Annotated in this window: 90 protein-coding genes and 3 pseudogenes (2 of these 93 only partly in view); 84 read left to right on the plus strand and 9 right to left on the minus strand. The window is 44.3% G+C overall.

Annotated features, from left to right (window positions below; genetic code table 11):
* From atpA to metK, 27 genes are all read left to right on the plus strand, one after another.
* On the plus strand, window positions 1-39 hold the 3' end of the coding sequence (atpA, locus tag WA407_RS02465; RefSeq protein ID WP_013312325.1) for a F0F1 ATP synthase subunit alpha. The gene continues 1,476 nt to the left of window position 1, outside the view; the window shows 39 of its 1,515 coding nt (coding positions 1,477-1,515); its start codon lies off the left edge, out of view; its stop codon occupies window positions 37-39.
* 218 nt (window positions 40-257) lie between these two features.
* Window positions 258-1,124, plus strand: a complete 867-nt coding sequence (gene atpG, locus WA407_RS02470) for an ATP synthase F1 subunit gamma (protein WP_039271553.1) — start codon at window positions 258-260, stop codon at window positions 1,122-1,124.
* 120 nt (window positions 1,125-1,244) lie between these two features.
* Window positions 1,245-2,645 (plus strand): F0F1 ATP synthase subunit beta, encoded by a 1,401-nt coding sequence (gene atpD / locus WA407_RS02475; protein WP_013312323.1) that lies wholly within the window; start codon window positions 1,245-1,247, stop codon window positions 2,643-2,645.
* A gap of 69 nt (window positions 2,646-2,714) precedes the next feature.
* Complete coding sequence (locus WA407_RS02480) at window positions 2,715-3,128, plus strand: F0F1 ATP synthase subunit epsilon (protein WP_013312322.1); 414 nt, start codon at window positions 2,715-2,717, stop codon at window positions 3,126-3,128.
* Between the two features lie 346 nt (window positions 3,129-3,474).
* Window positions 3,475-3,726: a DUF1146 family protein gene (locus WA407_RS02485; RefSeq protein WP_013373430.1), complete on the plus strand. Its 252-nt coding sequence runs from the start codon at window positions 3,475-3,477 to the stop codon at window positions 3,724-3,726.
* A 323-nt stretch (window positions 3,727-4,049) separates the two neighbouring features.
* Window positions 4,050-5,405, plus strand: a complete 1,356-nt coding sequence (murA, locus tag WA407_RS02490; protein ID WP_013312320.1) for a UDP-N-acetylglucosamine 1-carboxyvinyltransferase — start codon at window positions 4,050-4,052, stop codon at window positions 5,403-5,405.
* A 226-nt stretch (window positions 5,406-5,631) separates the two neighbouring features.
* Window positions 5,632-7,071, plus strand: coding sequence for a stage II sporulation protein D (gene spoIID, locus WA407_RS02495; protein ID WP_336076695.1), 1,440 nt, complete (start codon window positions 5,632-5,634; stop codon window positions 7,069-7,071).
* A gap of 70 nt (window positions 7,072-7,141) precedes the next feature.
* Window positions 7,142-7,882: a M23 family metallopeptidase gene (locus WA407_RS02500; protein WP_069290539.1), complete on the plus strand. Its 741-nt coding sequence runs from the start codon at window positions 7,142-7,144 to the stop codon at window positions 7,880-7,882.
* A gap of 201 nt (window positions 7,883-8,083) precedes the next feature.
* A complete protein-coding gene (gene spoIIID / locus WA407_RS02505) occupies window positions 8,084-8,371 on the plus strand; it encodes a sporulation transcriptional regulator SpoIIID (protein WP_007432737.1) in 288 nt (95 codons plus the stop codon).
* 170 nt (window positions 8,372-8,541) lie between these two features.
* Window positions 8,542-9,540: a rod shape-determining protein gene (locus tag WA407_RS02510; RefSeq protein WP_023990703.1), complete on the plus strand. Its 999-nt coding sequence runs from the start codon at window positions 8,542-8,544 to the stop codon at window positions 9,538-9,540.
* Window positions 9,541-9,661: 121 nt separating this feature from the next.
* Window positions 9,662-10,546: a flagellar hook-basal body protein gene (locus WA407_RS02515; RefSeq protein ID WP_336076696.1), complete on the plus strand. Its 885-nt coding sequence runs from the start codon at window positions 9,662-9,664 to the stop codon at window positions 10,544-10,546.
* 13 nt (window positions 10,547-10,559) lie between these two features.
* Window positions 10,560-11,387, plus strand: coding sequence for a flagellar hook-basal body protein (locus tag WA407_RS02520; protein ID WP_235306515.1), 828 nt, complete (start codon window positions 10,560-10,562; stop codon window positions 11,385-11,387).
* Window positions 11,388-11,397: 10 nt separating this feature from the next.
* Complete coding sequence (locus WA407_RS02525) at window positions 11,398-11,610, plus strand: DNA-directed RNA polymerase subunit beta (RefSeq protein ID WP_061831651.1); 213 nt, start codon at window positions 11,398-11,400, stop codon at window positions 11,608-11,610.
* An 894-nt stretch (window positions 11,611-12,504) separates the two neighbouring features.
* On the plus strand, window positions 12,505-12,951 hold the full coding sequence (fabZ, locus tag WA407_RS02530; protein WP_336076697.1) for a 3-hydroxyacyl-ACP dehydratase FabZ: 447 nt from the start codon (window positions 12,505-12,507) through the stop codon (window positions 12,949-12,951).
* A 98-nt stretch (window positions 12,952-13,049) separates the two neighbouring features.
* Window positions 13,050-14,768 (plus strand): phospho-sugar mutase, encoded by a 1,719-nt coding sequence (locus tag WA407_RS02535; protein ID WP_336076698.1) that lies wholly within the window; start codon window positions 13,050-13,052, stop codon window positions 14,766-14,768.
* Between the two features lie 259 nt (window positions 14,769-15,027).
* The gene (locus WA407_RS02540) at window positions 15,028-17,043 is read left to right on the plus strand and encodes a DUF5693 family protein (protein ID WP_235306512.1); all 2,016 of its coding nucleotides are present in this window, start codon (window positions 15,028-15,030) and stop codon (window positions 17,041-17,043) included.
* Entirely contained in the window at window positions 17,019-18,155 is a 1,137-nt protein-coding gene (gene csaB / locus WA407_RS02545; protein WP_235306511.1) for a polysaccharide pyruvyl transferase CsaB, read from the plus strand. The genes WA407_RS02540 and csaB overlap by 25 nt, the downstream gene beginning before the upstream one ends.
* 8 nt (window positions 18,156-18,163) lie before the next feature.
* Window positions 18,164-18,925, plus strand: a complete 762-nt coding sequence (locus tag WA407_RS02550) for a WecB/TagA/CpsF family glycosyltransferase (RefSeq protein WP_235308284.1) — start codon at window positions 18,164-18,166, stop codon at window positions 18,923-18,925.
* Between the two features lie 137 nt (window positions 18,926-19,062).
* A complete protein-coding gene (locus WA407_RS02555; RefSeq protein ID WP_013312307.1) occupies window positions 19,063-20,193 on the plus strand; it encodes a glycosyltransferase family 4 protein in 1,131 nt (376 codons plus the stop codon).
* A 190-nt stretch (window positions 20,194-20,383) separates the two neighbouring features.
* Window positions 20,384-24,400 (plus strand): S-layer homology domain-containing protein, encoded by a 4,017-nt coding sequence (locus WA407_RS02560; RefSeq protein WP_254328257.1) that lies wholly within the window; start codon window positions 20,384-20,386, stop codon window positions 24,398-24,400.
* A 352-nt stretch (window positions 24,401-24,752) separates the two neighbouring features.
* Complete coding sequence (locus WA407_RS02565; RefSeq protein WP_254328258.1) at window positions 24,753-27,890, plus strand: efflux RND transporter permease subunit; 3,138 nt, start codon at window positions 24,753-24,755, stop codon at window positions 27,888-27,890.
* Between the two features lie 19 nt (window positions 27,891-27,909).
* A complete protein-coding gene (locus WA407_RS02570) occupies window positions 27,910-29,256 on the plus strand; it encodes an efflux RND transporter periplasmic adaptor subunit (RefSeq protein ID WP_336076699.1) in 1,347 nt (448 codons plus the stop codon).
* Window positions 29,257-29,798: 542 nt separating this feature from the next.
* Window positions 29,799-32,171, plus strand: coding sequence for a copper amine oxidase N-terminal domain-containing protein (locus tag WA407_RS02575; protein ID WP_254350506.1), 2,373 nt, complete (start codon window positions 29,799-29,801; stop codon window positions 32,169-32,171).
* Between the two features lie 99 nt (window positions 32,172-32,270).
* Window positions 32,271-33,809, plus strand: a complete 1,539-nt coding sequence (locus WA407_RS02580) for a stalk domain-containing protein (RefSeq protein WP_336076701.1) — start codon at window positions 32,271-32,273, stop codon at window positions 33,807-33,809.
* 45 nt (window positions 33,810-33,854) lie between these two features.
* Window positions 33,855-34,433: a hypothetical protein gene (locus tag WA407_RS02585; protein WP_235306506.1), complete on the plus strand. Its 579-nt coding sequence runs from the start codon at window positions 33,855-33,857 to the stop codon at window positions 34,431-34,433.
* A gap of 142 nt (window positions 34,434-34,575) precedes the next feature.
* On the plus strand, window positions 34,576-34,866 hold the full coding sequence (locus WA407_RS02590; RefSeq protein ID WP_061831635.1) for an alpha/beta-type small acid-soluble spore protein: 291 nt from the start codon (window positions 34,576-34,578) through the stop codon (window positions 34,864-34,866).
* A 331-nt stretch (window positions 34,867-35,197) separates the two neighbouring features.
* Window positions 35,198-36,400, plus strand: coding sequence for a methionine adenosyltransferase (gene metK / locus WA407_RS02595; RefSeq protein ID WP_013312298.1), 1,203 nt, complete (start codon window positions 35,198-35,200; stop codon window positions 36,398-36,400).
* Window positions 36,401-36,528: 128 nt separating this feature from the next.
* Here the strand turns inward: metK and WA407_RS02600 are convergent, their stop codons facing one another.
* Genes WA407_RS02600 through WA407_RS02610 form a run of 3 tightly spaced genes read right to left on the minus strand, consistent with a single transcriptional unit; the run spans window position 36,529 to window position 42,009 of the window.
* Entirely contained in the window at window positions 36,529-37,431 is a 903-nt protein-coding gene (locus WA407_RS02600) for a TetR/AcrR family transcriptional regulator (RefSeq protein WP_235306505.1), read from the minus strand.
* Between the two features lie 55 nt (window positions 37,432-37,486).
* Window positions 37,487-40,603 carry an efflux RND transporter permease subunit gene (locus WA407_RS02605; protein WP_336076702.1) on the minus strand — a complete coding sequence of 1,039 codons (3,117 nt, stop codon included), beginning with the start codon at window positions 40,601-40,603 and terminating at the stop codon, window positions 37,487-37,489.
* Window positions 40,600-42,009, minus strand: coding sequence for an efflux RND transporter periplasmic adaptor subunit (locus WA407_RS02610; protein WP_336076703.1), 1,410 nt, complete (start codon window positions 42,007-42,009; stop codon window positions 40,600-40,602). Before WA407_RS02610 ends, WA407_RS02605 begins: the two co-directional genes overlap by 4 nt.
* Before the next feature lie 266 nt (window positions 42,010-42,275).
* Between WA407_RS02610 and WA407_RS02615 the strand changes: the two genes are divergently transcribed.
* From WA407_RS02615 to WA407_RS02770, 32 genes and pseudogenes are all read left to right on the plus strand, one after another.
* The gene (locus WA407_RS02615) at window positions 42,276-44,993 is read left to right on the plus strand and encodes a stalk domain-containing protein (protein ID WP_336076704.1); all 2,718 of its coding nucleotides are present in this window, start codon (window positions 42,276-42,278) and stop codon (window positions 44,991-44,993) included.
* Between the two features lie 47 nt (window positions 44,994-45,040).
* On the plus strand, window positions 45,041-46,201 hold the full coding sequence (locus WA407_RS02620) for a sensor histidine kinase (RefSeq protein ID WP_013312293.1): 1,161 nt from the start codon (window positions 45,041-45,043) through the stop codon (window positions 46,199-46,201).
* 4 nt (window positions 46,202-46,205) lie between these two features.
* Window positions 46,206-46,928 (plus strand): response regulator, encoded by a 723-nt coding sequence (locus tag WA407_RS02625; RefSeq protein WP_007432713.1) that lies wholly within the window; start codon window positions 46,206-46,208, stop codon window positions 46,926-46,928.
* 169 nt (window positions 46,929-47,097) lie between these two features.
* Window positions 47,098-47,538: a hypothetical protein gene (locus WA407_RS02630; protein WP_235306501.1), complete on the plus strand. Its 441-nt coding sequence runs from the start codon at window positions 47,098-47,100 to the stop codon at window positions 47,536-47,538.
* A 201-nt stretch (window positions 47,539-47,739) separates the two neighbouring features.
* Window positions 47,740-49,854 carry a DEAD/DEAH box helicase gene (locus WA407_RS02635; RefSeq protein WP_336076705.1) on the plus strand — a complete coding sequence of 705 codons (2,115 nt, stop codon included), beginning with the start codon at window positions 47,740-47,742 and terminating at the stop codon, window positions 49,852-49,854.
* A gap of 32 nt (window positions 49,855-49,886) precedes the next feature.
* A complete protein-coding gene (locus WA407_RS02640; RefSeq protein WP_336076706.1) occupies window positions 49,887-50,768 on the plus strand; it encodes a ComF family protein in 882 nt (293 codons plus the stop codon).
* Between the two features lie 382 nt (window positions 50,769-51,150).
* Window positions 51,151-51,618 (plus strand): LysM peptidoglycan-binding domain-containing protein, encoded by a 468-nt coding sequence (locus WA407_RS02645; RefSeq protein WP_235306499.1) that lies wholly within the window; start codon window positions 51,151-51,153, stop codon window positions 51,616-51,618.
* Between the two features lie 737 nt (window positions 51,619-52,355).
* A complete protein-coding gene (locus WA407_RS02650) occupies window positions 52,356-52,766 on the plus strand; it encodes a TIGR03826 family flagellar region protein (protein ID WP_044648603.1) in 411 nt (136 codons plus the stop codon).
* 195 nt (window positions 52,767-52,961) lie between these two features.
* The gene (flgM, locus tag WA407_RS02655) at window positions 52,962-53,237 is read left to right on the plus strand and encodes a flagellar biosynthesis anti-sigma factor FlgM (RefSeq protein WP_039271505.1); all 276 of its coding nucleotides are present in this window, start codon (window positions 52,962-52,964) and stop codon (window positions 53,235-53,237) included.
* A gap of 10 nt (window positions 53,238-53,247) precedes the next feature.
* Window positions 53,248-53,748, plus strand: coding sequence for a flagellar protein FlgN (locus WA407_RS02660; protein WP_235306498.1), 501 nt, complete (start codon window positions 53,248-53,250; stop codon window positions 53,746-53,748).
* 18 nt (window positions 53,749-53,766) lie between these two features.
* Complete coding sequence (gene flgK, locus WA407_RS02665) at window positions 53,767-55,335, plus strand: flagellar hook-associated protein FlgK (protein ID WP_336076707.1); 1,569 nt, start codon at window positions 53,767-53,769, stop codon at window positions 55,333-55,335.
* A gap of 61 nt (window positions 55,336-55,396) precedes the next feature.
* Window positions 55,397-56,317: a flagellar hook-associated protein FlgL gene (gene flgL, locus WA407_RS02670; protein ID WP_250266804.1), complete on the plus strand. Its 921-nt coding sequence runs from the start codon at window positions 55,397-55,399 to the stop codon at window positions 56,315-56,317.
* Window positions 56,318-56,334: 17 nt separating this feature from the next.
* Entirely contained in the window at window positions 56,335-56,904 is a 570-nt protein-coding gene (locus tag WA407_RS02675) for a DUF6470 family protein (RefSeq protein WP_336076708.1), read from the plus strand.
* Window positions 56,905-56,997: 93 nt separating this feature from the next.
* Window positions 56,998-57,450, plus strand: a complete 453-nt coding sequence (fliW, locus tag WA407_RS02680; protein ID WP_235306494.1) for a flagellar assembly protein FliW — start codon at window positions 56,998-57,000, stop codon at window positions 57,448-57,450.
* 2 nt (window positions 57,451-57,452) lie between these two features.
* Window positions 57,453-57,692, plus strand: a complete 240-nt coding sequence (csrA, locus tag WA407_RS02685) for a carbon storage regulator CsrA (protein WP_029514583.1) — start codon at window positions 57,453-57,455, stop codon at window positions 57,690-57,692.
* Window positions 57,693-57,843: 151 nt separating this feature from the next.
* Window positions 57,844-58,659 carry a flagellin N-terminal helical domain-containing protein gene (locus tag WA407_RS02690; RefSeq protein WP_336076709.1) on the plus strand — a complete coding sequence of 272 codons (816 nt, stop codon included), beginning with the start codon at window positions 57,844-57,846 and terminating at the stop codon, window positions 58,657-58,659.
* 898 nt (window positions 58,660-59,557) lie between these two features.
* Window positions 59,558-61,111 carry a lipopolysaccharide biosynthesis protein RfbH gene (gene rfbH / locus WA407_RS02695; RefSeq protein ID WP_336076710.1) on the plus strand — a complete coding sequence of 518 codons (1,554 nt, stop codon included), beginning with the start codon at window positions 59,558-59,560 and terminating at the stop codon, window positions 61,109-61,111.
* A 724-nt stretch (window positions 61,112-61,835) separates the two neighbouring features.
* Window positions 61,836-62,884 (plus strand): annotated as a pseudogene (locus tag WA407_RS02700) (IS3 family transposase).
* Window positions 62,885-63,439: 555 nt separating this feature from the next.
* The gene (locus WA407_RS02705) at window positions 63,440-65,305 is read left to right on the plus strand and encodes a glycosyltransferase (protein ID WP_336076711.1); all 1,866 of its coding nucleotides are present in this window, start codon (window positions 63,440-63,442) and stop codon (window positions 65,303-65,305) included.
* 27 nt (window positions 65,306-65,332) lie between these two features.
* Window positions 65,333-66,445, plus strand: a complete 1,113-nt coding sequence (locus WA407_RS02710) for a glycosyltransferase (RefSeq protein WP_336076712.1) — start codon at window positions 65,333-65,335, stop codon at window positions 66,443-66,445.
* Between the two features lie 13 nt (window positions 66,446-66,458).
* Entirely contained in the window at window positions 66,459-67,643 is a 1,185-nt protein-coding gene (locus tag WA407_RS02715) for a class I SAM-dependent methyltransferase (protein WP_336076713.1), read from the plus strand.
* 61 nt (window positions 67,644-67,704) lie between these two features.
* The gene (rfbF, locus tag WA407_RS02720) at window positions 67,705-68,490 is read left to right on the plus strand and encodes a glucose-1-phosphate cytidylyltransferase (protein WP_336076714.1); all 786 of its coding nucleotides are present in this window, start codon (window positions 67,705-67,707) and stop codon (window positions 68,488-68,490) included.
* 24 nt (window positions 68,491-68,514) lie between these two features.
* Entirely contained in the window at window positions 68,515-69,210 is a 696-nt protein-coding gene (locus WA407_RS02725; protein ID WP_264216843.1) for a hypothetical protein, read from the plus strand.
* Between the two features lie 2 nt (window positions 69,211-69,212).
* A complete protein-coding gene (locus tag WA407_RS02730) occupies window positions 69,213-70,109 on the plus strand; it encodes an NAD-dependent epimerase/dehydratase family protein (protein WP_336076767.1) in 897 nt (298 codons plus the stop codon).
* A 227-nt stretch (window positions 70,110-70,336) separates the two neighbouring features.
* Window positions 70,337-70,903 carry a dTDP-4-dehydrorhamnose 3,5-epimerase gene (gene rfbC, locus WA407_RS02735; RefSeq protein WP_336076715.1) on the plus strand — a complete coding sequence of 189 codons (567 nt, stop codon included), beginning with the start codon at window positions 70,337-70,339 and terminating at the stop codon, window positions 70,901-70,903.
* Between the two features lies 1 nt (window position 70,904).
* Window positions 70,905-72,734, plus strand: coding sequence for a glycosyltransferase family 2 protein (locus WA407_RS02740; protein ID WP_336076716.1), 1,830 nt, complete (start codon window positions 70,905-70,907; stop codon window positions 72,732-72,734).
* A 9-nt stretch (window positions 72,735-72,743) separates the two neighbouring features.
* Window positions 72,744-73,835 carry a CDP-glucose 4,6-dehydratase gene (gene rfbG, locus WA407_RS02745; RefSeq protein ID WP_336076717.1) on the plus strand — a complete coding sequence of 364 codons (1,092 nt, stop codon included), beginning with the start codon at window positions 72,744-72,746 and terminating at the stop codon, window positions 73,833-73,835.
* 255 nt (window positions 73,836-74,090) lie between these two features.
* Entirely contained in the window at window positions 74,091-74,480 is a 390-nt protein-coding gene (locus WA407_RS02750; protein ID WP_336076718.1) for a flagellar protein FlaG, read from the plus strand.
* 12 nt (window positions 74,481-74,492) lie between these two features.
* Window positions 74,493-75,995, plus strand: coding sequence for a flagellar filament capping protein FliD (gene fliD / locus WA407_RS02755; protein WP_336076719.1), 1,503 nt, complete (start codon window positions 74,493-74,495; stop codon window positions 75,993-75,995).
* A gap of 20 nt (window positions 75,996-76,015) precedes the next feature.
* Window positions 76,016-76,405 carry a flagellar export chaperone FliS gene (fliS, locus tag WA407_RS02760; RefSeq protein WP_336076721.1) on the plus strand — a complete coding sequence of 130 codons (390 nt, stop codon included), beginning with the start codon at window positions 76,016-76,018 and terminating at the stop codon, window positions 76,403-76,405.
* Window positions 76,406-76,411: 6 nt separating this feature from the next.
* Complete coding sequence (locus tag WA407_RS02765; RefSeq protein ID WP_250260283.1) at window positions 76,412-76,750, plus strand: hypothetical protein; 339 nt, start codon at window positions 76,412-76,414, stop codon at window positions 76,748-76,750.
* A gap of 352 nt (window positions 76,751-77,102) precedes the next feature.
* On the plus strand, window positions 77,103-77,300 hold the full coding sequence (locus WA407_RS02770; RefSeq protein ID WP_336076722.1) for a cold shock domain-containing protein: 198 nt from the start codon (window positions 77,103-77,105) through the stop codon (window positions 77,298-77,300).
* Window positions 77,301-77,460: 160 nt separating this feature from the next.
* On the opposite strand, the gene WA407_RS02775 is transcribed toward WA407_RS02770, so the two are convergent.
* On the minus strand, window positions 77,461-78,750 hold the full coding sequence (locus tag WA407_RS02775; protein ID WP_442952019.1) for a hypothetical protein: 1,290 nt from the start codon (window positions 78,748-78,750) through the stop codon (window positions 77,461-77,463).
* Window positions 78,712-79,744: pseudogene (locus WA407_RS02780) on the minus strand (DUF7507 domain-containing protein); the annotation flags it as partial. The pseudogene WA407_RS02780 and the gene WA407_RS02775, both read right to left, overlap by 39 nt.
* Before the next feature lie 433 nt (window positions 79,745-80,177).
* Between WA407_RS02780 and hpf the strand changes: the two are divergent.
* Both hpf and secA read left to right on the plus strand, forming a co-directional pair.
* A complete protein-coding gene (gene hpf, locus WA407_RS02785; protein WP_013312261.1) occupies window positions 80,178-80,738 on the plus strand; it encodes a ribosome hibernation-promoting factor, HPF/YfiA family in 561 nt (186 codons plus the stop codon).
* A 411-nt stretch (window positions 80,739-81,149) separates the two neighbouring features.
* Window positions 81,150-83,600, plus strand: a complete 2,451-nt coding sequence (secA, locus tag WA407_RS02790; protein WP_069290528.1) for a preprotein translocase subunit SecA — start codon at window positions 81,150-81,152, stop codon at window positions 83,598-83,600.
* Window positions 83,601-83,838: 238 nt separating this feature from the next.
* Here the strand turns inward: secA and WA407_RS02795 are convergent, their stop codons facing one another.
* Entirely contained in the window at window positions 83,839-84,006 is a 168-nt protein-coding gene (locus WA407_RS02795) for a hypothetical protein (RefSeq protein ID WP_336076725.1), read from the minus strand.
* A gap of 111 nt (window positions 84,007-84,117) precedes the next feature.
* Between WA407_RS02795 and prfB the strand changes: the two genes are divergently transcribed.
* Window positions 84,118-85,231 (plus strand): peptide chain release factor 2 gene (gene prfB / locus WA407_RS02800; RefSeq protein ID WP_155765234.1). Its coding sequence is split into 2 segments (ribosomal slippage): window positions 84,118-84,189 and window positions 84,191-85,231, totalling 1,113 coding nucleotides; the frame shifts between segments, so codons are not numbered across the junction.
* 97 nt (window positions 85,232-85,328) lie between these two features.
* Complete coding sequence (locus WA407_RS02805; protein WP_235308283.1) at window positions 85,329-86,228, plus strand: YitT family protein; 900 nt, start codon at window positions 85,329-85,331, stop codon at window positions 86,226-86,228.
* Between the two features lie 94 nt (window positions 86,229-86,322).
* Here WA407_RS02805 and WA407_RS02810 read toward each other — a convergent pair.
* Window positions 86,323-87,244 (minus strand): annotated as a pseudogene (locus WA407_RS02810) (SMP-30/gluconolactonase/LRE family protein).
* A gap of 419 nt (window positions 87,245-87,663) precedes the next feature.
* Here WA407_RS02810 and argC point away from each other — a divergent pair.
* The 13 genes from argC to WA407_RS02875 all read left to right on the plus strand — a co-directional run bounded on the left by argC (window position 87,664) and on the right by WA407_RS02875 (window position 104,025).
* Window positions 87,664-88,713, plus strand: a complete 1,050-nt coding sequence (argC, locus tag WA407_RS02815) for an N-acetyl-gamma-glutamyl-phosphate reductase (protein WP_069290524.1) — start codon at window positions 87,664-87,666, stop codon at window positions 88,711-88,713.
* Window positions 88,714-88,816: 103 nt separating this feature from the next.
* Entirely contained in the window at window positions 88,817-90,043 is a 1,227-nt protein-coding gene (argJ, locus tag WA407_RS02820) for a bifunctional glutamate N-acetyltransferase/amino-acid acetyltransferase ArgJ (protein WP_336076726.1), read from the plus strand.
* Between the two features lie 118 nt (window positions 90,044-90,161).
* A complete protein-coding gene (gene argB, locus WA407_RS02825) occupies window positions 90,162-91,001 on the plus strand; it encodes an acetylglutamate kinase (RefSeq protein ID WP_061829941.1) in 840 nt (279 codons plus the stop codon).
* Window positions 91,002-91,054: 53 nt separating this feature from the next.
* Window positions 91,055-92,317 carry an acetylornithine transaminase gene (locus WA407_RS02830; RefSeq protein ID WP_336076727.1) on the plus strand — a complete coding sequence of 421 codons (1,263 nt, stop codon included), beginning with the start codon at window positions 91,055-91,057 and terminating at the stop codon, window positions 92,315-92,317.
* A 52-nt stretch (window positions 92,318-92,369) separates the two neighbouring features.
* A complete protein-coding gene (gene argF, locus WA407_RS02835) occupies window positions 92,370-93,326 on the plus strand; it encodes an ornithine carbamoyltransferase (RefSeq protein ID WP_254328296.1) in 957 nt (318 codons plus the stop codon).
* Window positions 93,327-93,389: 63 nt separating this feature from the next.
* Window positions 93,390-94,625, plus strand: coding sequence for an argininosuccinate synthase (locus WA407_RS02840; protein ID WP_061829944.1), 1,236 nt, complete (start codon window positions 93,390-93,392; stop codon window positions 94,623-94,625).
* 87 nt (window positions 94,626-94,712) lie between these two features.
* Window positions 94,713-96,125, plus strand: a complete 1,413-nt coding sequence (argH, locus tag WA407_RS02845; RefSeq protein WP_013312248.1) for an argininosuccinate lyase — start codon at window positions 94,713-94,715, stop codon at window positions 96,123-96,125.
* Between the two features lie 447 nt (window positions 96,126-96,572).
* A complete protein-coding gene (locus WA407_RS02850) occupies window positions 96,573-96,824 on the plus strand; it encodes a hypothetical protein (protein WP_069292030.1) in 252 nt (83 codons plus the stop codon).
* Window positions 96,817-99,276: a glycosyltransferase family 2 protein gene (locus tag WA407_RS02855; protein WP_336076729.1), complete on the plus strand. Its 2,460-nt coding sequence runs from the start codon at window positions 96,817-96,819 to the stop codon at window positions 99,274-99,276. The genes WA407_RS02850 and WA407_RS02855 overlap by 8 nt, the downstream gene beginning before the upstream one ends.
* A 23-nt stretch (window positions 99,277-99,299) precedes the next feature.
* Window positions 99,300-100,307 carry a glycosyltransferase family 2 protein gene (locus WA407_RS02860; RefSeq protein ID WP_336076730.1) on the plus strand — a complete coding sequence of 336 codons (1,008 nt, stop codon included), beginning with the start codon at window positions 99,300-99,302 and terminating at the stop codon, window positions 100,305-100,307.
* Entirely contained in the window at window positions 100,270-100,689 is a 420-nt protein-coding gene (locus tag WA407_RS02865; RefSeq protein WP_025721701.1) for a GtrA family protein, read from the plus strand. Before WA407_RS02860 ends, WA407_RS02865 begins: the two co-directional genes overlap by 38 nt.
* Entirely contained in the window at window positions 100,686-102,287 is a 1,602-nt protein-coding gene (locus tag WA407_RS02870) for an ArnT family glycosyltransferase (protein ID WP_336076731.1), read from the plus strand. The genes WA407_RS02865 and WA407_RS02870 overlap by 4 nt, the downstream gene beginning before the upstream one ends.
* A gap of 103 nt (window positions 102,288-102,390) precedes the next feature.
* Window positions 102,391-104,025 carry a glycosyltransferase family 39 protein gene (locus WA407_RS02875; protein ID WP_336076732.1) on the plus strand — a complete coding sequence of 545 codons (1,635 nt, stop codon included), beginning with the start codon at window positions 102,391-102,393 and terminating at the stop codon, window positions 104,023-104,025.
* Between the two features lie 75 nt (window positions 104,026-104,100).
* On the opposite strand, the gene WA407_RS02880 is transcribed toward WA407_RS02875, so the two are convergent.
* Entirely contained in the window at window positions 104,101-104,889 is a 789-nt protein-coding gene (locus WA407_RS02880) for an alpha/beta hydrolase (RefSeq protein ID WP_336076733.1), read from the minus strand.
* A 265-nt stretch (window positions 104,890-105,154) separates the two neighbouring features.
* Here WA407_RS02880 and WA407_RS02885 point away from each other — a divergent pair, with 265 nt between their 5' ends.
* The gene (locus WA407_RS02885) at window positions 105,155-106,312 is read left to right on the plus strand and encodes an S-layer homology domain-containing protein (RefSeq protein ID WP_336076734.1); all 1,158 of its coding nucleotides are present in this window, start codon (window positions 105,155-105,157) and stop codon (window positions 106,310-106,312) included.
* A gap of 71 nt (window positions 106,313-106,383) precedes the next feature.
* Here the strand turns inward: WA407_RS02885 and WA407_RS02890 are convergent, their stop codons facing one another.
* On the minus strand, window positions 106,384-107,802 hold the full coding sequence (locus tag WA407_RS02890) for a VanW family protein (RefSeq protein WP_336076735.1): 1,419 nt from the start codon (window positions 107,800-107,802) through the stop codon (window positions 106,384-106,386).
* Window positions 107,803-108,025: 223 nt separating this feature from the next.
* On the opposite strand from WA407_RS02890, the gene ftsE reads away from it, so the two are divergent.
* The 7 genes from ftsE to WA407_RS02925 all read left to right on the plus strand — a co-directional run.
* The gene (gene ftsE, locus WA407_RS02895) at window positions 108,026-108,712 is read left to right on the plus strand and encodes a cell division ATP-binding protein FtsE (protein ID WP_023990620.1); all 687 of its coding nucleotides are present in this window, start codon (window positions 108,026-108,028) and stop codon (window positions 108,710-108,712) included.
* Window positions 108,702-109,619: a permease-like cell division protein FtsX gene (gene ftsX / locus WA407_RS02900; protein ID WP_336076736.1), complete on the plus strand. Its 918-nt coding sequence runs from the start codon at window positions 108,702-108,704 to the stop codon at window positions 109,617-109,619. Before ftsE ends, ftsX begins: the two co-directional genes overlap by 11 nt.
* An 87-nt stretch (window positions 109,620-109,706) precedes the next feature.
* Window positions 109,707-110,990 (plus strand): peptidoglycan DD-metalloendopeptidase family protein, encoded by a 1,284-nt coding sequence (locus tag WA407_RS02905; RefSeq protein WP_336076737.1) that lies wholly within the window; start codon window positions 109,707-109,709, stop codon window positions 110,988-110,990.
* 206 nt (window positions 110,991-111,196) lie between these two features.
* Complete coding sequence (locus WA407_RS02910) at window positions 111,197-112,663, plus strand: S41 family peptidase (RefSeq protein WP_061829953.1); 1,467 nt, start codon at window positions 111,197-111,199, stop codon at window positions 112,661-112,663.
* A 164-nt stretch (window positions 112,664-112,827) separates the two neighbouring features.
* The gene (locus WA407_RS02915) at window positions 112,828-114,144 is read left to right on the plus strand and encodes a PDZ domain-containing protein (protein ID WP_336076738.1); all 1,317 of its coding nucleotides are present in this window, start codon (window positions 112,828-112,830) and stop codon (window positions 114,142-114,144) included.
* 177 nt (window positions 114,145-114,321) lie between these two features.
* On the plus strand, window positions 114,322-114,879 hold the full coding sequence (locus WA407_RS02920) for a class I SAM-dependent methyltransferase (RefSeq protein ID WP_061829955.1): 558 nt from the start codon (window positions 114,322-114,324) through the stop codon (window positions 114,877-114,879).
* A 275-nt stretch (window positions 114,880-115,154) separates the two neighbouring features.
* On the plus strand, window positions 115,155-115,343 hold the 5' portion of the coding sequence (locus tag WA407_RS02925) for a hypothetical protein (RefSeq protein WP_023990615.1). The gene runs 195 nt beyond the window's last position; only the first 189 of its 384 coding nucleotides appear in the window; its start codon is at window positions 115,155-115,157; its stop codon lies beyond the right edge, outside the window.

Below are 115,343 nucleotides of genomic sequence, written 5' to 3' on the forward strand. Positions count from 1 at the left end.
ATCGAGAAATTCAAAAAATCATTCGCCACGTCGGTTTAATACATTGGAATTGCCTGTTTATGATGAAAGATGTCCTAAGGAAGCGTGCCCTCCGGGTTTTGGCTTCCTTGGCATGTTTTACCCTCTATAACAGGCCCTTTAACATATGTCCGGCTGGATTTGAATCTTACGAAGTGCTTAGACTTGGTCCAAGCTAAGCTAAGGGATTGCTTACGAAGTTAGCTTTGGCTTTGCTAGAGCTTAAAGGTGGTGAAATCATGGCAAAAGGTATGCGCGAGATTAAACGTCAGATTAAAAGTGTGCAGAGTACGAAGCAGATCACGAAAGCGATGGAAATGGTCGCTGCATCCAAGCTGAGAAAAGCTCAGGAGAAAGCGGAGTCGGCTCGTCCTTACTCGGAAAAGCTTAAGGAAGTTGTGAGTAGCATTGCTTCTGGAGCGAATAACATCAAGCATCCAATGCTGGAAACGCGTCCGGTTAAAAAGACTGCTTATCTCATCATTACATCAGATCGTGGTCTGGCTGGTGGTTATAACGCCAATATTTTGCGACAGGTTACGCAGACGATTGCTGAACGTCACCGTTCACAGGATGAATTTGTGATTTTCATCATTGGGCGAAAAGGACGGGATTATTTCAGACGCCGTGAATTCCCTATCGCTGAATCGGTAACAGATCTGTCAGATACACCTGCTTTTGCAGATATCAAAACAATTGCAAGCAAGGCTGTACAAGGCTTTGAACTTAAAGAATTTGATGAGCTTTATCTATGCTATAACCGCTTTGTCAACGCATTGACTCAAATTCCAACAGTTGACCGTCTGTTACCAATGGCAACACCGGATTCAGCTACAGCTTCATCCTCAATTAACTATGAGTATGAGCCTTCACCAGAAGGGGTGCTGGAAGTATTGCTGCCGCGTTACGCGGAAACGCTCATTTACGGCGCTTTGCTGGATGGTAAAGCTAGTGAACTGGGAGCGAAGATGACGGCGATGGGATCTGCTACGAAGAATGCTTCCAAGTTAATTGGTGAGCTTTCCTTGACCTATAACCGTGCTCGTCAAGCGGCTATTACCCAGGAAATTACGGAAATCGTTGCAGGGGCAAGCGCTCAGTCTTAATCAGGCTTGTTGCGACTGTTTTATAGCATGTCTACACTATTATGATAAATTGCGGGCGCAAAACAAATCAGAGTGGTTCGGATTTGCGGCTGTGCAAGCTTGTAGGAGGGAAACCAAAAGATGAACAAAGGACGCGTAGTGAGCATCATGGGTCCGGTTGTTGACGTTGAGTTCGAACGTGGACAGCTTCCGGAAATCCTGAATGCCATTCATATTGGGACTGTGCTGGAGAGCGGAGTCAAAATTGACCTGACGCTCGAAGCTTCAAAACATCTAGGTGACAACCGTGTGCGTTGTATTGCCATGTCTTCCACAGATGGTCTGGTTCGTGGAGCTGAAGCCATAGATCTGGGAGCACCTATTTCAGTACCTGTCGGCGAAGCTACTCTTGGACGCGTATTTAACGTACTTGGAACGCCAATTGATAATGGTGCTGATATGAGTGAAACGGCTAGAAATCCGATTCACCGTCAAGCTCCTTCTTTCGATGAGCTGACAACTCAAGCAGAGATGCTCGAAACAGGTATTAAAGTTATCGACTTGCTAGCTCCTTATGCCAAAGGTGGTAAAGTCGGATTGTTTGGTGGTGCTGGTGTAGGTAAAACCGTAACCATTCAAGAATTGATTAACAATATCGCTCAGGAGCATGGTGGTATTTCTGTATTTGCGGGTGTAGGTGAACGCACACGTGAAGGAAATGACTTGTATCATGAAATGAGAGATTCCGGCGTTATCAACAAAACAGCGATGGTGTTCGGACAAATGAACGAGCCTCCGGGTGCACGTTTGCGTGTAGCTCTCACAGGTCTGACGATGGCGGAATACTTCCGTGACCAAGAAGGCCGTGACGTGTTGCTCTTTATTGATAACATTTTCCGCTTTACTCAAGCAGGTTCTGAGGTTTCGGCCTTGTTGGGACGTATGCCTTCAGCAGTAGGTTACCAGCCTACGCTGGCTACTGAGATGGGTCAATTGCAAGAACGGATTACTTCTACTAAAAAAGGTTCTGTTACTTCCATTCAGGCGATTTATGTGCCTGCGGATGACTACACTGACCCGGCTCCTGCTACGACGTTTGCCCATTTGGATGCTACAACGAATCTGGAACGTAAAATTTCCGAAATGGGTATTTACCCGGCGGTTGATCCACTCGCATCAAGCTCCCGTATTTTGGCTCCAGACGTTGTGGGTGAAGAACATTACAATGTAGCGCAAGGGGTAAAACAAATTTTGGCCCGCTACAATGAGCTTCAGGATATCATTGCCATCCTGGGTATGGACGAGCTGAGTGAAGAAGATAAAATGTTGGTAGCACGTGCACGTAAAATCCAGCGTTTCCTTTCTCAACCTTTCCACGTTGCCGAAGCATTTAACGGCTTCCCAGGTAAATATGTGCCGGTTAAAGAAACTGTACGAAGCTTCAAAGAAATTTTGGAAGGCAAGTATGACCATCTTCCAGAAGCGGCTTTCCTTTTTGTAGGAGCCATCGAAGAAGCAGTTGAAAAAGCTAAAACGCTGTAAACAACAGGCAAAGAATAGCCGAGCCTTACGAAGTGAGCTGTCTGCGGACAGCTTCCAGGAGGGATTCAAGTGAGCACGTATTTACTAGAGATTGTGACGCCGGAGCGCCTGGTCTATACAGAACAGGTAAACAGCATCAGTGTTCGCGGCTCGGAGGGCGATCTTGGGATTTTACCCGGACACCTTCCCTTGGTCACTCCCTTGAAGATTGCACCGATACGCATTAAAATCGGTGGTCAAACCGAAGTGATCGCGGTCAATGGGGGCTTTCTTGAAGTCCGCAAGGATAAAGTGGTCATTTTGGCTGAGAGTGCGGAACGTTCCGAAGAAATTGATGTGGAGCGTGCCCGTGCGGCAAGGGAGCGGGCAGAACTGCGGCTCCAGAGCAAACAGGAACAGATAGATCACCATCGGGCGGAAGTAGCTCTGCAACGGGCGCTTAACCGTTTAAATGCTACAAGCATCAGAACCAATAAGAATTAATATTGGATTTTAAGTGGAATTTTAAAAGGGTTCGGCATAGTATACGGATGGAACGACAAGGAGACCACTTCATAACTTCTGCCAAAGAATGTCCGGTAGAAGGTGAGGGAGAACCTTGCTTCCTTCGATCACTGTGATCGGGCCCTTTTTTAGCTGTTATTACCAAATGTACAGTCCTATTTCTTGCCCGGTTGCTAGGTATTTAGTACCTTTTAAATTCACGAAACAGAAGTGATTAATCACATTTTGTCGAAATAAATGTCCTAAAAGCAGAAATAGCACTGGCATATTAGGCGTTCGCCGAGTATTATAAAGAAGTCTGTGACGCAGATGGGAGGAATTATGGTTGAACGGGAAACAGCAATTGGCTGAACAGCTAAGTCAATCGGCGAGTATGACCGCGCTGATCTCCATGATCGTGTCGCTTATCTGTATAGCGTTAGCTTGGTGGGCTTTACAGAGCTTAAAGCTGGATTTGTTAATTCGGCAACCCAAAGGACCGCAGGGCAGATTGCTGCACTTGTTTCTTGCTATAATCTTGGGACAGTTGGTTTCTGGGTTCCTGTTGAGCTACATCTCTTGGAGCCAGATGCTCTAGAATTTGTTTTAACATGAAGTAGGCGGGTTATATGACCTTATGACTGTGTCTCTGCGGGAATTGTCGAATAACATCGCGTCATATTGTTAACAATGGTAAACAAAAGAACCATACATGTATAGCTGGCTGAATCAGTTAGAGTACAATGGTCATCAAGTACAAAAAACGCTTGTATACTTGTTTTAATCAGTGGTATGATGGCAGTTAGGGTATTAGTAAAAACCTTGTTTTTTATGTAATGAAAAAGCAAGGCATGAAAATAGCGGAATATGTTCTTTTTTTCCAGAATGGAAAAGGGAAATGACGCGCGGAGGGAACCATAGATGAGCAAATTTATCGTCCGCGGTGGCAACAGATTGACCGGGAGTGTCAAAGTCAGCGGAGCCAAAAACTCAGTTCTGCCGATCATCGCCGCTTCTCTGCTAGGAGAAGAAGGAGAAAGTGTTATTATTGATGCACCTCCTCTAGACGATGTGATGACCATTAACAAAGTGCTGGAGTCCTTAGGAGCAGGCGTTACATACCAAGATGAGGTCATTCGTGTTGACGCGCGGAAGATAATTTCCTGTGAAGCCCCTTACGAGTGGGTTAGGAAAATGCGCGCATCATTCTTGGTTATGGGACCGCTGCTTACACGTTTGGGACGTACAAGAATCTCGCTTCCAGGCGGATGCGCAATCGGAACGCGACCAATTGATCAGCATTTAAAGGGTTTTGAGGCATTGGGCGCGGAGATTAGCCTGGGCCAAGGTTTTATTGAAGCTAAAAGTAACGGGCGTCTGCGTGGAGCTAAAGTTTATTTGGATGTAGCCAGCGTAGGAGCAACCGAGAATATTATGATGGCCGCTACTCTTGCTGAGGGCGTAACTACCATCGAGAATGCTGCTAAGGAACCTGAGATTGTTGATCTCGCAAATTTCCTGAATGGAATGGGTGCCAAAGTACGCGGTGCGGGCACGGGCGTTATTCGTATTGAAGGCGTTGAGAAGCTGCATGGTGTAAAACATACCGTCATTCCCGACCGGGTAGAAGCAGGTACTTATATGGTTGCTGCTGCGATCACAGGCGGGAACGTATATGTAGAAGGCGCAATATCCGATCATTTGGGACCGGTTATTTCCAAGATGGAAGAAATGGGTGTAACCATTCAACCTGATGAGAACGGAATTCGTGTCATTGCAGATAAGCCGTTAAAGGCCGTTGATGTTAAAACATTGCCTTATCCTGGTTTTCCTACCGATATGCAGTCTCAGATGATGGCACTTCAACTTGCCGCTGAAGGAACGAGCATTATTACGGAAACCGTGTTTGAAAATCGTTTCATGCATGTGGATGAATTTCATCTCATGAATGCCGAAATTAAGGTCGAAGGTCGTTCCGCCATTGTAACTGGTAATGCTAAGCTGACAGGTGCGAAAGTAACCTCTACAGATTTGCGTGCAGGTGCTGCGTTAATTCTGACCGGACTCATTGCGGAAGGTACAACGGAGGTATCCGGCGTACATCACATCGATCGCGGTTACGTTCATTTGGCTGAGAAGCTGACTGGATTGGGAGCGGACATTTACAGAGTGACCGTGGAAGAGTCCAAACTGGATCATTCACCCAGTACAGAGCGCGTAATGCCGGAAGAGACGTCGGGGAATCTGTTTAAGAAAATCCAGCCTTCCCTCGCCTAAGCCTTAACGTATGTAGCTTCATGTTGCATAAGTATATTCTTGAACAATAAGGAACCAAGTCCGAAAGGGCTTGGTTTTTTGTTGTTTACAGTCAGTCTTTTTCGTTCTTTCAGTTCTCTTAAAATGGTTCTATCAAAGTGGACGACTTCATATGATTGAAAATATCTGCTGGAGTATATCTGTACTTCCAGCTGGACACTTAGCCCTTTGATGGAGGTTTCAGCCTATGAAAGATTCACAGGTTCGCATCCGTATACCCATTCATCATCCTAAGGAACATTGCCAGGCTTCACTTGCGGAGGAACGCTCTGGCTCTATAGCTACTTCGTTACAGAAAAATAAGCTTATGCAACAGCAGCCGGACACAAGAGGTACATTGCCGACTGGCGTCAAGCCCAATCGGCGTACAACAGCCGTGCCTTCCGCTGTGAACTCCGTTGAAACGGCTCTGCCTATCGCTGGAGCAGCGGCCCATGACACACGCGCTGCAAGTCCGCTGCAGGTGTCGCTGCCGCACCTGCGTCCATCCGCCGGGCGTACCCCGCGCTGGGGCAGCAGACGCCCATGGCTGCCATTCGCTGCCATGGCAGGGGTGCTGGTGCTTGCCATGGCTGTGCCCGCGCTAATGGCGTGGCCTCGCCAGACGGCGCAGCCGTTGCCGCCGAGCAGTCGCACGGCAGCACCAGCTGCGCCTAGCGTGACGGCAAAGGGCGAGATGCCCGTCACGCGCTTGCCGGGCGTCCCGCCGATACCGGCGGTGCCCGCTGCTCCAGCGCGCAGCGTGCCGGTGGCAGCAGAGCCGGACGTGCGCGTGTACGTCACGTCTACCGGTCGCACGGAGACGTTACCGCTGGAGCAATACATTGTCGGCGTAGTAGCCGCCGAAATGTCGCCCAGCTTCGAGCGCGAGGCACTAAAAGCACAGGCTATTGCCGCGCGTACCTTCATTGCCCGACGTTTGCTGGCTGATGACACTAGCGGTGCCCCGGCGGGAGCAGATGTGACGGATACTGTTAAACATCAGGCTTATATCTCCAAAGCCAAACTTACTAGAGAATGGGGGCGTTCTGGTAAATCCGCAGAGCTGGCTAAAATTCAGCAGGCTGTACGAGACACCAAGGATACGATCATGGTATATGAGGGGAAGCCCATAACGGCATCTTTTTTTTCTACTAGCAACGGCTATACCGAAAATTCAGAGGATGTATGGGCGAAGCCAGTACCCTATTTACGAAGTGTGTCAAGTCCATGGGACAAGCAGTTGGCCCCACGTTATACAGAAACCGTCACACTGAGTCGTCAGAGTGTGTTCGATAGATTGGGATTGAGTCGTACTGCAATTGCCGCCTCTACTGGAGGAGGAAGTATGCCAGAGATTCGTATACTCTCGAAGACGGAAGGACATCGCATCAAGAAGATTGAGGTTGGTGGCTCAATCTTTACAGGGCCGGAAATCCGTAACAAACTGGGGTTACGTTCGGCTGAGTTTACGTGGAAGGCTGAAGGGAATCGGATTGCTATAACAACCTATGGTTATGGTCATGGTGTTGGTATGAGTCAGTGGGGAGCCAATGGAATGGCCAAGGGAGGTCATACCGCCACTCAAATTCTCCTTCACTATTATACTGGCATTTCTTTTGCGCAAGCCTCTCGTATTCTAAGTTAGTAAATATTTCGAAACTTTGAAGTATAAAAGAGTTGCACCCGGTAACACTGGTTACTGAGGTGATGAGCAAATGAATGAACAAAATAAAAACCAGAACCAAAACCATGAAGAAACACCCAAAACCTTTCAGGGTGGAAGAGCTTCACGGCCGTCTTCGTGGAAAAAGCTGTTGTCCAAAAGGTGGGCATACCCGGCAGCCTACATTGCCGCAGCAGCCATTATACTAACCTTAGTGTGGGTCTATCAGGATGCCAGCCAGAAGTCTTTCAAACCTGACCCAGCTAGTCCATCGGTACAAAGCACAAGTGCAGTGAATACCGATGTTAACGGACAACAGCCAGAAAGCGTGGAAGTAGTTGCCCAGTCGGAAAATATCGCATGGCCAGTGACAGATGCTGGCGCAGTACAAGTCGTAAAGCCGTTCTTTGATGAGAACGCAACAGCTGATGAGCAGGCGGCAGCTATGGTAGAGTACGATAAAACATTTACCGCTAACACTGGAATTGATCTTTCCCGGGCCGACGATCAGGCGTTTGAAGTGAGAGCCGCCCTGAGTGGCAAAGTATCCCGTGTAGAACAACATCCGCTGGTAGGTAATGTCGTAGAAATCACGCATGATAATAATCTCAAAACGGTGTACCAAAGCTTGAGTGATCTGAAAGTAAAAGAAGGCGATCAAGTGAAACAAAACGATGTGATTGCTTCAGCGGGTCGTAACGAGCTTGAAAAGGATTTGAAAACACATCTGCATTTTGAAGTGTATCAGGATGACAAGCCGGTGAATCCAGCAGGTCTGCTTCCTAAAAAATAAATTTGGTCATGGCTTTGCATGCAAAGCGGGGAATCCATATTCCCTGCTTTTTTCTTGTGTAGTTTTTGTGCATAAGGTAAACATAAGCTGCTTTTGCCAAATAAATAGGCCTTCCGAAGCATGTCTTCCCGCCAAACCGCGAATATATAGGCACGCTCCTCATATAATGTACCAAACTATCCACAGTAGGGAGGCGGGAGCGTGCACGATTACATCAAGGAACGGACCATCAAAATCGGTCGCTGTATCGTGGAAACAAGGAATACGGTCCGTACGATTGCCAAGGAATTTGGTGTCTCCAAGAGCACGGTGCATAAAGATCTGACCGAACGGCTGCCTGAAATCAACCCGGATCTTGCCGATCAGGTGAAGCACATTCTCGAATACCATAAATCCATCCGCCATCTGAGGGGAGGAGAAGCGACGAAAATTAAGTACAAAAAAACGAGTGGCAAACGGAGGGAGATCCTCGTTTCCGGCAAGTCCTAAAAATATATAGTGAATTGGCTGGCAAAGCCATTGAATCAACCCCCTGAAGTATGATATGTTAAAAGATGGTACAAGACGAAAAATGACATGTAACCATAGGTTTATACATATATTTGCCGCTTCTTGTCGAATCTTAGCTTTTAAAATATCACTTTGGGGGCCTTTTTAATATGTTCAGTAATGATATCGGTATCGACCTCGGTACGGCCAACGTGCTTATCCACGTCAAAGGGAAGGGGGTTGTTCTTGACGAACCTTCCGTTGTCGCGATAGAAAGCGATACAAAAAGAGTTCTGGCTGTCGGAGAGGAAGCGCGCCGTATGGTGGGACGTACTCCTGGTAATATCATAGCCATCCGTCCATTACGTGATGGTGTCATCGCCGATTTTGAAGTAACAGAAGCGATGTTAAAATATTTTATCAATCGGGTAGGGGGAAAAAGCTGGTACAGCCACCCTCGTATTCTAATTTGTGCGCCGACGAACATTACCTCAGTGGAGCAAAAAGCGATTCGTGAAGCGGCGGAGCGTAGCGGGGCCAAGGAAGTATTTTTGGAGGAAGAACCAAAAGCGGCTGCCATCGGGGCAGGAATGGATATTTTTGAGCCTAGTGGCAACATGGTAGTGGATATTGGTGGCGGAACGACTGACGTTGCAGTCCTCTCTATGGGGGATGTCGTAACAGCTTCTTCCATTAAAATGGCAGGGGATAAATTTGATACAGCCATCATGAAATATGTAAAAACGAAGTACAAGCTTTTGATCGGGGAACGTACGGCTGAGGATATCAAGATTGCTATCGGAACCGTGCATCCGAGCGGACGGCGTGCAGAAATGGACATCCGTGGACGGGATATGGTATCCGGATTGCCCAAAACGTTAAGTATTTCTGCGGATGAAGTGCAGGATGCGCTTAGAGATCCTGTGTCGGCGATTGTTGCTGCGGCCAAGTTTGTATTGGAGCAGACCCCACCGGAACTGTCAGCTGATATTATTGACCGTGGTGTTATTTTGACTGGTGGCGGTGCCTTGCTTAGTGGATTGGACGAGCTGCTTGCTGAAGAGTTGCGTGTTCCGGTACTGGTTGCCGAAGATCCGATGCATTGTGTTGTTAAAGGTACAGGAATTATGCTGGATAATTTGGATCATGTGGTTAAGAAAAAGTTCTAATCTGCCGATAGTGACTATAAGAGACTCGTGTGCGGTCAGACAGGTTGCCTAGCATTTTGGCTTTCATGCCTCCGCGCGAGCATATGATTTTAGCAGAGTATAGGATTGGGGTGCACCATACATGTTGAGAGGTTTATATACTGCGGCCGCCGGATTGATGACACAACAACGACGCCATGACACCGTGACGCAAAATATTGCTAATATGAATACGACGGGATACAAACAGGAGAACAGTGTTCAGCGTTCTTTCCCCGAGATGCTTATTTCCATGACGGGTGGTAACCCTGATAACCCGGACCGTACGGTCGGCAAGCTCAATACTGGCGTTTTTGCTGAGGAAAGCCTCTCTCCTTACATTCAGGGAGCATTAAAGGACAGTGGACAAGCGACGGATTTCGCGATACAGTCCAATATTAATGTGAACGACCCAGCTACTGGTCAACCTATGGCTTTTGATCAGGCAGGGAAATTCATCAATGCTAACGGTGAAGTCACCTACCGTCCAGAAGCGTTTTTTACGGTGCGGGACAGTAATGGTAACGTTCGTTATACACGTGATGGACATTTTCAAGTAAATGGAGCGGGAGCATTGCTTTCATCGACTGGCTCAGCGGTGCTGGATACGAATGGAAAGCCAATTCAATTGACGGAGGCTGTCTCAGCGCTTAAAGTAAATGAGCGGGGCGAATTGGTAGATAGCCAGTCCAACCAGACGTTAGGGACGACACTCGGTATTAGTGTCATTGATCGTCCGTACCAGCTCGTTCGTGAGGGCAATGGAAATTTCCGCCTGAATGATACTGACGGTGCTACAGCTAGAATGATAACCGCTAATGATGCTGTATCCGTTCGTCAAGGTTATCTGGAGGTATCTAATGTAGATGCTTCACAGTCGATGGTGGATATGATGGCTGCGTTAAGAGCGTATGAGGCGAATCAGAAGGTAATTCAATTTTACGATAAAAGCTTGGACAAGGCCGTTAATGAAGTAGGCCGTGTATAACAGGGGGTAAGTGATGAACAACTCCATGATTGGCGCAATGGTATCTATGGCCAGTGTGCAGCAGCGTTTGGATTTAATTGCCGATAATATTGCTAATATCAATACAGTTGGTTATAAGAGTAAACAGGGTTCCTTTGAAGATGTACTGGCCAATGTGCAGCAACAGCCTTCAACGTATCTCCAAAATGGACGAGCCATGCCGCTCGGCTATAATTTGGGCTACGGAGTTAAAACGGCCGCAATCATGAAAAATATGGAGCAAGGTCCGCTCAAAGAGACGGGACTTCCTACCGATCTGGCGATTCAAGGTAATGCCATGTTTGAAGTCCAGGGGAATGGGCAAAAAGCTTGGACCCGTGACGGTAGCTTTCATTTTGTTCCTGATCCGAATGATAGTGCGACGATGATGTTGACCACTGCTGAAGGTTACTCCGTGCTGGATAACAATGATGTTCCTGTGACTGCTCCAGCGGGTTCCAAGGTGGCTATTAACTCGGATGGCGAATTGCTGATTCGTGCTAATGGAATTGGGGATCCGACAGTTGGTCAGAGAATCAAGTTAATGGATGTACAGCGTCCAGAAGGACTGGAACAGCGGGATGATAACCTATTCGTGTTGTTGAATGGTGTAACAGAGGCAAATGTATTCGGAGCAGCAGGTGTGGCAGGTGCTGTTCCAGCGGACGTATCTGTGCGTTCCGGTTATCTTGAGGAATCTAATGTGGATTTAGCGGGCGAAATGACGGATATGATGCAAGTTCAGCGGATGTATCAAATGGCGGCACGGGCACTAACTTCTAGCGATACGATGATGAACCTGGCCAACAATCTGAGGGCTTAAGGATTTGGTGATGAAAGAAGAACAATCTGATTCCCGTCCGGTGCCTGAAAAGACGAAGTCCCGCTGGCGTACTGCTCGTTATTTCATAGTTCCGTTGCTGCTCCTGTTATCGCTGTTAGGCGGCTTAATTGCAGGATATGTAATTGTAGGTAAGCAAGGGTTGTCAGGCGTGTTCGAGTGGAAAACCTGGCAGCATGTCATTGATCTTATATTTGCGCCTTAGTTTACTTTAAATGAGTGGGGGCGGGAAAAGGTCGCTCCGCGAATGATTTGATCTTACGATCGCTGTTGCAGCGGGATTTTCTTATTTTATAAATTATCAGATGTAAAAATCCCGTTGCAAAGGCGAACGCTCGCGCTTCTACAGATTCAAATCCTTCGCTCCGCTGCTACCCGCCATAGGGCCACTTTTATTAAAATAAACCACCCGCAATTTGTGTGGGGAGTATAGAATAACAAAACCCTGTGCCAGTGGCGCGGGGTTTTGTTATGCTTTTAAGGGAGGGGCCTCCAGCGTAGCACGCATGGATTGTGGCCAATGAAGGTTATCACAGAGGCCTTCGGTTTTCTCTGCCCTTCACGGTAAGCGAGCATTATTGAAGCTTGCTTTCTTTTTGAGCCAAAAGTAACTCGGCGGAGGGATTTATTTGAATCTGGAGAAGCGATAGCGTTCGCCTTTGCCCCTAAATTTTAACCTTGCAGGTTTTATAAAATGAGAAAATTTAGGGGCAACAGCGATCGGAAGATCAAATAAATCGTGCAGCCCCTCCCCCTTTGCTCAATTGAATCTCCGCTTCACCCCATAATCGGAGCACCCAATATGGTACTTCCGCGTAATTTTCTTTTTGCATCTGATAACTGTATAATGATGGGGAAGTTTATAACACTGCGGGGTAAAACCAAGCACGGGCAAAAGGGCTTCTTCGCGCCTCAGGTTGCATAACCGGCGGAAAAAGCCCCTTATCTCAACCTCCACTTCTGCAGTAGGTGAAGGATATCTAACATTGTTGCCGTTATGAGCTGTTTTTATGCAGCGCAAGCGGGGTAATATTATGCTTGCAGTAACTCATGACTGATACAGAGTCAAACCTGCAAGCGGGAGGAGTTATTAAGGTAAATGGACAAATTGCAATTGGATGTTAATCAAATTCAGGAGATTATCCCACATCGAGCGCCATTTTTATTGGTGGATCGTATTATTGAGCTGGAGGAAGGAAAAAAAGCAGTAGGCATTAAAAATGTAACGATGAATGAGCCTCATTTCATTGGACATTTTCCGGGGTATCCTGTTATGCCTGGTGTGTTGATCACCGAAGCACTGGCTCAAGTTGGGGCTGTCGCATTACTGCACTTAGAGAGCAATCGTGGCAAAATCGGGTTCTTGGCAGGGTTGGATGGTTTCCGTTTCCGTGGGCAGGTGGTTCCTGGGGATACACTGACGCTTGAAGTGGAAATCACTCGTTCCAAAGGCGCATTTGGCAAAGGGAAAGCTACGGCTAAAGTAGGCGATACGGTAGTAGCTGAGGGCGAAATTATGTTTGCTTTATCTGACCCTCCCCAATAAATAAAGCTCTGCCGACATAAGCACGACGTCTGAACCGAGTGCATGTGTACATAGAAATCCTGTTTTGACAACCCAAAAATGGAGAGGGGAAATTCCGTATGACGCAGTTGAGTAAAAAAGCACTAGAAGGCATTGAGAGCTGGCTGCAAGACCCTTATATTGATGAAGAGACCAAACAGGAGTTGCGCGCATTGGAAGGCAACGAGCAGGAACTGGAGGATCGCTTTTACAAAGAGCTGGAATTTGGTACAGGCGGTCTGCGTGGAGTGATCGGGGCAGGAAGTAACCGGATGAACCGTTACGTCATTGGACGGGCGACTCAAGGGCTGGCTCGCTATATTTTAGAACAGCATGCTGGTAAAGAAGGAAAACCTTCGGTTGTTATTGCACATGATTCGCGTCATTTTTCACCAGAATTTGCTCTGGATGCAGCTTTGGTGCTGGCGGGCAATGGTATCGTGGCTAAGTTGTTCCCTTCCTTGCGTCCAACGCCACAGCTTTCGTTTAGTGTACGTCATTTGGGAGCCAGTGGAGGGATTGTTGTGACAGCGAGTCACAATCCTCCTGAGTATAATGGATACAAGGTATACAACGATGAAGGGGGTCAGCTTGTTCCAGATCAGGCTGAACAGGTAATTGGTTATATCCGTGAGGTTCCTTCTTTTGCCGACATTCGCAGTCTGACACGTGAGGAAGCAGAGGCACAGGGATTGTTGGTTTGGCTTGGAGAAGAGGAAGATGAAGCGTTTGTAGATACGGTAGCCAGTGTGAGTGTGAACCGTGAGCTGATTGCAGCCGGACCAGGCAAAAACTTCAAAGTTGTGTTTACACCTCTCCATGGCACTGGAAATGTACCGGTTCGCCGTGTGCTGGAGAAAATCGGTTTTGAACAGGTGCATATTGTGCCTGAGCAAGAGTTGCCAGATGCTGAATTTTCGACTGTCAAGTCGCCAAACCCAGAAGAACGTGATGCGTTTAAGCTGGCAATTGCGCTGGGTGAGAACATTGGTGCAGATCTGTTGATCGGAACAGACCCTGATGCTGACCGTATGGGTGCAGTTGTGAAAAACCGTGATGGCGAATATGTGGTATTGTCCGGTAATCAGTCTGGCGCGATCATGGTTTACTACTTGTTGAATCAACTGAAAGAAACAGGCAAGCTTCCGAATAATGGGGCTGTTATCAAAACCATCGTAACCAGCGAAATGGGTGCAGTCATTGCCGAACATTTTGGAGCAACCGTGTTTAACACGCTAACTGGCTTCAAGTATATTGGCGAGAAAATGAACCAATTTGACCAAACTGGCGAGTACACCTACCTGTTTGGCTATGAAGAGAGCTATGGTTATTTGGCAGGGAATTATGCTCGCGATAAGGATGCTGTCTTGGCGGCTATGCTGATCGCTGAAGCTGCTGCTTATTACAGCACCCAAGGTAAGACGCTCTATGATGTTTTACAAGAGCTGTACGAGCAGTTTGGTTACTTCCTTGAGAAGCTGGAGTCTCGTACCCTTAAGGGTAAGGATGGAGTGGCACAAATTCAGGGCAAAATGACCGATTGGCGTAACAACGCGCCTCAAGAGATTGCAGGCGTGAAGGTAGACAAGGTACTGGACTACTCACAAGGTCTGGACGGACTTCCACAGGAAAATGTACTCAAATTCTTACTGGAGGACGGTTCGTGGTTTTGCCTGCGCCCTTCGGGCACAGAGCCGAAAATCAAAGTATACTTTGCGGTACGCGGTTCCTCGCTGGCAGACGCGGAGCAAAGAATCAGCCATCTGGTCGATGCTGTTATGGCTCGCGTAGACGCTTGAGAAAAATCCCTTTATAATAGAATAGGTTAAGGTAATTGGATAAGATATAGTAATCGGTGACCTCTCACGGCAAAGGGCAGTACGCCGTGGAGGTCATTTCTGTATTGCAGAATAACCTGGAAGAGGCTTTGGGAAAATAGGCTTATTCCGGCAACGGAGGATTTTGCAAAATTCAATGAGTGACCTACCAAAAGGCTGAGTATGGCGAGGTGGGCAGCATTGAATTTTGCAAAATCCCGAATATTAAGGAGGTTCTTTGGTGTATCAGAAATGGCAGTATTGGAATACGGCTTCTCGAAAATGGTTATGGATTTTGGTGGCTGTCGGCTTGCTGGCTTCCATTCCAGTCATCGCCGATCGTGTGAAGACAGAATCCTCGAGTAAAAAAGTAGAGATTGTATTCGATTATCGGGATTTGACAGAGGCAGCCTCGTATCAGGCTCACCCGCAGGACTATCTGAATGAGCAACTTGACCGCTTACAGCAAGCGGGTGTGAACAGCATGGCCATGTATGAAAGTACGTTGGATGATTTCCGTAAAGCGGGTCGCGTCGTAACCTATACAACTCAGAACGTTGCCGATATGGAAAAACGGCTTTCACCTGCAAATGAGAATTTTACGTATATTGTTTTCGCTGATAAAGAAAATGCCGAGGCATTAAAGCCGTTAATTTTACGTACGTTTACAAGCCTGGACATCAATGTAAAACCTTGGACTTATCAGGGACAGGAAGGGTTAGTTGTGGAAACATCTCCAGAGGATGCGTATCTCAAGCCCATGCAGCCTGACCCGATTGCGATGAAGCAGCTTCGGAGCAAAGGATTTTTTATTGTTCCACGGATGAGCGACAGTCTTCCTTACAACCAGGAGTTGACGGAAGAGATGCTTGCTTCCTTTCAGCAAAATGGTGTAAAACGCATTTTGTTTGAAGGTGATTCAGTCAAAGGCTTCACCGATAACGAGAAAGAGCATAGCTTAGCGGCATTTGCTAAATTGCTGAACAAATACGATATTGGCCTAGCTGCTATCGAAAACTTAAAAAAACCGCAAGCAGGCTTCAATAAGCTCGCTTACGATATCCACTATAACGTTGTGCGTTTATACTCATTGAGCGATAAAGATTCAACGCTCGATGTTGAAACGTTGGCCGATCGTTTTGCATTGGCCACCAAGGACCGTAATATTCGCATGTTGTATCTGAATACCGCGCCTAGCCGTAGTATTGCTGAAGCCAAGGTGAAGGATTCGGTAGATAACCTAATCCACAGCTTGGACAAGCCGGGTAACGCTGTACAACGGATGGAGAAAAAGGGGTTTGAACTCGGACAGGCTGAACCGTTCCAAGTCGTGGATTCGTCCATTCAGCGCTATCTGAAAATGATTGTCTTACTAGGTGCACTGGCATTCTTCTCCATTATGGTGTCCTATTTCGTCCCGGCATTGACTTTGCTGGCATTTGCACTTGGCTTGGTAGGTTCAGCAGGACTTTATGTTTTGAACTCTAGCTTGATGGAGCAAGGCCTGGCCCTACTCGCAGCGATTAGCGGACCTACGGTTGCAATGATCATCGCTGTGCGTACGATTAGAATTAAACGTGAACAGGGTGCTGAACTTTCTGTAGGTCAGCGTTTGATTCAAACGTTTATACTGTACGTGCAGACGGCGATTTTGTCGCTGGCTGCGGTGCCTTTCGTTATTGCGCTGTTGAACAGTATTGCCTACAGCCTTGTGCTGAATCAATTTAGAGGTGTAAGCTTGCTTCACATTCTGCCGATCTTCTTGGCAGCGATATATATTTTCTTTTATCGTGGCGTTTCTATACGGGAGGAAATTTCCAAGCTGCTACGTACGCCGATTACTGTATTGTGGGTTATCGCACTGGCTGTTATCGCAGCCGCAGGTTATTACTATTTGACTCGTACCGGAAATGCGGGTACGGTGTCGAACACGGAGTTGGTCTTCCGGAACTTCCTTGAAAATGCGTTTGGTGTACGTCCGCGCAATAAGGAATTTTTGATGGCTCACCCACTGTTTATTGCAGGGGCATTCCTGGCTGTGAAATATCGCAAAGCAATCTATTTGTTGATTATAGCTGCTATTGGTCAAGCCTCTATGGTGGATACCTTTGCTCACATTCACTCTCCAGCGGCATTGTCGCTTAGTCGCGGGCTGTTAGGATTGGGCTTGGGCCTGGTGCTGGGAATCATCGCAATTGTCGTGTGGCAAGTGCTGGAAGGGTGTTGGAAGAAATGGTCACCACAGCTCAAACGATAGTCATCTCGGGTTATTACGGCTTTAACAATAGTGGAGATGAGGCGGTGCTTAAGTCGATTTTGACAGCTTTAGAGGAGGAGAGTCGTCAGGCGGGGATTACAATCAAGCCTGTTGTTCTGTCTTCTGACCCCGCTTGGACACAGAAAATGTACGGAGTAGAAGCTGTACCACGGATGAGTCTGGGGGAAGTTCGTAGAGCGATTAAAAACAGCGATGGGCTAATAAGTGGCGGCGGTAGTTTGCTCCAGGATGCAACAAGCCCTAAAAGTATTCCGTATTATCTGGCGATTCTGAAACTGGCCCAATGGGCTGGAAAACCGACGTTTGTATATGCTCAGGGCATTGGTCCGGTACAACGGAAGATATTTTATCCTATGATCCGTTCTGTGTTTCAGCGTTGTGAATATGTTTCTGTAAGAGATGAGCAGTCTGCCGCACTACTGGGTACTATGAAACTAAAAAACCCGGTTGTCGAAGTTGTTCCTGATCCGGTAATGGGGCTTCCATTGCCCTCGGGTTCCGAGCAACATAAAGCAGCAACTGAGACGGATAAGGATAAACTTCCGATCGTTGGTGTATCTGTACGTTACTGGGATAAGGAGCGTCGCGATTTAACGGCTATTGCGGACGGCTTGAAAAAATTAGCTGCTGAGCGCCGTGTACACTTACGCTTTTTACCTTTCCATCTGCCTGATGACGAGCAGGCTTCAAGGATGGTAATGGATTTGTTGGGGGATATTAGGGGGACGGGAAGCCTTGTCAGCATGTGCGATCAAGTCACCGATCCTCAACAGATGCTTTTGGAAGTCAGTCGTTGCAGTTTGATGATCGGGATGCGATTACACAGCTTGATCTATGCAGCATCCCACCAAGTGCCTCCATTGGGGATATCCTACGATCCCAAAATTGATCATTTCCTCAGCCGTGTCGGTAGCCAGCCTGTAGGCACTACAGAGGCACTGGATGGACAAAAGCTGGCTAATGAGTCTATGCGGTTGCTGGATCAGCGAAGTCAATGGATCGAGAGCCAGGGAGCGGCCATTGCTTTGTTAAAAAGTGAGGCTCGCTTACCGGCACAGCATATCGTTAATTACTTGTGTCGCAAAGGATGATGGATACAGTGACAGTTGATAAGGTTACGAATGTGCCTACCGTCCCGATTTTCGGTGTTCCGGTATCAAGGCTTAATATGAAAGATACATTAAAGGTATTAATTCAAGCAGTGGAGTCTCGCCAGCCGCATCAAGTGATCACTGCCAATCCGATTATGGTAATGGCTGCATTGGAAGATCCAGTGTACATGAATGTGATGAAAAAGGCAGAGTTGATTGTTCCAGATGGGACTGGCGTGGTCTGGGCTGCAAACTATGTAGGACATCCTGTGCCTGAGCGGGTAGCGGGCTTTGACTTGTTACATGAATTACTTGCAGCTGGAGAAAACTATCATTGGAAGGTTTATTTACTGGGATCAACATCTGAGGTGATTCAAGCGACCGCAAAGCGGGTACATGAGCTTTATCCCCAGATTACGGTTTGTGGCAAGCGTGATGGCTTTTTTGGACCTAAAGAGGATGAAGCGGTGATTGCAGCCATTCGTGAAGCAAATCCCGATTTGTTGTTTGTAGCACGTGGAGCGGACACACAGGAGCCCTGGATTGGTAAATATAAGGAACAATTGGGTGTACCGGTGATGATGGGGGTTGGCGGTAGCTTCGATGTTATATCAGGCAGAACCAAACGCGCACCTAAATTGTTCCAAAAGCTACGGGCTGAATGGTTATATAGACTCCTCAAAGAGCCAAGCCGATACAAAAGAATGCTTGCGCTGCCGAAATTCGCCGCGAAAGTGATGCGCGAAAAAGAAAACGTCACAAAAGTGTGATAAATAGCTTGAATCTGCCTTCAAAACCCGCTAATTTGCCAGAATATGAAGCTTGGTATTTATTTTTGATCAGAGTATAATTCAATGCGGTTACATCTGAAAAGGGATTGCTTTAAAATTGGGGGTCGAATGATCAAATGTTATTGATCTATATTATTGGGTTCATCATGGCACTGGGACTTGCGCTGTTACTGACACCGCTCGTCAAGAAATTCGCTGTGAAGGTTGGAGCCGTCGATGTACCGAATGCCCGAAAAGTACATACCCGAATTATGCCGCGTCTTGGCGGACTGGGGATTTTCTTGGCATTTCTGTTGTCCTTATTGGCGGTGTTACCTTTTGTGCCTGACGGAATGCTGTCCTCTCGGGATATTAACTTTATCGCAGCCTTTCTGATTGGCGGCACGCTGATTACACTGATTGGTGCTCTCGATGATCGTTTTGATCTCAATGCAAAATTGAAATTTTTGGCTCAAATTGCCGTTGCGTGTATGGTCGTGTTTGCTTTTGATATTCGTGTAGATTTTGTAAATGTACCTTTTCAGGATGCATACTCATCTTTGGAAAGCTGGATTTCCATTCCGCTTACGATTTTCTGGATCGTAGGTGTAACGAATGCCATCAATTTGATTGACGGTCTGGATGGACTGGCTGCAGGTGTCTCAGGAATTGCGATTGGGACTATCTTTGTGATGTCGGTATTGATGGGCAATTACATGGTAGCTATGCTTTGTCTTGTACTGCTGGGCAGTATTATCGGATTTTTATTTTTCAACTTTCATCCTGCGAAAATATTTATGGGTGATACAGGGTCATTATTTTTAGGTTTCTGTCTGGCCATGCTATCCATGCTTGGTTTCAAGCAAATTGCTATCGTATCTTTTATTACGCCATTGATTATTATCGGTGTACCTTTGTCAGATACATTCTTTGCTATCATTCGTCGCAAGTTGCAGAAAAAACCGATTTTCTCTCCGGATAAAGGTCATTTGCATCACTGCTTACGCGAACTAGGTTTCAGTCACAGACAGACGGTGTTGATTATCTACGGTATTGCGGCATTTTTCGGTGTATTGGCCGTGATTCAATCGTCTGCTGCGCTTAATGAAGCGAACTGGGTCACCTTTGTCGTGATTTGTATTATGATGTTCTTCCTACAGATTGGTGCAGAGGTTATTGGTCTTGTTGGCAAAACCAAACGCCCAGTTATAAACACACTGATTCGCTTGCTGGCTAAGCCAGATTCCCAAACGCGTTCGAAATTATAATTTTAATTTAAAAGTAAGCCTTCAAGCTTGGCGGTATACCGCGGGTTTGAAGGCTTTTTTGATGTTTGCTGTAAAAAAAATCCCTCCTTTTTTGAGAATTTACTAATTTTTTGTATGTTTACTACCGATAAAAAAAGTATTGAATGATTACGTACCCCAAGGTGCGACAGAATCAAAGGAGGACAATGATTTGAAACGATTGCTATCCATGTTGCTGACGGTTGGTCTCATCATTGGCTTGGTGCCGGCGGCCCTGGTAGGTACGGCTCATGCTGCGACGGGAACTTATTTTATTTTTCCAAGTGAAAAATATGATGTGGATTCGGCTAGAATGGTAAACACTGACCGAGTTACAGTTAACGGTACGATTAACGGAGTGAACGGAAGTACTATATCTTATAGTGTATTCCAACTCTCTAAAAATGGAACAAACCTTAACGTGGTTAATAAGAACGAGAGTCAAAAAGGCGGAATTACAGTCAGTGGCTCTACGCTTAAAGTTACAGACATTAAACTGTTTCCTGGTTTGAACCGGATTACATTTCAAAGTAGCCAAAATTCGGCTGATATGAAGGACTCCATTTACATTGAGTATCAGGATGGGCCTAAGCTTTATGATCTATCTGCTACGTTGAATGGTGAAACCGAGCAGTTGCTTGAGAATCAGACAGCGGTGCTGACAGACGCACGCAATAGCGGTACGGATGATGTGAAAGTAGTCATTCAAGGTACTGCTCCTAATGCTGACAGTGTAACGCTCACGTCTGCAAAAAGCAGTAATACGTATACAGTTAACTCTTACACTGGCTATAAACTAACGGGTAGTGTTGTACTGAGTCCGGGTAAAAATATAGTGACCATTAAAGTGAATAACGGAACTCAGGCTCTTACAGTTACACGTGAAATTACGATTTATACGGGTAAACCGGAATTTTCTGATTTGACCCTGAATAAGGATGGGAATGTTTCTGCCGATTTGACCACTTCGCCTGACTTTACCGTATCGTCTACAAGTGGTGTGGTTTTAAAAGGTAATGTTTTGGTGCCAGGCGGTGCAACCGATCCAGGAGTGGCCACAATCAATGCACGTTTTACCGATGTAAGTAACAATGGTAGTGCTGTGGGTAGTGCGACTGGGGTTGATGCCACAATTGATACTGCAAATGTAGTTACATCAAATGGTTATAAAGTATATCCATTTCAGGTGACTGTACCTTCGGAAGTTGTACTTGATCATTTGACCAGGGCATCCCTGGGCATAACTTATACGGATAGCAGTACACCTCCAGCTCCATCGGCTGTCCAATTTACATTGCGCAGCAGTACTCAGCCGTATATTGATGATATTAACTATCTTCCTGATTTTAATACTCAATTGTTGAACAGAACTAAAGGAAGTGGGTCTGATCAGGCAGCTGCCCTAGATGAAGCTATGAAATTAACAGGTAGCTCTATGAAGAACAAGACTACAGATGCTGCATCTGTACCTGTAGGTATGGAGTTTATCGTTGTTAATGGTGCACCTACTTCGATTAGTGAGCTTTCCGGAGTAACGGTTCATACTGTAGGGTCGCAAGATGTAATTCGGACAATCAATGGTAAGTCAACACAAGTGAAGAAAATCGTTGCTTATGTAGACACTTTGCCTAAAGAAGGACAAAACGTACTGAATTTTTACCTGAATGGCGACTCGACCAAATTAATTAAAGCAACGGTGAATCTGTTGCAGGGTCCGTTCATGAAATATGATACGATTTATGATGGGCAACAAATTCCGTTGAATACATCCAGCTCAAACTTGAATACCTATAAATTGACTCAACTGGGCAACTTTAAAGGTAAATTACTTGATGTGAGCAACGCAGCAGATATTCATTACACTGGAAGTAACCGAAATGTATTCCTGTATGTTAATAATGTATTGGTTGATTTGGATGGTTCAGGTGCGGACTTCAAGCTTGCTGCTTCCTCGGAGACAGCCGCAGCCAATGCCTTGGCGAACGGGAATAATGAAATCAAGTTTGTATACAAGCCAGGTATTGAGTACAGCAATACGGTAAAAGTAAACTTTACACAGACGAATATTCCAGTAATTCCTGTTCCCAACACACAAGGAATCATCCCTTTTACACCAGTTAGCGGCTTGAGCAATACGCCGAAATATAGCGAAATTGCTCCGAAATCAAAAGATGCTAATTTCACCAAAGTGGATGACACCAACTACAAAACATCTCTGAAAAATATCAATGTATTTGGTACTTTCAGTATTGCTGATTTGGGTAAAGCAGATCAGGTAAATGGTTCGTTAAGTGATATTGCTAATAAAGATCAATATATTTTGGAGATTAAGGGATCGGATGACAGTGAAGTCAACTGGACACTGAGTAACGAGTTTTTCTCAGCAGAAGATGCTAAGACAACATACAATTCCGGTTCTACTACAGATAAATTTACAAATAAAGATTTAAAAGACCTGCTTGTGTACTACCATCCGGACAAAAAGTATTTCAGCTTTGTGTTGAAAAACCAAACTATTTCGCAAGATGGAACACCAGTAGCTTATAACATTACCTTGTACAATAGCGGCAAGAGCGGACCATTTGCTACTTTCCGACTGCAAGTATCCGGTCAATCCACATCTTTTGATATTTTGCGTCCGCTCCCTGAAAAGAGAATCGTGAATCAAAACTTTGTGCAAGTTGTTGTAAATGCAGGTAATGCAGATAGTGTTACAGTAGGTAAAGAAACAGCAGTTCAAGAGGGTTTCGACTCTGATTATGATGGCACCATTGATTATCCATCAACTTACAAAGCCATCGTTACAGGTCTAAAAGCCAACAAAGATAATAAAATTGATGTAGTGGTTACTGTAGGCAAAGAAAAACTGAAACAGACCATTACTGTTAAATATGTGCCTACTAATATCCCTGGCGAGCAGTACATGGAAGCGATGAAAACATCGCACAAAGTGTTCGATGGTAATCTTACACTTGCTTTTGCAAAGGGAACGAGTCTGATTCGTCGGGACTACGATCAACCGCAACAGTTCAAAAACCAGGTTTTCTCTGGTCACAATTTGTACTTTGCAATAGCAAATAGCGAAGATGGTGTGGTTGACCGTCATGAATTTGAAACTGAAAAAGCATTGTCCGATATGCAGAGCTTGATTGCAGATGGAAGTAGATACTTCAACAGAGATTTTCCGGCCCGCTTTAATATGTCGAGTCCGGTATTCTGGATTGATCCAGGTACAGCAGATGACATTAAAACGGATGATTACGATCCGGTAACTTATGGTGCTGATCCTTATCAATTGGCTAACAAGTCGCAAAATGACAGTAGCAAGATCAAAAACTTCTACTGGCGCGACCCATCTAACGAGTTAGTACCATCCAAGCGTGCTACATTGACGCTGACGTATGATAGCAGTATTGCTCAGGATGCAGGGAAACAAATGACAGTGTTCTATTTCGATTCTGATCTTAAAGATTGGCAGAACATTGGTGGTGTGGTGGATCCGAAGAAACACACCATTAAAGTACCGTTTGATCGTTTTGGTTACTATGTAGTTGCTAAAGTTGGAGAAACGTATAGTGATGTCATTAAGCACAAATACGCTAGAGATTACATTGAGGCTATCTTGGCCAAAGGTGTTATGAACCCAATGGATCCAATTAATAGCTTTGGACCTGACAGCTACATTAAAAGAGGCGAATTCACGTCTATGATTGTCAAAGGTCTGCAAATTCCGCTTAATTTCAGTGGAGCGAAGCATTTCGACGACGTGTCTATTCCAAATACGATATCAGCAGATGCTCTATACGATTATCGTTATATTGAAACGGCTGCGCGTGCCGGTATTGTCAAAGGTTCACAACCAAGAATCTTTATGCCGGAAGATGTAATCACGCGTCAAGATGCAGCAGTCATTATTGCCAAGGCATTGAATTTGAAGCTTGAAACAGATCATGACAAAATCATGAAGAACCTGTCTAAGACCTTTAAAGATGCGGACAAGATTGATTACTATGCGCAAGCATCTATATTGGCTATCGCCAAGAAAGGCTTTATCACAGGGTCACCTGTGGATGCAAGTGATCTGAAAAAAGGATATATGTTTAATCCTACTTCCTTGACCTTGCGCGGAGATGCAGCGATTATTGTAGCTAAAGTTATGGCTGATAAAAAACTGCTTCCTAAAATCTAATCAACAAAACACCTGAATTTATTAAACATCCCTCCATGCGAAATGGTAATTCCCTTTCATATACATGTGAGGGATGTTTTTTATAAATCAGCTATTTGACTGGGATTAAGGGCCTATGCCATAATATCAATGAGATGAAAACTTTGGCTAAGCATTACAACGTTTTTTATTTTCGATTCACATTAAACGTATGTAATTAACTGTTTTTTTTTAAGTGTTTATCTCAAAATGTGTTTATTATTTTTTTATATGTTTTTTTTGCACATTTATCTGAAACCTTACGCCTATTTCATCGTAGTAGTGGATGAGTGTGCTTAAATATTACATAGAGAAGTGAGTGGGGAGTGATGAGATGTCTCAGTTTTCAATACGCCGTCCTGTAACAGTATTTATGTTAATTATTGCTTTGTTAATCGGGGGCGGTATTTTTGCGTTAAGACTTCCTGTAGAGCAAATGCCGGATATGAAGCTGCCATTCGCTGCAGTGGTGACTAGTATTCCAAATGCAACGCCTACAGAAGTTGAGGAATTGGTTACTAAACCTATTGAGAAAAGTCTGGCTTCTATTGAGAACGTGGATAAAGTCATGTCCGAGTCTTCAGAAGGAACATCTATGGTCATGATTCAATTTAACTGGGGAGTAGATATCAATCAAGCAACCCTCGACATGCGAGATAAAGTTGATGGGGTTAAAGGATCTCTTCCCAAGGCGGCTAATTCGCCGCGTGTCCTTAAGGTGGATCTCAACGCAACGCCGGTTATTACGCTCTCTCTTACAGGAGACCAGGATATTAACAAGTTGAAGCCTATTGCTGAAGATATTATTGAGCCGCGGCTTGAAAGAATTGCGGGAGTAGCTGCAGCCAACATGTCAGGTGGGCAAGCTCGGCTTGTGAAGATTACTGTAGATCAAGCCAAACTTCAAAGCTATGGCATTACGCTAGATCAAATCAGCCAAGCGCTATCGTCTAATAACGTAGCGGGTTCTGCTGGTTCGGTGTACCGAGGCAATACAGAAATCCAACTTCGGGTTCAAGGTGAATACAAAGCTGTTTCAGAAATGGGTGAAACGCCAATTCCAGTAGGGAAGGGAAGCATTAAGCTAAAGGACATCGCGAAAGTTGAAGATTCCTTGGATGATGTTACAACCATTTCTACCTATAACGGAAAGCCAAGTATCAATATTTCTGTTACTAAGGCTACAGGGGGGAATACCCTTTCAATCGCCGATTCTGTAAAGGATAGTTTAGATTCGATACGGAAGGAATTGCCTCCGGGAACTCAATTGGAGATGGTAACAGATGCATCCAAACCCATTAGCGACTCCGTACACTCATTAGTAGAGCATGCTATATTGGGACTTATTATCGCAGCTATTGTGTTGCTATTATTTTTGAATAGTATACGTTCTACCATTATTGCTACTATCGTTATTCCAATTTCCTTCGTAGCTACGTTTATGATGATGTATTTCACCGGACAAACCATTAATATTATTTCACTGAGCGGTTTGCTTCTGGGGTTAGGATCCTTTGTCGACTTTGCCGTTGTTATTATTGAGAATATTTTTAGACAGCGACATGAAGGGAAAAGCATGCTACAAGGGGCTATTGATGGCTCCAAGCAGGTGGGTAATGCCGTTATGGCATCTGCACTTGCGCAGATCGTAGTATTTTTACCAGTTGTTTTTGTTGACGGAATTGCGGGAGTTCTATTTAAACCGTTGGCGTTAACAGTTATTTTCTCTCACATTGCAGCCTTGCTTGTATCCCTTATGATTGTGCCGATGCTGGGCTCACGTTGGCTACCTACCGTGCCAGATGAATCCATTTATTCTTCAGGCACTTATAAGGGTGTTAACCCTATTGTGTGGTTTAATATTGGCTTCGAGAAATTTAAGAGTGGGTATCGCCGTATACTGAAGTGGGGAATTAACCATAGAAAATCTGTGTTAATTATTACTTTATTAATGTTTGTGGCAGCTGGGGCTCTAGTTCCTTTCGTTAAGGCTGAATTTATCCCAGCATCCGATACTGGGGAATTCACAATTAACGTGAAACTTCCTAATGGAACGGTCTTGGAAGAAACGGAAAAGGTTGTTCAAGATATAGAAAAAGAAATTTTGAAAGTTCCGGATCTAGATAAAATGACAGTGACTGTTGGTTCTGGTGGCAATTCTGGTTATTCAGGGGCAGCTCCAACCAACTCAGCAGATCTAAGTGTAACACTGAAGGATGGACATCAGGCAACAGATGTTATAGTTGAGGGTCTTCGTAAAAAATTTGATAGCATTCCGGATGCAGAGATTACAATGGCGTCTACAACAGGCCTTTCAAGCGGAGCGGCTGTTAATATTAACTTAAAAGGTGACGATATTGACGTCCTGAGAGAACTCTCGGACAATCTCGTTGCGGACGTAAAAAACATACCAGGTACGGTCAATGTGAAAAGTACCTTGAGTGCTGTTCGCGAAGAATATGAGATTACCGTTAATCGGGAGCTTGCGAGTCGATATGGCTTATCAGCAACTCAAATTTTATCAGCAGTGAATACTTCTTTTAATGGATCAGTCGCCACAAGCTATCGTACAGGTGAGGATCAGATTGATGTGAAGATATCGTTGCCAGAGCAAAACCGCCATGATTTGTCAAATCTAAAAGCCTTACGGATTACCACTTCGCAAGGTATTGATGTACCTTTGTCTTCCGTAGTAAGTATTGATAAACGGACTGTACCCGATACTGTTACTCGTGAAGACCAAACGCGTCAAGTGCAGATTACAGCTGATATTGATGGAACAGGGGATATTCTTACTATTAATCAAAAAATAGATGCTCTTTTGAAGAGTACTCACTTCCCTGAAGGCTACAGTGCAGATACGGGTGGTGGACAAAACGAACAAATGCTGGAGTCCTTTACGAACTTGGCGATAGCTATTTTACTATCTGTCGTGCTCATTTATATGGTTATGGCAGGACAGTTCGAATCGTTGCTCACACCGTTTGTTATTATGTTTTCCGTTCCACCTACGGTAATTGGTGTGCTTATCGGTTTAGCTGTAACCGGGGCGAGTCTCAGCGTTTCAGCTTTGACGGGTTACATCATGCTCGTCGGGTTGGTTGTCAACAATGCCATTGTTATGATTGACTTTATAATTCAGCTCCGAAAAGACGGCCAAGATCGGGATGAAGCTATTATTCATGGAGCGTCTGAGCGGTTGCGTCCAATTTTGATGACCACGCTGGCTACTGTACTAGCTTTGCTCCCAATGGCATTCGCTACAGGAGAGGGTAACGAAACACAAGCACCGATGGCAGTAGTTGTTGTATTCGGGTTATCCTTCGCAGCTGTTATTACATTGATTCTAATTCCGGTAGTCTACGTCATCATGGATAATATGATACAAAAACGTAAGAATCGGAAATTAAAAAGACAAGCGAAGAGAGAATTAAAAAAAGAAGCGAAACTACAAAAAAGTGTTCATATATAAGGTGAGGTGGAGAAACATAATGAATAAAAAAAGTGCTCTGATTGCTACAACTTTGCTTTTATCAGTTGCATTAGCGGGTTGCGGTGGGGGGGAGGCCCCTGCCGCTTCAACTGCGGCGCAGCAAACCATTCCGGTCCAAGTGGCCAAAGTGACCAAAGGTAGTATTAACGATTCAACAGGTATCATTGGTAGCTTTGCTCCTAAAGAGACGGCTCAGGTGTCTCCGAAAATTAGTGGCAAAATTCAAAGCATTAACCTTACAGTGGGGCAAAAAGTAAATAAGGGCGACACATTGTTTACTATAGACCAAAAGGACTTGCGGGACTCCATTAAGCAATCTCAAGAGTCGTACCAGGTTGCCCTGGCCAATTTAAAGCAGGCAGAGTCAGGTGCAGCGCAATCGGTGCAGCAGGCAGAATCCAGCGTGGATCAAGCCAAAAGTGCGCTTGTCCAGCAAGACAACACGATCACTCAAGCTCAGACCAGTCTGGTAGATGCTCAGAGTTCCGTGCGTGATGCTCAAAATACGCTCAATCGCAACCAACAGCTGTTTAGTGCGGGTGCTCTTTCTCAATCCGAGTTAGAGCAGTCTCAAATAGCGCATAGAAGGGCTGTAACTGCGGTGGAGAATGCACAGATCACACTCCATAATGCACAAACGTCTAAGGAAAGTGCGCAAACAACATATAATAATGCTCAAAAATCATTACGTCTTGCACAACAGAAAACGGGCATTGACGTAGCTCGTGCTTCTGTCAATCAGGCTAAGTCCAGTTTAGACACAGCTCGTAGTCAATTGGTGGATGCTGTAGTTAAAGCTCCAATCTCTGGCACAATATCAGTAGTAACAGGAACCCAGGGGCAAATGGTTAGTGCACAATCCGCGGTTGCTACAATTGCGAATACCAATCCTATTATTGCTAAAGTTAACGTTTCTGAAGCTGAGCTTCTTAAGTTGCAGGTGGGTTCATCTGTAACTGTAGGCGTGGACTCGTTAAATAAGCGGATTGAGGCCAGAGTATCGGCTGTCAATCCGGTAATGGATAATGATCTTAAGGCATATCCTGTCGAGATTTCAGTCCCTAATGGTTCTGGTGAATTAAAATCAGGGATGGTTGTAACTGTATACATGAAATCAGAAGCTCCTAAAAACATTTTGGTATCGCAGGATGCCATTACGGAGCAGGCAGGGAAGAAGTATGCTTATGTAGTGGAGGGAACTGTTGCTAAGCGGGTAGAAGTGCAGACAGGCCAGGAAAGTGCCAAACAGGTTGAGGTAACCAAGGGGCTTGCTGAAGGACAAAATGTTGTCGTTAAGGGTGTTAGTCTGCTTACGGATGGCGCGAAGATTAATGTAGTGAAGTAATTTGTCTCGGTTATATTTACTGTAAATCATTGTTACTCCGTCATTCCTACTACTTAAAGTGTATTAGAGTATTAGATTTCAAGAGAATCTATAGACTATATGTGCTTTATATATTCTATGGATAATTCTTAACGAATATACTCCATTAAAGACCGACTTAAATGTACGAAAATAATCCTTGTACATTTAAGGTTGAGAAGGTAAAAGTTGTAGGATGACGGAGGAACAGGTTCAATAGTATAATTATGACTGTGGAAAGCGGAATACATAATCAAAAAAAATAAAAATTTTTTTTGAAACGGACGCAACTTTTTGAACCCATGCTACGTCTAATTGGGTGAGTATGAAACAAAGGGGTACAAAAGCGTAAAGACAAAATTCGCTAAAAAAAATCTTTACTGCATTGTTATCACATTGTATAATACTGGAGTACGTCATAAATGGACGCTTTCTTTCAACTAGATTCCAAGCTTCTGTGATATTGTCACAGATATCATTTTATAAGGGTTCTCATAAAGCTCGGAAAGGAGGTGTAACGACTGATGAGTGACAAGATCCGACAAAAAGACAAAAATAATATTTCTGGTTATATTCAAGGAGGAGAAAAAAAGGTTATGACAAAGTTTAATAAAAAAATGATTAACGTGCTGGCAACAGCAACATTGGTTGCTGGTGTAGCAGCTCCAATCGCAGCATTGACTGCACCAACTGCAATCCATGCATCTTCCAGCTATACTTCCAGTAATACACCTAGTATTGGTTCAGGCCAAACTACAAATTCTACTCTGGGTAGAGTTAAAGTTGACGTGAGCCAAGCTTCCGTTGGTAAAGGTGATTCTTTCACTGTTTCATTGCCTAAAGGCTTTGAATTCGGTAAAGATCCTGGAATTGTTACTTCTGCTTCTGATGCTACTTATGGCTTGGGTGTTTACATTGATCCAGGTGATAACGACGAAAATGCTGCTGCTCGTGCTGAAACTGGATATGTACCTGGTGAAGGTGTGTCTGTAGAAAAGCTGACTAATAACTCTGCAAGAGTGACCTTCAACTTCACTAACTCTAAAGATAGCGTTAATCTGTACATGAACTTTGGTAAAATCAATGTAAACGGACCTAGCAATGGACCTGTGAAAGTTACTATTTCTGCACCTTCTGCAAGTGGTTTTACTAGCGGTGAAGCAACAATTGCAAACGTAGTATCTTCCGGTCAGATAGCTTTGTCGGCACTTGATACTGTTTCTAGCGAAGAAAACTTTACTGCAACATTGAAAGTTAAAGAACAAACAGCTGGTTCTTTGGGTAATAACAACATTAAGTTGAAATTGCCTAGTGGTTTCAAATGGGATTCCGCTCCTAAAAGCCCAGCCACTATTTTGTTTACTTCTAAGACAGACAAAGCAATTAAGCCATCAGATGTGAATTATTCTGTTGATGGCGATACACTTACTTTATCTTTGAAAACAGTAAGTGATGCCGAAACTTCTTTCCAATTGCCTGTAGGATTCTATGTTGACGATGAAAACAGTGCAAAAGAAGGCGACGTTACTGTTAGCATCTCTGGTAACGCAACGACTGACGTTAGCTCCCTTGTAGTTGGTAGCTATGGTCAAATCGGTGGTGGCGTTTCCGTTGCTACTCCATCAACAATTCTTGCTGGTCACGACGAGCAAAAAGTTGGCGATATCGTAATTAAAGAAACTGTTGCTGGTTCTTTCGTAAAAGGACGTACTGTAACTTTGCGTCTGCCTGAAGGTGCTCGTTGGCAGTCAACTTTTGAAAGTAATAACCCAGGAAGCAACTTCTCCGGTTCTATGGAGAACACTAATGGTTTGGGTGGAGCAGAGGTTTCCTATACTGACTCTGACAAACGTACTTTGAAATTGACTTTCAACAACGCTAACAGCACAACTGATGCTGGTAGTTTGAAATTGAAAAACGTTGAAGTTGCTACGCAACCAGGTTTCTCCGGCGATCTGAACGTTGATGTTGCTGGTAGCCAAGGTCTGAGCGGTACTGTTAAGGTTGCTACTGTGAAACAAGCAGTTACTCTGGCTGCTGCTTCCAAACCAACCCTGACAATCGGTCTGGGCGATCAACAAGTTGGCGATATCACAATCACTGAAGCTGCTAAAGAAGCTTTCGTTAAGAAAGACGGTAGCCGTGAAGTAATCTTGGAATTGCCAACAGGCGTACGTTTTGCTTCTACTCCAGAAGTAAAAGTTACAGCTGGTGACGTTAAAGTGAAGAGCGTATCTACTGATACTTACGGAGAAAGCAACAAAGGCCGTCTGAGCTTCTACATCGACAGCGAATCTGCTACTCCAAGTACAATCACAATCTCGGCTCCTAAGCTGACTGTTGACCGTACTGTAGCTCAAGGCGACATCGTTGCTAAGCTGAAAGGTAGCGCAGTTTCTTACACTGCATACAAAGGCGCAACTGACAACACTCAAAACTGGAAAGACAACAACACTGCAGCTGCTGAAGTAGCAATCGCAACTGTTGGAACTCCAGCTCCAGGTGCTACTAAAACTAAAGCTGTCTTCACACTGGGAAGCACTTCCTACACTGTGAACGGCGAAAGTAAAACTTCTGATGTAGCTGCTTATGCTGAAAACGGACGCACTTACTTGCCAGTACGTTATGCAGCTGAAGCTTTGGGTGTATCCCCACAAAACATCCTGTTTGACAAAGCAACTTCCACAGTTACCCTGATTAAAGGTGACCGCGTTGCTCAAATCAAACTGAACACAAACCTGTTGACTATTAACGGTTCTGTGGTTCGTATGGACGTTAAAGCTGTAACTAACAAAAACCGTACTGTACTGCCTATCTTCTGGGTGAGCAGAGCGCTGGATGCATCCATCAACTATGATGCAACTGCTAAAACAGTAACTGTTGAAAACAACAACTAATTTAAGAGCAACTCTTTTGAGTTAACTGAATTAGATTAGAAGAGGGTTCCTTTTGGAGCCCTTTTCTTTTATTAGTCTTATTGACAAAGGAGAGAAATTATGAAACGTTTTGGAGTGGCAGTACTGTCCACATTGGTTCTTTCTTCTGCGTTCGCCAGTCTTGCAGGAGCTCAAGCAGGTGATATAAAGGTTATTATTAACGGTGTAACACAGCAATATACCCAGTCCCCAGTTGTTAGTCAAAATACAACCTTGGTGCCTCTCCGTGGTGTTTTTGAAAGCTTGGGTGCGAAAGTCGATTGGGACAGCAAAGCTAAAAAAGTAACTGCTTCTAAAAATGAAGATACATTGGCTTTGAATGTTGGTTCCAAGCTTGCTTATAAAAATAGTAATCCTGTACAACTCGATGCATCAACTCAAATTCAAAAGGGTCAAGTACTCGTTCCTTTACGTTTTGTGAGCCAATCATTAGGCGCCAAAGTAAATTGGGATCAGGCTACACGAACAGTGACCATTTCCAATCAAGCTAATGGTAGTACTACTGACGACCAAACCAATAGTTTGTCTAGTAAGCCTCTAGCAACTCCTGTGACCCAAGTTACTTATGATACCTACTATAATGATTCTTTGACCTATAATGATGCCGTTAAATTGGCTGTAGCTGATAGTACTTCAGTAAAAACAGCGGCAACGAATATCGATCAGGCTGGAAAAATCATGAAAGAAGCAGGCAAGAATATTGACTTTGTTCCAGCAGAAGCAGGTGATGAAGGTCAAGATAAGGCTTTTAAAGGTTATGCTCAAACGAACCTTAATTATGAGGCTGCTAAAAAGAACTTGGATATGACCAAAGAAGGCATTGAGTACAATGTGAAGGATCTTTACAATAAGCTTCTTCAAAAGCAGAATGCCGTTAAACTGGCTGCATTGAATATTGAAGATGCTGAGCGCAAGCTGAAAGTTGCACAAATTAAAAGAGATAACCAAATGTCAAGTGATTATGAGGTTACGCAGGCAACTAATCAGTTGACTCAAAATCAAGCTGCTTTAGAGAAGGCAAAAAAAGATCTAGATAGTGCATATGTATCTTTGAACCAAGTGATTGGCTACAAACCGGAGCAACGTTATGAATTAAAGGATAAACCTGTATATTCGGAGTTTAAAGATAATGTGGAAACTAAAGTAAGCCAAGTACTTACCAGCAGCACGGCTATTTGGCTGAGTGAGCAAAAAGTGGATTTGGCTGAATTAAGCTTGAAGCTCTACAATTTTAGTACGCCAGGTAATACACCTTACGAAGCCGAACAGCTTAATGTTGAGAAAGCTCAGTATGCAACAGAGGGTACAAAGAGACAACTCGAAGAAGCAGTAAGAACAATCTATAACAACATCAAAGCATTGGAAAGCCAATATTCACAGATTCAAGCTGGCTTGGTGAGTGCTAGAAGTGCGGCAGATATGGCTAAGAAGCAATTTGATGTTGGGTTGGCTACAGAGCTTCAGGTTTATGAAGCTAATTTGAAAGTCACTACTGCTGAGCAACAGGCCGAAGATATAGTTTCAAATATTGATACTTTGAAGTTGGCTTTTGATAAGCCTTGGGCTATGCAGGGTTCTTCTGGAGCTAGCGCACAATAATTAAAACTTAACTATACTTGCTATAACCTGCTGTAGGAGGACTTCATGAAATCACGCTATAAAGTATCGTTGGCTGCTGTTTTACTTGGAGGAGGAATTGTTACTGGTTCCTTAATGAACAATTCAGTTAATGGTGCCTCCAGTTCTGGACAACCTGGCACAGCTGATGATCCAGTCGTAACCAAAAGCTATGTTGATCAAAAAATTGCTCAGGCCATCAAAGGTGGGGGAACTGCAAGCAGTACTAGTAGTAAAGCAACTAGCTCGACTACTCCAGCAACAAACGCTACTTCTAACCCATCGGCGTCAGGAACTTCTGGTGCAGGAAAAACTTCCACACCAGAGCAGACAGAGGCTTTAAAGGTAGTTGATGTAAAGCCTGGTCAAAAACTGATTGCCAAAGCAGGCTCGGAACTTATTTTACGTAATGGTTATGCTGTTGTGTATAGTATGGATGCCAGTGGTGCTATTGATATTACTTCTGGAACGGAAATTGTCCATAATCAGACTGTCGAAAAAAATCATTTATTATCCTTTCCTAGAGAAGGAAGAGGTATTCAAGTAAAAGAAGGTCAGAAGTTTGGTCTGGTCGTTATGGTACGAGGCGGTTACACTGTTCAGTAAACTGTTTTTGTATATAAGCTGCTTCCGGTGGCCCTTTTTCTTAAATACTGCTTGGGATAGCAAATTGTTCTTGGCTAAATTGAACCTAATCGCTGCACACTAACTCCATGAAAGACAATATGTTTAGTGGAGGGTGTATACGATGGCGTCAAGAGGTCAAAGACGATTAATTCCCGAAAGCCGTGCCAGGTTAGATGATTTGAAGTATGAGATCGCTGCTGAGTTTGGGCTACCAGTTTATAATCCTCAATATACTCATATACATCCCAATGCTGACAGTGAATTTGCTGCAGAATTGGGGGAGTTTGCGGGAGGCCAAAATGTAGCATGGCGTGATTTGACTTCAAGACAGAACGGTTCAGTTGGTGGTGAAATTACTAAGCGACTGATACAATCTGCTGAACGTAGCTTATCTGAATTTGGTACATTGTAAATAGCAATAATTTCTACAGTTTTTGATCATATAGTAGCGTATAAACTGGGGTTATTTACATGTGAATCGAAAATGATTTGCATGTAAACTTACCTCAATTTCGAAGGTTGTAATTAGGCTGCATGAATTGACACCTTGTTTTAAATAGGATATCATGGCATTTGAGGCTTGTACGCAACCTTTTCCTACCGGAAAAGGTTCATTTTTTATTAATAAGGTAACAAGATATCTCCCGCCATTTGTTGGCTTGAAGGTATCTGAATAATGCCATTGCCATGTCAGGATTTTTTAATAAATCCTCATGTATTTTAATTGTGGGAGGTTGAAATTCATGTCTGTAAAAGGCCGCCATTTGTTCACGTCCGAGTCTGTAACAGAAGGCCATCCGGATAAAATCTGTGATCAGATATCCGATGCTGTATTGGACGCCTTTCTGGCTAATGACCCTAATGCACGGGTAGCATGTGAAGTATCGGTAGCTACTGGTCTCGTTCTCGTCATTGGTGAAATCAGCTCTAAATCGGAATACGTGGATATTCCATCCATTGTACGTAATACGATTAAGGAAATTGGCTATACACGTGCGAAATACGGTTTCGATTATAATACTTGCGCTGTATTGACTTCTTTGAATGAACAGTCGCCGGACATTGCTCAAGGGGTTAATGCTGCCTTGGAAAGCCGTGATCCTGCTGAAGTAGATAAAGAAACGGAAAACATTGGGGCTGGGGATCAAGGTTTGATGTTTGGTTTTGCTACGAACGAGACACCTGAGTTGATGCCTTTGCCTATCGCTATGTCTCACCGTATTGCACGACGCTTGTCTGAAGTGCGTAAGGATGGAACACTGAATTACCTTCGTCCAGACGGTAAAACTCAAGTAACGGTAGAGTATGAAAATGGTAAACCTGTTCGTATTGATGCTATTGTGGTTTCTACGCAGCATGCGGAAGATACTACTTTGGAGCAAATTCAAGCAGACATCAAAGAAAAAGTTATTTTGCCAGTTGTTCCTGCCGAATTACTGGATGAGCAAACCAAATATTACATTAATCCGACAGGACGCTTTGTTATCGGTGGTCCTCAAGGAGATGCAGGTCTGACAGGCCGTAAAATTATTGTGGATACGTATGGTGGTTATGCGCGTCACGGCGGGGGAGCATTCTCCGGTAAAGATCCGACCAAGGTGGACCGTTCCGCTGCTTACGCTGCTCGTTATGTAGCGAAAAACCTCGTGGCAGCTGGATTGGCAGACAAAGTGGAAATTCAGCTTGCTTATGCCATTGGTGTAGCTACGCCTGTTTCGATTAACGTCGATACATACGGTACGGGTAAAGTAAGCGATGAGAAGCTAGTTGAATTGATCCGAAATAACTTTGATCTGCGCCCAACAGGCATCATTCGCATGTTGGATCTGCGTCGTCCAATTTATAAGCAAACCGCTGCCTACGGTCACTTTGGCCGTACAGATTTGGATGTACCATGGGAGAGCGTAGATAAAGCAGAAATTCTAAAAGAACAAGCGGGGCTGTAATTCCTCGTATATTATCAAAATAAAAGCAATAACCCAAAAAGACTGTTTCATGCTTTGCATGAACAGTCTTTTTTTGATGTGTTTCGCTGTTAAGTTGAATTTGCACCTAAGTACCGAATACTGAGTGACTACTCGGATATCGGAGCATGGTCCAATAAATTTTTAAGTAAACGACAAACCTTTTGCAGTTCCTTGTACTGCTCCAAATACGCAAAAAGGGCTTTCAGGAGGCCTTTTTGCGGGTTCGATTTCAGAGCCTCTTCCTTTAAATGAGTGTAGATTTGCTGACACTCCTGTTTCTCCTCTGAACTCCACGAAGACAGCAGTATACTGTCTTCCAAGGAGTGGAGAAGGCTGTTAATTTGACGGCCTTGGTCAAAGGGATTACTTAGAGCACTTTCAGGTAACCAGCCTTGCTTGCTCCAGAATAAATGTGGAGCTGAATCAGCATTGTTCAGGCTGGTTGCCAAGGAACTGGATAAGAAGATAATAAACTGTGTTAGATGTTCAATCGTTTCATCATCCATCCGATCGGCAAAGAAGCGAATATATTCAAACACAATGCTTTTAAGTACAAAGGTCATATCCCATGCATGATCTTCAATGCTCGGTCCAAAAATATCAATCAGGCAGTCGCGAACCCATCTGTACAATTTGTATTCATGATTCTCGAATGCGTAATTGAGTTGTTCATTCTGAAAAATAAGCATGGAAGGCTCAGGAAGATCCATCATGAGATACACTTTGTTTTCAACGAGATTTTTCAAGTAAAGTACAATAAAACCGTGCAGTTTATCGTGCTTAGAAAGATTAGGTTTGCTGTAGAGAGCCCGGATGTCTTGTTCAATGTTATTTTCCAGAATGATACACATTTCTAGAGGGAGTTCTTCTTTTCCTTGAAAATATTTATAGAAGGATGCTTTCGCCATCCCACTTTCTTTGGCTATTTCTTCAACAGATGTTGAATAATAGCCTTTTCTGGAGAACAGCCGAATGGCCGCCTGTAAAATATCATTTTTTTTACTTTCCATACATACTTCCCCCTAGGGACCGGCCAACTCGACAGCATCGAATTCACTTCATACATCACAAAGGTTGGTCACGTGTGATAACTGTGTGCTGCTGTTTTTTGAGTTGACGGCGCATCTTGTACTTGGCCATGATCATATACAAGGACGGCACGACAAACAAGGTTAACAAGGTCGAGAATAACAAACCGAAAATGACGGTAAACGCCAGTGGCTTAAAGAGCAGGCTTCCCAATAGTGCTAATGGAATCATACCTACAATAGCTGCCAAAGATGTCAATAAAATCGGTCTGAAGCGAGCAGCAGCCGCCTGTATTACGGCTTCCTTTAATTCCATTCCTTCATGTCGTGCATCCTCGATAAATTCAATTAACACAATCCCATTCCGCACAACAATGCCCGCGAGTGCAATAATTCCCATGATGCTCATAAAACCAATAGGCATACCGGTCAAGAAAATACCAATAATCCCGCCGGCTGCTGCCAGGTACACGGTCGTCATAATAATAATAGGAATGGAGAGAGAATAAAATTGCATAGTAATCAAGAGTAAAATGAGCAAGACTACAACGATCGCCAGCTGTCCTAAGTCCTTGAATATGGTCGATTGGTCAGAGGTTTCCCCACCAACCTCCCATTTGTAGCCTTCTGGGAACTTCATTTGTGCCAGCTTACTTTCAACATCAATCATCGCTTCGCTTGCAGTTCGTCCGTTCAAATCGGCTTCCACCGTAATCGTCCGCTCCATATTGTAATGCTTGATTTGCTGAATAGCAAATGACGGCTTAATCTGGACAAGCTGGTTTAATGGAATTTGCTTACCAGCTGCATTAACTACACTTAATTGTTGGAAAAGCTTACTTGGCTCCTCGTCGCTGTGATTCAAATACATTTTAATATCTACCAGACTGTTTCCAGTATCAAATTGGCTGACTTGGGCTCCTTCTTTTAATAGAAGCAGGGTGCGAGTCAAATCTGTGTAGCTTACCAGGTACTGATCCATCGCTTGTTTGTTGACCTCAAGCTCCAATGCATATCGTTCAATTCCTATATCATCCACGATGCCTGTTGTGCCTTCTACTGTCGCGATCTGCTCCTTTGCCTTCTGGGCAAGGGTTTGCAGTTCATTCAGATCCTGACCTGAGATACGAATAGAAACGGGCTTACCCACTGGAATCCCGAGACGAGGAACATACATCGTAACTGTAACTCCAGGGTAGGATTTCTTAACATGTTGTTCCCAAGCATCAACTGTCGTATTGAGATCGAATACGTTTTCTTTGCCGACGACAGCAATCTGCCCCACCGTTTCGTTATAACTAATATTTCCACCCGAACTATTAATGTCACTAAAAAGTTGTGGGGCAGTCCCTCCAGCGCTGTAGACGACCTTGGAAGTTTCAGGTTGCTTTTTCACCCAGCCTGCAAGGTCTTTAACGACCTGGTCGGTTTCCGCAATTGAAGTGCCTACAGGCATTTTTACATTTAGTGCAACATGAGGATCTTCCGACTCAGGAAAAAGTTCAACTGAGGTAAAGGGAACTAATCCATAGGCGGCTGTTCCAAGCATGAGTCCGACCATGGCTGTCAACAAGGGACGCTGAATGACCTTAGGCATCAGTTTTTGTGAATAGAGCTTGTTTAAAGAATGAATCTGCTGGCCGAGCAAGCCTGCTGGTTTAGACTTACCCTGAGGGTGACGAGCCTGTCTGCGCTTCTCATACCATTCTCGAAAAATAGGGATGATGGTGAGCGACATGATCATAGAGGCAAGCATGGTCAGGGAGACAATAGCAGGAATAGGTTTAATAAAGGCACCTACATTTCCAGGAAGAAACAACAATGGCGCGAAAGCTGAGATGGTAGCCAGAGTTGCAACCAAAATAGAAAGCATGACCTCTTTGGTACCTTTTACAGCTGCGACTGAGGGTGATTCTCCTAATTCCGTAAGTCTACGCTCAATATTATCATTTACAACTACGGCATCATCCACGAGTATGCCGAGTACGATGATCAGACCGACAACGGAAATCTGATTTAGAGTGATGCCGAACATAGGCAAAAAGATAATGGCAATCGAAACCGAAATAGGAATGGCCAGTGCAACAAATGCAGAGGTGAGCAAATTCAGCCCCAACATACAAACGAGAATAACGGCCGCAATCGCAAGAATCGTTTCACGCTTTAAGTCGTCAAAGATATGGCTTACCTGATCCTTTTGTGCAAAAAGAGTTTGAAAGTGAACACCTGCGGGAAGTGTTTTCTCCAGTTCTTTGAGCTTGGTATTGACCTTTTCGCTCATAGAAGGGATGTCTGTGCCTGTTTCTGCTCCAATACTTAGCGTAATGGCCGGTTTACCCTCTACATAGGCAAAGTATTCTGTATTAGGATGTGCCAGCTCCGTTGTGCCGACATCCCTCAAATATACAGGATTACCTTCTTTGGTGCGTGTCAAAAGGACCTGATTCAATTCATCAGCTTTTTCGGTCTCGCGAACAATAAGTTGATAGGTACGTCTGTTGTATTCAATATTACCAGTAGGAACCCGATCAATTTGAGACTGGATCGCTTGAGCTACTTGTCCCCATGACAGCTGGTATTGCTGAAGCTTCTGGTTGTCAATATGAACACGTACTTCTTGATCAGGGAGACCATTGAATTTGACGCTAGATACGCCAGAAATGGTGTTGAGCTGATCTTTCCAAGTTGTTGTTAAATCATTTAGTTTATACAGTGGTGCAGAAGAGTCAGCTATTAGGGCATAGGAGCCGATAAAAGAGCTGGTTAGCTTGTCATTTACAACAGGCACTTCAGCGCCTTGAGGAAGATCAGCTTGTGCATCCTGCACTTTTTTACGCATATTATCCCAAACCGTTTGAGGATCAACTCCGTTTTTGGATTCGATTAAAATAGAGGAGGATCCGTTACCAGAAGTCGAACTAATCGTTTTAACACCTTCAACTTCCTTAATGCGTTTCTCCAGCTCTTTAGTTACGGTTTGTTCTACTTTTTGTGGTGAAGCACCAGGGTAGACTGTTGTTACCGTGGCATTTTGTATGGTGACATCCGGCATTTCCTGCTGTGGTAACTGGAAAAAGCCGAAGATTCCGACCAAAATCAGCATGACAAAAAACAGCAATGTAATTTTTCGTTTTTTTACGATGTACTCAATCATGGGCGTCCGCCTTCCTCCGACTGAATCGCATTTCCATCAAACAGGTTTTCTGCCCCTTTAACGATAATACGTTCGCCTTCACGAAGTCCCGATACGATTTGCAACTGATTATCTACAACCTGATTACCAAGCTCCACAGGGGTTTTAACAGCTTTTCCTTGAATGTCTTTGAAAATAAAAGGCTTGCTTCCCGTGTTAATGACTGCTTCGGCAGGAACGAGAATCCCATTTTTGTCGGTCACCTGTTGAGCAGCTTTAATGACCTGACCGGGTAACCAGTCTCGCTGTGGATTGTTTATAACAATCTCTACGTTAACCCTTCCCGTGTCGGTGCTGGTTGAAGGAGAGACGTTAGACACCGTACCTTGACGAGTCTCTTCATAGAGCGCCACTTCTACTTGTTGACCCTTTTTCCAATCCTTAATTTCACTGTCTGGTACAGGAAGCAGTACTTTGAGGCGGTCGATGGAGCCTATGCGATAGACGGCTTGCCCTGACGCGACCAAATCACCTGTATTCACGATTTTGTCTAAGATTACACCGTTCACAGGAGAGATTAGACGTGTGCGTGAAAGTGCAAGTTCTGCCTGCCCCTTGGCAACAAGGGCTTTTTCGTAGTTGGCATGGGCTTGTTTTTGGGAAGCTGCAGCCTGTTCACTGGCCGCGAGGGCTTTGCTTTTACCTGCAAGCGCATCTTGAAAGGAAGCTTGGGCGGATTGATGATCTTCGGCTGTGGCTCCTTCCAGCAAAAGGGACAGGGATTCCTTGGCTTGTTCCAGGTCTTTCAGGGCTGCGGTAGCATTCAGGCGAGCATTTTCATTATCTGATGCGGTAGCAGCGCCTGCCTCAAATAGCTTCTGTGTACGCTCGCTATCCGTCTTGGCCTTGTTATAAGCGCTTTGTGCCTTATCTACAGTAGCTTGCGCTTGTTGTTTCTCTTGAGCACGTGCGCCTTTATTGACCTTGTTAACATTCGCGCGAGCTCCTGTAATGACGGCATCGGCGGATTGAATCGCGGAGGTAGCAGCCTGTAAATTAGCCTGTGCGTTATCAATACCAGCCTGTGCCTCCAAGATGGAGGCTGTCGCCTGTGCCACCTGAAGCTTGTAGTCAGCGTCATCCAGACTAGCAATAACAGCGCCCTTCTGTACAGCAGTACCGACAGTGAGATATGCACTGGCTACAGTGCCTCCATTTTGGAAAGCCAGTGTGTTCTCCTCATAAGCCTGAAGAGTGCCTGACAAGTTATAGGCCGTATGAAGTGGCGTGGATTTGACGATTGCGGTGCGCACAACGGTTGGCTGTGCAGATGAACCTAGAGCGGCATCTTTTTTTTCTGTAGAACATCCGGTCATTGCGATGCTCAGGGATAAAGTGAATATGATGATGGCCCGTTGTTTATTCATGATTATCAATCCTTCCGATAGGGTCATAATTGGAGTTGTGAACTAATCAGTATTATTTGAACTAATAAGTTCAAATGTATTATAGTGCGCCGATATTGCATTCGTCAATTCATCGTTTTAGATTTTATGAATTAGTTGACGGGATTTTCGTAACTTTTGCCTATATAATAAGTCTATTAACATAAGAGGATTTTTTTGTTTATTGATAGAGTACACGTGCGGAATAAAACCGTTTGAATACACTGGAGATGGGAGCTATTATCCAAATGTTTTTAAGTAATAAGAAACAGAGTGAAGTGAAAGTAAATGGCAGAGGAATTGCTAAAAGATGGGCCGTGTTAACACTGGCAGGGGTATTATGGGTCGGTCCGGTTGCTGGAACTGGGGCTCTAATCCCCTTGAATGGTTGGATGTCTGCTCCAATCGCAAGTGCAGCCTCTGGTTCAACTGTAAAATTGGGCGAAGAGATCATTACTTCGGGTGCAACATTATTGAAATATCGTTTTAAAGGGTCCAAAGGAACAGCGCTGGCTGATATCATTCGAGTGGACTTACAAAATCCGTACGTCAAGCTGGATGTAATGACGGGGAAGAATGGACAGTTTACGACCCGTCAGAGTACAGGTGGCATGGCAAAAGAGACCGGGGCGGTTGCTGGTGTAAACGGAGATTATTTTAATACCTCCAGCGAGGGAGCGCCGATCGGTGGACAAGTATCCAAGGGTGTGTTGATGTCTACTCCGTCTGATTTAACGGGTATGTATGCCTTTGCTGTAACCAAGGATGGTTCTCCCATGGTGGAGCAGTTTACTTTTGAAGGTACAGTAAAAGCTGGAGATGGGTCGTCCTTCTCTTTGGCGGGGATGAACAAGGCTTCGTATTCGCCTGAGACGAGTGGGGGCGGCTATAGCCACTCTAATGCTATGTATATTTATACATCTGCTTGGAAAGCAATTGAGCGGCCCAAAAACAGTTCGACAACGCCCACCGAGATATTGGTACAAAATGGTGTGGTTACACAAGTCTCCGACAATGCTACGTTGAATATGACCGTTCCGCAGGATGGCTATATTTTACGTACTCATGGTAAAGCTGCTGATTATGCCAAAGCGCATCTGACCGTGGGACAGACGGTAGAAACAAGCTATCACCTTCGTGTTAAATCGACAGGGAGCGAAGTAGATCCATCTATCCTTCAAATGATGATTGGTGGACATACCATATTAGTAAATGACGGTCAGAAAACCTCTTTTTCTCGGAGCACAACAAGCATAGGCGGGACGCGTGCGCGTACAGCTCTGGGATATTCTCGTGACAAGCGTTACGCTTATGTCATTGCTGTTGAGAAGAATGGGAACAGCGTTGGTGTATCCCTGAGCGAGTTGCAAACGCTGATGAAAGATATTGGCGTCTGGAAGGGTATGAACCTTGACGGGGGCGGCTCTACCACTATGGTGACTCGTGATTTGGGAGATACGACAGCGGGGCTTACGTTCAATACAGAATATGGCACAGAGCAACGTAGTATTGTAAATGGAGTGGGGGTATATACCAATGCTCCTAAAGGAACGCTCAAAGGCTTCACCATCAAGGGCAATAAAACGTTGCTGATTGGTCAGACCGGAAGCTATTCCTTCAAAGGTTATGACAATTACTACAATCCATTCGATACCTCGAAAGTACAAGTGACGTGGAAATCCAGCAATCCGGCTGTTATTTCAGTGAGCGGCGGCGCTGTAAAGGGAGCCAAACCGGGAACTGCTACTTTAACGGCATCCAGTGGCTCAGCCAGCGCTACAACCAAGGTTACGGTGCTTGGAGCAGATGAAATTTCATCACTTACCGCTGGTACTGGAAGTGGCTCGCTTACCGCTGGAGCTAAAATCGCTGTACCGGTAACGGCAAAGACAAAAGATGGACAGAGTGTCAGCATTACGTCAGATGCGCTCAAATGGGAGTTCATCGGCTTTAAGGGAAGTGTCAAGGACAATCAGCTTACGGTAAATACGGTGGATGCAGGCGTAAAAACGGGCTATGCCATCGGTCGCTATGATGGTTTCAGCGCTGTCGTCTTCCTGTCTGCTGGCGGAGCAAGTACAAACAACTGGGAGAACTTTGAAAATGTCTCGTATCCGGTTGATTTTACTTCGAATGTGGAAGGTGTTACCGGCACAGCGGCTGTTGTACAAGGAGATGGCGACCATGCCAGTTCCAAAGTGCTAGAGCTGAACTACGATATGACGAACGGCAGTGGTAAAATGTATGCTTACGCTCAATTGAACGGCACATCCGGGAAAACGCTTGAACAGGCGGCTACTTCCATCTCAATTGATGTCAGAGGGGATAAGAGTCTGAACTGGCTGCGTGCGGAGCTAGAGGATGCCCAAGGCAAAACAGCATATATTGATCTCGCTAAAGTGATCGACTGGAACGGTTGGAAAACCATTAACGCAGATATGAGCGGTTTGAATATTTCGTATCCGGCGAAGCTGAAGCGTCTTTATGTGGTCAATGTAGCAGAGGGTCAGGACGAGCGTGCTAAAACAGGGAATGTTGCTTTTGATAATATTTCTTTTAATACACCGGGAACGGTCGGTACAGAAGGACTCAAAAAAGGAACAGCTCAAATGACGATTGGACAAAAATCAATGACGGTGAACGGAACGCCGACCACGATTGATGCCGCTCCGATGACTCGCGATGGTTCAACGTATGTTCCGATCAAGTATGTACTGGACGCATTTGGCGGACAAGCCAAATGGAATGCGGGCGATCAGCGGATCACCATTATGCGCGGCGGTGTGCTGATGGATTTGACCGTAGGGAAAAAAGAAGTTGTTCTGAACGGAAAGCGTCAAAGCACTGATGTTGCACCCATTGTGCTAGGAGGTAGGACTTTAGTCCCATTAAGACTCGTTTCTGAGCAGTTAGGAATGACTGTAAAATGGGAACAAGAAACGAAGACCATCACCCTCCAGTCATGATATGGTATGATATATACTTGAAATGCTAGGATTGGAGTAGAACATTTGTGGACTTTCAAGCCGATATCATAGACCGAGTCATTAAAAATGCCATCCAGGTGATGGAGAACAGCAAATATCAGATGTTCGAAATATTGGACACGGCCCGGACCGAGCTGGTCACGTTAAATCAGGAGCTCCAGAGCGTCTTGAAGGAAACAGCAGAAACGATCGAAAAGGTGGACCAGCTGGAAATGAACTATCGGCGGTCCCGCATTCGGTTGACTGAGGTCAGCCGCGACTTCGTTCGCTATTCGGAAGAGGATATCAAGCAGGCTTATGAGAAGGCAACACAGCTTCAACTCGATGTGATGATTTTCCGCGAGAAGGAAATGTATCTCAAAGCCAGAAGAGATGATCTTCAAAAGCGGGCCAAAAGTGTCGAGGCTTCTGTCGAGCGCGCTGAAACCATCGGTTCGCAGATGGGGGTCGTGCTGGAATATTTGTCGGGTGAATTGGGACAAGTGACGCGGATCATCGAATCGGCCAAAAACCGGCAGTTTATTGGTCTGAAAATTATTTTGGCTCAGGAAGAGGAGCGCAAACGTATATCCCGTGAAATTCACGATGGACCTGCGCAGCTCCTTGCGCATCTAGTGCTTAGGACGGAAATTGTGGAAAGAATGATCGCCAAGCAGGAATTTAAGATGGTTCAGGACGAAATAGTAGACTTGAAGAAACAGGTTCGCTCCAGTCTTGAGGAAATGCGAAAGGTCATTTTCAATTTGCGTCCTATGGCCCTGGATGACCTGGGACTTATTCCGACGCTCCGGAAATATGTGCAGGATTTTGAAGAAAAAACGAAAATTAGATCGCTTTTTGAAACAAGGGGCAAGGAACACCGTCTCTCTTCCGCGATGGAAGCAGCCATTTACCGTCTGATCCAGGAAGCTTTGACCAACGCTGCCAAGCATGCTTATCCTACCTATGTGCTTGTGGAGATTACCTATCAGGCGCAGCTTGTAAAAATCGTGGTGCAGGATAATGGTTTGGGCTTTAAGCCAGAGCTTTTTCAGCAAAAAAGCAAAGATCATGGGCATTTTGGTCTGATTGGTATGCGGGAAAGGGTTGAACTGCTCGAGGGGAGAATGGAGATCGAATCAGCTGAGAATCAAGGCACCAAGATAGTGATTCATATCCCAACCAACGTGGAAAAGGGAAAGGAGTAACAACATGGAAAATCAGGAAATTAGCAATGCACCCATTAAAGTTCTCTTAGCGGACGATCATCAGTTGTTCCGTGAAGGACTTAAACGTATTTTGAATATGGAGGACGACATTGAGGTCATCGGAGAATGTGGCGATGGTATTCAAGTGTTGGAATTCTGTAACGTAGAGAAACCAGATATTGTTCTGATGGACATTAATATGCCAATTGAAAATGGTGTAGAGGCAACCGAAAAACTGCGTGAGATGTTCCCGGATGTCAAAGTTATCATATTATCCATTCATGATGATGAAAGCTATGTATTCGAGACGTTGCGCAAGGGAGCCAATGGTTATCTGTTAAAAGATATGGAGGCCGAGTCCCTCATTAATGCAATTCGTTCGGTTCATGAAGGATATGCGTTTATCCATCCGAAGGTAACGGGTAAGCTCATTCAGCAGCTTCGCCGGATGACCTACCTGAATGAAACAGGGGCTATGGCTGAAGGTCATACGAAGGAAGCCGGCGTGAAGTTTGTCGCAGGTGAAAATAATCCATTGACCCGTCGTGAAGCTGAAGTGCTGCGTCTGATGGCTGAAGGTAAGAGCAACAAGATGATCGGTGAATATTTATTCATTAGTGAGAAAACGGTCAAAAACCATGTCAGCAGCATTCTGCAAAAAATGGAAGTTGATGACCGTACACAAGCAGTTATTAACTCAATTAAATATGGATGGGTTACGCTGTAAAGTGTAGTCTTTCCATGCATTAGACGATGCAGCTGCTAATAGATATGAATGCTGTACCGCCTTTCTTTGGGAGCGATATGTCCGCTCATACGGAAACCCAGTACATAACCGTGACACCTCTTCCTGTTATACGGCATATATTGTCGCTATAGGAGGAGGTGGAACCCTCGTGACGGCTCACTTGGTTTGGATATTGCTTATATACGGTGTGGGAGCCGCAGTCGTTCATCTTATGTATATACGACAGGCGGTTCAGGCTTATCACAATGGTGAAGATTCACGCACAATATCTCCAGGTCATCGCGCGACTCGCTATATTGTGATTACGTCCAATGACGGAGATCGTGTGGAATGGGTGATGCGTTCGCTGAACATACTTGCCTGGCTACACCGGAGGCCGCTACATGTGACGGTACTGGATGATGAATCTATGGACGACACGCTACCGATTCTGACACGGCTACTACGCTATAGTCATATGGAGGTTTCAGTCATTTCAAGTCGTTTTTCACCGGGGAACCCGGTCTTACCGAAGTCAGGCGGTGAAAAGCAGGTTGTTATTGATCTTAGAACGGTCAAGTCGTTGGCGGACGCCCCATTTGTTCCTTAGCGATAGGGGATTGTGGACATCGTGGTTAAAATCGGATATAAATGTTTTAAAACAGTTGCATAGGCAAGACGACAGGGATTTCGTTGAGATCTACTTGATGTGAAGCACACTTCAGGCTATTAGCCATAGGAGTGTGCTTTTTTGCTGTTCTCTGGGGTAACAAAAACCGCAAAAATGGATGAATGGGAGGAGCAGGGGAAGGTGAAGATTGCAGTATATGCAGTGAGGTATAAAGGGAATTGGACTCTCCGATTATCTGCGGATATTCGAGTAGATATGACATGGTGGATGAATCAAGATGAGGGGCAAGAGAATGTTGTCGAAAGATGGGTGCTTTTAGGAGATGAGCTTCCCTTGTCCTGGGGGACAAAGTTGTGCGAAACATTTAAGGAATTAGCAAATATGGAGCGATGGGGAAAATGGCAGTGGTGGGCTTATATTCTCGCACAGCTAAAAAGTGAACTGGCTATTGAGCCTTTTGATGGAGAACGAATTTTGTCTGGAGGAGTAGAAAATATATGCATTTGGGATCATGTACAAGGGTGGACTTCCTGCACAAAAGGTGGGGATGAGGGACGGGAAACAGACGGAATTTTACGTTCTATTCAAAAAAGGAGTCTCATCACGGGAATTGATGGATTGGATAGGGAGTGTTTAACACGACAAGCGAATGAGCTGGCAAATTTGTTGTCAGGACGCCAGTTACTCGTTCCGGAAGTCGAAGCGCTGCTGGCAGAGGCAGCGCCAGGTTTGGAGCATACTTGGCGATCCGCTGCACAACTTGCATATCTGCAAGGCCGACTCAGCTTTGCTGCTGGCCTCGCTCCAGCACCACGTACGCGCTGGTCTGCCGCGCGTACGCATGAACTTCGCTGCAATCGTTGTGGCAGCGGGGTAGTGCATCGCACGAGCTGCGCATCGTGCGGACGTAAGGCGTGCGCTTACTGCGAGACATGTCTCGCACTGGGGCGCAGCCGTGAATGCTCGCTGCTGCTTCGTGGCGTAGCGAAACCCGTCCTGCCGTGCACAGCAGGCAGGGCCCCGGCGACGGAACTCGACCGCTGGGGGCTGAGCCCTGCACAACGTGCCGCCGCTGAAGCGGCGCTGCGCTTTTTGGCCGCACCGCACGGCGAAGTGCGGGGACGTTTTCGCCCGGAAGGCCGTGGGCTCCGGGCGTTGTTCCGGCGCGATAGGGTTGCACGCCGGGGATCAGATGCTGCCGCTTCGCATGGCAGCAACCTTGCCCACAGCAAGCAGTCTTCGCCAAAACCTGGCGAAGGTGCGAGGCATAACGCTGATCGGCAGGTACCTGATACCACGGTAGGACGTTTTCTGCTCTGGGCTGTAACAGGCGCGGGTAAGACGGAAATGATGTTTCCGCTTTTGCAATATGTGTTGGACCACGGAGGAACGGCGCTTGTGGCAACACCACGCCGCGATGTAGTACTGGAGTTAGCCCCTCGTCTGGGCATTGCTTTTCCCGATGTGAGCATGGTGACGCTCTATGGGGGGAGCGCAGAACGGTGGCAAAGGGGACAGTTGACATTGGCTACGACACATCAGCTATTGCGTTATCGTCAAGCCTTTGATTTGGTTGTGATTGATGAGATAGACGCGTTCCCTTATCACAATGATCCTATGCTTGCCTTTGCTGCACAAGCAGTATGTAAGCCGAAGGGAAAGTTTATCTATTTGTCTGCTACACCACCGCAATCCTTGCAGAAAGAGGCTGCACGCGGTCTACTGCCATACGCCAAGGTTCCCGTTCGTTTTCATCGTCACCCTCTACCTGTCCCATTTCGTCTGGGGACTGCTTCAGTGCAACATTGGCTGCAAAAAGGTCGGCTTCCCGCATCCTTTATTCAACGCCTACGCGTATCCATACAACGTGGGGCACAGGTTTTCCTGTTTGTGACACGAATCTCACATATTCAGGGACTTGTGAAGCTGCTGATTAAACAATTACCTGATGTACCTATTGCAGGCACCTCCTCACAGGATGAAGAAAGAACCGCTAAAGTGCGCTTATTTCGAGCTACTGAAATACGTGTTCTGGTTACAACGACTATTTTGGAGCGAGGGGTAACTGTTCCACGGAGTGATGTGTACGTATTAGACGCGGACAGCAGTCTTTTTGATGAAGCCTCTCTTGTCCAAATGGCGGGTCGTGCAGGAAGGTCCAAGGATGACCCATGTGGAGGTGTTATTTTTACATCCCCCCAATGGACTCGAGGTCAAAAGAGAGCAATTAGACAGATTAAACGTATGAATGCACTGGCTCGGAAAAGAGGATACCTGAAGGAGGCGAAGCACTAAATGCATTAAATAAAAAAAGTTTTTTTGGAAATGTGAAACCTGAAACAATGTCGGTACGTAAACTACCAAGAAAGGTGCATTCTGGTATGGGGATGATTCCAACAACCCGTCTATTTTTGAATTGGTTATTCCATCGCCAGTCTCAAATATGTATGGCTTGCGGCACTCTCACAGGGCGTTTTTCCGAATTTCCCGGAATTTGTACTTCTTGTTCGCTTCAAATTCCTTGGGTTTACAATATTCGTTGTGTTTATTGTGGACGTCCGACGTCTTGCCCGGATTGCGTAAGGCTTGACCGATTAGTACGTTACTATGTGTGCAATCGGAGTGCAACCAGCTATACACCGATGATGAGAGAATGGATTGGGCAGTTCAAATATCGTGGAAATGAAAAGTATGGTTCCTTGCTGGGCGAGATCATGAATCGAGCCTATCAGGCGATGAGGTATGAGTTTGCAAGTCTTAAACATTCTCGTTTCAAGCAATCTTTGTGGAGTGTGGATGTAGTGACCTGTGTCCCGGTAAGTGAGAAGAGGCTGACAGAGCGAGGCTTCAATCAGGCTCAGATCTTGGCAGAAGAGATTGCTAGGAGGAATAAGCTCCCCTTCCTATCTTTACTTGCTCGTCCACAAGATACAGGCAAACAAAGCTTTAAAACCAAAAAGGAACGCATGAACACCATGAATAACGCGTTTTCTGTCCACCCCAATATGGAAAATTTGCTGAAGTCGTTTATTTTAAAAGCTGAATCTCATCGTGCTACGGAGAACAAGCCTTCTGTTACCGTTTTGCTTGTAGATGATATTTATACAACGGGAAGCACCTTGCAGGCGTGTGCACGTGTTTTGAGAGAAAAGGCATTAGAGCAAGGAATACATTTGACTATTTTTTGCCTGACCTTAGCAAGATCATAAGTCTAAATATCTAGTATTTTCCATGAAATTTTGCTTGAAACTATGAAAAAGAGGTTATAACTCTCTTGTAAGAAGGATTAAATGATAGAGCAAAAGTCTTTTAAGCCGTACAATCAGCAGGATTTGACAACGAGCTAGAGAGAGGTATATAATAAAAATATAGAGACAAACAAAAAGTAAGGAAGTGAGGGATGAAAACAGAATATTTCAATTTAGAGGTTGATTTTTTTGGAAAAGAGGAGTACAATTTCTATCTGTTGATAGCTAACATGATTGGTAATAAGTGATTAGCTAATGACTAAAGAGCGGACATTGGGAGTGTCTCGCTCAGTAGTAAAGCAGTTAATTAAAATTTAAAGCTAAAAAGAGGAGAGAAAAAATCATGAAAAACGTAATGAAAAAAGTAGCAGTATCTAGCATGCTGGCAGTTAGTTTAGGTGCAGTATCTTTGTTGAGTCCACTTGCAACAGGTCAAGTAATGGCAAAATCGAACTCTGACCAAAATAAGGATCGTTATGAAGATCAACTGATCATTCAACAACAAGAAGCAGCACAAAAAGCATTTGAAGAAAAAGTTTTTGGAACTGTAACTACTAAAGATGCAGCAACTACAACACCAGCTCAACCAGCTACTGAGAACAACAATCAAGCAACAACTACAAAACCAGCAACGACTACAACTGAAACACCAGCAACTGTAAATACAATCACTGTAAGTGTTCAAGAGGGCGACACATTGGCTTCTATTGCTGAAAAATACGGTGTGACTGTTGAAGAACTGGTTAAAATCAATAACCTGGTTAAAGTAGGCCAAGAACTGCAAGTGCCGCAAACAAACACAAATAAATAATTATCATTATAAATGTATAATGAAGTGTGTTTTTTAAACCAAGCGTTTGACTATAGTATACGGGAAGGCCTCTATTAAAACAATGCTTTTTTGAATAATTAATTGTGAAATAGCTTGTTTTTTTGGGCTACAAATTTCCACTGATGCATCTAGCTTGATTTCGGATAGATTATAAGTTGAGATGATGTTAGGTCCATGAGATTTATGAATACCCACACTCCATGTGCGGAGCATTCGTATGGGCGCCGTTCCCCCGGATTTACAGGATTTCCTTGATGTCATTCGGGGCACAGGTGAACATGAATTCTTCTGAGGATTGTTTCGCCCGGTTTTTCCCTCATCTTGATAATTAATTTCTACATTTCTCATATTCATATATAGCTATTTTAATTGTATAATGAAGCGCTATTCCCGAAAATAACTGGAATGGCGCTTATTTTATTTTCTATCTAAAGTACGGTGTAATGTTTGACGATAAATAGATACATGCACTAGGCTGAGCTATTAGCTTTCATGGGCTTTCTTTATTTTTTATGACATTGATTATTGATGCATATAAATATAGAGAAACTTTTGCTGATGGATCATTCTCTAATATGATAACTTATAAGATGTGCAATTGTGTAAAATCCGAAAATCTTTTTTTGAAATATTTGCTAGACGAGGCTCTTCATTATAAGTTAATGTAAGGATAAAAGTAATTAAAGATCGGAAATTGGAAAGGGGCGCTACAGAGGATGAATTTGGATAACTGTCCTCGCTGTGGAAAGCTGTTTATTAAGAACGTCAGGGGAATCTGTCAAAACTGTATTAAAGAAATTGAAATTGAATACGAACGCTGTGTCAAACATATACGTGAAAATAAGGGCATTCATATGCATGAGCTTTCAGAGGCTACTGAGGTATCTGTAAAGCAAATCACGACATTTATACGTGAGGGACGTATTTCCATTGCTAATGCGCCTAATATGACGTATCCTTGCGAGGTATGCGGGATACCGATTCGTGAAGGGCATATGTGCGATTCTTGTCGAACACGTCTGACTAAAGACCTGCATCAGGCTGTACGCGAAAGTAGTAATCAGGATCAAAGTAATAATATGGGCTCAGGTACCTACAGCGCGATTGATAAACTTCGTGGAAAGTAGTACAGGGGAATTAAAAACGCATTCAGCTATTCAAAAAGTTTCAAATACCGCCGATAATCTTTATAGAGCTTATCGGTTTTTTTATTTTTAGCAACATGCACAAAATAAAGAAGTCAGGCATAATACGAACCATGTTCGACGCTATGTCGTCTGATACATTCTGACCATATCAAATAACTAAGGAAGGTGGAAGTTATGAAAATTAACGAGACCAACCGCATCGGAGCTATTAATCCATATCAGCGAAATATTGAAACAGGACGTCAAGAGGAGCTTAAGAAGTCCCGCCGCAAGGATGAGGTTTCGATTTCTCCGGAAGCAATGGAAATGCTGAACCGCAGCAGTGATGCAGACCGTGTTAAGAAAATTCAGGAGCTTAAGCAGCAAGTAGCTTCTGGAACCTATCGTGTGGATGCCGATAAAATTGCAGAGAAACTGTTACCTTACTTCAAGCAGTCTTCTGAAAGCTAGGTGAAGGAGTATGCCTTTAGAGCGATTGATTGATGTGCTGGAGCAGCTAGACCAAAAGCATCTTATCTTGCTAGAACTAGCAAAAAGTAAAAAAAAGATTGTTATGGAAAATGATATGGATAGCCTGGTTCAGCATTTGAACCAGGAATCCAGGCTCCTTAAACAGGTGGAACAGCTGGAGGAAGCTCGTATGGAGGTTTCGTATGAGCTTCTTCGTGAACGTGGTATTAAGTCTCAGCTTAATTTGACTATAACTGAGCTGGCACGGCTTGTATTTGATCCTGAAGATAAGAACAAACTCCTCAGTGTCCAGAGCCGCTTATCCCACACCCTTTCAGAATTAAAGGAAATTAATGCAATCAATCAAAAGCTCATCGAGCAATCGTTGGTGTTTATTGACTACTCGTTAGATCTACTTGTAGGTCGTCCTAATCAGGAGATGACGTATATGCATCCAGATCAGAAAAGTAATCAACTCGCACGACCTGGATTGTTCGACACTAAGGCTTGAGCCGAGGAGGAAAATAGAGTGCCATCCACATTTCATTCCATAGAAACAGCCAAAAGAAGCCTTTATACACAAACGGCAGCTTTAAATACAACAGGACATAACATAGCTAATGCCAACACAGAAGGCTATACACGGCAAACAGTTAAGATGAGAGCTTCTATACCCATGGAGGCTTATGGTATTAATCGTTCTAATGTACCTGGTCAGTTGGGAACAGGTGTTGAATTTGATGCTATTGAACGCATTCGTGAGAAGTTCTTGGACAGTCAGTATCGTGGAGAAAATACTGAGCTGGGCAGTTGGACGATTCGGAGTAACACACTTGATAAGCTACAACAGATTATGAATGAGCCGTCCGATACAGGGATTCGGAAGGTTTTGGATAACTTTTATAAATCTTGGTCTGATTTAAGCAAAGACCCAGAAAGTGTAACTGCACGAACTATTGTAAAGGAAAACGCACTTGCTTTGACTGATGCAATGAATCATATGAGTAAACAGTTAAGCAATCTATCTGCGGATTTAACCTCAAATGTGGAGGCTAAGTCTAGCGAGCTACAAAGTTATGTGAATTCCATAGCGGACCTGAACCAATCAATTACTAAAATTGAAGGCTTGGGAGATAACGCTAATGATCTTCGTGACCAGCGTGATTTGATCGTCGATAAAATTTCGAAAATCGTTAACGTAACGGTAACTGATACTGATCAAGGCTACAACGTTAATATGGGTGGTCAAGCATTAGTAACTGGGTTTGCACCGACTACTGGAATTAACGGCGCTTTTTTACAAGCTGCTTTTGCCTCCAATGATTTACAAGGTGGAGAAGTACATGGAATGATCATCTCTAGAGATCAATTCGTAGCAGATTATACTGCACAAATGGATAACCTCGCCAACACATTGGCAAACGGTGATATTTCTGTAACGCTACCTAAAGGCTCAGTATTGCCAGAAGGCACTGTACTGAATGGAGTGACTTATACTGGGACCAGCCGAACACTTCAATCGGATTTAACAGTTACAGTTAAAGGTCTTAATGGTTTGCATCAACTGGGTTATACCCAAGAGGATAAAGATGCTAACGGTAATATGGTCGCAGGTAAACCTTTTTTTGTAGCATCAAATAATGGCGGGACGATAACGGCAGGCAACATCACGTTAAATACTGCTATAGCAGATAATCCTAACGCCATTGCAGCATCCCTTCGTGTAACAGGCACTGCTCCTACTGAGGAATTGGTTAAAGGCAATAATACATTGGCATCCCTCATGTCCAATTTGAAATTAAACAATTTCACTTCTGTTTCTACAGGGAACACGGCTACTATTGATAGCTTTTTCAGTTCTATGGTTGGTCAGTTGGGTATAGAGGCTCAAGAAGCAACAAGACAGACACAAAACTCGACAGCCCTCGTATCTCAGGTGGAGACTATGCGCCAGTCTGTGAGTGGTGTTTCACTGGATGAAGAAATGTCCAATATGATCAAGTTTCAGCATGCCTACAGCGCCGCTGCTCGGTTTATGACCACATTCGATCAGTTATTGGATAAATTAATTAATTCCACAGGTGTAGTTGGAAGATAAGAATGGGGATTAAATATCTTAGTCTGTATACAAGGGTATTTAATTACGGAGGGATATAATTATGCGAGTTACTAACAATATGCTAAGCTCACAGCTTTTGCTGAATTTGAATCGAAATTCTGAGCGTATGAATAATACGCAGAACCAGATGGCTACCGGACGTAAGCTGAACAAGCCCTCTGATGATCCTGTAGGGATTACGTATTCCTTAAGGTACCGCTCTGAATTGTCTTCAAATGAACAATACCAACGGAATGTGGACAGCGCAGTGTCTTGGCTTGATTTTAATGATACGGTCATGGATCAGGCAGGACAAATTATGCAAAGAGTACGTGAACTTACAGTACAGGCCTCTACGGGAACTAATCCACAATCTGCGCTGGACAGTATCAACAAAGAAATTGGTCAGCTTAAGGAACAAATGATTGATGTTGTGAACAGCCAATTGAACGGAAAATATATATTCAATGGTCAGACCTACGACAAGAAGCCTTATGACTTCCCTTTGAATGCTGATAATACGCATGATACGTCTGGAGCAGCATTAATTGCTACGGATACAGGTAATGTTAATTTTATAGTAGGTGAAAATGTAGCTTTGCCTATTAATGTTACTGGCAATGAAGTCGTAGGAACAAGCGCGGATACCGATAATTTATTTACTATTTTTAATCAGCTATCTGCGGCTTTGGCAAGTGGTGATATTAAAGCAAGTGGGGATCAACTGGCCAATATTGATACGCGTATGGACAAAATGCTGAAGGTCCGGTCGGAAATGGGGGCTAAATCCAACCGCGTTGAGCTAATGCAAAACCGTTTAAGCGATCTGGAAGTAAACTTAACGGACTTGCAGTCTAAAACGGAAGATGCGGATTACGCTGAGCTTTTAATGAATTCCAAGATCCAAGAGAATATTTACAATGCTTCTTTGTCAGCTGGAGCTAAAATAATATCCGCATCATTAGTTGATTTCTTAAGATAGTCTAAGGAGGGGGAAAGATGTCCATCATTCCGATGCTTCAGATCCGGCAAACTCCGGCTATCCTGCACATTGATGCAGATCCAGGGCAGTATTCGATTCGACAGCCCTCGGCAGATATGGAATTAACGACACGACGTGCTCAACTGGAAATTCACCAGTATAAGCCTCAGCTGACCATAGATCAAAGTGCAGCCTTCTCTGCCTATAACGGTGGGAATTACCTTGAGATGAATAATCGAATTTATTCAGGGGTGCCACAGATTTTTTTACAAGCTCTTGCGCATAAAGTGGAGCAAGGCAACCGAATGGCGGATATTCACATTCCTGGGAATACTGTAGCCATTGTTTATGGAGAGGATACAGAAACGCATGTGCTTCCTGAATTTAGGGGTCCAGCATCTATGGATAATGTCGATATTCGTGTTGAAACGCGTGCACCTGATATTACATATACACCTGCTGTATCGGAAATGCATGTTACCGTTAATCGTCCAGAGATTGAGTATACCCGAGGGAAACTGGAGATTTATATGCAGCAGTATCCATCAGTGGCCTATATTCCACCTGAAATTGATGTCGCGATGTAAAATAAGTTAAGGTTATAGAGGTTATTCAAGCCGACTATAGCCTTTTTTTTATAATAAAATGTATATATCTGATTAAATATTGGAGGAATATTAGTGATTATATCCACATCTATTTGGGGTGACATTGAAGTTAATGAAAAAGAAGTATATCGATTTGAAAAAGGAATTCCGGGATTTGAGGAGACGACTGAGTTTGTGTTGCTTGATCATGATGAGGCACCCTTTTACTATCTCCAGTCCCTTCAGCAGAAAGAACTATCTTTTGTCTTAGTAGACCCTTTTATTTTTTATCCTAACTATGAGTTCGAATTACCTGATAGTGAAACTGAAGAACTGGAGATTGAATCTAATTTAGTCGTACGCAGCATATTAACATTACATGAGCAGGTAGAGAACTCGACGATTAATCTATTGGCACCTTTGGTATTCAATCCTGATAATAGGCAAGCCAAGCAGGTTGTTTTGCACCAGTCTCCGTATTCGACCAAGCATTCACTGCAGCCTACTAAGGAAGACGAAACCATCCGTTCAAAGGAAGGTGAATAATCATGCTGGTACTTTCGCGTAAGAAAGGCGAGTCTATTATCATTCAGGATCACATTGAGGTGACGGTGCTCGGAGTAGAGGGAGATACAGTGCGTATAGGAATTTCAGCTCCCAAACAGATGGACATCTTTCGCAAAGAAATCTATTTATCCATTCAAGAGTCCAATCGTGAATCTGCTGCCCATACGCAGTCGAATTTGGATGCTTTGCGCAAGATGATAAATAAAAATAACGAAAAATAAAAAAAAACCTAAAATGCTATTAAAAGATCGACGAGAATGTCGATATATATAGTACAAGCTATTGCGGAGGGGCGGCCGACTTCAACGGATAGCTGTAACAACAATAAACCACATGGATGTGGGACATTTACCTTCAGGGAGGAAATTTAAAATGATTATCAATCACAATATCGCTGCAATGAACACTCACCGTCAATTGAACGCGAACACTACTAACACAAACAAAGCAATCGAAAAGCTGTCTTCCGGTCTTCGTATTAACCGTGCCGGTGACGATGCTGCTGGTTTGGCAATTTCTGAAAAAATGCGTGGTCAAATCCGCGGTTTGGATATGGCTTCCAAAAATGCTCAAGATGGCATTTCTTTGATCCAAACAGCTGAAGGCGCACTGAACGAAACACACAGCATTCTGCAACGTGTTCGTGAACTGGCTGTACAATCTGCGAATGATACGAACACAGATGCTGACCGTGCTGAGCTTCAAAAAGAAGTAGCCGAATTGAGAACAGAAGTAGATCGTATCTCTACAGATACTGAGTTCAATACTAAGAAACTGCTGGACGGTGCTGGTATCAGCGGAGCGGTATTCCACATTGGTGCTAATATCGACCAAAATATTAAATTGTCTATTGGAAATATGGGTGCTGGATCACTGGGTATTAGTACAGTTGCAATTGGAACTCAATCAGGTGCTAATGCTGCAATTTCAGTTCTGGATGCGGCTATTACAAAAGTATCCGCTGAGCGTGCGAAACTGGGTGCAAACCAAAACCGTTTGGAGCACACAATCAACAACCTGGGAACTACTTCCGAAAACCTGTCTGCTGCTGAATCGCGTGTTCGTGACGTAGACATGGCTAAAGAAATGATGAACCAAACGAAAAACAATATTCTTGCTCAAGCTTCCCAAGCGATGTTGGCACAAGCAAATCAACAACCACAAGCTGTTCTTCAATTGCTTCGTTAATCGTTTTTTAATGGAACTGCTGAGATTATTCTCAGCAGTTTTTTTGTGCGCCCAGTATGGATCTATCTATAGGCTTAAAGTCTCGAATGGCGAAGGCGGCAGTAGTCATTAGCTTTAAGAAGACATATCCATCGTGAGGTGAGATTAGAAGGAAGACAACAGGAGATCTCCGACCTGAAGAATACGAACTTCATACAAGGTTAGTGTTCGATAGGATGAATTTATTAATTAAACCAAAAAAAATCTACTGATAAAGATGAACGTAAGTAAAAGAATCGGAGTATGTTGTACACAAGTAAGGTTGCTCCTTTTAGGTTGTCCTGTTAACCGAGTGGAGAACAAGTGGGAAGTGTGTGATGGCAATTCCATGCGTAGAAGAGATCAGCGAGCTTGCGGCCTTGCGACCTCATATATGATATGACATATCGAGGAATCGACTAGGAGAATTAGGGGGATAGGCAGCGCTTAAGAAGGTAGTTGCGAATTTTAGCTTAATTCGGTACCATGTTGGAATGAAATATCTTTGTGCCTTCTTGTTTTGTTGTGAAGACTAATCATCCTACATTATGGAAGTTAATATTTGAGGATGAAGATCCAAACGTTCAGCCGTGGAGGCAAGCCCTCATTAATTATACAATTGTATCCTTGAACCGAATTTTTAAGAGCCTGATAATCATTGAAACACTCGACTTACCATAGGCTCGTTCGATATGGTAAGGATACCACGAGGCGAGCGGAGAGGTGGTTACGACCAGGGCTTTGGAGTTTATGGGTAGCGTTGTAGGAATCGGAGTTTATTAGCACAATGAATCTCATTATTTTTATAACTTTAATTAACATTTTGGGAAACAATGATTGGATTTTTCAAATATGAATGAATTATAAGGGGTGTGAAAATTTGAATATCGGAAGCATAATTGACATTAAGTGTGACGGTCTGAAGGCGTTAATAAATGAGGTTAGAGATAATGAGGTTGGCGTATATATCCTCTCAGACGTATATCCGGAAAATCATTCTGATAAATACCATCTTGAAATCCCAGTTGGCACTGAGTCCTTGTATCTTGATATACGTTTGAGGACTATTATCAAGACGGATGAACTGGAACTTATTACCGCTATATCACCTGTTTTGCTTGAGAAAGTTTTACGCTTGGATATTCTTTCTAAAGTAGAAGAGTATTATGAATTATTCCATCTTGATAAAAATAAAGAATTTAATTTGGAATCTTCTACGGTATCATATGGTGGGCGTGTATATGACGAAAAGGAAATGAGGAGTTTGGTGGACTCTTCCTTGGACTTTTGGCTAACCGCCGGCCGTTATAATAAACAATTTGAAAAAGAATATGCAGAGTTTCTAGGTGTAAGATATGCGCTCCTTACTAACTCCGGATCTTCGGCTAACCTCTTAGCGTTTTCTACGTTGACGTCTCCAAAACTGAAAGATCGTCAGATCAAACCGGGAGATGAAGTAATTACGGTAGCTGCAGGGTTCCCAACGACTGTTACTCCAATCGTTCAGAACGGTGCTGTCCCTGTTTTTATTGATGTTGAATTAGGTACATATAACATCATTGTCGATCGTATTGAAGAAGCTATCACGTCGAAGACAAAAGCTATTATGATTGCACACACAATGGGAAATCCATTTGAATTAGACAGAGTCATGGAGATCGCTGAAAAATATAATTTGTGGGTGATTGAAGATAACTGTGATGCTCTAGGCTCTACATTTAATGGGAAACTCACAGGTACACACGGACATATCGGTACATCAAGCTTTTACCCTCCCCATCATATGACTATGGGTGAAGGTGGAGCAGTCTATACTAATAATGCTCTGCTAAAGTCAATTATTGAGTCATTCAGAGACTGGGGAAGGGATTGCTGGTGCCCATCAGGTTGTGATAATACTTGCAATAAGCGTTTTGGTTGGGAATTAGGCTCGTTACCATATGGATACGACCATAAATACACCTACTCTCATATTGGTTATAATCTGCGTGTTACTGAGATGCAAGCAGCTATCGGAGTGGAGCAACTTAAAAAGGTTCCCACTTTTACTCAAGTACGTAAAGATAACTTTAAGCGGCTATATGAAGGTTTGAAGGATTTGGAAGACTACTTCATTCTTCCAAGAGCAACTGAAAACTCTGATCCAAGTTGGTTCGGTTTCATTCTGACTGTGCAGGACGGCGTAAAGTTTACGAAAAATGAGATTGTTTCTTATTTGGAAGCAAATCGCATCCAAACGCGCATGCTATTTGCTGGGAATCTAACTCGTCAACCTGCATTCAGCAATGTTAATTATCGAATTAGCGGTGACCTTAAAAACACTGATAAAATCATGCGTGATACTTTTTTGGTCGGAGTATACCCGGGATTAACCGAGGAAAAAATTAAATATGTAGTGAGTAAGATTAGATCCTTTGTATTAAATAGAAAATAATATATATGAAAGATAGTTATTCTTGCAGGCGGATACTGAATACGAATCGGCGAGAGTTCTCGTATTAGACCGAACGACGATTGAAATTGGATGGGCGCCTCTCCGTTGGCTTGTACCCTCGTTCCCTGAATTCCTGTGAAATTATTTGATAGTACATCAAATTTCTTATGATATCAAGAAGTTAAGTTTATCTAGTGCATACACCTCGTTACATAGTGTAATTGTAATGAGGTGTTGCCTGCGTTTATGAATCCAACTCCTAATCGAAGAAGCTTCAAACAAGTGAATTACGGCAAAAATAAGGGAAATGATCTGCTTCCACAACTCAATTTGGACTTGCTGATTAGTAAACATTCCTACTTATGGTGTCTTCTAAAAGCTTTTTGATAATATATATCGGATGAGCGGGTTGTATCTAATACTTTACAGCTAAAGGGACGACTGGATTGGCTACACTTAATTGGACAGAAAAATGCCTCTTCGCTACTCGACATGGGGGTAAAATAGACTGCGACTTTATATGGAGAGGTGGGCATGATAAGCTGGTTAGCATCGCGAAGTCCCTATGCTTCGCGGCTTTCGCGAGTACTCATGCCCGCAGAGGCTCCAAGTCAAATCGCTCTACCAACCAATTAAAAGCATCTTTAACCACGCAGTATAGCGAAGAGCCAGAAAAATTAAGGGCTAGTAGAATGAAAATATCATAATCGGAAGCGGGTCTACTATGCCAAAACAACGACGTACTTTTACAGCGGATTTCAAGAGACAGATGGCTCAGCTATACGAGAATGGATAATCGAGAATGAATTCGAACTCAGTGTATCTGCATTAGACCGCTGGATTAAACAGGCTCAAACGACAGGTTCGTTCTCAGAGAAGGGCAACCGTTTTGCTGGAGAGAATGAGCTTATTGCCTTACGCAAAGAAAATGGGCGTCTTAAAATGGAAGTAGACATTTTAAAGCAAGCAGCGCTGAATCATGGGACGAAAGTAAAGGTCATTCAGCAAAATCGTGACAAATATTCGGTATCAACAATGTGCAAAGTCCTACAAATGTCAAGAAGTACGTACTACTACAAAGCCAAAAATCAAGCAAACGAAGATGAAATGACCAAAGAGATTGTGAATATCTTTCAAAAGAACTGAAAAGCCTACGGTACAAGAAAGATCAAGGCCAAGCTTCTGGAACGACCTTGAGGTATCCAGGCAACCGCATTGGTCGGATTATGAAAAAACATAGGCTTGTTTCTACCTAAACCGTGTCTCAGTATAAGCCTCACAAAGCGACTTGTAACGAATCAGAAATAGCTAATAAACAAATCGGAAGTTCGAACAATCCGAAACCAAACGGGCAGTGGTAAGCGATCTGACGTATGTTAAGGTATAGAACTGATGGCATTACATCTGTGTATTTGTCGACCTTTTTAATCGAGAAATGATTAGGTATAGTGCAGGTCCCTATAAGGATGCGGCTTTAGTAGGCCGAGCCTTCGCCTCAGTACAAGGAGATTTACGTCAAACTCAATGATTCCACACGGATCGAGGAAGTGAGTTTAAGAATAAATGGATCAACGAAACCCTTGAAGACTTCCAAAGCCTTTATCCCTAGAAATGGAACTTTACGATTACGTGAATTGGTACAACAAACACCGGATACATGGAACTCTCGCTTATTTAACCTCTGTCGACTACAGGAGTCCCACGATGAACCCGACACTGTTGAACGCCATGAGTGTTCGTTCACAGGGCACGCATGAGCGAGATTACGCTTAAACAAAAAGATCACTCTATCTGCTTCAGATCAACATTCCTACCTAGATACAATTGATCGGGAACTTAAGTTGTTCGGCAATACTTGGGTAATTCAATTCTACTAAGCGTGGATGTTTCTACCGCGATTGAGAATTTGTCATAAGAGCTCCAGTTCTCCGACTATTTCCCCCACAAAAAAAGCTTTATTAATACGTTCGGTTCGCACTGTTTTTTTTCGACGGCATCATCTGCATACTATCTTTTATGTTTTGTTTCTATACTAAATTTTTATTGTCGCTTGACCGCATTCTCTCAATATTATCTTGTTGTAATATACGATAACTATTGTAATCTGCATGCTGATGAATGACGAGCATCGGAAAGTCGTATCATGGAAAACTTTATGTACGAAATGATTAGTAGGAGCTGAAGTTGGTCAGCTCCTATTTAACATATAAGGGATTATCTTCATTCAGATATAGTCTAACTAATGATTATCAAGTAACCGATATATATATTAAATTAATTCGTAAATGCGAAATGAGAGGATACATGATGAAAACTATAGCGTTATGTATGATTGTAAAAAACGAGCAAGAGTATCTTAGAAGATGTCTTGATAGCGTAAAAGATAAAGTAAATCAGATTGTAATTGTCGATACAGGCTCAACAGATGAAACCGTTAATATCGCTAAAGAATACACTAATGATGTATATCATATGGATTGGATCAATGATTTTGCAGCTGCCAGAAATGAGTCCATTAAATATGCAACTACAGATTATATTCTCATACTTGACGGGGATGAATATCTTGAGGAATCCGCTAATTTACAAAAGGAAATCGCATCAGGAGCGGATTACTACTTCACAAAAATATATAATGTTATGTCATCTGATAGAGGGATAACCCATTTAGCCATTCGCATTTTTGCTAACAATAAGGGCTTGCATTATCGTAATCGTCTTCATGAGCACTTAAATACGATGGAACAAGAAGATAAATTAAAGGAAGCATATACTGAGCTGACTATTTTCCATACTGGTTACACAGATGAAATGATGAAGAGCAGAGAGAAGGCAAACAGAAATTTACCCCTCATGTTAAAAGAGGTGGAAGAGAATCCCACTGTCTATAACCTTTTTAATATGGGAAGGACGTACACATGGGTGGGGGAACATGAAAAAGCAATCAAGTACTTACAGAGAGCATACCCTTTAAGCAAAGAACTTACAATTGCTCCGGAGTTGATTTCAACATTATGTAGGAGTTTAGGTGAGTTGAAGAGATATGAAGAGGCTCTAATTATATTACAAGAGGCTACAACAATTTATCCTAGTGAAGTAGATTTAATTCACCTTCAGGCGCTGTTTTATATGGAAATTAATTACTATAAAGATGCAATAGCGAGAATGAATAAATGCCTTGAAGTGGGTGATCGAGGTATCACAGTCACTGAAGGCAACGGCAGCTATATTGCACATTTCAGACTCGCAGAATGGTATGAATCACGAAATGATTTGATGAAGAGCTATGAGCATATTTTAGAAGCTTTCAAGCTGAAAAAAGATTTTGTACCGATTATGGGGAAATATTTTAAAATTATAGAGAAAGCAAATGTTCCATTAGAAGAAGTATTTTCAATTACGCTACAATTGTATCCAATATCAAACAGTGGACAGCTAGAGAAGCTATTAGAGGTGATGTATAAGTTGAGACACCCCCTCTTGCAAAGATATCTGACAGAGTATAAGGTGAATGTTCAAGATAATGTCATGGCTACTGCGCGGCAATACACTAGGGATTATAATGGAGCGCAAGCCTTATGGTTGAAAATGGCGGATGTAGATGAGCAAAATGGGGAGGACATTTTATTATTATCCATTATCCTCAAAGATGAAACTCTATTTGGAAGGTTCAAATCACTGCTCAATCTAAGTCAAAAGGAACAAAAGAATTTATACAAAATTTTGATAAATGAAGTTTCTGAAGATGTAAAGTTAACATCACGTCTCGAGAATATATTAGAGAGAGCATTGATACATCTAATTCGATTACAGGAATTTGAAACCTTTGAAATAATATTGAATTATTTGTGGCAAGGTGGCGTTGATGTAAAAGTTAAGGTTTGTGAGCATCTTGCTGCCTATGGTTTCAACGAGATAGCTATCGATCTATTAGTTAAACTGTTTGAACAATATCCAAGGAATGTAAAGATTATTGAAATGTTGGGTGATGCTTGCCTTAGGTCGAATTATATACAAGATTCACAGCTCTTTTATACAAAACTACTTGAAATTAATGATGATTACGTGGCGTATGAGAGAGCTTACGAGCTATATGAAAAAGTGGATGATCAAATTGCAAAGAATTCTGTCCTAACTCAAATAAATCGTAAGTTCCCATTATGTGCATGGTCTAAACAGAATTTTAAAAGATAATATAATGCTCAAAATAAGGAGTCTAGTATGGAAAATTTTACAACAGGAACTAAACCTCGTCTGGTAGCTCTGTGGCCAGAATGTTTAAATGTTCATCTGACTAAAGATCTCGGAATGATACCGTTTATTCTTCATAAGTATCATAATTATGATTCTGCAATAGCATGTTATGGTATTGAGGATTTCCCTTATATAGAGGCAGAAGTTAAGGGTTTGAAGATTGATCCTGTTGAAAATGGAGGAGACATCTTAACAGATGGTAATGATTACCTCGAAAAACGAGCGAAAGAGATTGATATATTATTCTTAATGGGAATTTACCCATTTACACTGAGTTGGATGGAGAAATACAAAGCCCTTAATCCGAAAGGGAAAATATATTTAAAGCTAGACGCCAATGTCTACTGGATGAATAGTATTGACTTAACGGATAATCTATTGGAGACGCTTAAAAAGTGTGATGTGATCAGTGTTGAGAGTAAGAAGCTATACCATTATTTAAACAAAAAGTGGCCCCTAAAAATAGAGTATGTTCCTAACGGATTTTACAATTTCCATTCGAGCCCAAGCGTGAGTTTTAATGAAAAGGAAAATGTTATTTTAACAGTCGGGAGAATTGGAACTCACCAAAAAGCTAATGAAACTATGTTAGAAGCGTTTAAATTAGTTGCTTCAGAAATCCCTGACTGGAAGCTTAAACTTGTAGGAAATGTTGAGGAACATTTCCTACAATATGTTCATGAATTTTTCACTAAAAATCCTGAGCTTAGAGACAGGATTGAATTTGTTGGCCCAATTGAAAATAGGACGGCTATAGAAAATGAATATAGACAGGCTAAAGTTTTTTGTTTGACTTCGAGATACGAGGGATTTCCGTTAGTTTTCACGGAAGCTGCTAAAAGCGGGTGCTTTATCGTTTCTACTGAACTTGATCCGGCTTTTGATATTACCAAAGAAAGCGCATATGGAACTCTTTTTCCTATAGATGACCCTTATAAATTGTCTGAAATATTACTTGAGGTTTGTAATGATAATGTAAGACTAGAACAGACATGTTGTGAAATTCAAAATTACGCAGAAACTAATTTTAACTGGACTAATATATGCGATAAGCTTGATCTTTTATTACATCTAAATTAATGGGGGAACTCCAGTGATCGAAATAACATTTCAAAATGATGAAGTGAAGTTAATAAATACACAAAATAATGTTTCGGAAACTGTTTTACATTTCGGTGGGATTCATAATAACCATACAACGATAAGTTCTCCAAAGCTGCTACAGGAATACATTCATATGTTGGAAAACTATTCAACTATCCAAAAGTACACTTACGGCGAAACTACCATGATTGATATCGTGGCACTTACAAGCCTTATATACAACGAATTAATGGCTGGAAAACATACTGAGATCAGGGCTCTAGAGGTGGGAAGCTGGTTCGGTTGTTCAAGTTATTTCTTCGCCAATAGCCTCAAAACGTTCTCGGATAGTAATATCTTGTTTTGTATGGATACATGGCAGGGCAGTCCAGATACAGCAAGCCATAATATTGCAAATTTTGAAAATGCATTTGAACATTTTAAAAGTGTAATGAGATATGCCGGTGTTTACGAGAATATAAAGCCTATTGTGTGTGATTCAACGGTGGGTATGGATATTCTGCAAGACGATTATTTTGATATTATTTTCGTGGATGCTAACCATACGTATGACTATGTTTATCAGGATATAATCAAAGGAATCAGAAAGATTAAAGTAGGCGGACTATTAATGGGGCATGATTGTGAGTGTTATGCAGATGAACTTCCTCCTCATCTTTTGCATGGTGACAATAAACATCTAGATGGTATAGAAGGTTATCATACAGGTGTAATTAAAGCCCTGGATGATATTTTTGGTAGATCTTATAGCAGATTCAACTATAGTCTCGTTTGGTATAAGAGAATAACTCAAGAAGACAAAGATATGCTATTAGAAATGGATTTGGCGTATAACTACGATCAAGAAGACATTTTACAATTGGTTGATACTATGAAGGAAGCTATTCAATTTATATACCAAAACATTACAGAGGGAAAATCAGATATGCTTCAAATTCTTACCTTGGATACGGTACAGGCAGCAAATCAGCTGGAGAAAGAAATGGTCCCGCTTTGTGAGAGGCTCTATAATAAAGACTTGAAAATTAAAACGAATGAGCTAAAGAGTGCTTTATTAGATTTTCAAATTACGTATAATAATGATTTTCCGCGAGCTCTTTTTGTGCTGGAATCGAGAGTTATCGAGAGTTTCAATATATGGTTGGAATGTTTCCTTGAAAGTGAAAAAAAGTAATTTGGTGTACCTAGTTGGTGAGATTGCACAGGGTGAAATCTAAGTAAGGATGTGAGCGGTGATGAAAGTTGTTATTTTAGCAGGGGGCAGGGGAACGCGAATTAGCGAAGAATCCCATTTAAGGCCTAAACCCATGATTGAAATAGGGGATGCCCCAATACTTTGGCATATCATGAAGACCTATTCTTATTATGGCTATAATGAGTTCATTATCTGTTTGGGTTACAAAGGTTATATTATTAAAGAGTATTTTGCAAATTATTATCGCCATATGTCAGAAGCAATTACCTACGACTTCACCTCTGGCAACGCTGTCGAAGTTCACCAAAATTCAGTTGAGCCATGGAAAGTCACTTTGGTCGAGACGGGCTTAAATACAATGACTGGTAGCCGTATAAAGCGTATTGAACCTTATATAGGGAATAACCCATTTATGCTTACATATGGCGATGGCTTGGCAGACATTAATATTGAAGAACTGGTGAATTGCCATAGGGAAGGTGGGAAATTGGCTACCATTACCGGAGTGCAACCAGATGGAAGATTTGGTCGACTTGAATTGGAAGGTGAGTCTGTTAGAGGATTTACTGAAAAAGTAAAAGGAGATGGAGGCTGGATTAATGGTGGGTACATGGTTTGCCAGCCTCAAGTTTTCAATTATATTCAAGACACGGAAAAAACAATTTTAGAGCAGGAGCCTTTGCAAAACTTAGCGCACGATGGGGAATTGAACGTTTTTAGACACCATAGCTTCTGGCAGCCTATGGACACTATACGTGAAAAGATTATCCTTGATGAGCTTTGGGAGAAGCAGAAGGCTCCTTGGAAAGTATGGTCAGATTCATAAAACAATTCTATGGAGTGGAGTAGCATGTTTAAACTAACTTTAACGACGGATGATCTGCAAAATTATGTTCTTCATCAGTTAAATAATTTTTATCCTGATAATGATTTATTAGGTAAAGATATATTATTTAAAAATTCGTTTGATCATGCACTTGAACGTACTGAGTATTGTTTTCAGCATATTTCCTTACAAGCTTACCATCATCAAGGTAATACATTTTTCTCACATCTGCACTCAGATCAATACACGCTATTTTTATGGTTTTTGTCTAATTCAGTATGGAAAAGATTTGAGGATTCTGAGTTGGCGTCCAAGCTATTTTGTTTAAATAAGGCTTTAAATGGGGTAGTATGCATGTATGATGCAAATATGCCCAATATTTTCCTTATTGTACACGGTGGTGTTGTATTAGGTAAAGCATCCTACAGTGATTTTTTTGTGTGTTATCAAGGGTGTACTGTAGGTGCTATTAATGGAATCTATCCTAAGCTGGGGAAAGGAGTTATTTTGGCTCCTCAGTCATCGATTATCGGAGATTGTACTGTGGGCGATCTAGTTACAATTGGAAACCAAGCCTTGCTTAGAAATAGGAATCTGGATAGCAGATCCCTCTATTATCGCCATATCGATACAGGACAGCATGCTATTAAAAGGGCTAAAACACCATGGGTCCAGTCATTTTTCAATGTTCCAATCATACCAGATGGAGATGATCTTTGAGAGTGAAGACAGTCTTAATCAGCGGTGCAAATGGTTATATAGGGCTTCATATAGCACAGTTGCTGAAAAATAATAATTATAAAGTTATCACGGCTACACGAGACTCAGACGGGGACATTATGATGGATTTTTCGGTTCCATCGAAGGTATCACTCTTAAAATACTCAGGTATTGATGCGATGATACACACTGTTTCTCCAAATGAAGACCTTTACAGACATGAACCTTATCGTGCCTTATCAGAAAGTGCAGCTGGAATACATGCAGCAATTGATTTTTGTAAGAATAATAACATTCGTGATTTTATATATCTCTCCAGTTTTCATGTTTTCGGAAAACAAAGTGGACTATTAAGAGAAGATTCCTGCGTCACGCCAAGTAGTGACTATGGACTTGCACATGTTACAGCTGAACAAACTGCTGGAATGTTTGATCGTAACAAACAAATCAATGCATGGATAATCCGTCCGTCTAATCTTTTTGGAGTCCCAGTAAATCTAGAACGGTTCAAGAGGTGGAATTTAGTACCTTTTCTATTTTGTAAGGAAGCAGTAGAGCAGCAACGAATAACGCTTTTAACTTCAGGTAATCAGCTTCGTAATTTTGTAGGGGTTTCTGATGTGTTAAAAAGAGTATTATGGACGCTAGAAAAAAAACCGATTAATCGTGTTATACATGCTTATGGTAAGGAAACTATGAGCATCTTGCATTATGCGTATTTGGTTCAAAAGGTTGCATTGGAAAACTTCAATCTTCCAGTGCAGATTATTCGACCAGAAGGAGAAGATCAGGTCATTCAATTTCAATTTACAAGTTTATATAAAGATCTTGAAATTTTACCAACGGGTAACATGGAGAAGTTTGTTAATGAAATGCTGGAAGCCCTTCTTACGCGTTGACAGAAGGAAATAGTCAATTATGATGTGCTAATATTAAGTTTGTGTTAATTGAATAATATAAACGATTTTTTGAAAATCCATTATAATTTTAAACTTTCAAAAAATAAGCGGAATAACTTTTTCAAATAAAAGAGAGAGAAACTTATCCGCTTAACTTCTCTGGAAGAGATCGTGGCTTTGAACAAATCCTTGTTAAATAGATTATTGAGGATTATAGGGGGATATAGATGTTAATTCATTCTACACCTTTGAACCAAGCAGTGGTAATTGAATTAGAACCTATTAAAGACGAACGAGGTTACTTTGCTAGGAGTTTTTGCAAAAAAACAATGATGAAGTATGGAATTTCCTTCGAAATGACTCAATCTAACGTGACATTTAACCAGAAAGCAGGGACTCTTAGAGGTATGCATTTTCAATTGCCTCCTTATTGTGAAGATAAAATTGTTACTTGCTTTAGTGGCACAATATATGACGTCATTATTGATCTCAATCGTGAAAGCTCTACGTTTGGAAAGTGGTACGGGTTAACACTATCTGATAAGAATTGCTTATCTTTATATATACCAAAAGGTTTTGCACATGGTTATCAAACAATGACTGATAATACAATAATTCACTATTTAATGAGTGAAAATCATACTCCCTCCCACGAGTCGGGAGTTCGTTGGAATGATCAAGCATTTGGATTAAAGTGGCCTAAGATAGATCATTTAACTATTTCAAAGAAGGATGAAAATTGGAAAGACTTCAATATGAATACTGATGGAGTTTCGTTACAAAAGGGAGAGTAAGATGGATAATTATACAGCTACGCAACTCCTTCAGTCTTTGCAAGTTGGACATGAAGGAATCAGGTATTTGGAAAATTGTATTCAAAGTGGTGAATTAAATACCTCGGATCTTGCAATTTTGGATGATCTGTCAGATCTACTGAGTGTGGTGGATAGTTCCACCGCTACAGTAGCTACTCCTAACCGTGTGAAGGAAATTAACGCTAACATTATGTTTTATATCAATGAGCTTAAAGAGAATGCAATCCGTGGTAATGTGGAACTATTTTTATATGATTTTCGCTTCCATTTTAGTTCATTGTATAGAATATTAGAGTTTGAGGTTGCCTATATTGTAGAAAATTTGGTTACCAAACAAGATTATCCACGGTTCTATCCGGAAATAGGAGTCGTGGATCATAATGATATTTCTACAAAAGGTGTGAATTCACTCTGTAAAGTCAGTGTCGTTTTATTAGCATACAATAATCTCGATTATACGAGAGATTGTGTAGAGAGCATTTTAATGAATACTAATAATGTAGATTATGAATTGATTTTAGTAGATAACGGATCTACAGATGGGACTAAAGAGTATTTTGATTCTATTCCAGGTGCGAAAGTTATCCATTTAAAATATAATATACATCTTGTTAAAGGATTCAACATGGGCCTGATGGCAGCAGAGGGGAAATACTCTGCTGCTGTATGTAACGACTTTATTTTTACTCCAAATTGGTTGAAAAACTTAATGATTTGCATTGAATCAGATGATCAAATCGGATTTGCCTCTCCAGGAGCAACCTCTATTTCTAACTTGCAGCAAATTTCTATTCCGTTTATATCCAAAGAAGATTTTCAAGAAAAAGCTAAAGAGTACAATGTAAGCGATCCTTCTAAATGGGAAGAACGGGTGGTATTACTACCTAACGTTTTGTGTTGTCCAACAGCACTTCTAAGTAGAATCGGATATTATGATACTCGCTTTTTCCGTGGTGAGTTTTTGGATGATGATATCAGTTTTAGAATTAGACGTGCTGGTTATAAACTCATATATTGTGGAGATACAGTAACGCATCATTATGGTAGTCTGACTACGGTAACTGACCATCAGACCAATTCTCTCGAAGAAGGCCGGGAAACTTTTATAGAAAAATACGGACTTGACGCTTGGATGGACGCGCGCATGATTTCGACATACCTGGATATAGAAACAGGTCTTCTTTCTAACGTAAATTCAATTCTTGGGATTGACGTAAAATGCGGAGCTACTTTATTGCAAATAAAAAATCGTATTTGGTCATTACATGGAAACAAACCAAAGTTATCTGTTTGTACAACAGAACGAAGATATGATGTAGATGTCAGTAGTATTGCGGAACAGGTGTTTCCGCTGAATAGTTTAAATCAACTGCCAGAAGTTCTGCAAAAAAATATTGACTTAGTATACATTGAAAAGCCACTGGATTGTTATTCAGATAATCTGGAAACTATCTTTTTTAGCCTTGCTAACACAATGGCTGCTAATGGTAAGTTGGTTTTTACGGTTAACAATACTATTAGTATAGAGACATTGTATGCAATGTTGAATTCATCAAATTCAGTTCATAATCGTAAGATCTACATTCGCGACATGGTTTGCGCCCAAGCAAGAACCTATGGTTTTGAGCTTTTTTCAATTGTGAATTATACTCCACAACGTAATCCTGAGAGTGACCAGATGGTTGAGAACATAGCTCAGTTTTTAGGTGATGGAAAGGAAAATGAAGTGAATTACTTGAAGTCCCTATTAAAGAGTACGTATGAAATATATCAAATGAGCTATACTGGAAATAATCTATATGAAAGTTGAGAAGCATGTATGGGGAAATCAGGTATTGTAAGTCGTAACTTTTGGTTGGGAAAACGTATATTTCTTACTGGACATACAGGATTCAAAGGAAGTTGGCTTAGCCTGTGGCTTCATAGTATGGGGGCTCATATTACGGGGTTTTCCGTAGATATTCCCTCAACTCCATCTTTGTTTGATTTGGGAAATATAGGGGAGGTTTTGGTTGAGTCTGTTATAGATGGTGATGTGACAGACTTTGAAAAGCTAAAACAATCCATGCAGAAGGCGAATCCGGAAGTCATTATTCATATGGCAGCACAACCACTGGTTAGAAAATCATATGAGAGTCCAGTCGAAACATACGCTACAAACGTAATGGGGACTGTTAATGTGATGGAGGCTGCGCGTAGTTGTCCTTCGGTACGTGTTATATTAAATGTTACAACGGACAAATGTTACGAGAATCAGGAATGGCATTGGGGATACCGGGAGATTGATACTCTGGGTGGATATGATCCATATTCTAGTAGCAAAGCTTGTTCAGAGCTGGTTACCTCAGCATATCGTCGATCCTTTTTTCAATCATCCGATATCAGAGTGGCTACGGCGCGAGCAGGAAATGTGATCGGTGGAGGTGATTGGGCAGAAGATCGACTAATTCCCGATTTGGTTAAGTCATTGAGGAGTGGAAAGCAAATTCAAATACGAAATCCTGAGGCTATCCGCCCTTGGCAACATGTGCTTGAGCCCTTATCGGGATATCTACTGCTTTGCCAAAACTTATACTTAGAAGGCGATGACTTTGCTCAAGCCTGGAATTTTGGACCGCGAGACGGCGATGCTAGGTCAGTTGAATGGATAGTCGAACAGATGCTCAGCAAATGGCCTTATGAGCATCCTGGGTATCAGGTAATAAGACAGGATCATATGCATGAAGCAAATATGCTCAAGCTGGACTGCTCCAAGGCGTTGAAGGAGCTTAATTGGGCTCCAAGGTGGCAGTTGGATAGAGCATTGGAGGCTACTATTCAATGGGTTGCTGGTTATTTGCAAGGCAGAGATATAAAGGAACTGTGTGAGCGGCAAATTGCTGAATATGAAGCAGATTGTTTGGATGGATAAAAGAAAATTATATTGCACAGTATGAAACTAATCTATACAAATGGCCATTACTTTTTTAGTTTTCATATGAAATAAAGGTAGAACCCTCAAGCGGACATTTTTTTGGGGGGGTTACCTTTTTTTTATATGTCAGAAATGAAAGTTTTCAGTTTCAATGACCGACATGTATAGAGGTAATCAATTTTAATCATTCTATTCAAACTCAAGCATTGGGAACCGATAAATATAATAAATAATCCCATCGGAGGTTGTAAGATGAATCTGCAATTCTCTCTTTCGACGAATGCGGTGAGTGGCAAAGCAAACGGTATAAGCCAACATAGCGATGCTGTAGCAAATCAGGATAGCCAGCAAATACAGGCCGTGAGAAATGGATCAGAATTGAGCAAGCTTGAAAGGCAGGGAGTTTCATTCTCCATGGGGGATGAACAGCTCATTAAGGCGATAGATCGAGCTGTTAAGGCTCTTCAGGGTCCTACAACCACGTTGGAAATGAGTGTGCATGAAAAAACACATCAGATCTTGGTCAAAGTTCTCAATAAAGACACCGGGGAATTGATTCGAGAGATTCCTCCTGAAAAGACCCTTGATTTAGTAGCAAAGATGATGGAAATTGCAGGGATTCTTATCGATGAAAAAGTATAAGGAGGTAATGAAATGCGTATAAACGGTTTCTCGGGAATGGATATAGATAGTATGGTCACCTCGTTAATGACTGCGAAGAAGTCTCCATTGAATAAGCTGAACCAGCAGAAGCAGACATTAGAGTGGACGCGTGATAGTTACCGTGAATTAAATACTAAGATCGTTCAGTTTAGCGATAAGTTGCGCGATTTAATGACTAAGTCTGACAAAATGAACACTCAGAAAGCAACGTTAACTGGTAATACAACGGCTATTAAAGCGGAAGCTAATGCTGATGCTAGCTCTACACCTATGTCTGTAGTCGTTAACAAGTTAGCAACAAAGTCCAATATGCAGACCTCTACAGGCCTACGTACTGCTGGAAGCAGTACGGCAGATGCTACTAAAAATACTACATTGGAGCAAATTGCAGGTGGCAGTGCGTCAGATACTTATGAGTTAAATATCAATGATAAAACAATCACGTTTCTGAAAACCGATACAATATCTGCGGTGATGGGCCGCATCAATTCAGAAGGGGCGAATGTAACAGCGACTTTTGATGAAATCAGTGGTAAGTTCTCCATTACAGCTAAAGATTATGGGGATAAAAATAATATTAAATTAACTGGTGCTGATAAGCAGGTTAAAAGCAGTACGCTTATGGATTTATTCCAAATTAGTTCTACAGATGTAAAGGCGGCTGAAAAAGGGGAAGTTATAGTAACGAATACTGCAGATTCGAGTTCCAAAACTTATAATCCTGATAACAATTCCCTTGTTGTTAATGGAGTGTCACTGACTCTGTTAGAGACTACTGGAACTACTGGACCAGCTAAAATCACAACACAATCAGATCCAACAAAAGCTATGGAGACCATTAAATCTTTTGTGGATACTTATAATGACCTATTAAGTACATTTAATACGAAGCTAAGTGAACAAAAGTATCGCGATTTTCCTCCACTGACAGCCGATCAAAGGAAAGACATGAAGGAAGATGAAATTAAGCAGTGGGAAGAAAAGGCGAAAAGTGGTCTTCTTAAAAATGACTCCATTTTAAGTTCCGCTGTGTCTTCTATGCGTATGGTTATTTCTAGTAAATTAGGCGATTTAAGTTCGGTTGGTATTACTACAGGTCAATATTTCGAAAATGGTAAATTACAAATTAATGAAGAGAAGCTGAAAGCTGCTTTGACGACAAATCCGGATAAGGTTATGAATATATTCAAAGGGTCGTCTGATGTTGTAAACAGCAAGCCTCTCTTTAGCGAATTAAGAAGTAAGCTTGATACTACGTTAGACATGTTTGTAAAAAAAGCAGGTACATCAAAATTCGATACAAATGCTAGTATGACCTTAAAGGCTGACAGTATAATGGGAAAGCAGCTTAAAAACTATAACAGCGATATTACAGAGATGACCAAAAAACTTGCTGATGCTGAAAAACGGTATTACAAGCAGTTTTCGGCTATGGAATCGGCTATGAACAAGTACCAGTCGCAATCGTCCAGTTTGACAAGCTTTTTACAATAGTTTAGAAAAGGGTGATTCGTTTGATCTCATCTCCTTATGAAAAATATAAACAGTCTTCGGTGCAGACCTCTACTCCTGGGCAGCTCATTATTATGTTATATGATGGTGCCATTCGCTTTGTAAAGGCCGGTCTTGAAGGAATATCATCTAATGATATTGCTAAAGCAAACATAAACCTGGGCAAAGCACAAACCATTATTAGTGAGCTAATGTCCACGTTAAACTACTCGTATGACATTTCCAAAAATTTATATGCTTTATATGAGTATATGAACTATTTATTGATTCAAACGAATATCAAGAAAAAGATTGAATCAGGTGAAGAAGTTCTGGGTTATCTGCAAGAATTACGTGAAACTTGGGTTACAGTGAACAAGCTAACCGCAGGTATGTCATTGTCAACGGAATAGTAAGCTATGATAAATGAAGCTTTATCCCAATTAGAGCAACTCACCCAACAATTCATACTTCGACTGAATGAGACAAATTACGAGGAAGTTGAGGTATTTGTCGAAGTTCGTCAAATGAAGGTGGATAAACTGCTGAGTGTCTTGATAAATACGCCTATGACAGCGGAGCAAAAACAGAAATTAGAGTCTATTCTAAGCCATGATGCAATAATTGATCAGCACATGCAATCGCTAAAACAGGAAGCCCAAAATTGGCTTGTCCAAAGAAATATAGCCAAATCGCAACGTAATGCTTATGAAACTAACTATACGCCTGATAGCTTTCTGATGGATCGTAGGAAATAATTTTAAAAAGCTCTTGCCCAACACGTTATATGGTGTGGACGAGAGCTTTTTTTACATTTGTAAAGCCACTAATTGAGTTTAAACGAAAAGAAAGCTCTATACAAAAAAACTATCACTTTATTGTTTCAGGCACTAAAATATAGTTTAAAACATGATTAGTAAGTCTACTTTAGTTCAAGTTCTAATAGTTCAAGGAACAAAGTTGTTGACTATTTACCCATTGTATTATATATGGAATAACTATACATGAAAACATTATCAATTCCAATTGACAATGGATAACTTTGGGTGGTATAGTCGGAAATGTGGGCGAGAGCTTCACTTCATTTGATGACGAAGGGAATGTTAGTGCATGCAAGGTAAAGTAAAATGGTTTAACGCAGAAAAAGGTTATGCTTTCATTGAAACATCTGACGGCGGCGACGTATTTGTACATTTTTCCGCAATTCAAACAGAAGGCTTCAAAACACTTGAAGAAGGACAAGACGTGGAGTTCGACATTGTCGAAGGCGCACGTGGACCACAAGCCGCTAACGTAACCAAATTATAATCATCCCCGGCATAGCCGACCTACATAATTGGTAAGATGGTTAGCAATGGATAACGCGCTAGCAACTGCCCTGGAATATATTCCAGGGCTTTTTTATGTTTTCTAAATACATAAAAAAGGCTCCTTACCCGGTGGTAAGGAGCTCAACACAATAGAACATTTACTCTAGAGAACCATCAAAGTCAGCCATCTCCACAAAAATGGTATTGGAGGAGGCAAATTGTTTTTCTACGCTTCCGTCTGGATAGCGGAATTGATAGCGTAGGATGGCCTGGGCAATCAGATACGCGCGGAGCGCAGATTCGATGTCGAAGGAAAAGACGATGACGGCTTTGTGGTCTGGGTCAAGCCGACCTAACGGAATACCTTGAAGTAGATTAGGATGCGGAAGCGGCACAGAATTCACGGTGACCGTTCGAAGCAAAATGAAATCTTCGGCTGCAAATGGTGCAGTGAGCAATAACTCTTCCAGTGGAGTATTGCCGATGTTTTCCACATGGACGGTAAAGGACAGGGTATCTTCTTGGCCGACACGCAAAGCGCTGGAGCTAAGCGTAAGTTTAGGGATGGCTGCAATAACGGTCACGCCGACGGTGTTGGTTTGGGCGGTTTCCTGGATGGTCTCTCCTCCACTACGACGTGAAGTGTATTCGATGGTGGCTCGGTTGCTGAATATTCCATCTGCAGGCGCTTCACGAATTTGCGCCTGGAGCGTAAGGATGAGCGTCTCCCCTGGGGCAATATCCGGAAGCGTGATACCTGCGGCGGGATTAGCGCCTGGCTGTGCTTTTTCTTGGATAGTTAGGCTGTTGGGTACATAAATGAGTCCATGCGGCAATGGGTCTGTGAACAGCGGATACTGCGCTGGGATTCCTCCTTTGTTTGTAATCTGTATGGTGAAGGTGAGTGTGTCACCTACAGAGGCATCCGTGATATTCACCTTCTTAACTAATTCGAGCAGTGGGAATACAACTGGGATTGTAACGGTATTGGTAGTCAATGTTCCCAATACGGTTCTTCCTCCAGGTAACGTAAACGAGTAGGCAAGGGCAGCTTGATTTACGATGTATGGAGGCGTCTCCGATACGGTCACTTGATAAGTCAGTGTCAATGACTGCCCAGGTTCCACTGCCCCAAGGCTAACACCGACAGCAGGATCGGTTCCTGACAGTGATTGACCGTTCAACTGTATGCTGTCAGGAATCAATAGAGTCCCGGCAGGAATGAAATTTTGCAGTGTAACTTCGGATGTTACGTTGCCAAAGTTGTTGAGCAGTAACGTATAAGTGAGGCGTTCTCCTGCGATAGCCTCTGTATTTTCCGTGGAGATACTTGCGGCAAGCTGTGGATCAAAAACAGTTATAGTCACGGTATTGCTGGTAACCTCGCTCGCACCGTCACTGCCAGCATATTGACGGAGCATTGATATCAATTTGAATGGCATTGGCATTTACAGTGTAAATGTCGCCATTTGTTGTCAGCTGGAGGACGCCTGTGGTTTGGCTGTTGAGCAGCGTGGAGGAAATATCGACATTGGTAATGTCCCAGCCTTGCCTTCCGCCCGTCACCTGCGTTCCAGGTGCCCCATTCACGGCATTAATTGTACCGAAGGTCCCGGTCGTGACCAATGTACCGTCGTCTCCGTTTATTTGAGAAGCGAAAAAATTAGTTGAAAAATTATTAGGCCCAGACAGCGCAGTCAAACTGGATGTGGTAGGTCCAAACAATGCACGGTCACCAGTGATGTCCACGTCACCCTCTTGGGCGCTAATCAGCGCCCTACCGCGCAAAGTCCCCTGTACGGGCGTGGTAAAGCCGCTCACCACGACATTGACCGAGCCTGTAGCGGTACTGACCCCTTCACCACCAACGCGTAGCGACAGGTTACGGAAGGGCAGAGATGGGTTATTGTACACCACAGCCAGCGTCCAGCCGGCATGGTTGGTGTTGGTGGAATCGGGAACCGTGATGGTGCCCGTCACATTTCCGACCGTGTATGCCCCTGCACCGCCTTGAATGACTAGATTTGTGACATTCGCTGTTCTCACATAGGTACTGAGACTGGTGACGTTGACTGATGTTGCAGATTCAGGACTGACCGTAGTAGATAAAGCAGGTGTCTGAAATGTGACCGGGTTGTTGGTGCTGGATAATACATTGGTACTGCCGTTCGCATAACTTCCTCCCCAAATAAGCTCAGCGTACAGCACCGTACTGCCCACAGGAAGCACAAGGAATGCTGTCGATGAGTTACTGGTAAAGGCAGAAGTCGTACCGAATGGATACGTGCCGAAGCGAGAGGCTATATTGGTTGTGATGAAAGCGCCAATGCTGGTCGCTGTTCCCGGCACTCCTACCGAATTAGAGCGTGCCAGCCCAAGTGTATTCCCTATAAAGGTAACAGCCCCCGTCTGGTTCGTTACGTAACGCTGAATAAAAGCCATGGATTAGCTTCCTACTTTCCATCTCTTCCAAATCCGTTATCTTGGGATCTCCGTAATAGGAAGAGCCAGCTAGGCTGGGTGTAATAATCCTTTCGTATAAATGGCCTGCGTTGTAACCAGGCCTTGCATACCGCACAAGTCCATGTACCTGTCCAGCGGGAAAAGGATACCCCTTTTTCGGTAAAATCGCTTAGCATGAAGCCCAAAATAGTTGTTTGTCATGACGTCAGCGGAGCAATATTCGTATATGCACTCATTATTCACATATGTATGCAAGTCGATTTTAAACATACCTGTTTTCAAAGAATGACGTTATCGGAAGCGTTTTAGCGAAAAAAGAAGAATTTTGTAAAATAGCTTCGGAATGTTGGTCTCTTTTTTTACTTGGCGTTAACATATGTGCTATACTGAAGGGGCAAAGGAGGCGTGCCCTATGAACTTAACAGTACGAGGTCAACAGATCGAGGTTACCGACGCTTTGAAGGACTACGTTGATAAGAAATTCAGCAGACTTGAAAAGTATTTCGATGCACCCCCGACGTCTGATGGAAGTGTAACGTTAAGCACAACCAGAGATTTGCACACTGTAGAAGTAACCATTCCTTTGCCGGGGCTTGTACTCCGTGCCGAAGACGAGAGCGATGACATGTATGCATCCATTGATGCCGTGGTAGACAAGCTTGAACGGCAAATTCGCAAGCACAAAACCAAGCTAAACCGAAAATTCCGTCAGGAAGGCAGTTTGAAAACCCTTTTTGTGGAAGATCCGGCAGGTGGCGTGGCTGTTGCTGAAGATGAGGATGTAGAACTGGATGAGCTGGAAGTCGTCCGCACCAAGCGTTTCTTATTGAAACCTATGGATGTGGAAGAAGCTATTCTTCAAATGAACATGGTTGGACATAATTTCTTTGTATTTTCCAATATTGACAACGAAGAAGTTAACGTAGTTTATAAGCGCAATGATGGTAAATACGGTCTGATCGAACGGGAATAGCCTGTGAAGTAGGAACTTTTCACATTTTAAAATGAATAGAACGATTTCGATTGAAGCATGCTTCATGGATATTAGGAAAATGAAAACAACACGAGCCTTATCCTTGCGAACCTGGCGGGATAGGGCTCTTTTATATGTTTTTTATAAATGTAAGGAAAATTTAACTTGGATAAGTGTAACCAAGTTGTGTATTTCGTGCGTCAATTGTTTTGGTATCTTTAACCGGATGCAAATCTGGAGGCTGCTTGTGTTGCGGCATGTCCTACAAACTGTTACAATTTATGCAAAGAACATCGCACGATGGGCTGGTACAGCCGGGCCTGTCAAACATATCGGGAATCAATTTCATCATGGACCCTTTCTTATTGTGAAATTGATTCTATTAATTGTTTTGCGTGAAAGGGGTAAACCATGCTAGGAATTGTTAAGAAAATCTTCGGAGATACCAATGAACGTGATGTCAAGCGTTTAATGAAGACGGTTGAACTGATCAATAAGATAGAGCCGGATTTCGAAAAGCTCTCGGATGAGGAGTTGCAAGCGAAGACGGAGGAATTTAAAGCTCGGGTCGAACAAGGGACTACGGCTGAAGAAATTTTGCCGGAAGCTTTTGCAACGGTTCGTGAAGCGTCCAAACGGGTGCTGGGTAAACGTCATTATGACGTACAGTTGCTCGGCGGTATTGCGCTGCATGAAGGTAAAATTGCCGAAATGAAAACCGGTGAAGGTAAAACACTGGTAGGAACACTGCCGGTTTATTTGAATGCTCTGTTGGGCAAAGGCGTGCACGTGGTTACGGTCAATGACTATTTGGCGCAACGTGACAGCGGAGAAATGGGACAGATTTATAACTTCCTGGGAATGTCCGTAGGCCTGAATTTGGCCAATATGGATCATGCCGCCAAGCAGGAAGCGTATGCTTGTGATATCACGTACGGTACAAACAACGAGTTCGGGTTCGATTATCTACGCGATAATATGGTGCTTTACAAAGAGCAGATGGTTCAACGTCCGTTGTACTTCTGTATCATTGATGAGGTCGATTCCATTCTCGTCGATGAAGCTCGTACACCATTGATTATTTCAGGACAAGCTCAGAAATCGACAGAGCTGTATTTCGCGGCCGACCGGTTTGTGAAGAGCCTGAATGTTGAAGAAGATTACACGCTGGATATTAAGGTGAAGTCGGTTGCTTTGACCGAAAACGGCGTATCCAAAGCTGAAAATTTCTTTGGTCTCGAAAACTTGTACGATCAGGAAAGTGTTACAATCAATCATCACATTGTACAGGCATTGAAGGCTAATGCTATTATGCGTTTGGATGTGGATTATGTCGTAGCTGACGGTGAGGTTCTGATTGTCGATGAGTTTACAGGTCGTCTGATGGCTGGACGCCGTTATAGTGATGGTTTGCATCAAGCCATTGAAGCGAAGGAAAACATCATTGTACAAAATGAAAGCATGACGCTAGCGACGATTACATTCCAAAACTATTTCCGTATGTACCGCAAATTGGCGGGGATGACGGGTACAGCGAAAACAGAAGAAGAAGAATTCAAAAAAATATATGGTCTGGAAGTGCTCCAAATCCCGACGAATCGCCCCAACCAGCGTGTGGATATGCCTGACGTAGTGTACAAGAGCGTAAAAGGCAAATTCCATGCAGTGGTAGATGAAATTCTGGAGCGTAACAAAAAGAACCAGCCGATATTAGTAGGTACGGTTTCTATTGAAAACTCGGAGCTTCTTTCTGAAATGCTGAAACGCAAAGGCGTTCGTCACAAAGTGCTTAACGCCAAGTATCATGCTGAGGAAGCTGAGATTATTTCCCGTGCAGGTGAAGCTGGCGCAGTTACCATCGCTACCAACATGGCTGGACGCGGTACTGACATCGTACTGGGCGAAGGCGTATCAGAACTCGGTGGTTTGCACATCATCGGTACAGAACGTCATGAATCCCGTCGTATTGATAATCAGCTTCGCGGACGTGCAGGACGTCAGGGTGATCCGGGTTCCACACAGTTTTACTTATCGCTGGGCGATGAGTTAATGAAGCGTTTTGGTGCGGACAACGTACTGAATATGATGGAGCGGTTGGGTTTCGAGGAAGACCAACCTATCGAGAGTCGTATGATTACACGTGCTATCGAATCAGCTCAAAAACGTGTCGAAGGCAACAACTTTGATCAACGTAAAGTCGTTCTCCAGTATGATGATGTAATGAACCAGCAGCGTGCTATTATTTACAAGCAACGCCGTGAGGTGCTGGAATCAGAGAACATCAAAGAAATTGTGTTTGACATGATCAAGCCTGTCATTGAGCGTGTGGTGGAAGCTCATTGCGGTGATGACATTCCTGAAAACTGGGAACTTGAAGAAGTAGCAGAGTATGTGAACAACAACCTGCTTGAGGAAAATACACTTACACGTGACGACCTGTGGGGCAAGGAAAAAGAGGAGATCGTGGATATGATCTTCGAGAAAGTGACCAACAGATACCACAGCCGTGAAGAAATGATTGGCGAAGATATGGTACGCGAGTTCGAGAAAGTTATCGTACTGCGTGCAGTCGATAGCAAATGGATGGACCATATTGATGCTATGGATCAATTGCGTCAAGGTATTCACTTGCGTGCTTACGGCGGTACCGATCCGCTGCGCGAATATCAATTTGAAGGCTTCGAAATGTTCCATGCTATGATTGCTAGCATCCAAGAGGAAGTAGCGACATACATCATGAAAGCACAAATTGAATCCAATCAAGAGCGTCAAGCTGTCATCGACGAAGACAAAATCTCGACGAGTGGTGAACCCGCGGCTCCTAAAAAGAAATCCGCTCCTTCGCGTCCGCGTAGAAAATAACGGATTGAAATTAAGGGAGAAATCTTGAGATACACTATTCCCTGCAGTGCATATAATGGCAGGCGGCAGTTCAACCACTGACCGTCGGCCATTTTGTGCCATACAGGGGTGAGACTGATGTATTCAACTTATAGTTCTTCTGTTTGAGGGTCAGTTTGAATATTGATGAATGGCTAGATTGCTCTCAATTCTTTTAAAACAATTATGACAAGCAAGCAGGTATCTGCTTGTTTGTCAGTTAATTCAGCTCTTGACTCGGCTTCACATACCAGAGCCGATTATTTAAAAGTCGTTTGACTTTACGGCGGTTGGTAGCGAAGCGGAGGATTTGAATCTGGAGAAGCGTCAGCGTTCGCCTTTGCAGTGAGATGCCCACCTTTGAATTTGTTAATCCAATTAAGGGCATCTCGCTGCAACAGCGATCGTAAGATCAAATCATTCGCGCAGCGTCTCCTCACCCAGCCGTAACTCACAACGCTCCATCCCCCTAACCATATATTAAAAGGAGAATGACATCATGATTGATCCAAGTGTAAAGCATGATTTGCGAGAAATAGGCAAGAAACTAACAAACCTTAGGGGGTCTCTTTGACTTAGATCTCAAACAGGAAATGATTGCAAACTTTGAAGTAAAGATGGCTGCACCTGACTTTTGGGATGATAATGATAAGGCTCAAGGTGTAATTGCAGAAATGAATGCTGTTAAGTCATCAGTAGACAGCTATGAACAGCTTCGTCAGGAATATGAAGACGCTGGTATGATGGCTGAGTTGGCTGATGAGGAAGGCGATGAAACACTGGCTGGAGAGATCGAGAACAGTGTCACTTCTCTGCTGAGCAAGCTTCAGGAGTTTGAATTGCAATTGCTTTTGAATCAGCCGTATGACAAACTTAATGCCATTCTAGAGTTGCATCCGGGAGCAGGCGGAACTGAGTCCCAAGACTGGGGGCAAATGTTGCTACGGATGTATACGCGCTGGGCTGAAAAACGGGGCTTTAAGGTAGAGACCCTGGATTATCTAGCAGGTGATGAAGCAGGGATTAAGAGTGTAACACTATTGATTAAAGGCTATAATGCCTACGGCTATCTGAAAGCGGAGAAAGGCGTGCATCGGCTGGTTCGTATCTCTCCATTTGATTCCTCCGGCCGTCGGCATACATCGTTCGTATCCTGTGATGTGGTGCCGGAAATTGCGGATGATGTGGACATTGAAATCCGCACGGAAGATCTTAAAATTGATACGTACCGGGCCAGTGGTGCGGGCGGTCAGCATATTAATACGACCGATTCAGCCGTTCGGATTACGCATTTACCTTCCGGTATTGTCGTGACCTGTCAGAATGAACGTTCCCAGATCAAGAACCGAGAGCGTGCCATGACGATGCTCCGTTCCAAGCTCTACGAGCGTAAGATCGAAGAGCAACGTCAGCAATTGGACGAAATCCGCGGAGAACAGTCGGATATTGCATGGGGAAGCCAAATTCGCTCCTACGTGTTCCATCCATACAGCATGGTTAAGGATCACCGTACTAGCGTGGAGACTGGCAACGTAGGAGCTGTCATGGATGGCGATCTCGATCCATTCATCGATGGTTACCTGCGCAGCCAAATTAAGCTGGACGCAGAATAATAGCCTGTACGTTTTCCTACAGTCCGCAGACCATGTGCCTGCGGACTGTAGGAATTTTTGTGTAACGGTATTTTTTAACTAAAGGAGAACACGAATGATGTTTCAATTGAATCCTCCCGCTGCCCGCCGAAGACGACGCAAGCCTCTGATTGCCGCCAGCGGACCCGCACGCAACGTGACCGATATTTTACTGATTATACTCGGCTCTTTCATTACAGCGCTGACCTTTAACATGTTCTTGCTCCCAAACCGGATTGCATCCGGGGGTGTATCGGGCTTGTCAATCTTGGGCGAGGACCTGTTTGGCCTGGAACCCGCCTATACGCAGTGGGGAATGAATATTCCGTTATTTATCGCAGGGGTCCTGCTGTTAGGGAAAAAATACGGTTTACGTTCTCTGCTGGGAAGTATTATGCTCCCGCTGTTCGTTTATGTGACGAAGGACTGGGCAGTACCGACAACAAATCCGTTGCTGGCTTCGCTATATGGTGGAATCGGAGTAGGATTGGGTTTAGGTACCGTGTTTCGGGGCAGGGGCTCGACGGGTGGACTGGCTATTTTGGCGCAGATTATTCAAAAGTATACGGGTTTTAGTCTTTCTCTCTGTGTCATGTTGATGGATGGCACGGTGATCACACTGGCTGGTTTCGCCCTCTCGCCGGAACGGGCACTGTATGCATTGATCGGCTTGTTTGTAACGGGCAAGGTCATTGATGCCGTGGAAATGGGACTGAGCTACTCCAAAGTGGCTTACATCATATCCAATCAGAAAGAAACGATCACGCAGGCTATTTTGCAGGATTTGGACCGGGGATTGACAGAGCTGGCGGGACGGGGCGGTTACACGAACGAAGAACGTCCTGTGCTTATGGTTGTAGTCGGACAAAACGAGGTAACTCGCCTTAAAACGCTCGTCCGTTTGGTAGACCCAGAAGCCTTTGTGATTATTAGTAATACTCGTGAGGTATTGGGTGAAGGGTTTAAGAAGGAAAGCTGAAACCAAGAGGGCCTTCTGGAGGCATGCTCTTAACTGAATCCATGCAGGAGAGCTCACTAATGTAGTGGGCTCCTCTCTCTTCAGTATGGCTTTACTAGATTTTTTTTACTAATCGTTCAAGCCAATTTGCCGTTTGTCCTTGATTGAAATACGAGGTTGGCGTCCCTTTTACGCCGTGTTTTCACCATGAATAGACCGCCTGCTAAGGGTTGATCGGCACTATCATCATCTTGAGCAGTCGTAATATATAACTCATCCAGATGTTCACCGCCAAAAGAGCACGAAGTCACACAATTGACGGGGAGTGACACCTCAGCAATCACTTCTCCATGAGCAGGATGGATACGGGAGACACGTTTACCGCCCCATCTCGCGATCCACAACATGCCCTCTGCATCGATTGTCATGCCATCTGGATACCCTTCACTTTCATCCAATCTAGCCACCAGTTGCTTATTCCTAATCGTGCCTTGTGCCACATCGTAATCGAAGGAGACGACCTCCAATGTTGGAGTATCAATGTAATACATTGTACGATGATCTACGCTCCAGGCTAATCCATTAGATATGGAGGCTTTATCAACCAGTAAGGAGACATGGCCTTTTGTGCTCAAACTATACAATGCCCCTTGCGCGTGTTCGTCATTTAGGCTCATTGTTCCTGCTAAAAAACACCCTGCAGGATCGCATTTTCCATCATTAAAACGATTACCTAGTTTACCTTCCTCAGGATCATGAATCAATACTTTGGCCCCTGTCTCAATATCCAAACAATATAGACCGCTAATCAGCGCTACGATTACTTTATTTTTGAGATAAGGTACAACTGCACCAATATGTTCACCAACATCTATTGTACGATCTGTACACGTAGAAGGATCATAGATATGCAATTGAAAGCCTTCAATATCGACCCAAAATAAACGTTGAAACCGCTGATCCCAGCTAGGCCCCTCGCCTAACTTTGCTTTTGCATCTATAACGATATTCGCTGTATATGTTTCGATGTGTAGCACTCCTAACGTTTTGGTTTATTTTCGACCCCAATTATCCGCTTCAGCGGCTCCTCTGCGCAGATTCACTAGATGCAGCCCATGTGATTTGCTCTTGTGTGTAGTGCTACGTGTACTCCCTTCATGTTCAACAAGTTCATAAAGTGCAGCAAATGACCAATCGAGATGAATACCAATATGTGAAATAATTTAAAGGGAATATCCTCCTCCTTTTCTTTATGCAAAACGGCAGACTGTATTCAAGAGGCCCTCTGTTTATTTTTTATTTCCTTTATTATAGCCTGTACTGCCTGCCCGTCAAAAGAATAGGTAAGAGCGCATATTTTAAATTTGGAGGAATAACATGACATGAGGTGTTGTATTTATATGAATAGAGTCGTATAATAATACATATTTCATAGGAACGGAATGGAGGAAGGTCTGTGAGCAGCAAGTTAAAAGTGGCAATTGTCGGTTCCACCGGGTATGGCGGGGTGGAGCTGATTCGTTTTTTGGTTCATCATCCGCAAGTAGAGATTGTATCTGTTATTTCTTCATCCAGCGCGGGTGTCCCAATCAGTGACGGGTTTCCACATCTGACGGACATTGTGGTGCAGGATTTGGACGGTGTCGAAGTCCACGAAATTGCTGCCAAGGCCGATCTGGTTTTCACTGCTACGCCATCGGGCGTTAGTACCAAGTTAGTGCCGCAGCTTCTTGATGCCGGACTGAAGGTCATTGACCTTTCAGGGGACTTCAGGCTTCGAAGCGGGGAAACGTATGAAGCATGGTATAAAAAGCCTGCGGCTTCACCCGAGTATCTCAAGCAAGCAGTATACGGACTCAGTGAGGTGTATGCAGAAAAGCTGGCGGGCGTTTCTTTTATTTCTAATCCAGGCTGTTATCCGACCGCAACATTGCTGGGCATTATTCCAGCGCTGAAAGCGGATTGGATTGACCATCGGTCGCTGATTGTAGATGCCAAATCCGGGGTATCTGGCTCAGGTAGGGGAACAAGCCTCGTTTCGCATTATGCGGAAATGAACGAGAATTTTAAGGCTTATAAGGTGAATAAGCACCAGCACATCCCTGAGATCGAACAGGTACTGGGTGATATTGCGGGCGAGGACGTTACGATTACGTTTACGACACAACTTGTTCCCATGACCCGAGGAATTATGAGTACAATTTATGTCACGCTGAAGGGTGACCATACAGATCAGGATCTTATCGGGTTATACCGGGATTATTATAAAGGGCATCCTTTTGTCCGCGTACGTGGCGAAGGTATATGGCCAGCAACGAAGGAAGTATTGGGTTCGAATTACTGCGACATCGGTTTTGCAGCAGATGCTCGAACCGGGCGCCTTACGATTATTTCCGTCATTGATAATGTTGTGAAGGGTGCCGCTGGACAGGCGATTCAGAATTTAAATTTGATGATGGGATGGGAGGAGAACCTCGGGCTGGGCTTCATACCGGTATATCCGTAAGTAGCAAGTAACCGCAACATGGATACGGAAACGTCAGCGAGCGGAATTTCGAATACAGGCTGCTGTCATTCATCGAATATGTTGCGAACGAGGGCACATAATTATGGGCAAAGTAGAGTTTACAGTAGTAAACGGAGGCAACATCGTAACTCCGCGTGGCTTTACAGCCGGGGGATTACACTGCGGACTGAAAAATTCGAACCGCAACGATATGGGCGCGATTCGTTGCGAGGTAGAAGCGACAGCTGCTGCGGTGTACACCACCAATGTGTTTCAGGCTGCACCGCTGAAGGTGACCCGCGAGAGCTTGGCAGATGGTCGATTGCAGGCAGTAGTGGTAAACAGCGGGAACGCCAATGCCTGCACGGGACAACAAGGAGAGCAGGATGCCTACGCTATGCGTTCGGCTGCGGCTCATGAACTGGGTGTTGCTGAGAGCAATGTAGCCGTCGCCTCGACGGGCGTGATCGGCGAGCATTTGAAAATGGATTGTGTACTTGGCGGTATATCCTCCTTACCTAATCGTATGAGCGGGGCGAATGATGGAGCAGAGCAATTTACGCAAGCCATTCTGACAACGGATTTAGTTAAAAAGGAAGCGTGTGTGGCGGTTGAAGTGGACGGTGTGACCGTACACATCGCCGGGGCGGCCAAGGGATCTGGCATGATACATCCGAATATGGCAACAATGCTCGCTTTTATGACCTGTGATGCAGCGATCGGACAGACGGCGCTTCATCAACTATTAAAGCAGGCAACGGATACCAGCTTTAATATGATTACGGTGGATGGGGATACGAGCACGAACGATATGCTAATCGCCATGGCGAGCGGACTGGCTGGCAATCGTGAACTGCACGTAGGGCATCCCGATTGGGACGCTTTTGCCGAGGCGTTCACCTATATCTGCCGAGAGTTGGCGAAGGCAATTGCTCGCGATGGAGAGGGTGCTACGAAGCTGGTAGAGGTGTCTGTAAGCGGAGCGGTAAGCGATGCGTCCGCTCAAGCGATAGCTAAGACGGTGGTTGGGTCCAGTCTGGTCAAGTCAGCCGTCTTCGGAGCAGATGCGAATTGGGGACGGATTATTGCGGCCGTAGGGCGTGCTGGAGAGCCAGTTAATCCAGATACGGTAGATATTCGCTTGGGTGATATTGTTGTGCTAAGCCAATCGAGTCCGGTCGCTTTTGACGAAGAAGAGGCGCTAGCCTATTTGAGGGGAGATACGGTGCAAATTATTGTTGATTTGCATCACGGGAACGGAACCGCTACAGCATGGGGTTGTGACTTAACCTATGATTATGTGCGGATAAACGCTGCTTATCGGACATAGAGACCAGAATAAAATACGGATTGAATAAGGATAGTAGATAATAGAAACAACGAGCGGATGGAAGTCCAGTAGCATTTGAAAATTGCACGGATATGCAGAGAAGAAAAGGAGAGATGATATGCAATCGGCAGTGGAACACGCGGATCAAGCGAATCATGCGGGAGTGGCACGTCGTAATTTTGTGATGAAATGCGGAGGAAGTACGCTGGCTGCGTTACCTGATTCCTTTTTTGAAGATTTGGCGCGTTTGCAGTCGGAAGGTCTTCAACCTGTCATTGTACATGGCGGTGGCCCTGCGATTTCCGATAACTTGGCGAAGCTGGGGATCGAAACAGAGTTTATTCATGGATTACGCAAAACGACCGAACCTGTGCTAGATGTCGTGGAAATGGTACTGGCGGGCAGCATTAACAAGCAGATTGTACGTAGAATAGGGATGCATGGGGGCCGAGCGTTGGGGTTGTCAGGCAGTGATGGCTATTTAATCGAAGCCAAGCCTGTGTCGAATGCCGCTGAGGTCGGTTGGGTCGGAGAGGTAACGTCCGTTCAAGCCTCGATTATTACAGGTGTACTGGATATGGACTATATGCCTGTTATTGCACCCATCGGGATTGATCGATCTGGTCAGCGTTACAACATTAATGCAGATACAGCGGCGGGTGCGGTAGCCTCTCATCTGGGGGTCAGTCGGATGATCGTCGTTACAGATGTACCAGGTATATTGAAGAAGTATGGCGGAGAAAAGAAAGTGCTGGATTCTATCACCGTACAGGAGATTGAGGATATGATCAGCACAGGTGAAATATATGGTGGTATGATCCCGAAAGTGAGAGCGGCTATTGCCTGTATCCACGGCAAAGTGAAGGAAGTCGTCATTGTGAACGGTAGCGAACCGCAGGTACTAAGCCGTGTGCTGGGCGGAGAATCGATTGGAACACGCATCGTGCGTATGCAGTAATTGCAATATATAGCTCGACCTATATAACCAAACGATAAAGGAGCGTGAACATAATGAGTAAGGAACCGAATACGCTGGTGAGCGAGGAAATGCCAAGTACGGATGGAAGCGGAGTGCAAACGGAAAAGGTGTCGGCAAAAGCGCAGACAGAAAGCTCCCTTTTTCCAACCTACGCAAGATACCCGCTTACACTCGTAAAAGGACAAGGAAGCTGGCTGTGGGACGATCAGGGCAAGCGTTATCTGGATTTCATGTCAGGCATTGCCGTTACCAATCTCGGCCATGCGCCTCAAGCAGTAGCTGAACGATTGAAAAAACAGATCGATGAATTGTGGCATGTATCCAATCTGTTTCATATTCCGGGGCAAGAACGGGCCGCTGCCTTGCTGACAGCCAATAGCAGCGCAGATGCCGTGTTCTTTTGTAACAGCGGTGCGGAAGCCAATGAAGCTGCAATTAAGCTGGCGCGTCGTTACCACCAGAAGGTAAAGCAGACCGGTCGCTACGAAATCATTACGTTCACGCAATCCTTTCACGGACGGACGCTGGCAACCTTGACCGCTACGGGTCAGGACAAAGTTAAAGAGGGATTTTTACCGCTTCCTGCCGGGTTCAAAAGTGTTCCGCTTCATGATCAGACGGCGCTTGAAGCAGCCATTAGTGAGCACACGGCGGCAATTATGCTGGAAATGGTGCAGGCTGAAGGTGGCATGTATCCGGTAGACCCTGCTTTCGTAGATGTGATTACAAAGCTGTGCCGTGAGCATGGTTTGCTGCTGATCATTGACGAGGTACAAACAGGTATGGGACGGACGGGCAAACTGTTTTCCTTTGAGCATTATGGTATAGAGCCGGATATCTTTACATTGGCGAAAGGACTGGGCAGTGGTTTCTCTGTGGGTGCGATGCTAGGCAAAGGATATTTGCGTGAAGCGTTCACAGCGGGCAGTCATGGTTCTACCTTTGGAGGTACGCCACTTGCTATGGCAGCGGTTCAAGCTACTATTGAAACGATTATTGATGACAAGCTACCAGAACGTGCAGCTGAGATGGGAGATTACCTTTTCCATAGTCTGCAAAAGCAGCTTGGAGATAGTCCTTTTGTAAAGGATATCCGTGGAAAAGGTCTGATGGTTGGTATTGAGTGTGCGGAACCGGTAGCGGAGCTTGTTTTGGCAGGACAGAAGAAGGGCATTCTGTTCATTACAGCAGGACCAAACGTGATTCGTCTGTTGCCTAACTTGTATGTAACGAAAGACGAAATAGATCAGGCTGTAACCTTGATTGCTGAATTGATTCGGGAGCATGCGGCTTAGTGTAAAGGCCAAATCATCCTTCCTAGACTAGAGTGTAAAAGGAGACGATAGCATGAGCCAGAGCGGCGCACTGCAGCAGATGAATTTGAAAGGACGGGACTTCCTGGAGCTGGACGATTACTCTCCAGAGGAAATCCAGTATTTAATTGATCTCGCCATTGAAATTAAGCGTAAGCACAAAAACGGGGAAACTTATCAGCCGCTAAAAGGGAAAACGCTCGGACTGATTTTCGAAAAATCCTCTACACGTACACGGGTATCTTTCGAAGTCGGTATGTATCAATTGGGCGGGCATGCCCTTTTCCTCAGCAAAAATGACATTCAACTGGGACGCGGCGAACCGATTAGCGACATGGCTCAAGTCATGTCACGTTATCTGGATGGCATTATGATTCGTACCTTTGGGCACGATAATGTGGTAGAGTTGGCACGTTATGCATCCGTTCCTGTGATTAATGGATTGAGTGATTTGGCGCATCCATGCCAAGTGCTAGCTGATTATCAAACCTTGTATGAGCAAAAGGGTAAGCTAAAAGGGCTCAAATTGGCTTACATCGGAGACGGTAACAATATGGCTCATTCCCTCTTAATTGGGGGAGCAAAGCTTGGAGTGCATGTGTCCATTGCAAGCCCAGTTGGATACGAGCCGGACCCGAATGTGGTCGCAGCTTCCCGTGAAATTGCCAAACAGACAGGGAGTGAGATCGTTATAACCCAGAGTCCGCAGGAAGCAGTGCAAGATGCGGATGCGATCTACACAGATGTGTGGGCGAGCATGGGGTTTGAGGAAGAGCAGAAGGAGCGGGAGCTTGCTTTTGCCGACTTCCAGGTGAATGAGGAGCTAGTCAAGCTGGCGAAGCCGGATTATTTATTCCTGCACTGTCTGCCTGCGCATCGTGGGGAAGAAGTAAGCGCAGGCGTAATCGATGGTCCGAATTCGGTCATCTTTGATGAAGCAGAGAATCGTCTGCATGCGCAAAAAGCGCTGTTAGTTGCTTTAATGGCATAAGGTTGATAGGTATTGATAGGTAAAGAAGATAAAGGCTAGAAGCATTCGGGGAGGACTTCAACAATGGCAAAAGAAAAAATCGTACTCGCATATTCCGGCGGTCTGGATACGTCGGTCATTCTGAAATGGCTCAAAGAAACTTATGATGCTGAAATCATCGCATTCACCGCAGATATCGGTCAAAAGGAAGAACTGGACGGTTTGGAGGAAAAAGCACTCGCTACAGGGGCTTCCAAAGTGTACATTGATGATCTGCGTGATGAATTCGCCAAGGATTTTATCTATCCGATGTTTCAGGCGGGTGCTTTATATGAAGGACAATATTTGCTCGGAACGAGTATTGCACGTCCATTGATCGCTAAGCGGATGGTCGATATTGCGATTGCCGAGGGAGCAACAGCCATTGCTCACGGGGCAACAGGCAAAGGTAACGATCAGGTACGCTTCGAGCTGAACGCGGCGGCGTTGACGCCGGATATCAAGGTGATCGCACCTTGGCGGCTGGAAGAGTTTCGCAATCAGTTCCCGGGCCGTGCAGAAATGATTGCCTATGCGGAAAAACACGACATTCCGGTAACTGCTTCTGCAGCCAAGCCATACTCCATGGACCGTAATCTGCTGCATATCAGCTATGAAAGCGGCGTGCTGGAGGACCCTTGGTTTGATCCAAGTGCTCCTGAAAATAAAGGAATGTTCTTGCTCAGCAACGCGCCTGAGGACGCTCCTGATGAAGCAGAATATTTGGAGTTGGAATTTGAAGCAGGTAACTGCGTCGCTTTGAATGGAGAACAGCTAAGTCCATTGCAAGTGATGGAAAAACTGAATGAGCTCGGCGGCAAGCATGGTATCGGACGTGTGGATATGGTAGAGAACCGTTTTGTCGGCATGAAAAGTCGGGGAGTCTATGAGACGCCGGGCGGTACGATCCTGTTCACAGCTCACCGCAAAATGGAATCTATCACGATGGATCGCGAGGTTATGAATCTGCGTGATAGTCTGATTACTCGTTATGCTACCTTGGTTTACAACGGTTTCTGGTTCGCACCGGAACGTGTCGCTTTGCAGGCCCTGGTTCATGAGAGTCAGAAAAATGTCAGTGGTACCGTGCGTGTGAAGCTGTACAAAGGCAACGTTATCGGTGCAGGCGTTAAAAGTCCGGTTAGCTTGTACAACCCGGACATTGCAACCATGGAAGCCGACCCGACACAAGCCTACGATCAAGGCGATGCAACAGGCTTTATCCGCTTGAATGCACTGCGTTTAAAGGTCAACGCGGGCGTAACACAAAATCATAAATAATGATGTAAACCTAAAAAATGTACGGGATGCGGGCCGTTCTTGTCCAAACGACGAGGGCGGCTTGTATTGCAGAGAGGGGATCATGCAATGAGTAAGCTATGGGGCGGACGCTTTACGAAGCAAACGAACAAGTTGGTAGAGGAATATACGGCTTCTATCGGGTTTGATCAGGCATTGGCAGAAGAAGATATTCAAGGCAGTTTGGCTCATGTGGCCATGCTGGGGAAATGCGGAATTATTCCGCAGGAGGATGCAGACACGATCAAGGAAGGACTGCACACGGTCCTGGAGCGTATCCGCCGTGGGGAAATTGAATTTTCCGTTTCGGATGAGGATATTCACATGAATATCGAAAAAAATTTAATCGAGGCCATTGGTCCGGTCGGAGGTAAGCTGCACACGGGGCGCAGCCGTAACGATCAGGTAGCAACAGATATGCACTTGTATTTGCGCGGACGTGTGGTATCGCTGGTGGGTATGCTGCATGACGTACAAGCTGCATTAATCGGCCAGGCAAAGGATAATCTGGACACGATTGTACCTGGATACACACACTTGCAGCGTGCGCAGCCTATTTTATTTGCACATCATCTGCTGGCGTATGTGTCTATGCTGGAACGTGATATTGACCGACTCAAAGACAGCTATAAGCGGATTAACGTGTTGCCGCTCGGTGCTGGCGCTTTGGCCGGGACCACTTTTCCGATCGACCGTCACTTTGTAGCCGAGCAGCTGGGATTTGATGGTGTATATGAAAATAGCCTCGATGCCGTCAGCGACCGGGATTTTATCGTAGAGTTCCTGGCTGGCGCCTCGCTGATTATGACGCATTTGTCTCGTCTGAGCGAAGAATTGGTGCTATGGAGTAGCACGGAGTTTGGTTTTGTCGAGCTGGATGATGCTTTTTGCACAGGCAGCAGCATTATGCCGCAGAAGAAAAACCCGGACGTACCGGAGCTGGTACGTGGTAAAACCGGACGTGTCTATGGAAACCTCGTGGGCTTGTTGACCGTACTGAAATCCTTGCCGCTGGCATACAACAAGGATATGCAGGAGGACAAGGAAGGGATGTTCGATACCGTTGCCACGCTGGAAGGAGCCTTGCAACTGTTCGCACCGATGATCGCCACGATGAAGGTGAACAAGGATCGTATGCGTCAAGCGGTCAATCAGGATTTTTCCAACGCAACGGATATTGCGGACTTCTTGGTCGGAAAAGGGCTTCCGTTCCGTCAGGCGCATGAGGTCATTGGCAAAACCGTACTGTATTGCATCCAGCATGGAAAATACTTGCTTGATCTGACACTGGACGAATTCCAGCAGTTTTCGGATCTGTTTGACGAACGTATCTATGAGGTACTTCAACCAGAAGCGGTAGTGAATGCACGGAATGTATATGGTGGAACCGCTACCGGGCAGGTACAGGCAGCTATTGGGCGCAGTGAACAGCTCCTGGCGAATACATCAACATGGTTTGAAGGGCACAAGCCGAAAAATTAATCAGTAAAGAAAGATATTATTCTCTTGCATAGCAGCGGGATGCTGTGTAAAATCAAATTTTAAGGAATTAGCAATCTAAGTTTCAAAGGCACCGTTCGCGGTGTCTTTTGTGTTTTTTGGGGCATTAATTCATAGTTCCAAATACCTATTAATACACTGGTGTGAAAGTTTCTAGAATTTACATTTTTGTATACTACACCTATGATGATTATGGTAGAATAGCACTAAGTTTTTCATCGAATTACCAATTCAATAGGACAAGAACTATATTCAATAAGTAAATGTCAAGTTACTAGGGGCTCTTTTGATCAGGCGAATTTCATAAATGTGTAAATGAAGGGCTTGAATGAGAACATAGGTATGTCCTGGTTTTGGGAGAACGGTAAGTAAAAGCTCTAAAGTAGCGACGTAGCTGAAGGCAGAGTCGGGATGATCCAGGGAGGTATTATGAGAACTAAAAGGACGGCGCGTCAGTTAAAGAGCGCTTGGATCGGTTATCGCGCTTCTGAAGCCGATCAACTGATATCTTCATTGCATGAGGAACGGGTGCAAGCGGAGGAGTTACTGCGTGAGGAGCGGGAACTTTTCCACGCGGCGCTGGAACGGAAAAAGCAGCGGGATGCGGAGTTAAAGCAGCTGCTTGCGGATGCGCTTGCGGAAGAGCGGCGCTGGATTGAAAGGGCGGGAATTCATGGGTGACAAGCTTAGGTGGCAGGTTGGAGGAGTTTCAATTCGCCAAACCAAGAGAAGAATAAAAGAAGAGCGTCAGCGAATCGAACAACTGCAACAACAGCTAGAGGCTCAGCGGTCAGAGCAGGCCCCGGTGCTGTACAAGCTTGATTTTCATATCGAAGAGTTGGAACGGCGACTTCAGGATACAGAACTTCGTATCCAGGCGATACAGAACGCCAATGATACAGCAGCAGCTGTGGAACAATTGCTGGATGAAGGGTTACAGGATGGACAGGTGCAGGAGGCTCAAGTCCAATATGCATCTGGGCAGGAACAGGTAGCGGCAGGAACCGCTATGGGCGCTGCTTCCAGTATCTCTGGTACGGAAGGCGAAGAGGCCGCAAGAGGAACGCAGAGCGGACGAAACGGCAAGGCCCGTCTGGGGGATCAACTGGTGGAGAACGGGATGATCACCCGCGATCAGCTGACAGATGCCATCCGCAACCAGAAGCGTTACGGTGGCAGGCTCGGTGATATTCTTGTAGAGATGGGCTTCATTACGGCTGAGCAGCTCCAAGAACAGGTTGGCGGCGACGAGTCCAAGGAGCGCCTAGGCGATATGCTGGTTCGTTCCGGCTATATATTACCGGAACAACTGGAGCGTGCACTGGAGTTCCAGGCGAAGAGCGGCGGACTACTGGGAGACATCTTGCTGTCATTGCAAATGCTGGAACCTGCGGATCTGTACCGCGCGATTGCTACACAGAACCGAATCGGGCGTATTGGTGAGGAACTCGCGCTGGATGCGGCGTATAAACTACCCGAGCAAGTGGCGATGGCATATGGCGTGGTCGTCATCCATCAATATATGAACCGTTATATTGTGGCGGTCAGCGATCCGCTGCCAGAAGAGCGACGCTTGAAGCTGGAGGAAATTTTGGGTATGCCGGTAGAGCAGGTGCTTGCTACGAAGGAAGAGATGGAGCAGCTCTGGGGTAAAATCTACGGTGAAGAAATGATGCAGGAGAGCACGACCGGGCTATTGGAAAAAGAACCACACAATTCAGCACGGACGACCTTTACAAAGGGACAGCTCTGGGTGTTCGCGGCCATGGGTATGATTACACTGCTCGGTCTCCTCTGGAACAGTTGGAAAACGGTGTTGATCATCAATATGATGATTCAGCTGTTTTATTTTGCCATGACGCTATTTAAATTTGGCATCATTTATCTCGGTTCCCGACGTGGGGCGCAGCTTCGTTTCACGAAGGAAGAGGTTGACGCCATGGATGAAAAGAAACTGCCGATCTATACCATTCTTGTACCTATGTATAAGGAAGCGGGCGTGCTTCCGATGTTATTGCGGAATTTGGAGCAACTGGATTATCCAAAGTCCAAGCTGGATGTGCGGCTGCTGATTGAAGAGGACGACATAGAGACGATTGAGCTACTTCGGGAAATGAAGCTGCCGGCCTATTACACGACACTAGTCGTTCCAGACGGTTTGCCGAAAACCAAGCCGAAGGCATGTAATTACGGACTTATTCGGGCACGTGGCGAGTTTGTCGTGATTTACGATGCTGAGGATCGTCCCGACGCTGATCAGCTTAAAAAGGTCATTGCAGCGTTCGATTCACTCCCTGAGCATTATGCGTGTATTCAGGCGAAGCTCAACTATTTTAATAGTACACAAAATCTGCTGACCCGCTGGTTCACTCAAGAATACAGTATGTGGTTCGAGTTACTGCTGCCGGGTATTATGCAGTTAGATACCCCAATTCCGTTAGGCGGCACATCCAATCATTTTCGGGTATCTGTATTAAAAGATATTAATGCGTGGGACCCCTACAATGTAACCGAGGATGCCGATCTGGGCATACGTCTGTATAAAGGCGGCTACAAAACTGCTATTGTCGATTCCCGCACATGGGAGGAAGCTAACAGCCGCGTGGGCAACTGGATTCGTCAGCGGTCACGCTGGATCAAGGGGTATATGCAGACATGGCTGGTTCATATGCGAAATCCGGTTAAGCTGGTGCGCGAAGTGGGCTGGAAAGGCTTTTTCGGCTTTCAGGTGATGATTCTGGCAACTCCGATGTTGCCGTTGCTGAATCCGATTTTTTGGGGGTTGCTTATTTTATGGTTTGGCTGGGAGTTGTCCTTTATTCCCAAGCTATTCCCAGGTTATGTGTATTACCTGGCCAGCGCGGAGTTTTATATCGGTAACTTTCTGTTCGTATTCAGTAATGTGGCCGGAATGTATTGGGTCATCGGGGAACTGGAAGAGCGCGGTGAACGAACATTTTCATACGCGATGGTCAAATACGGACTACTCTCGCCGTTATATTGGGTACTTATGAGTATAGCTGCGGTGAAAGCCGCTTGGCAGCTCATTACCAAGCCGTTCTATTGGGAGAAGACCACGCATGGTCTGACCGATATGCACGACTTGGATGATACCCCGGCACAGTCCTCCTGAATATGAAGAAAGAAGGAGCAAGAATGGAGACAAAAACACCTTTTTTATCCGTCGTCATTCCCATGTACAATGAAAGCTCGCATCTCGAGCGGTCGCTTAAGGTAATTGATGGGGTATTGTCTGTTGTCACCTCACGCTATGAGCTCATCATAGTAGATGATGGTTCCAAAGACGATACGTGGCTCAAGCTGTCCGAATTGTCCCGTCGTATGCCCTCTTTGCTCGCGCTCCGGCTGAGTCGGAATTTCGGCAAGGAGCTGGCGTTGTGCGCAGGTCTGGAAAATGCCTCTGGCGACGCGATTATTGTCATGGACGGTGATTTGCAGCATCCTCCTGAAATGATTGGAGAAATGGTACGTTTATGGCAAAATGAAGGTTATGATTTGGTCGAATGTGTGAAAGAATTTCGGGGAGAAGAGTCGGTGGGCAAAAAGCTCGGTGCTTCATTGTTCTACACGACCCTGAACCGCTTGACGGGCTTTAATCTCAAGGATGCCTCCGATTATAAGCTACTGGATCGACGAGTGGTGGATGCCTGGATGGCGATGCCAGAGCGGATGCCGTTTTTCCGCGGGATGACAGCCTGGCTAGGTTTCCGTAAAACCCAGATCTCATTCCGGGTGGCTCCACGCGAAGAGGGGCCAAGCCGCTGGAGTCCGTTAGGGCTGATTCGACTGGCAGCAGAAGCGATCGTCTCGTTTTCGACAGTACCGTTGCGGGTAGTAAGTCTGATGGGCCTCATTTTTATGCTGATTTCAGTCGTATTGGGGATTCAGACCTTAATGCGCAAATTAACGGGTGACGCTGTGACCGGTTTTACCACTGTGATTTTGCTGCTCTTGATTATTGGCAGTGTACTCATGCTGTCGATTGGAGTGGTAGGAGAATATATTGCCGCCATATATCACGAAGTCAAAGCTAGGCCTCGCTATCTGATAGCAGATAAACGGGCGAATGCTGACCGATTGTGGGTGGACAGGGAGTTTAATCAACATGATCAGACGTTCATATCTAAAGTATCCAATCATTAAATACGGTATTGTGGGGTTGCTAGGTACAGGTATCCATGTGGGTGTGCTTGTGCTGCTGGTGGAGTTGTTTACGGTACCAGCAGTAACGGCTACTACAATCGGATTCGTGGTTACATTGCTCGTTTCGTATGTGCTGAACCGAAACTGGACGTTCGAGCCTACCGGCGAGGGAAGTCGCACCCAGTTTCTTAAATATTTATTGGTCTGTACCTGTGGCTTGCTCTTAAATGCTGCTCTGATGTACGTGACCATTCACTGGATCGGTTGGTCGTATCTGATCGGTGAAGTACTAACTACCATCATCGTGCCTGTTCATAATTATTTCTGGAACCGCTACTGGATCTTCTCCGTTCCGCAACAGCGTCAGAAAGAGGTTTCATGATTTTAAGAAAACACGGAAAATTTCTATCATTGTTTGCTTGTATTACTACTCTTGAACTGGCCGTGGGCGTGTATTTTGCATGGTATCTTGGTTATATGCATACCGATGCGCTCAGTCGAGTGGCTAACGCATTTTATGTGCTATACAGTCGTGACCCACACTTGGGTGCTATCGGGTTTGTATGGAATCCCCTGCCCAGTTTGATGGAACTGATTGTGCTGTTGTTTTATCCTTTATTTCCAGCACTCGCTTCCCACGGGCTGGCGGCAGTGATTGTGAGCAGCCTGTTTGCAGGGGCGAGCGGGGCATTATTGTATGCGACGGGCAAACAGTTGGGGCTTCACGGTGCAACCAGCTTGCTGATTGCGCTATTATTTTCACTGAATCCATTTATGTTTCTGTTTGGCTTCAACGGCTTAAGTGACTCGCCATATATCTTTTTCATCCTGTTGACAGTGAGTCGATTTTGTATGTGGTTGAAGGATCGCAAGGCGGCGAATTTGATCGTATCCGGTTTTGCGCTTGCACTGGCTTTTTGGGTACGCTATGAAGCGGTTCCGCTTGGCGTTGCGATGGCTTTGGGTGTATTGCTGACGATCTTTTTTCTGCATAGGTGGCGTACAAACAGAGAGAGGGTTAGAACGGAATTGTCTTTAAAAGAGCGCCTGTACAAGGTGGAAGCGACATGGCTTCTATTGTTGTTGCCACTTGTTTTTTCCGGTCTGCTGTGGCTATTTTTTAACTGGATTATCATGGGCGATCCGCTTTACTTTTTACGCTCGCAATATTCCAATTCCACACAATCAGCGGCTTTGTTAGAGGATCAACGCTTTGTTGCCATGTTTGCCCACCCTGTGCTGATGCTAAAGTTTATCGGGCAACGAACCTTATGGTATGCTGCTCCGTTGATTGCCATTTTGCTCATACGATTGTTGGACAAACGTCTGTTGAGTTGGAGCACGCTTACGCTATTAGCAGTCTTTTTATCGGTGCCTGGACTTCAGCTTTTGCTGATGCTCAAGCAGTCTTCTTTTGGGTGGTTCCGATATTTTATGTATGTGTTCCCGATTACGGTGGCCTGGTTGCCGTATGAGCTAAGTTTATTGAAGGGAAAAATGAGGGGGATCGGAATCTCTCTGGTAACAGCAGGAATGTTGGTAACAGCAGGCTTGTTATCCTACGCACTGACGAACCCCGCGATTGCAGCAGATGAACACAGCTATTTGACGCATAGTGGTAATGAAAGCTACGAACGTCAAATTATTGAGCGGAAAATAGCGCCGTGGCTGGATGAGCATTATGGTACATCTCTCATTTTGACAGATTCTTATGCCGCCTATCCGATCATTTTGAGCAGCAAAATTCCGAAGAAGTTTATGATTACGAGTGATTTTGATTTTGGGGAATCTTTAATGGATCTGCCTGCTTCCAAGGTGGATTATGTGTTGGTCACGCGCTTGGTGGATGGGGTGCCGCTGGATCAGGTAAATCGGAACTATCCTGATTTGTTCGAAAAGGGAGCGTCGTGGGCCTCACTGGTACATGACTTTGACGGGCAGTGGCGACTGTTCAAAATAAAGCATGAAGAATCGAAATAATTATTATATTTTAGTGCATCGTAGCGGAGGGAAGAATACAGCTGTAGGGTGTGAGTGGGCTACAGCTGTATCACCGCAAGAAGTTTGAGGGGGAACGAGAGGAATGTCCTTTCGCAAATGGTCTGCAAGCAGATGGATGGCTATAGGTCTGTTTGTATTTATACTTACATTGGAGTTGTCTGCGGGCATCTATTTCAGCTATGTTCTGGGATATATGCACACAGACGCGCTCAGTCGCGTAGCTAATGCATTTTATGTGTTGTACAGCCGTGACCCGCATCTGGGCGCAATCGGATTTATCTGGAATCCACTACCTAGTCTTCTGGAAATGGTGATTCTACTGCTGTATCCAATCTTTCCGGCAATAGCCACCTATGGATTGGCTGCTGTCATTCTTAGTGCTACCTTTGCCGCTTTGACCGCTATGCTGCTGTATCGGGCGGGGGTCAGAACAGGGCTTAGCTCAGGGATGAGCATCATGCTGGCACTGCTGTATGCACTGAATCCGTTTATTTTACTGTTTGGTGCCAATGGGCTGAGCGATTCGCTATACATATATTTCATTATGATGACGGTGATTGAGTTTGCATTGTGGCTCAAGGATCGCATGACGGCAAGTCTGATTGTTTCTGGATTAGCGCTTGCCATGGCGTTCTGGACTCGTTATGAAGCGGTTCCTCTGGGCGTGGCAATGGCGGGTGGAGTGGTATTGGCGATCCTGTTTCTACATCGAAACATGGGCAGACGTGAGCTGGCCTTGCGGGAAAAACTGCACAAGGTCGAGGCAACTTGGTTACTGCTTCTGCTCCCCGTGGTCTTTTCCGGGCTGTTGTGGATTTTCTTCAACTATCTCATTATGGGGAATGCTTTTTACTTCCTGAATTCGGAGTATTCGAACACAGCCCAATCGGCAGAGCTGCTGAATGATGATAAGTTTGTAGAGATTTTCTCCAATCCGCTGGTGGCCTTGAAATTTATTGCTTCCAAAACACTCTGGTATTCGGTACCGTTGTTTGCTATTCTGTTCATTCGTCTGTTAAGTGGACGCTTGTTCCGATGGGGGACACTGATTATTATGCTGCTGTTCCTGTCAGTGCCGGGGTTGCAGTTTTTACTCATGATGAAGCAATCTTCGTATGGGTGGTTTCGTTATTTTATGTACGTGTTCCCAATTACTGTAGCTTGGTTGCCCTATGAGCTGAGCCAGCTTCAGGGACGATGGCGGAGGGCAGCCTTTGGCCTGGTATCCGTCAGTCTGCTGCTTACCGCTGGATTACTTTCCTATGCGTTGACTCGCCCGGATATTGCACCGGATGAGAACAGCTTTCTCACACGAACGGGTAATGTGAACTATGTGAGACAGGAGTCAGATCGTAAGATTGCCGTCTGGTTGGATGAGCATCTGCCGAAGTCTACCATTATGACCGATTCGGCTTCAGCCTACACCATGATTGTCTACAGCCAATATCCCAAACGCTTCCTGATCACCAGTGATTATTCGTTCAATAAGGCATTAAGTTATCCGCAGGATAACCATGTGGATTATATCCTTGTACCTAAGATCATGTCAGGCATGCCACTGAGTAAAATCAATATGGTATATCCGAATTTATATGAAAAAGGCGCTCCATGGGTCCAGCTTGAACGTGAGTTTAACGGTGAGTGGCGCTTGTACAAGGTGCTGCCCAAGTCACTAACTAAAGCATCTCCATCGACGGAGACCACGACAAATCCGTAATGTGCAAAAAAATCCCCGAGCCTATCCCTTCGCCATGGTGCGATGAGGGAAGCTGCGGGGATTTTTTTAACCTGTTTAGTGCTCTTTGAGTGGTAGCCACGCCAGTACATCCTGAATTTTCGCGTCCCAGTATCCCCATTCATGAGCCCCAGGACCTTCTTCGTAGGTCAGCGGAACTCCGGTAGTATTACATGTTTCACGGAAAGCCTGATTTCCCTTATATAGGAAATCCTCCGTGCCGCAGCATTGGTAAAGCCGGGGAAGCGAGGTCCCCAAGGCAGCATGACGTTGTAACAGTTCCAGCAAGTCGTGATCCGTTCCACGTATTTCATCTGGACCAAAAATGTTAAGCCATTCCGCTGGACTCATCGCATTTTGCATAGGATCGGTGCGTGATGCGTGTAAATCCATGACTCCCGAAAGGCTGGCAGCAGCTGCAAAACGCTCTGGATGCTGGAGTGCCAGTTTGAAAGCACCATATCCACCCATAGAAAGCCCGGCTACAAAATTGTCTTCACGCTTGTCGGACAGAGGAAAGAATGAACGTGCCAAAGCCGGTAATTCTTCACTGATAAAGGTCCAATAAGCTGCTCCTTGCTCCATATTCGTATAGAAACTCCGATGTACCTGAGGCATGACGACAGCTAGGCCCAATGAGGCGACATAGCGTTCAATGGAGGTTCGACGCAACCAGGTTGAATCATCGTCCGACAGGCCGTGCAGCAAATATAGCGTCGGATGTGGCCCGGTTCCTTGCTTGCCCTCCAGTCCGATTTGCGAACGGGTTGCCTGAGGAAGAATAACATTCATGGATGTGCTCAGACCTAGAACTTCCGAATAAAACTGACATTGAATAAGAGCCATAAGAAGACCTCTTTCCTAGGGTTTTGTGACCTCATTGCGGTGTTCCAGCATATGACCGATTATTCATTCAGTATACCTTAGCCTGTCTAAATATACATATCCAAGTGAATAACTAGGTATTAAGTCCTGTTTCTTATTTATCCTACATTAGGTGGGGGTATGGTTATATGGGACGATTTTTTTAATTTGGGGGTTATTTGGGTTTGATTTCTGGTAAAGTGTTTAAAAAAGAATGATGAATCCAATCAGAGGAGGAATTTATAGCATGGGAAAAAAGTTAAGAAACACAGTTACAGGTGTATTGAGTACAGGTCTTATTCTTAGCGCATTCAATGCAGCGGCAGCTGCTCCCCAAACTACAAGTGGACATTGGGCGGGAGATCAGGTGCAACGCTGGTCAGCCACAGGGCAATTGGACGGGGCGGTAAAACCAGATGCGGCGATCACACGTGCCGAATTTATTGTTCTTTTGAATCGCAGCTTGGGAACGTTCACACAGGAAACTCCAGCAGTGACAGACGTAACATATGCGGGTGGTGTGAAAGTAAACGGTAATGGAAGCAGAACGTTCACAGATGTTCCAGCTTCGCACTGGGCATACAACGAGCTGACAAGTGCCGTGAATGCAGGCTACATAAGCGGCTATGCAGATAACAAGCTCAAACCAAATGGTAAGGTAACACGTCAAGAGGCTGCGGCTATCGTAGGCAAAGCTATTGGACTGACTGCGGGTAATGCAGCAGATGTTACTAAATTCATTGACTCCAACAAAATTGGGTCTTGGGCGAAGAAAAGTGTAGCGGCAGCTGCGGAGCAAAAAATCATCAACGGTTATCCAGATGGTAAATTCCAGCCACTGAAGTCGCTGACTCGTGCAGAGGCGATTGCTATTCTGGACGCTGCTTCCGGTTACAACCTGAGCTCTGTCGATAATCTGACGACGACTCCTGGTGGAACGGTGACGGACTCCACATACAGCAACGTGACAGATTCCACTTATGGTAACACGTCAACTACTTCTGGCAGCGAAACAGGAGATAGCAGCACAAGTACCAGCACAGATAGCACGACTACGGACAACTCTACAACAATAGATACCAACACAGATACCGACACAACTACGGATACGACTACGACTACAGATAGCACTACAGACACAGTTGCAACTACGGGAGCACTGAAAGTCAACAATGTGTATGATGGAGAAGGTACAATTACGGGGACAGCTAAAGCAGGTTCCACAGTAACCGCCTATTCCAACGAACTACCTATCGGTAGTGCAGTAGCCAAAGATGATGGCACATTTAGTATCAGTGTGCTTACTCAAAAAGCAACGGTTAGGCTGGTAATCAAAGCTAAAGATGCAGATGGTAACGAAAGTGAGCCTGTAGAAATTTCTGTTTTGGGTAAACGCAGCGAGTAATTTATAGCTAAAATCCCCCTTTCACTCTGCCTGGAACAAGTCCAGTCGACAGTGGAAGGGGGATTTTTCGTTTATTCGCTTATACCGTCCTCGACAATAGATTTCTCGGGTTCACGTGTTTGTGGCTCAGACGATGTGCCACCGCCATAACTAGCTGTAATGCGTTGTTGCGCTCGATACGTATCGCGGCTGATTCGGGTGCGATCTACAGTTTTTCCGTCTACCTTTTTTACCCGGAATGTTTCTACCACATACCCTTCTTTGCCCTGCCGAAGTACTTGATAGAAGCCGGGGGAAAGTGAGTCATTACGGAGTCTCTTCTCCGGTATGGGAAGTACGCGAACTGTATGGGATTCCAGTTCATACGAAACATTGGACGGAAATGTACCAAAAAATTTAACAGTAAGCGTTCGGTTTTGGACAGCCGCACGAAGCAGTAAATGCTTGCCTGTATTGTTTCTAAAACGAAAATTAATGGACCCTGTAGCAAAAGTCGCATCCTGACCTTTGGGCAGGTAGCTAACCGGCAAGGAATGGTTGCGGCGCTCAACAATGTCCAAACCGACTCGCAGCGCTGCATTATACACCGTGCTGGATACCTGACAAATCCCGCCGCCTATGCCGGACTCCAACTGACCGTTGACGATCACTGGAGCTTCACGAAAGCCATGAGTGCGCTCAGCCTTGGCAATCAATTGACCGTAGTCGAATATGTCGCCTGGCTTAAGAATTAGACCATCAACGGTGCTTGCCGCTGAATTAACGTTATACACGCGTCCTTCCGAGCTACTGCCGAGACTGGTGGAGAATTGGACGATTTTGCGCTCAATCCCTTCGTTCCGTAGACTGTCCACCGAAATGTTCGGTTCCAGCTGACGGAAAGGTAATTCCACTCGTACGGGCTCTTCCGAATCGGTAAAATCCTTGGGCAGCGCCTTATCTAGTGCGGCGTCCAATCTGGGCCAATCCATGCGTCGGGCAGAGCGCCCTGAAATATAACGAACCTGATCATTCCCGTCAATCTGACGCACAGCATTGATAGGCATGCCGTATCGTTGCTCCTCCCAATCGACTCCGAATCGGGCCCTTAATATCTCCTCCTGTCGGAAAGATGTGATAGACCATTCTTTTTCGAAGCTAAAACGTGTCTGCACACGAGTCCATAGATGCTCCGAGCTGAGTGCCTTCACGGCATTCCGAAATGCCTCCGCTTTATAATGAATTCCTGCTTCCCCGAGTGTAAGTTTTATATCCTGTGCACTGCTGTCACTGTCCGTCAGAAGCAGTGGATGTTGCTTCAATGCATCCAATTTTTTATCCACCAGTCGAAGAGCGGCTGTGTGATCCATGCTTCCTAGGTTCATTCCTCCGACCCTCACTCCCTCCGGCAACGTTTGTCTGTCGGCGTACAGATGAAGTCCTCCCCACAACATGGCCAGCGCCAAAACACCAGACCATATCCAAATGACAGATAAATGAATTTTTTTCATAATGCAGATGTCTCCTGTCTGATAAGCTTGATAGCGATTCGTGTGCCATAATATTCATATATATGTGCCAAAAGCAGAAAACTTTCGGTACTATTTAGGTAACAAATTTGTTACAATGATAAACGGTATGATGAAATAGAGAAGTTTTTAAAGGAAATGCATGGAATATGTCGAATGGATATTAGGTTATGCGTAATATGATTAAGCAACGGGAAGTGATCGAGTGATTGAAATGCAGGATGTGTGGAAGACCTATACTAACGGAACCCACGCACTTCAAGGAGTATCGGTCAGAATTGACCGTAATGAATTTGTATACGTAGTCGGCCCGTCTGGAGCGGGGAAATCGACTTTTATGAAGCTTATTTATAGAGAAGAAGTACCTACCAAGGGGCAAATTTCAGTCAATGGTTTTAATATCGGGAAGCTCAAGCAGCGTAAAATTCCCTACGTTCGTCGTAACATCGGAGTCATTTTTCAAGATTTCCGGCTTTTGCCGCGTTTGACGGCTTATGAGAATGTGGCTTTTGCTATGGAAGTTATTGAAGCTCCCAAGAAGCTGATTCGCAAACGGGTACCGGAAGTGCTTGAACTGGTTGGCTTGAAAACAAAAATGAATCGTGAGCCTGCTCAGCTTTCCGGTGGGGAGCAACAGCGTGTAGCAATTGCACGGGCGATCGTGAACAATCCTTCCGTGATCATTGCCGATGAACCTACGGGTAATCTGGACCCCGAAACATCGTGGGAGATCATGCAGTTGCTGGACGAAATTAATTTTCGGGGCACGACTATTGTAATGGCGACCCACAATAAGGACATCGTGAACTCCATGCGTAAACGTGTCATTGCCATTGAAAATGGCAACATCGTAAGGGATCAGGTAAGAGGGGAGTACGGATATGACTTTTAACACCTTCTTACGTCATGTGCGGGAAGGTTTCAAAAACATATTCCGCAATGGCTGGATGTCCGTGGCATCCGTTACCTCGATTATTGTGTCATTACTTATATTGGGCGTATTTATCGTGCTTGTGCTCAACGTCAATTCCCTGGCTGATCAGGCAGATAGTCAGGTGGAGGTTAACGTATTTCTGGAGCTAAATGTAGAGCAGAACATGCGTGAAACGCTGCAAAAGGAAATTGCGGCGATGCCGGAAATCAGCAAAACGACCTTTGTGACTAAAGCTCAGGGTTTGGAGGAGCTGCGCAAAGATTTGGGAGACAGCGGCAAGGAGCTGCTGGAGGGTTTTGACAAGGACAGCAATCCACTCCCGGACAAAATTGTGGTAGAGGTAATTGAACCAACAACGGTTCCATTTGTGGCCGAAAAGATTGAGAAGCTGAATACGTTGCATCCAGAGAAGCCGATTTTAAAGGTTCGTTATGGAAAAGGCACCGTAGAGACACTCTTTACAATTACGAAGCTCATTCGTAATGTAGGCTTTATATTCGTCGCCGGACTGGCGATCATGTCCATGTTCCTCATCTCGAATACGATTCGCGTGACCATATTGGCACGACGCAGAGAGATTGGCATTATGAAGCTGGTCGGTGCAACCAACTTTTTTATACGCTGGCCGTTTTTTATCGAAGGCGCGCTTATTGGTCTCATTGGTTCCCTTATTACTGTAGGTATTTTATTTACTGGCTATCAGCGTTTGCTGACCGCCGTTCAGGGCGATATAGCTCTGAATATGTTGAAGCTTATGCCACTTGAAGGCATTTGGATTCAGTTGAGTGCATTGCTGATTATTTTGGGGATGCTGGTCGGAATTGTTGGCAGTACCCTGTCCATGCGCAAGTTCTTAAAAGTATAAAAGAAGCGTTGACTGGACGTCGTGTTCGATATCAATTAGAACGGGGAAGCCCGGTGTTATTTTGCGATAAAGGATGGGGAGTGCAAGTTGAAAAAAACAGGATCTGTGTTGGCCGCTACCTTGGTAGCCGCATTGCTAATCCAGCCTTCTGACGGATATGCCAAAAGCATGAGTGAAATCAATTCGCAGCTGAACCAATTGGAAAAGCAGGCCCAATCTGCCAAGCAACAACAGGAAAAGGCTGCTCAAGATAAACAGTATGCCCAACATTACAAAAATAAAACCGTGCAAAACCTGAAAATTGTGCTTGCTCAGATTAACAGCGTCAGTGATCAGCTGACTCGTGTTGCGGTTCAGATTGATCAAACGGAAGATAATCTGCGTGCGACTAAAAAAGATTTAGCCGAGGCCATTGATCGTATCCAGTCACGGGAAAAAATGCTGGAAACCCGTGTGCGCTTGATGTATACGGATGGAACCGTCTCATATATGGACGTGCTTATGTCTTCGTCCAGTTTTAGTGACTTTCTCAGCCGGGTAGATTCCCTGAAAACGATCGTGGAGCAGGATCAAATCCTGTTGGACGAGCATAAAAAGGACAAGGCATTGGTCGTAAGCAAGAAGAAACAGCTGGACACGGAATATAAAAATGCCAAGAAGCTGTATGCGCTCAAGCAGGACGCTAAGGCAGAACTGAATTCGAAGGAAAAAGAGAAGCAAAGACTGATTTCCAATTACGATCATGATATTGCTGAGTCAGATGAAATCAGCGAAGAGCAAAATGACATGCTGGTAGCACTCGCTAACAAACGTGTGGGTCTGGTGCAGGAAAAGAACAAGCTTAGAGCGGAGCAGGCTGCCAAAGCCGCACGTGCTAGAGCGGCTGCACGCGCGGCTGAAGCCAAACGATATGCATCTTCATCCTCAGGTGCCGCCTCGAATTCAAGCCATGCGGCAGCCAGTTCGTATACAGGTGGAACAGGCACATTGGCTTCACCTGTATCCCATTACCGACTCTCATCTACTTTTGGCATGCGGGTACATCCGATTACCGGTAAGCTTAAAGGCCACACAGGTGTTGATATGGCGGCTCCGCAGGGAACCGATATTCATGCAGCCGAAGATGGTGTTGTCATTGTTGCCGAATGGTGGAGTGGCTATGGAAACACAGTTGTGATTGACCATGGAGACGGACTATGGACCCTATACGGACACATTCGCAATGGCGGTACGGTGGTTCATACGGGGCAGACTGTGAAACGTGGTCAAAAAATTGCAGAAGTTGGTTCGACGGGCAATTCCACAGGACCTCACTGTCATTTTGAGGTGCGCGAAAATAACAAACCTGTAAATCCGATGAACTATTTATAGTAGATAAGGTAAGCCCTATTTATAGCCATTACGGTTGTAGATAGGGCTTTGCTGTAATGGTTAATATCCGATGAAGAACATGTGCATTGAGACACCGAGTAGGATACAATTAACATATTCCGTACAAGCTAGACGTATACTTCGTGGATGGATATGCGTTGTAAGGCAATAGGATACAAGATAATGAGAAGGCGGTGGACGATTAGATGTTGAAAAAAAGTACAGCGATACTCTTGATGGTGATCGGGCTGCTTGGCGGCAGTCTGCTCACTTTTGCCTATACTGGAACGACTACAGTAGGGAACAGTGCTCTGGGCGAAGGACTGCTGGCGAGTGTGACAGGTAGCAGTTCTACCTCCAGAAGTGATATCCGTAAAATTGAGACGGCGATGGACTTGATTCAAGGACAATATTATCAGGATGTGGATCGTACCAAGCTGGTGGATGGCGCCATCAATGGTATGATGGAGTCGCTCGGTGACCCGTATTCCTCTTATATGGGTAAAGAAACTGCACAACAATTCGAGCAATCCATAGAAGGTTCCTTTACCGGGATCGGAGCCGAAGTAGCGGCCGAAAACGGGAAAGTAGTTGTAGTCACGCCAATTAAAGGCTCCCCGGCTGAAAAGGCAGGGTTACGCTCTAAGGATATTATTTTGTCTGTTAATGGTGAAACACTGGACGGATTGGATCTAAACAAGGCCGTTTCCAAAATTCGTGGACCTAAAGGCAGTCAGGCGAAAGTCAAAATTCAGCGCAGTGGCTCTCCTGATCCGCTCGAATACACGATTACCCGTGACAACATTGATATGGAAACTGTAACGGCTCATATGGAAAGCGACGGTGTAGGCGTCATCACGATCACCCAGTTCTCCTTGAATACAGCAGAACGCTTCAAGGAAGAGTTAGCGAAGCTCGAAAAACAAGGGCTTAAAGGGCTCGTCATTGACGTGCGTAATAACCCGGGCGGCGTGCTTTCCGTCGTCATTGATATTGCACAGCAATTTGTACCTTCTGGCAAAACGATTGTACAAGTGGAAGACAAGAATCAGAAGCGTGAAGAAGAGAAATCCAAAGGTTCACGCAAAAATTATCCTGTGACTTTGCTAATGAATAAAGGTAGCGCAAGTGCATCCGAAATTCTGGCAGGTGCTCTCCAGCAATCAGCGGGTGCCGTGTTGATCGGGGAAAATTCCTTTGGTAAAGGTACTGTACAAACCAGCTATGACAAACAAATGGGTGACGGTAGCCTGCTCAAAATCACGATTGCCAAATGGTTAACGCCAAATGGAACGTGGATTCATAAAAAAGGGATTAAGCCGAATATCGCGGTGGAACAGCCTGAATACTTCACAGCAGCACCGTTGAACAAGGAAAAGTCCCTGAAATACAATATGAATAGCAGTGATGTGAAAAATGCACAAATCATTCTACAAGGCTTGGGTTACAACCCAGGTCGCGAGGATGGCTATTTTGACAAAGTAACTGAAAGCTCTGTTATTGCTTTTCAAAAACAAGCGAAGCTGACGGCTAGCGGCATCATTGATGCGAAGACAGCAGCAGCGATGGAAGCCAAGCTGATTGAGAAAATTCGTGATCCGAAAAATGATAATCAACTCAAGCAGGGGATTGAAGAGATTCGGAAGGAAATGAAGACAAGCGTAGCGAAATAATAGTGAGGCTACAACAAGGGGGCTGGAAACAGCCTCCTTTTATATTGGGATTTATTTGCAGTCTGTCGGTTTGTCTTCCCTACGTTGGCAATTTCATATAGAATAAATGGATATGAAATGTACGTGATCCGCTATACAGCGGGCCAGGGGCATAAGGAGTGTGAATGGACTTGGAATGGGCATTACAATGGGGATGGAGCGTCTTAAATGCTTGCTTGTACCTGCTTTTGCAGCCGTTTTATTATATCTCAATACTCATTGTAGCACTTGGTTATCGTCGGCAAATGCTGCTGGAGCGCAAGCTATTTCATACCAAAATGCATAGCTGGGCTTCAGAGACCTGGCGTGTCGTATGGAGTGGTTTGCTTGCTGGAATGGCGCTATCTGCTCTGGGAATGTTCGTCAGCGTGCATCTGAACTCGGCTTCCATCGTATGCCTGTGGGTAGCGACATTACTGCTCATGCTGGTACGCGTCCGTTACCTGTGTCTCGCTTGTTCGGTAGGTCTGCTAGGTGTGGTTCAATTTTTCCTAAACGTGGCCAGTGGCTGGCAACCTGGAGGAGCGCTCGGAACATCAGTAGCAGCTATCCGCGGATTGGATATTCCGGCACTGTTGGTGTTGGTCGCCGTGCTGCATGTGGCTGAGGCGCTGTTGGTTCGCTGGCAAGGGGGGAAGGCGGCCACTCCGCTGTTTGTCGAGGGCAAACGGGGAAGATTGGTTGGCGGCTATCGTATGGAAGACCTCTGGCCCATTCCGTTGTTGTTGCTGGTACCGACCCAGGGAGGATTTACGCTTCCCTGGACACCTTTGTTCGGCGGCGATGCCGGAACCGGGTATATGCTGGCAGCCTTGCCAGTCCTGATGGGCTTCAGCAGCGTGACGCTAGGCCAGCTACCACGACAGAAGGCGGTACTTACTTCGAACCGTTTGCTCCTGTACAGTGTGGCTTTACTTCTGCTGAGCTTGCTGGCTGCATGGTGGAGTCCGCTGATATTGTTAGCAGCGTTATTCTCCTTTCTGGCTCATGAGGCGCTGATCTGGTATGGTAATATAGAAGAAAGTCGCCTTAGCCCGATGTTTGTCCATCCGGAGCAAGGGATGCGTGTTCTCGCTGTGCTGCCAGACAGTCCGGCGACAGCCATGGGCATACTGCCGGGCGAGGCCATTTACCGCGTGAATGGGATTGTTGTGAATACCCGTGCCGAGTTACACCAGGCCTTGCGGATCAACTCTGCTTTTTGTAAGCTGGAGGTACGCAATCTGCAGGGCGAGAGCAAGTTTGTGCAGCGAGGCATGTACGATGGCGATCATCACCAGCTAGGGGTTGTGCTTGCACCTGATGCAGACGCGAGCTGGGCCGTATCCATACAGCCAGCCTCCATCTACCGGATTGTTGCCATGCACATAGGCGCACGCCAACGTAAAGCTGGACAGGCATCGCAGGCAGAGAAGGCACATTTGGATACCGTGGACAAATAGATGTTACAACAAGAGGGTAGCCATTATTTGATTAGAGTCGAATAAGGCTACGCTCTTTTTATATGCCGACAGTAGCCTGCTTGAAATCAATATTCTGATCGGTATACAATGAATATGTAATAAGAAGCGTTGATGAACCGAATGCCTATCATGTGTGTCAAGCAGGGAGAGGAAAAGATGAACGCGATCCACTTTATTCGAGAGTACATCAGGCATCCACGCAGCGTAGGCGCTGTTATACCCAGCTCAAGACAGTTGGCCAAACAAATTGCCACACCGATTTACTTTGACAAAGCATCGTGCATTATTGAATATGGTGCTGGGACCGGTGTGTTTACGCAAGAGCTTATTTTGAACAAGCGTCCAGAAACGCTACTTTTAGTAATTGAAGCTAATGAATCGTTTTACAAAACGCTACAAAGCAAGTACGGACACTTGGAGAAGGTACACATTATTCACGGATCAGCTGAGCATGTAGCTCAGTATATACGACAGTATGAGGTCCCAAAAGTGGATTATGTCGTGTCAGGGCTCCCTTTCACCAGCTTGCCCGCTGCATTATCCAGCCTCATTTTGGGACAAACGGCTGAGGTTTTGGGCCAGGAAGGCAAATTTATTACGTTCCAGTACAGCAAGGTCAAACACAATTTTTTTCGCACCTTTTTTGCTGACATTCAGATTAAAAAGGTAAACTGCAATGTCCCGCCCGCTTATGTGTTCACTTGCAGCCTGTAACCTTGCAGCTATGTAGAGGATTAGAATAAATACGAATGTGAATATACGGATGATTATGAGAAGACTTGGTCAGCGTCATTAAAATGCTGAAACGGTCTTTTTTTGTTGTACACTTTCATAGATATATAAGATAAGGGGATATGTTAAAAAGCAAAATTCATTTAAGGAATCATATTTTAAAATGGGGCTTAACCTATATATTACATAAGATGGAACCCGCTAGATTTTTGTAAGATTCATGATAAATCTGAACTTTTGTTAAAGGAGATTTATATATGGTAAAACCGTTGATATTCATGCGTTGGTGTGAGTACTATGAGTTAAGTGACCGTGAGACGGATTTTGTATCTTTTTTTATGATGAATTTCTCGGCTGCCCGTTCAGGCAATCAACCGAAGCTTAGGGAGCAGTTTGTTGAAATTCAGAAAAAAACCTTTCCTGAATACCCGTTTGATATTACCCCG

This window comes from Paenibacillus sp. 203, from assembly GCF_037027525.1.
Classification (GTDB): Bacteria; Bacillota; Bacilli; order Paenibacillales; family Paenibacillaceae; genus Paenibacillus; species Paenibacillus polymyxa_B.

Bases quoted from the DNA above. Each gene is read 5' to 3' on its own strand.
- WA407_RS02870 (WP_336076731.1), top strand. From the start codon at position 100,686: ATGATTTTAAGAAAACACGGAAAATTTCTATCATTGTTTGCTTGTATT.
- WA407_RS02535 (WP_336076698.1), top strand. From the start codon at position 13,050: ATGACGCAGTTGAGTAAAAAAGCACTAGAAGGCATTGAGAGCTGGCTG.
- WA407_RS02765 (WP_250260283.1), top strand. From the start codon at position 76,412: ATGATAAATGAAGCTTTATCCCAATTAGAGCAACTCACCCAACAATTC.
- WA407_RS02565 (WP_254328258.1), top strand. From the start codon at position 24,753: ATGTCTCAGTTTTCAATACGCCGTCCTGTAACAGTATTTATGTTAATT.
- metK (WP_013312298.1), top strand. From the start codon at position 35,198: ATGTCTGTAAAAGGCCGCCATTTGTTCACGTCCGAGTCTGTAACAGAA.
- WA407_RS02590 (WP_061831635.1), top strand. From the start codon at position 34,576: ATGGCGTCAAGAGGTCAAAGACGATTAATTCCCGAAAGCCGTGCCAGG.
- WA407_RS02750 (WP_336076718.1), top strand. From the start codon at position 74,091: ATGAATCTGCAATTCTCTCTTTCGACGAATGCGGTGAGTGGCAAAGCA.
- WA407_RS02585 (WP_235306506.1), top strand. From the start codon at position 33,855: ATGAAATCACGCTATAAAGTATCGTTGGCTGCTGTTTTACTTGGAGGA.
- WA407_RS02855 (WP_336076729.1), top strand. From the start codon at position 96,817: ATGGGTGACAAGCTTAGGTGGCAGGTTGGAGGAGTTTCAATTCGCCAA.
- murA (WP_013312320.1), top strand. From the start codon at position 4,050: ATGAGCAAATTTATCGTCCGCGGTGGCAACAGATTGACCGGGAGTGTC.
- argH (WP_013312248.1), top strand. From the start codon at position 94,713: ATGAGTAAGCTATGGGGCGGACGCTTTACGAAGCAAACGAACAAGTTG.
- atpD (WP_013312323.1), top strand. From the start codon at position 1,245: ATGAACAAAGGACGCGTAGTGAGCATCATGGGTCCGGTTGTTGACGTT.
- WA407_RS02610 (WP_336076703.1), bottom strand. From the start codon at position 42,009: ATGAATAAACAACGGGCCATCATCATATTCACTTTATCCCTGAGCATC.
- WA407_RS02645 (WP_235306499.1), top strand. From the start codon at position 51,151: ATGAAAAACGTAATGAAAAAAGTAGCAGTATCTAGCATGCTGGCAGTT.
- WA407_RS02910 (WP_061829953.1), top strand. From the start codon at position 111,197: ATGTTGAAAAAAAGTACAGCGATACTCTTGATGGTGATCGGGCTGCTT.
- argB (WP_061829941.1), top strand. From the start codon at position 90,162: ATGCAATCGGCAGTGGAACACGCGGATCAAGCGAATCATGCGGGAGTG.
- WA407_RS02915 (WP_336076738.1), top strand. From the start codon at position 112,828: ATGGACTTGGAATGGGCATTACAATGGGGATGGAGCGTCTTAAATGCT.
- WA407_RS02805 (WP_235308283.1), top strand. From the start codon at position 85,329: ATGTTTCAATTGAATCCTCCCGCTGCCCGCCGAAGACGACGCAAGCCT.
- argJ (WP_336076726.1), top strand. From the start codon at position 88,817: ATGGGCAAAGTAGAGTTTACAGTAGTAAACGGAGGCAACATCGTAACT.
- rfbG (WP_336076717.1), top strand. From the start codon at position 72,744: ATGGGGAAATCAGGTATTGTAAGTCGTAACTTTTGGTTGGGAAAACGT.
- WA407_RS02690 (WP_336076709.1), top strand. From the start codon at position 57,844: ATGATTATCAATCACAATATCGCTGCAATGAACACTCACCGTCAATTG.
- WA407_RS02525 (WP_061831651.1), top strand. From the start codon at position 11,398: ATGAAAGAAGAACAATCTGATTCCCGTCCGGTGCCTGAAAAGACGAAG.
- rfbF (WP_336076714.1), top strand. From the start codon at position 67,705: ATGAAAGTTGTTATTTTAGCAGGGGGCAGGGGAACGCGAATTAGCGAA.
- fabZ (WP_336076697.1), top strand. From the start codon at position 12,505: ATGGACAAATTGCAATTGGATGTTAATCAAATTCAGGAGATTATCCCA.
- rfbC (WP_336076715.1), top strand. From the start codon at position 70,337: ATGTTAATTCATTCTACACCTTTGAACCAAGCAGTGGTAATTGAATTA.
- WA407_RS02580 (WP_336076701.1), top strand. From the start codon at position 32,271: ATGAAACGTTTTGGAGTGGCAGTACTGTCCACATTGGTTCTTTCTTCT.
- argF (WP_254328296.1), top strand. From the start codon at position 92,370: ATGAGCCAGAGCGGCGCACTGCAGCAGATGAATTTGAAAGGACGGGAC.
- flgM (WP_039271505.1), top strand. From the start codon at position 52,962: ATGAAAATTAACGAGACCAACCGCATCGGAGCTATTAATCCATATCAG.
- WA407_RS02510 (WP_023990703.1), top strand. From the start codon at position 8,542: ATGTTCAGTAATGATATCGGTATCGACCTCGGTACGGCCAACGTGCTT.
- WA407_RS02710 (WP_336076712.1), top strand. From the start codon at position 65,333: ATGGAAAATTTTACAACAGGAACTAAACCTCGTCTGGTAGCTCTGTGG.
- ftsX (WP_336076736.1), top strand. From the start codon at position 108,702: ATGACTTTTAACACCTTCTTACGTCATGTGCGGGAAGGTTTCAAAAAC.
- secA (WP_069290528.1), top strand. From the start codon at position 81,150: ATGCTAGGAATTGTTAAGAAAATCTTCGGAGATACCAATGAACGTGAT.
- WA407_RS02575 (WP_254350506.1), top strand. From the start codon at position 29,799: ATGAGTGACAAGATCCGACAAAAAGACAAAAATAATATTTCTGGTTAT.
- flgL (WP_250266804.1), top strand. From the start codon at position 55,397: ATGCGAGTTACTAACAATATGCTAAGCTCACAGCTTTTGCTGAATTTG.
- WA407_RS02555 (WP_013312307.1), top strand. From the start codon at position 19,063: ATGTTATTGATCTATATTATTGGGTTCATCATGGCACTGGGACTTGCG.
- WA407_RS02520 (WP_235306515.1), top strand. From the start codon at position 10,560: ATGAACAACTCCATGATTGGCGCAATGGTATCTATGGCCAGTGTGCAG.
- WA407_RS02725 (WP_264216843.1), top strand. From the start codon at position 68,515: ATGTTTAAACTAACTTTAACGACGGATGATCTGCAAAATTATGTTCTT.
- WA407_RS02705 (WP_336076711.1), top strand. From the start codon at position 63,440: ATGATTGTAAAAAACGAGCAAGAGTATCTTAGAAGATGTCTTGATAGC.
- spoIID (WP_336076695.1), top strand. From the start codon at position 5,632: ATGAAAGATTCACAGGTTCGCATCCGTATACCCATTCATCATCCTAAG.
- WA407_RS02605 (WP_336076702.1), bottom strand. From the start codon at position 40,603: ATGATTGAGTACATCGTAAAAAAACGAAAAATTACATTGCTGTTTTTT.
- WA407_RS02885 (WP_336076734.1), top strand. From the start codon at position 105,155: ATGGGAAAAAAGTTAAGAAACACAGTTACAGGTGTATTGAGTACAGGT.
- WA407_RS02775 (WP_442952019.1), bottom strand. From the start codon at position 78,750: ATGCCAATGCCATTCAAATTGATATCAATGCTCCGTCAATATGCTGGC.
- WA407_RS02600 (WP_235306505.1), bottom strand. From the start codon at position 37,431: ATGGAAAGTAAAAAAAATGATATTTTACAGGCGGCCATTCGGCTGTTC.
- csrA (WP_029514583.1), top strand. From the start codon at position 57,453: ATGCTGGTACTTTCGCGTAAGAAAGGCGAGTCTATTATCATTCAGGAT.
- atpG (WP_039271553.1), top strand. From the start codon at position 258: ATGGCAAAAGGTATGCGCGAGATTAAACGTCAGATTAAAAGTGTGCAG.
- WA407_RS02660 (WP_235306498.1), top strand. From the start codon at position 53,248: ATGCCTTTAGAGCGATTGATTGATGTGCTGGAGCAGCTAGACCAAAAG.
- WA407_RS02840 (WP_061829944.1), top strand. From the start codon at position 93,390: ATGGCAAAAGAAAAAATCGTACTCGCATATTCCGGCGGTCTGGATACG.
- WA407_RS02850 (WP_069292030.1), top strand. From the start codon at position 96,573: ATGAGAACTAAAAGGACGGCGCGTCAGTTAAAGAGCGCTTGGATCGGT.
- WA407_RS02570 (WP_336076699.1), top strand. From the start codon at position 27,910: ATGAATAAAAAAAGTGCTCTGATTGCTACAACTTTGCTTTTATCAGTT.
- fliD (WP_336076719.1), top strand. From the start codon at position 74,493: ATGCGTATAAACGGTTTCTCGGGAATGGATATAGATAGTATGGTCACC.
- WA407_RS02740 (WP_336076716.1), top strand. From the start codon at position 70,905: ATGGATAATTATACAGCTACGCAACTCCTTCAGTCTTTGCAAGTTGGA.
- WA407_RS02675 (WP_336076708.1), top strand. From the start codon at position 56,335: ATGTCCATCATTCCGATGCTTCAGATCCGGCAAACTCCGGCTATCCTG.
- WA407_RS02795 (WP_336076725.1), bottom strand. From the start codon at position 84,006: ATGCCCTTAATTGGATTAACAAATTCAAAGGTGGGCATCTCACTGCAA.
- WA407_RS02625 (WP_007432713.1), top strand. From the start codon at position 46,206: ATGGAAAATCAGGAAATTAGCAATGCACCCATTAAAGTTCTCTTAGCG.
- csaB (WP_235306511.1), top strand. From the start codon at position 17,019: ATGGTCACCACAGCTCAAACGATAGTCATCTCGGGTTATTACGGCTTT.
- WA407_RS02650 (WP_044648603.1), top strand. From the start codon at position 52,356: ATGAATTTGGATAACTGTCCTCGCTGTGGAAAGCTGTTTATTAAGAAC.
- WA407_RS02920 (WP_061829955.1), top strand. From the start codon at position 114,322: ATGAACGCGATCCACTTTATTCGAGAGTACATCAGGCATCCACGCAGC.
- WA407_RS02890 (WP_336076735.1), bottom strand. From the start codon at position 107,802: ATGAAAAAAATTCATTTATCTGTCATTTGGATATGGTCTGGTGTTTTG.
- WA407_RS02515 (WP_336076696.1), top strand. From the start codon at position 9,662: ATGTTGAGAGGTTTATATACTGCGGCCGCCGGATTGATGACACAACAA.
- WA407_RS02615 (WP_336076704.1), top strand. From the start codon at position 42,276: ATGTTTTTAAGTAATAAGAAACAGAGTGAAGTGAAAGTAAATGGCAGA.
- WA407_RS02880 (WP_336076733.1), bottom strand. From the start codon at position 104,889: ATGGCTCTTATTCAATGTCAGTTTTATTCGGAAGTTCTAGGTCTGAGC.
- WA407_RS02875 (WP_336076732.1), top strand. From the start codon at position 102,391: ATGTCCTTTCGCAAATGGTCTGCAAGCAGATGGATGGCTATAGGTCTG.
- WA407_RS02830 (WP_336076727.1), top strand. From the start codon at position 91,055: ATGAGTAAGGAACCGAATACGCTGGTGAGCGAGGAAATGCCAAGTACG.
- hpf (WP_013312261.1), top strand. From the start codon at position 80,178: ATGAACTTAACAGTACGAGGTCAACAGATCGAGGTTACCGACGCTTTG.
- WA407_RS02500 (WP_069290539.1), top strand. From the start codon at position 7,142: ATGAATGAACAAAATAAAAACCAGAACCAAAACCATGAAGAAACACCC.
- WA407_RS02865 (WP_025721701.1), top strand. From the start codon at position 100,270: ATGATCAGACGTTCATATCTAAAGTATCCAATCATTAAATACGGTATT.
- WA407_RS02770 (WP_336076722.1), top strand. From the start codon at position 77,103: ATGCAAGGTAAAGTAAAATGGTTTAACGCAGAAAAAGGTTATGCTTTC.
- WA407_RS02860 (WP_336076730.1), top strand. From the start codon at position 99,300: ATGGAGACAAAAACACCTTTTTTATCCGTCGTCATTCCCATGTACAAT.